The organism is Enterococcus sp. AZ163, assembly GCF_050498925.1.
Taxonomy (GTDB): domain Bacteria; phylum Bacillota; class Bacilli; order Lactobacillales; family Enterococcaceae; genus Enterococcus_A; species Enterococcus_A ferrettii.
The window spans coordinates 461,371-576,713 of the sequence record NZ_JBIPAO010000003.1; the positions used below are offsets into that span (position 1 = coordinate 461,371).

The 115,343-nt window shown below is 39.6% G+C and carries 113 protein-coding genes, 1 pseudogene and 1 other annotated feature (2 of these 115 only partly in view); of the genes and pseudogenes, 88 read left to right on the forward strand and 26 right to left on the reverse strand.

Going from position 1 to position 115,343, the window contains the following annotated elements; all coding sequences use genetic code 11:
- The 5 genes in view from IGI46_RS23810 to IGI46_RS23830 are tightly spaced (at most 19 nt apart) and all read left to right on the forward strand, a layout consistent with a single transcriptional unit that may run on beyond the window.
- On the forward strand, positions 1-230 hold the final stretch of the coding sequence (locus IGI46_RS23810) for a ribulose-phosphate 3-epimerase (protein WP_429965409.1). 478 nt of this gene lie to the left of the window's left edge; the window shows 230 of its 708 coding nt (coding positions 479-708); the start codon falls outside the window, past its left edge; the stop codon is at positions 228-230.
- Positions 220-777 (forward strand): 6-phospho-3-hexuloisomerase, encoded by a 558-nt coding sequence (gene hxlB / locus IGI46_RS23815; protein ID WP_429965408.1) that lies wholly within the window; start codon positions 220-222, stop codon positions 775-777. The genes IGI46_RS23810 and hxlB overlap by 11 nt, the downstream gene beginning before the upstream one ends.
- 9 nt (positions 778-786) lie before the next feature.
- Positions 787-1,968, forward strand: a complete 1,182-nt coding sequence (locus IGI46_RS23820; RefSeq protein ID WP_429965407.1) for a mannitol-1-phosphate 5-dehydrogenase — start codon at positions 787-789, stop codon at positions 1,966-1,968.
- Positions 1,961-2,392, forward strand: a complete 432-nt coding sequence (locus IGI46_RS23825) for a PTS sugar transporter subunit IIA (protein WP_429965406.1) — start codon at positions 1,961-1,963, stop codon at positions 2,390-2,392. The genes IGI46_RS23820 and IGI46_RS23825 overlap by 8 nt, the downstream gene beginning before the upstream one ends.
- A gap of 19 nt (positions 2,393-2,411) precedes the next feature.
- Complete coding sequence (locus IGI46_RS23830; protein WP_429965405.1) at positions 2,412-3,845, forward strand: PTS mannitol transporter subunit IICB; 1,434 nt, start codon at positions 2,412-2,414, stop codon at positions 3,843-3,845.
- A 229-nt stretch (positions 3,846-4,074) separates the two neighbouring features.
- Here IGI46_RS23830 and IGI46_RS23835 read toward each other — a convergent pair whose 3' ends face one another.
- Positions 4,075-6,096 (reverse strand): MucBP domain-containing protein, encoded by a 2,022-nt coding sequence (locus IGI46_RS23835; RefSeq protein WP_429965404.1) that lies wholly within the window; start codon positions 6,094-6,096, stop codon positions 4,075-4,077.
- A gap of 736 nt (positions 6,097-6,832) precedes the next feature.
- Here IGI46_RS23835 and IGI46_RS23840 point away from each other — a divergent pair.
- Positions 6,833-7,042: a hypothetical protein gene (locus tag IGI46_RS23840; protein ID WP_429965403.1), complete on the forward strand. Its 210-nt coding sequence runs from the start codon at positions 6,833-6,835 to the stop codon at positions 7,040-7,042.
- 152 nt (positions 7,043-7,194) lie between these two features.
- A pseudogene (locus IGI46_RS23845) lies at positions 7,195-7,386 on the forward strand (AAA family ATPase); the annotation flags it as partial.
- A 248-nt stretch (positions 7,387-7,634) separates the two neighbouring features.
- Here the strand turns inward: IGI46_RS23845 and IGI46_RS23850 are convergent.
- The 3 genes from IGI46_RS23850 to deoC form a co-directional block, all read right to left on the reverse strand.
- Positions 7,635-8,660, reverse strand: a complete 1,026-nt coding sequence (locus tag IGI46_RS23850) for a threonine aldolase family protein (RefSeq protein ID WP_429965402.1) — start codon at positions 8,658-8,660, stop codon at positions 7,635-7,637.
- On the reverse strand, positions 8,660-9,103 hold the full coding sequence (locus tag IGI46_RS23855; RefSeq protein ID WP_429965401.1) for a MarR family winged helix-turn-helix transcriptional regulator: 444 nt from the start codon (positions 9,101-9,103) through the stop codon (positions 8,660-8,662). Before IGI46_RS23855 ends, IGI46_RS23850 begins: the two co-directional genes overlap by 1 nt.
- A 298-nt stretch (positions 9,104-9,401) precedes the next feature.
- The gene (gene deoC, locus IGI46_RS23860; RefSeq protein WP_429965400.1) at positions 9,402-10,103 is read right to left on the reverse strand and encodes a deoxyribose-phosphate aldolase; all 702 of its coding nucleotides are present in this window, start codon (positions 10,101-10,103) and stop codon (positions 9,402-9,404) included.
- Positions 10,104-10,267: 164 nt separating this feature from the next.
- Here deoC and IGI46_RS23865 point away from each other — a divergent pair, with 164 nt between their 5' ends.
- The 6 genes from IGI46_RS23865 to IGI46_RS23890 all read left to right on the forward strand — a co-directional run bounded on the left by IGI46_RS23865 (position 10,268) and on the right by IGI46_RS23890 (position 14,654).
- A complete protein-coding gene (locus IGI46_RS23865; protein ID WP_429965399.1) occupies positions 10,268-10,678 on the forward strand; it encodes a PTS sugar transporter subunit IIA in 411 nt (136 codons plus the stop codon).
- Between the two features lie 93 nt (positions 10,679-10,771).
- Positions 10,772-11,269 (forward strand): PTS system mannose/fructose/N-acetylgalactosamine-transporter subunit IIB, encoded by a 498-nt coding sequence (locus tag IGI46_RS23870; RefSeq protein ID WP_429974421.1) that lies wholly within the window; start codon positions 10,772-10,774, stop codon positions 11,267-11,269.
- A gap of 24 nt (positions 11,270-11,293) precedes the next feature.
- Entirely contained in the window at positions 11,294-12,142 is an 849-nt protein-coding gene (locus IGI46_RS23875; RefSeq protein ID WP_429965397.1) for a PTS mannose/fructose/sorbose/N-acetylgalactosamine transporter subunit IIC, read from the forward strand.
- A 12-nt stretch (positions 12,143-12,154) separates the two neighbouring features.
- On the forward strand, positions 12,155-12,973 hold the full coding sequence (locus tag IGI46_RS23880; RefSeq protein ID WP_207704710.1) for a PTS system mannose/fructose/sorbose family transporter subunit IID: 819 nt from the start codon (positions 12,155-12,157) through the stop codon (positions 12,971-12,973).
- 9 nt (positions 12,974-12,982) lie between these two features.
- A complete protein-coding gene (locus IGI46_RS23885) occupies positions 12,983-13,888 on the forward strand; it encodes a class I mannose-6-phosphate isomerase (protein ID WP_429974422.1) in 906 nt (301 codons plus the stop codon).
- Between the two features lie 55 nt (positions 13,889-13,943).
- Complete coding sequence (locus tag IGI46_RS23890) at positions 13,944-14,654, forward strand: GntR family transcriptional regulator (RefSeq protein WP_429965395.1); 711 nt, start codon at positions 13,944-13,946, stop codon at positions 14,652-14,654.
- A gap of 93 nt (positions 14,655-14,747) precedes the next feature.
- On the opposite strand, the gene IGI46_RS23895 is transcribed toward IGI46_RS23890, so the two are convergent.
- Complete coding sequence (locus tag IGI46_RS23895; protein WP_429965394.1) at positions 14,748-15,383, reverse strand: GntR family transcriptional regulator; 636 nt, start codon at positions 15,381-15,383, stop codon at positions 14,748-14,750.
- A gap of 116 nt (positions 15,384-15,499) precedes the next feature.
- Between IGI46_RS23895 and IGI46_RS23900 the strand changes: the two genes are divergently transcribed.
- The 6 genes from IGI46_RS23900 to IGI46_RS23925 all read left to right on the forward strand — a co-directional run bounded on the left by IGI46_RS23900 (position 15,500) and on the right by IGI46_RS23925 (position 21,719).
- Positions 15,500-16,267: a dimethylarginine dimethylaminohydrolase family protein gene (locus tag IGI46_RS23900; protein WP_429965393.1), complete on the forward strand. Its 768-nt coding sequence runs from the start codon at positions 15,500-15,502 to the stop codon at positions 16,265-16,267.
- A gap of 97 nt (positions 16,268-16,364) precedes the next feature.
- Positions 16,365-17,780, forward strand: coding sequence for a basic amino acid/polyamine antiporter (locus IGI46_RS23905; protein ID WP_429965392.1), 1,416 nt, complete (start codon positions 16,365-16,367; stop codon positions 17,778-17,780).
- Positions 17,781-17,807: 27 nt separating this feature from the next.
- Entirely contained in the window at positions 17,808-18,800 is a 993-nt protein-coding gene (gene argF, locus IGI46_RS23910; RefSeq protein ID WP_429974423.1) for an ornithine carbamoyltransferase, read from the forward strand.
- A 14-nt stretch (positions 18,801-18,814) separates the two neighbouring features.
- Positions 18,815-19,732 carry a carbamate kinase gene (arcC, locus tag IGI46_RS23915; protein ID WP_429974424.1) on the forward strand — a complete coding sequence of 306 codons (918 nt, stop codon included), beginning with the start codon at positions 18,815-18,817 and terminating at the stop codon, positions 19,730-19,732.
- Positions 19,733-19,923: 191 nt separating this feature from the next.
- Positions 19,924-20,763, forward strand: a complete 840-nt coding sequence (locus tag IGI46_RS23920; RefSeq protein ID WP_429965389.1) for a Cof-type HAD-IIB family hydrolase — start codon at positions 19,924-19,926, stop codon at positions 20,761-20,763.
- A gap of 287 nt (positions 20,764-21,050) precedes the next feature.
- Entirely contained in the window at positions 21,051-21,719 is a 669-nt protein-coding gene (locus IGI46_RS23925; protein WP_429974425.1) for a hypothetical protein, read from the forward strand.
- 331 nt (positions 21,720-22,050) lie between these two features.
- Here the strand turns inward: IGI46_RS23925 and IGI46_RS23930 are convergent, their stop codons facing one another.
- Positions 22,051-22,944, reverse strand: a complete 894-nt coding sequence (locus tag IGI46_RS23930) for a helix-turn-helix domain-containing protein (RefSeq protein WP_429974426.1) — start codon at positions 22,942-22,944, stop codon at positions 22,051-22,053.
- Positions 22,945-23,031: 87 nt separating this feature from the next.
- On the opposite strand from IGI46_RS23930, the gene IGI46_RS23935 reads away from it, so the two are divergent.
- Positions 23,032-24,207: a M28 family metallopeptidase gene (locus tag IGI46_RS23935; protein WP_429974427.1), complete on the forward strand. Its 1,176-nt coding sequence runs from the start codon at positions 23,032-23,034 to the stop codon at positions 24,205-24,207.
- 39 nt (positions 24,208-24,246) lie between these two features.
- Here the strand turns inward: IGI46_RS23935 and IGI46_RS23940 are convergent, their stop codons facing one another.
- From IGI46_RS23940 to IGI46_RS23955, 4 genes are all read right to left on the reverse strand, one after another.
- Positions 24,247-24,894 (reverse strand): DUF3885 domain-containing protein, encoded by a 648-nt coding sequence (locus IGI46_RS23940; protein ID WP_429974428.1) that lies wholly within the window; start codon positions 24,892-24,894, stop codon positions 24,247-24,249.
- A gap of 31 nt (positions 24,895-24,925) precedes the next feature.
- The gene (locus IGI46_RS23945; protein WP_429974430.1) at positions 24,926-25,225 is read right to left on the reverse strand and encodes a hypothetical protein; all 300 of its coding nucleotides are present in this window, start codon (positions 25,223-25,225) and stop codon (positions 24,926-24,928) included.
- A complete protein-coding gene (locus IGI46_RS23950; protein WP_429974431.1) occupies positions 25,222-26,109 on the reverse strand; it encodes a carbohydrate kinase family protein in 888 nt (295 codons plus the stop codon). The genes IGI46_RS23945 and IGI46_RS23950 overlap by 4 nt, the downstream gene beginning before the upstream one ends.
- A gap of 261 nt (positions 26,110-26,370) precedes the next feature.
- On the reverse strand, positions 26,371-27,357 hold the full coding sequence (locus IGI46_RS23955) for a helix-turn-helix domain-containing protein (protein WP_429974432.1): 987 nt from the start codon (positions 27,355-27,357) through the stop codon (positions 26,371-26,373).
- Positions 27,358-27,730: 373 nt separating this feature from the next.
- On the opposite strand from IGI46_RS23955, the gene IGI46_RS23960 reads away from it, so the two are divergent.
- The 5 genes from IGI46_RS23960 to IGI46_RS23980 all read left to right on the forward strand — a co-directional run bounded on the left by IGI46_RS23960 (position 27,731) and on the right by IGI46_RS23980 (position 32,888).
- Complete coding sequence (locus IGI46_RS23960) at positions 27,731-28,567, forward strand: PRD domain-containing protein (RefSeq protein ID WP_429974433.1); 837 nt, start codon at positions 27,731-27,733, stop codon at positions 28,565-28,567.
- A 1-nt stretch (position 28,568) separates the two neighbouring features.
- A complete protein-coding gene (locus tag IGI46_RS23965) occupies positions 28,569-29,999 on the forward strand; it encodes a PTS transporter subunit EIIC (protein WP_429974434.1) in 1,431 nt (476 codons plus the stop codon).
- Positions 29,968-30,753 (forward strand): ChbG/HpnK family deacetylase, encoded by a 786-nt coding sequence (locus tag IGI46_RS23970; protein WP_429974435.1) that lies wholly within the window; start codon positions 29,968-29,970, stop codon positions 30,751-30,753. The genes IGI46_RS23965 and IGI46_RS23970 overlap by 32 nt, the downstream gene beginning before the upstream one ends.
- A gap of 120 nt (positions 30,754-30,873) precedes the next feature.
- Entirely contained in the window at positions 30,874-31,341 is a 468-nt protein-coding gene (locus tag IGI46_RS23975) for a MarR family transcriptional regulator (RefSeq protein ID WP_429965378.1), read from the forward strand.
- Between the two features lie 140 nt (positions 31,342-31,481).
- The gene (locus tag IGI46_RS23980; protein WP_429974436.1) at positions 31,482-32,888 is read left to right on the forward strand and encodes an MDR family MFS transporter; all 1,407 of its coding nucleotides are present in this window, start codon (positions 31,482-31,484) and stop codon (positions 32,886-32,888) included.
- 223 nt (positions 32,889-33,111) lie between these two features.
- On the opposite strand, the gene IGI46_RS23985 is transcribed toward IGI46_RS23980, so the two are convergent.
- Complete coding sequence (locus tag IGI46_RS23985) at positions 33,112-33,378, reverse strand: hypothetical protein (protein WP_429965376.1); 267 nt, start codon at positions 33,376-33,378, stop codon at positions 33,112-33,114.
- Positions 33,379-33,766: 388 nt separating this feature from the next.
- On the opposite strand from IGI46_RS23985, the gene IGI46_RS23990 reads away from it, so the two are divergent.
- Positions 33,767-35,275: an IMP dehydrogenase gene (locus IGI46_RS23990; protein ID WP_207703874.1), complete on the forward strand. Its 1,509-nt coding sequence runs from the start codon at positions 33,767-33,769 to the stop codon at positions 35,273-35,275.
- Between the two features lie 85 nt (positions 35,276-35,360).
- On the opposite strand, the gene IGI46_RS23995 is transcribed toward IGI46_RS23990, so the two are convergent.
- The 3 genes from IGI46_RS23995 to IGI46_RS24005 are packed head-to-tail and all read right to left on the reverse strand — an operon-like array spanning position 35,361 to position 39,420.
- Positions 35,361-37,484, reverse strand: a complete 2,124-nt coding sequence (locus IGI46_RS23995; protein WP_429974437.1) for a DUF4129 domain-containing transglutaminase family protein — start codon at positions 37,482-37,484, stop codon at positions 35,361-35,363.
- A gap of 5 nt (positions 37,485-37,489) precedes the next feature.
- A complete protein-coding gene (locus IGI46_RS24000; protein ID WP_429965374.1) occupies positions 37,490-38,491 on the reverse strand; it encodes a DUF58 domain-containing protein in 1,002 nt (333 codons plus the stop codon).
- 2 nt (positions 38,492-38,493) lie between these two features.
- Positions 38,494-39,420, reverse strand: a complete 927-nt coding sequence (locus IGI46_RS24005; protein ID WP_207703871.1) for an AAA family ATPase — start codon at positions 39,418-39,420, stop codon at positions 38,494-38,496.
- A 587-nt stretch (positions 39,421-40,007) separates the two neighbouring features.
- On the opposite strand from IGI46_RS24005, the gene IGI46_RS24010 reads away from it, so the two are divergent.
- From IGI46_RS24010 to IGI46_RS24030, 5 genes are all read left to right on the forward strand, one after another.
- A complete protein-coding gene (locus tag IGI46_RS24010; protein WP_429965373.1) occupies positions 40,008-40,901 on the forward strand; it encodes a helix-turn-helix transcriptional regulator in 894 nt (297 codons plus the stop codon).
- A gap of 62 nt (positions 40,902-40,963) precedes the next feature.
- Positions 40,964-41,587: a GyrI-like domain-containing protein gene (locus IGI46_RS24015; protein ID WP_429965372.1), complete on the forward strand. Its 624-nt coding sequence runs from the start codon at positions 40,964-40,966 to the stop codon at positions 41,585-41,587.
- Positions 41,588-41,772: 185 nt separating this feature from the next.
- Positions 41,773-43,473: a metallophosphoesterase family protein gene (locus tag IGI46_RS24020; protein WP_429965371.1), complete on the forward strand. Its 1,701-nt coding sequence runs from the start codon at positions 41,773-41,775 to the stop codon at positions 43,471-43,473.
- Positions 43,474-43,642: 169 nt separating this feature from the next.
- Positions 43,643-44,641: a LacI family DNA-binding transcriptional regulator gene (locus IGI46_RS24025; RefSeq protein WP_429965370.1), complete on the forward strand. Its 999-nt coding sequence runs from the start codon at positions 43,643-43,645 to the stop codon at positions 44,639-44,641.
- Between the two features lie 80 nt (positions 44,642-44,721).
- On the forward strand, positions 44,722-45,357 hold the full coding sequence (locus IGI46_RS24030) for a Vat family streptogramin A O-acetyltransferase (RefSeq protein WP_429965369.1): 636 nt from the start codon (positions 44,722-44,724) through the stop codon (positions 45,355-45,357).
- Between the two features lie 28 nt (positions 45,358-45,385).
- On the opposite strand, the gene IGI46_RS24035 is transcribed toward IGI46_RS24030, so the two are convergent.
- Together IGI46_RS24035 and IGI46_RS24040 are read right to left on the reverse strand one after the other, a co-directional pair.
- Complete coding sequence (locus IGI46_RS24035; RefSeq protein ID WP_010758095.1) at positions 45,386-45,592, reverse strand: helix-turn-helix domain-containing protein; 207 nt, start codon at positions 45,590-45,592, stop codon at positions 45,386-45,388.
- A 12-nt stretch (positions 45,593-45,604) separates the two neighbouring features.
- Complete coding sequence (locus IGI46_RS24040) at positions 45,605-46,132, reverse strand: hypothetical protein (RefSeq protein ID WP_429965368.1); 528 nt, start codon at positions 46,130-46,132, stop codon at positions 45,605-45,607.
- Positions 46,133-46,519: 387 nt separating this feature from the next.
- Here IGI46_RS24040 and IGI46_RS24045 point away from each other — a divergent pair, with 387 nt between their 5' ends.
- The 6 genes from IGI46_RS24045 to celB all read left to right on the forward strand — a co-directional run bounded on the left by IGI46_RS24045 (position 46,520) and on the right by celB (position 52,618).
- Positions 46,520-47,950, forward strand: a complete 1,431-nt coding sequence (locus IGI46_RS24045) for a 6-phospho-beta-glucosidase (RefSeq protein ID WP_429965367.1) — start codon at positions 46,520-46,522, stop codon at positions 47,948-47,950.
- Positions 47,951-48,012: 62 nt separating this feature from the next.
- Positions 48,013-48,327, forward strand: coding sequence for a PTS cellobiose transporter subunit IIB (locus IGI46_RS24050; RefSeq protein WP_207703863.1), 315 nt, complete (start codon positions 48,013-48,015; stop codon positions 48,325-48,327).
- 16 nt (positions 48,328-48,343) lie between these two features.
- Entirely contained in the window at positions 48,344-50,353 is a 2,010-nt protein-coding gene (locus tag IGI46_RS24055) for a BglG family transcription antiterminator (RefSeq protein WP_429965366.1), read from the forward strand.
- A 35-nt stretch (positions 50,354-50,388) separates the two neighbouring features.
- On the forward strand, positions 50,389-50,712 hold the full coding sequence (locus IGI46_RS24060; RefSeq protein ID WP_429966073.1) for a PTS cellobiose transporter subunit IIA: 324 nt from the start codon (positions 50,389-50,391) through the stop codon (positions 50,710-50,712).
- Positions 50,713-50,729: 17 nt separating this feature from the next.
- Entirely contained in the window at positions 50,730-51,233 is a 504-nt protein-coding gene (locus tag IGI46_RS24065) for a hypothetical protein (RefSeq protein ID WP_429965365.1), read from the forward strand.
- A gap of 20 nt (positions 51,234-51,253) precedes the next feature.
- A complete protein-coding gene (gene celB / locus IGI46_RS24070) occupies positions 51,254-52,618 on the forward strand; it encodes a PTS cellobiose transporter subunit IIC (protein ID WP_429965364.1) in 1,365 nt (454 codons plus the stop codon).
- 92 nt (positions 52,619-52,710) lie between these two features.
- Here celB and IGI46_RS24075 read toward each other — a convergent pair whose 3' ends face one another.
- Positions 52,711-54,126, reverse strand: coding sequence for a SulP family inorganic anion transporter (locus IGI46_RS24075; protein WP_429965363.1), 1,416 nt, complete (start codon positions 54,124-54,126; stop codon positions 52,711-52,713).
- Positions 54,127-54,308: 182 nt separating this feature from the next.
- Here IGI46_RS24075 and IGI46_RS24080 point away from each other — a divergent pair, with 182 nt between their 5' ends.
- The 3 genes from IGI46_RS24080 (at position 54,309) to IGI46_RS24090 (ending at position 58,285) form a co-directional block, all read left to right on the forward strand.
- A complete protein-coding gene (locus IGI46_RS24080; RefSeq protein WP_429965362.1) occupies positions 54,309-55,295 on the forward strand; it encodes a LacI family DNA-binding transcriptional regulator in 987 nt (328 codons plus the stop codon).
- A 107-nt stretch (positions 55,296-55,402) separates the two neighbouring features.
- Positions 55,403-56,860 (forward strand): PTS transporter subunit EIIC, encoded by a 1,458-nt coding sequence (locus IGI46_RS24085; RefSeq protein ID WP_429965361.1) that lies wholly within the window; start codon positions 55,403-55,405, stop codon positions 56,858-56,860.
- Entirely contained in the window at positions 56,861-58,285 is a 1,425-nt protein-coding gene (locus IGI46_RS24090; RefSeq protein ID WP_429965360.1) for a glycoside hydrolase family 32 protein, read from the forward strand.
- Between the two features lie 72 nt (positions 58,286-58,357).
- Here IGI46_RS24090 and IGI46_RS24095 read toward each other — a convergent pair whose 3' ends face one another.
- Positions 58,358-58,789: a hypothetical protein gene (locus IGI46_RS24095; RefSeq protein WP_429965359.1), complete on the reverse strand. Its 432-nt coding sequence runs from the start codon at positions 58,787-58,789 to the stop codon at positions 58,358-58,360.
- 358 nt (positions 58,790-59,147) lie between these two features.
- Between IGI46_RS24095 and IGI46_RS24100 the strand changes: the two genes are divergently transcribed.
- The 4 genes from IGI46_RS24100 to IGI46_RS24115 all read left to right on the forward strand — a co-directional run bounded on the left by IGI46_RS24100 (position 59,148) and on the right by IGI46_RS24115 (position 61,890).
- Positions 59,148-60,443, forward strand: coding sequence for a Y-family DNA polymerase (locus IGI46_RS24100; protein WP_429965358.1), 1,296 nt, complete (start codon positions 59,148-59,150; stop codon positions 60,441-60,443).
- Between the two features lie 163 nt (positions 60,444-60,606).
- Positions 60,607-61,026, forward strand: coding sequence for a hypothetical protein (locus tag IGI46_RS24105; protein WP_429965357.1), 420 nt, complete (start codon positions 60,607-60,609; stop codon positions 61,024-61,026).
- A complete protein-coding gene (locus tag IGI46_RS24110) occupies positions 61,019-61,285 on the forward strand; it encodes a DUF5960 family protein (RefSeq protein ID WP_429965356.1) in 267 nt (88 codons plus the stop codon). Before IGI46_RS24105 ends, IGI46_RS24110 begins: the two co-directional genes overlap by 8 nt.
- A 14-nt stretch (positions 61,286-61,299) precedes the next feature.
- The gene (locus tag IGI46_RS24115; protein WP_429965355.1) at positions 61,300-61,890 is read left to right on the forward strand and encodes a DJ-1/PfpI family protein; all 591 of its coding nucleotides are present in this window, start codon (positions 61,300-61,302) and stop codon (positions 61,888-61,890) included.
- A 94-nt stretch (positions 61,891-61,984) separates the two neighbouring features.
- On the opposite strand, the gene IGI46_RS24120 is transcribed toward IGI46_RS24115, so the two are convergent.
- A complete protein-coding gene (locus tag IGI46_RS24120) occupies positions 61,985-62,914 on the reverse strand; it encodes a sugar-binding transcriptional regulator (RefSeq protein WP_429974438.1) in 930 nt (309 codons plus the stop codon).
- Positions 62,915-63,056: 142 nt separating this feature from the next.
- Here IGI46_RS24120 and IGI46_RS24125 point away from each other — a divergent pair, with 142 nt between their 5' ends.
- Genes IGI46_RS24125 through IGI46_RS24135 form a run of 3 tightly spaced genes read left to right on the forward strand, consistent with a single transcriptional unit; the run spans position 63,057 to position 65,128 of the window.
- Positions 63,057-63,890, forward strand: a complete 834-nt coding sequence (locus tag IGI46_RS24125) for a class II fructose-bisphosphate aldolase (protein ID WP_429974439.1) — start codon at positions 63,057-63,059, stop codon at positions 63,888-63,890.
- 20 nt (positions 63,891-63,910) lie between these two features.
- Positions 63,911-64,609: a triose-phosphate isomerase gene (locus IGI46_RS24130; protein ID WP_429974440.1), complete on the forward strand. Its 699-nt coding sequence runs from the start codon at positions 63,911-63,913 to the stop codon at positions 64,607-64,609.
- Complete coding sequence (locus tag IGI46_RS24135; protein ID WP_429974441.1) at positions 64,610-65,128, forward strand: YjbQ family protein; 519 nt, start codon at positions 64,610-64,612, stop codon at positions 65,126-65,128.
- A 46-nt stretch (positions 65,129-65,174) separates the two neighbouring features.
- On the opposite strand, the gene ndk is transcribed toward IGI46_RS24135, so the two are convergent.
- Both ndk and IGI46_RS24145 read right to left on the reverse strand, forming a co-directional pair.
- Positions 65,175-65,579: a nucleoside-diphosphate kinase gene (gene ndk, locus IGI46_RS24140; RefSeq protein WP_429974442.1), complete on the reverse strand. Its 405-nt coding sequence runs from the start codon at positions 65,577-65,579 to the stop codon at positions 65,175-65,177.
- Positions 65,580-65,643: 64 nt separating this feature from the next.
- Positions 65,644-68,025: a phosphoketolase family protein gene (locus IGI46_RS24145; protein WP_429974443.1), complete on the reverse strand. Its 2,382-nt coding sequence runs from the start codon at positions 68,023-68,025 to the stop codon at positions 65,644-65,646.
- A gap of 573 nt (positions 68,026-68,598) precedes the next feature.
- Here IGI46_RS24145 and IGI46_RS24150 point away from each other — a divergent pair.
- From IGI46_RS24150 to IGI46_RS24185, 8 genes are all read left to right on the forward strand, one after another.
- Positions 68,599-69,273, forward strand: coding sequence for a hypothetical protein (locus IGI46_RS24150; protein ID WP_207703845.1), 675 nt, complete (start codon positions 68,599-68,601; stop codon positions 69,271-69,273).
- 299 nt (positions 69,274-69,572) lie between these two features.
- Entirely contained in the window at positions 69,573-70,817 is a 1,245-nt protein-coding gene (locus IGI46_RS24155; protein WP_429974444.1) for an NAD(P)H-dependent oxidoreductase, read from the forward strand.
- A 55-nt stretch (positions 70,818-70,872) separates the two neighbouring features.
- Positions 70,873-71,277, forward strand: a complete 405-nt coding sequence (locus IGI46_RS24160; RefSeq protein WP_429965348.1) for a transcriptional regulator GutM — start codon at positions 70,873-70,875, stop codon at positions 71,275-71,277.
- A gap of 2 nt (positions 71,278-71,279) precedes the next feature.
- The gene (srlA, locus tag IGI46_RS24165; RefSeq protein WP_429974445.1) at positions 71,280-71,813 is read left to right on the forward strand and encodes a PTS glucitol/sorbitol transporter subunit IIC; all 534 of its coding nucleotides are present in this window, start codon (positions 71,280-71,282) and stop codon (positions 71,811-71,813) included.
- 34 nt (positions 71,814-71,847) lie between these two features.
- Complete coding sequence (gene srlE / locus IGI46_RS24170) at positions 71,848-72,852, forward strand: PTS glucitol/sorbitol transporter subunit IIB (protein ID WP_429974446.1); 1,005 nt, start codon at positions 71,848-71,850, stop codon at positions 72,850-72,852.
- Positions 72,853-72,875: 23 nt separating this feature from the next.
- Positions 72,876-73,229 carry a PTS glucitol/sorbitol transporter subunit IIA gene (locus IGI46_RS24175; protein WP_207703840.1) on the forward strand — a complete coding sequence of 118 codons (354 nt, stop codon included), beginning with the start codon at positions 72,876-72,878 and terminating at the stop codon, positions 73,227-73,229.
- Positions 73,230-73,286: 57 nt separating this feature from the next.
- On the forward strand, positions 73,287-74,252 hold the full coding sequence (locus tag IGI46_RS24180) for a sugar-binding transcriptional regulator (protein ID WP_207703839.1): 966 nt from the start codon (positions 73,287-73,289) through the stop codon (positions 74,250-74,252).
- Positions 74,253-74,278: 26 nt separating this feature from the next.
- Positions 74,279-75,226 carry a sugar-binding transcriptional regulator gene (locus IGI46_RS24185; protein WP_429974447.1) on the forward strand — a complete coding sequence of 316 codons (948 nt, stop codon included), beginning with the start codon at positions 74,279-74,281 and terminating at the stop codon, positions 75,224-75,226.
- Positions 75,227-75,399: 173 nt separating this feature from the next.
- On the opposite strand, the gene IGI46_RS24190 is transcribed toward IGI46_RS24185, so the two are convergent.
- On the reverse strand, positions 75,400-77,064 hold the full coding sequence (locus IGI46_RS24190; RefSeq protein ID WP_429974448.1) for a MutS-related protein: 1,665 nt from the start codon (positions 77,062-77,064) through the stop codon (positions 75,400-75,402).
- A gap of 153 nt (positions 77,065-77,217) precedes the next feature.
- Between IGI46_RS24190 and IGI46_RS24195 the strand changes: the two genes are divergently transcribed.
- From IGI46_RS24195 to IGI46_RS24265, 15 genes are all read left to right on the forward strand, one after another.
- Positions 77,218-77,919 carry a gamma-glutamyl-gamma-aminobutyrate hydrolase family protein gene (locus IGI46_RS24195; RefSeq protein WP_429974449.1) on the forward strand — a complete coding sequence of 234 codons (702 nt, stop codon included), beginning with the start codon at positions 77,218-77,220 and terminating at the stop codon, positions 77,917-77,919.
- A gap of 392 nt (positions 77,920-78,311) precedes the next feature.
- The gene (locus IGI46_RS24200; protein WP_429965346.1) at positions 78,312-79,556 is read left to right on the forward strand and encodes an MFS transporter; all 1,245 of its coding nucleotides are present in this window, start codon (positions 78,312-78,314) and stop codon (positions 79,554-79,556) included.
- 260 nt (positions 79,557-79,816) lie between these two features.
- Complete coding sequence (gene licT, locus IGI46_RS24205; protein ID WP_429965345.1) at positions 79,817-80,650, forward strand: BglG family transcription antiterminator LicT; 834 nt, start codon at positions 79,817-79,819, stop codon at positions 80,648-80,650.
- Positions 80,651-80,776: 126 nt separating this feature from the next.
- Positions 80,777-82,621 (forward strand): beta-glucoside-specific PTS transporter subunit IIABC, encoded by a 1,845-nt coding sequence (locus IGI46_RS24210; RefSeq protein ID WP_429965344.1) that lies wholly within the window; start codon positions 80,777-80,779, stop codon positions 82,619-82,621.
- Positions 82,622-82,649: 28 nt separating this feature from the next.
- On the forward strand, positions 82,650-84,059 hold the full coding sequence (locus IGI46_RS24215) for a glycoside hydrolase family 1 protein (protein ID WP_429965343.1): 1,410 nt from the start codon (positions 82,650-82,652) through the stop codon (positions 84,057-84,059).
- Positions 84,060-84,180: 121 nt separating this feature from the next.
- A complete protein-coding gene (gene rbsR / locus IGI46_RS24220) occupies positions 84,181-85,182 on the forward strand; it encodes a ribose utilization transcriptional repressor RbsR (RefSeq protein WP_207703831.1) in 1,002 nt (333 codons plus the stop codon).
- Between the two features lie 109 nt (positions 85,183-85,291).
- Complete coding sequence (gene rbsK, locus IGI46_RS24225) at positions 85,292-86,197, forward strand: ribokinase (RefSeq protein ID WP_429965342.1); 906 nt, start codon at positions 85,292-85,294, stop codon at positions 86,195-86,197.
- An 18-nt stretch (positions 86,198-86,215) separates the two neighbouring features.
- On the forward strand, positions 86,216-86,611 hold the full coding sequence (rbsD, locus tag IGI46_RS24230) for a D-ribose pyranase (protein ID WP_429965341.1): 396 nt from the start codon (positions 86,216-86,218) through the stop codon (positions 86,609-86,611).
- 104 nt (positions 86,612-86,715) lie between these two features.
- On the forward strand, positions 86,716-87,603 hold the full coding sequence (gene rbsU / locus IGI46_RS24235) for a ribose/proton symporter RbsU (protein WP_207703828.1): 888 nt from the start codon (positions 86,716-86,718) through the stop codon (positions 87,601-87,603).
- Positions 87,604-87,667: 64 nt separating this feature from the next.
- Positions 87,668-88,090, forward strand: a complete 423-nt coding sequence (locus IGI46_RS24240; RefSeq protein WP_429965340.1) for a hypothetical protein — start codon at positions 87,668-87,670, stop codon at positions 88,088-88,090.
- A 96-nt stretch (positions 88,091-88,186) separates the two neighbouring features.
- Positions 88,187-88,430: a binding site (T-box leader), on the forward strand.
- 74 nt (positions 88,431-88,504) lie between these two features.
- Complete coding sequence (locus tag IGI46_RS24245) at positions 88,505-89,320, forward strand: MetQ/NlpA family ABC transporter substrate-binding protein (protein WP_207703826.1); 816 nt, start codon at positions 88,505-88,507, stop codon at positions 89,318-89,320.
- Between the two features lie 41 nt (positions 89,321-89,361).
- Positions 89,362-89,877 (forward strand): peptide-methionine (S)-S-oxide reductase MsrA, encoded by a 516-nt coding sequence (gene msrA, locus IGI46_RS24250; protein WP_207703825.1) that lies wholly within the window; start codon positions 89,362-89,364, stop codon positions 89,875-89,877.
- Positions 89,878-89,948: 71 nt separating this feature from the next.
- On the forward strand, positions 89,949-90,467 hold the full coding sequence (locus IGI46_RS24255) for a GNAT family N-acetyltransferase (protein ID WP_207703824.1): 519 nt from the start codon (positions 89,949-89,951) through the stop codon (positions 90,465-90,467).
- 15 nt (positions 90,468-90,482) lie between these two features.
- Positions 90,483-91,025 (forward strand): N-acetyltransferase family protein, encoded by a 543-nt coding sequence (locus tag IGI46_RS24260; protein ID WP_429965338.1) that lies wholly within the window; start codon positions 90,483-90,485, stop codon positions 91,023-91,025.
- 50 nt (positions 91,026-91,075) lie between these two features.
- Entirely contained in the window at positions 91,076-92,824 is a 1,749-nt protein-coding gene (locus IGI46_RS24265; RefSeq protein ID WP_429965337.1) for a hypothetical protein, read from the forward strand.
- A gap of 26 nt (positions 92,825-92,850) precedes the next feature.
- Here the strand turns inward: IGI46_RS24265 and IGI46_RS24270 are convergent, their stop codons facing one another.
- Both IGI46_RS24270 and IGI46_RS24275 read right to left on the reverse strand, forming a co-directional pair.
- The gene (locus IGI46_RS24270) at positions 92,851-93,567 is read right to left on the reverse strand and encodes a DUF1361 domain-containing protein (protein WP_429965336.1); all 717 of its coding nucleotides are present in this window, start codon (positions 93,565-93,567) and stop codon (positions 92,851-92,853) included.
- 60 nt (positions 93,568-93,627) lie between these two features.
- Positions 93,628-94,809 (reverse strand): amino acid permease, encoded by a 1,182-nt coding sequence (locus tag IGI46_RS24275; RefSeq protein ID WP_429966072.1) that lies wholly within the window; start codon positions 94,807-94,809, stop codon positions 93,628-93,630.
- A 65-nt stretch (positions 94,810-94,874) separates the two neighbouring features.
- Here IGI46_RS24275 and IGI46_RS24280 point away from each other — a divergent pair, with 65 nt between their 5' ends.
- Positions 94,875-95,000, forward strand: coding sequence for a hypothetical protein (locus IGI46_RS24280; RefSeq protein WP_429965335.1), 126 nt, complete (start codon positions 94,875-94,877; stop codon positions 94,998-95,000).
- A gap of 124 nt (positions 95,001-95,124) precedes the next feature.
- Here the strand turns inward: IGI46_RS24280 and IGI46_RS24285 are convergent, their stop codons facing one another.
- Positions 95,125-96,219 (reverse strand): iron-containing alcohol dehydrogenase family protein, encoded by a 1,095-nt coding sequence (locus tag IGI46_RS24285; RefSeq protein ID WP_429974450.1) that lies wholly within the window; start codon positions 96,217-96,219, stop codon positions 95,125-95,127.
- Positions 96,220-96,422: 203 nt separating this feature from the next.
- On the opposite strand from IGI46_RS24285, the gene IGI46_RS24290 reads away from it, so the two are divergent.
- From IGI46_RS24290 to IGI46_RS24360, 15 genes are all read left to right on the forward strand, one after another.
- Positions 96,423-97,022 carry a hypothetical protein gene (locus IGI46_RS24290; protein WP_429965333.1) on the forward strand — a complete coding sequence of 200 codons (600 nt, stop codon included), beginning with the start codon at positions 96,423-96,425 and terminating at the stop codon, positions 97,020-97,022.
- A gap of 201 nt (positions 97,023-97,223) precedes the next feature.
- Complete coding sequence (locus tag IGI46_RS24295; RefSeq protein WP_429965332.1) at positions 97,224-98,678, forward strand: ABC transporter substrate-binding protein/permease; 1,455 nt, start codon at positions 97,224-97,226, stop codon at positions 98,676-98,678.
- Positions 98,671-99,393, forward strand: coding sequence for an amino acid ABC transporter ATP-binding protein (locus tag IGI46_RS24300; RefSeq protein WP_207704945.1), 723 nt, complete (start codon positions 98,671-98,673; stop codon positions 99,391-99,393). Before IGI46_RS24295 ends, IGI46_RS24300 begins: the two co-directional genes overlap by 8 nt.
- Positions 99,394-99,410: 17 nt before the next feature.
- The gene (locus tag IGI46_RS24305; RefSeq protein ID WP_429965331.1) at positions 99,411-100,562 is read left to right on the forward strand and encodes a pyridoxal phosphate-dependent aminotransferase; all 1,152 of its coding nucleotides are present in this window, start codon (positions 99,411-99,413) and stop codon (positions 100,560-100,562) included.
- A gap of 86 nt (positions 100,563-100,648) precedes the next feature.
- Positions 100,649-101,506 (forward strand): AraC family transcriptional regulator, encoded by an 858-nt coding sequence (locus IGI46_RS24310; protein WP_429965330.1) that lies wholly within the window; start codon positions 100,649-100,651, stop codon positions 101,504-101,506.
- 254 nt (positions 101,507-101,760) lie between these two features.
- Positions 101,761-102,339, forward strand: a complete 579-nt coding sequence (locus IGI46_RS24315) for a TetR/AcrR family transcriptional regulator (RefSeq protein ID WP_207704942.1) — start codon at positions 101,761-101,763, stop codon at positions 102,337-102,339.
- Positions 102,340-102,484: 145 nt separating this feature from the next.
- Positions 102,485-103,825, forward strand: coding sequence for an aldehyde dehydrogenase family protein (locus IGI46_RS24320; protein ID WP_429974451.1), 1,341 nt, complete (start codon positions 102,485-102,487; stop codon positions 103,823-103,825).
- 10 nt (positions 103,826-103,835) lie between these two features.
- Positions 103,836-104,726, forward strand: coding sequence for a phosphate acyltransferase (locus IGI46_RS24325; protein ID WP_429965328.1), 891 nt, complete (start codon positions 103,836-103,838; stop codon positions 104,724-104,726).
- 4 nt (positions 104,727-104,730) lie between these two features.
- Positions 104,731-105,795 (forward strand): butyrate kinase, encoded by a 1,065-nt coding sequence (gene buk / locus IGI46_RS24330; protein WP_429965327.1) that lies wholly within the window; start codon positions 104,731-104,733, stop codon positions 105,793-105,795.
- An 18-nt stretch (positions 105,796-105,813) separates the two neighbouring features.
- Positions 105,814-106,932: an NAD(P)-dependent alcohol dehydrogenase gene (locus IGI46_RS24335; protein WP_429965326.1), complete on the forward strand. Its 1,119-nt coding sequence runs from the start codon at positions 105,814-105,816 to the stop codon at positions 106,930-106,932.
- A gap of 12 nt (positions 106,933-106,944) precedes the next feature.
- The gene (locus IGI46_RS24340; protein ID WP_429965325.1) at positions 106,945-107,622 is read left to right on the forward strand and encodes a hypothetical protein; all 678 of its coding nucleotides are present in this window, start codon (positions 106,945-106,947) and stop codon (positions 107,620-107,622) included.
- Positions 107,623-107,820: 198 nt separating this feature from the next.
- Entirely contained in the window at positions 107,821-109,563 is a 1,743-nt protein-coding gene (locus IGI46_RS24345; protein WP_429965324.1) for a carbon starvation CstA family protein, read from the forward strand.
- Positions 109,564-109,690: 127 nt separating this feature from the next.
- Complete coding sequence (locus tag IGI46_RS24350) at positions 109,691-110,428, forward strand: ABC transporter ATP-binding protein (protein WP_207704935.1); 738 nt, start codon at positions 109,691-109,693, stop codon at positions 110,426-110,428.
- Positions 110,425-112,020, forward strand: a complete 1,596-nt coding sequence (locus tag IGI46_RS24355) for an ABC transporter (RefSeq protein WP_429974452.1) — start codon at positions 110,425-110,427, stop codon at positions 112,018-112,020. The genes IGI46_RS24350 and IGI46_RS24355 overlap by 4 nt, the downstream gene beginning before the upstream one ends.
- Before the next feature lie 367 nt (positions 112,021-112,387).
- Positions 112,388-113,305, forward strand: coding sequence for a tyrosine-type recombinase/integrase (locus IGI46_RS24360; protein WP_429965322.1), 918 nt, complete (start codon positions 112,388-112,390; stop codon positions 113,303-113,305).
- Positions 113,306-113,463: 158 nt separating this feature from the next.
- Here IGI46_RS24360 and IGI46_RS24365 read toward each other — a convergent pair whose 3' ends face one another.
- Positions 113,464-113,679 carry a hypothetical protein gene (locus IGI46_RS24365; protein ID WP_207704932.1) on the reverse strand — a complete coding sequence of 72 codons (216 nt, stop codon included), beginning with the start codon at positions 113,677-113,679 and terminating at the stop codon, positions 113,464-113,466.
- A 180-nt stretch (positions 113,680-113,859) separates the two neighbouring features.
- Between IGI46_RS24365 and IGI46_RS24370 the strand changes: the two genes are divergently transcribed.
- Positions 113,860-114,534, forward strand: coding sequence for a response regulator transcription factor (locus IGI46_RS24370; protein WP_429965321.1), 675 nt, complete (start codon positions 113,860-113,862; stop codon positions 114,532-114,534).
- 3 nt (positions 114,535-114,537) lie between these two features.
- Positions 114,538-115,343: the 5' portion of a sensor histidine kinase gene (locus IGI46_RS24375; protein WP_207704930.1), read on the forward strand. Its footprint extends 187 nt past the window's final position; only the first 806 of its 993 coding nucleotides appear in the window; it begins with the start codon at positions 114,538-114,540; the stop codon falls past the right edge of the window.

The window sequence follows — 115,343 nt, forward strand, 5'->3', positions numbered from 1 at the left end:
AAATTCGGGATTTAAGGACAAGAATTCAAGAAGTGAACCCAGCAGTTGAGTTACAGGTGGATGGTCGGGTTTCCTTAGACAGTATTGCTCATCTCGTTGAAGCGGGAGCGGATAATTTAGTTCTAGGCAGTACCAGCTTATTTGTCAAAGGTGCGACCTTGATTGAAAACAAAGAAAAAGTTTTACAGGCAGTTGCAGAAGGGGCTAGGGTGAGAGAAAATGTCATTTAGAACATCGGAACAAAAAATTGCGGAAGAATTAACTGCTACTTTGGCAGGTATTTCAGAAGAACAAGTAGATCAGCTGATGTTGGCGATTCAACAGTCGGAAAAAGTTTTCTTCGTAGGCGTTGGCCGAGTGCTGCTTTCCCTAGAGGCTGTGGCAAAACGTTTGGCTCATATTGGAATTCAAACGGTGGTTGTCGGTCAAATTACCGAACCGGCGATTACTGCCAAAGATTTATTGATCGTAGGATCAGGCAGCGGCGAAAGTGCTTTCCCTTTAGCCATTGCAAAAAAAGCGAAGAACTTCGATGCAATGGTCGCTCATATTGGTTCGAATCCCAATAGTTCCATGAAAGAGTATGCCGATATTTTTGTTCGAATTCCAGTTCAAACCAAGCTGAATTTAGTTGGGGAAATTCCATCTATTCAACCTATGACTAGCCTTTTTGAACAGTGTCTTCTATTATTGGGCGATTCGATTGCGTTAACCTTGATTGAAGAAAAAGAGATAGACATGCATGGCCTATGGCGCTATCATGCGAATTTGGAGTAGGTGGCGAAGATGAGAGCAGTTCATTTTGGAGCCGGAAATATCGGCCGCGGCTTTATCGGACAAGTTCTTCATGACAATGGCTTTGAGCTCTGTTATGCAGATACTGCCCAGCCGTTAATTAATCAATTGAATCAAGACAGGGGCTATTTGGTAGAGTTGCTGACTGAGAAAAAAACTACTTTGTTTATCGATCAAGTATACGCCTTAAATTCAATTAAGGAGCCAGAAAAAGTTATAGCAGAAATTCAAACTGCTGATTTAATTACAACTTCGGTGGGAGCAAACAATCTCGCTAGAATTGCCCCACTTTTAGCACAAGCTCTGACAAAACGATTCAAGGAACAGCAGCAACCCATTAATATTTTAGCCAATGAAAATATTATCAATGCCAGTTCATTGTTGAAGAAGGCTGTAGAAGAGCAGCTGGATGAAAGTGGTCAGGCGCTTTTTGATCACTATGCTTTCTTCGTGGATACGGCGATAGACCGCCAGGCCCTTTCAAAAGAGGTTGATGGAAAAACAGTTGCAGTGGTTGAACCTTATTTTGAATGGGTAATTAGTCAGCAGCAGTGGAACCCAGCAACCAAATTTTCAATTAAAGGAGCCACATTTGTTACCGATATGCAGCCATTCATTGAACGAAAGTTGTATATTGTCAATGCAGCCCACGCTGCTTTTGCTTATCTGGGTGCTTTGTTTGATTATTCTACTGTCCAAGCAGCTATGAAGGATGCCGATTTGAAAAAAGTGGTTCAAGGATTTTTGGCTGAGAACAAACAATATTTTATAAAAAAATATCAAACCTCAGAGACTGAAATGGATCAGTTTATTGAAAAAACCTTAAAACGTCATGGTAACCAGCAATTATCTGATAGTGTGGATCGAGTCGGTCGTTCACCCATTCGAAAGCTGCAACCAAACGATCGTTTAGTTGCACCAGTAAAAGGTTTGGCAGAATTAAATCTCCCCTATCAAAATGGGTTAAAAATTATCGCTGCAGCTTATTTGTATCGCAATACTGATGACGAAGAAGCAGTTCGATTGAAAAGACTGATCCAGGAAAAAGGGTTCTCTTTAACTGCGACAGAAATATCGCAAATAAAAGGTCCTTTATTAGAAGAATTGGACATGGTTTATCAAGCGACCAAGCAAGACAAAAAGTATTTATTGGAAGGAGAAAGCCATGCTTAAAGAACAGCTGCAAGGGAATTGCCAGTTTCTACAACAAGCTGAAACGTGGCAACAAGCAATTGAAATTGCTGCTAGACCATTGCTGCAAAAGGGCATCATTCAGCCAAGCTACATTGAGGCAATGATTCAAAATGTAAAAGACAACGGGAACTATATTATTATTCTGCCTAAAATAGCCATGCCTCATGCCCGGCCTGAATTAGGCAGTAGCGGCATTGGGATCAGCTTTATGAAGCTGGAGCAGCCGATTATGTTTCCGAAAGAAGAACCTGTAGAGCAATTTTTCGTATTGGCTTCGAATTCGCCAGATGGACATCTGGAATTGATGGCTGATTTGGCTGGGATTTTAAGCGATACAGAACGATATGAAGCGTTGTTGGAGATACAAAATGAAGAAGAGTTGTTAGCGGTAATCGAAGAGTAAATCTCAAGGAGGAATATAGATGGAAATGTCGAATGATAAAAAGCAGGTCTCTGCCAGAGCAAGGGTGCAAGCCTTTGGTGGATTTTTAACCAATATGGTTTTACCGAATATTGGTGCTTTTATTGCTTGGGGAATTGCGACTGCGTTGTTTATCCCCACAGGTTGGTTTCCCAATGAGTTGCTGAACGAGTTAGTTGGTCCAACTGTTAGTTATTTATTGCCATTATTATTAGCTTACACGGGTGGACGTATGGTTGGCGGTCAGCGGGGAGCCGTTCTAGGAGCCCTTGGTACAATGGGTCTAATTATCGGTGCTGATATTCCGATGTTTATGGGTGCGATGGTGGTGGGGCCATTAGGCGGCTGGATTATGAAAAAGACCGATAAATTTCTAGATGGAAAAATTCCAGCTGGTTTTGAAATGGTCGTAAACAATTTCTCAATTGGGATTCTAGGTTTCCTATTAATGGTCTTGTCTTATTTGCTGATTGGTCCCACAATTCAAGCAGCCAATCAGGCAGTTACTAATGCAATTGAAGCGTTGGTCGCTACAGGATTCCTGCCACTGTTGTCAATAATTAACGAACCAGCAAAGGTTCTCTTTTTGAACAATGTAATTGACCAAGGTGTGTATTACCCATTAGGAATGCAGCAAACCTTGGATGCCGGAAAATCCATTTACTTTATGGTGGCTTCTAACCCTGGACCTGGATTGGGCTTGCTATTAGCGTATTCCTTCTTTGGTAAAAAGGCAGCCAAACGGACAGCACCTGGTGCAATCATTATCCACTTCTTCGGTGGGATACACGAATTATATTTCCCATATGTCCTAATGAAACCGATTACGATTCTTTCAATGATCGCTGGTGGTATGACAGGGATTATCACTTTCCAACTGTTTGGTGCAGGATTAGTTGCTGGACCAAGTCCAGGCTCGATTTTCTCTTATTTAGCTTTGACACCAAAAGGAAACTTTGTGGGAGTAATCGCTGGTGTAACGACAGCAACGATTGTATCGTTCTTAGTAACATCAGTTATTTTAAAAGCAGATAAAACGGCGGATGAAGATGAGGATGCTTTTGAAGCTGCTGCTGAGAAATCTAAATCCATGAAAACAGAAGGAAAAGACCTATTGGCTGGTCAAGCCGCTGTTCCAGCTAATTATACAAAAATTTCGTTTGCCTGCGATGCCGGAATGGGCAGCAGTGCGATGGGAGCAACAACCTTTAAAAACAAATTGAAAAAAGCTGGAGTTTTGGACATTGAAGTTAAAAATTATCGAATTGAAGATGTTCCTTCGGACAGTGACCTAGTTGTGGTTCATCAGGATTTAGAAGAGCGAACACGCAAATCACATCCTAATATGCGAGTAATTACCCTAAAAAATTACTTGCAAGATCCAGTGATTGATCAGCTGGTAGAAGATGTGGTACAAACGAAAAATCTGAGCTAGATGCTATGAGCACCTGCCCTACTGTGAGCACAGTAGGGCGGTTTTTATACTCAGTTAACCAATCACCTGAATCCCTTCTTGCTGATACGGTATAATCAAATTATCTGGTGCAGCCTTCTCTGTCACAATGACATCGAGGGCCTTGGCCTCATCCACAAAGTAAGTAGATGAAGAACCAATTTTATCCGCAGTAATAAGAGTAATGATATGGGAGCAAGTTTTGTTCTTCCTATTTTAATTTACTAGTATCCTTCGCTTTATTAAACCAGTAAAATAGAAAAGTGACAACAATACATAAAATACCCAAAACGCTCCAATATGTTTGATTCATTTCTCCTGTATTGGGATATTTTTTATTGGCACTAGTATCTGTAGTAAATTTACCTAAACTATTCGTTTTTGGTAGCTCTTTGTTGTTTTGCATTATAGTAGCTTTCTCACTAAGTTCAGCAAATCTATCAAAGCTATAAATATAAGTGACTATCTGTTCCTGATCAGTAAAGACACCAGTGGGGTTTCCCTTGACTTCTTTAAAGGAGTATCCATCAATATCTAACTTTTTAGTCGTATAACTCTCGCCAATGTTACCGGAAAACACTTCATTTTCATGAATGGATTTTCCATCGGTATCTTGATATTTAGCGGTGACCTCTTTACCTAAGATAGAAGGAATATCAGAATTTTTGTTATAGATATAAGTGACTATCTGTTCTTGATCAGTAAAGACACCAGTGGGGTTTCCGTTGATTTCTTTAAAGGAATATCCATCAATATCTAACTTTTTAGTCGTATAGCTCTCGCCAATGTTACCGGAAAACACTTCATTTTTATGAATGGTTTTTCCATTGGTATCTTGATATCTAGCGGTGACCTCTTTACCCAAGACAGAAGGAATATCAGAATTTTTGTTATAGATATAAGTGACTATCTGTTCTTGATCAGTAAAGACACCAGCGGGGTTTCCATTGATTTCTTTAAAGGAATATCCATCAATATCTAACTTTTTAGTCGTATAACTCTCGCCAATGTTACCGGAAAACACTTCATTTTCATGAATGGATTTTCCATCGGTATCTTGATATTTAGCGGTGACCTCTTTACCTAAGATAGAAGGGATATCAGGATTTTTGTTATAAATATAGGTGACTTCTATGGGTTCGTTATTTTCAATAGATCCAACTGCATTTTCAGGTAGTTCAGTATCTTCTAGAGTATAACCAGGAATATTAAGTTTGTACTCTGGTGTTGTTACATCATACTCTTCACTAACATTTCTGTCAGTATTTTCTACTGGTTCATGGATTTTATTTCCGTCAGTATCTTGGTAATTTACTATGATTTTGGCAGGAACAGGTTCCCATACATGTGTATCTGCCCATTCTTCTCCTACGGTGTTATTATTAACTTTTGAACTCATAAACTCAGTAGCTGTCCATCGTTTACCTGTAGGACGATGTTCTGTCCCATCCCCGACAGCTCGCCAAAAACCGGTATAAGCAGGATTGTCTTGTGGCGGATCAGTCAATAATTGCGCTGTGCTTGTTTTATAATTAGGACCTAAAACCAATTTTTTTAAGCTCCAACAAGCACCAAAGAACCCCGATTGATCTGAGTCATAATTAGTTAAATCCCATGTAGACAAATTTAATTCTTGCAGATTGAAATCACCAGAAAAAACACTATCCAATCGTCCGTAACTAGTAGAGTTATTTGAAATGTCAACATTCTCAATATTTTCTATGTGTTGCACATTGGTCCAAAACGCGAATAAATAGCTCGCAATTCCCTGAATAGTTAAAGGGCCTTCTATTATAATCTTCGTAACTTTTTCAGGGTCAAGACCTCTTTCATATAAATGGTTCACTAAACTTTGAGGTTTAACAATCGTACCTCCAGGAACGTAAAGTGTTGTTCCATCACCTGATAGCTTCAAAATTAACTCCGAATCTACAAGACCGCCCTGTTCGTCATCATAGTATTGCCATGGGAATGATTGGTCTTCATTTTCTCCAGTTGTCGTATTTATTTTTGCATTTTTGTCAATGTCTTCTTGCTGCTCGGAATTATTGACCGGTTCTGTGTAGTTAATTTCTGGTATGCTGGATATTTGCTCCGTAGAGAGTAAATATCCAGCATACACTTTTTCTGAATTATTCTCTTTCTCATTCGCCAGAACTACCCAAACATTTTGAGTCATCATGCTAAAAATACCGCATATACCTAAAAATAAAAATAATATCTTTCTTTTCACTTTATCAATAGCACCCCTTTTATCATCAATGGAAATATTTATATAAAATTATATAGGCGCCACATAGGAACGAAAATAAATGGACTTTGTAAATTAATGCAATATATCTGGCACCTAAATAACATATGGTATTCATTCTCTTTATTCTAATTCCAGCACGACACTAGGTACTTGATTGCCATAGTCCTTATCGCGGGTTAGACAGTCTAACACAATCTTCAGCGAATCCTCTTGACTGCCTCCACTTGTAAAATAATCTGGTACGGCCGCCAGTATTCATTCTCTAAGACAATTTTTATTCTTCCTCGTAGCGAGATGACCAGTGGGACTTCCATCCTTATATAAAACACATCATCTTTTGAGAGCAGACAGATCAATCTGAGTTTGCTTTGCGGTACTTGTTAGACCAATTTTGTGGTTCAATCTCAAACAATTCTCTGGACTGAGTTTCACTCTTCTCCCGTGAAAAAGTCCCTTATCTAGGATTTAATTATTTCCTTATCATAGATAGGGGAGTATATCACAATCAAAGAATCTTTTTTTATTTTTTATTAATTGATAGTAAGGATACTAAATAACTAGGGCTTTTATCACTATATGAGTATACATTAATGTTTGTTTTGTATCAATAAGTTTATTTATTTCGGATAAAAAAACAGAAACGTTAATTTCGGATAAATTTATATCTTTATTTCCATCCCTCAAAAATGAACCGTTAAATTAGGAGGAATTATCCATGTCAAAAAAGATGGGAATAGTTATAGAAGAAAAAAATGAGCATTGGAAGGAAGATATAAAAAAATGGAAATCAGCTGGGGAAATTCAGTATGGCTATGTTTGTGTCCACAGTTATGCGGAAATAAAACAACAATTGCATAGAAAGAAAGTCCATTATGGATCACTCATTGCTGAGAGTGCATCACTAATAAGAAGTTTTGCTTGTTAGGTCTGGAAAAAGATAGTTGGTTCTCAAACAGTCTACTTAAGCAACTTATCTTTATAAATCTCAATGAGTATATTTTTAGGATTGGTTTAGCTTGGATAATTTATTAAATTGAACATGAGGGAATAGAAGACGAAGGATTGGCGAGTGATGAATATGAGGGAATTGCTTTAATTATTGTAGATGAAATTGATCGGTTAAACCTTCAACACTTCAAACAGTTATGGAATATCTACGATTAAAATGATAGTACTGTGATCTTAAACAGTACACCCAGTATAGAAAAACGATTAAGCAGACTTCTTCAACTCTATTCGAGAATCCATTTTGCACACGAATTTGATAGTTATGGATGGTTTGAACCTCTTCTGTCTTATCTGTTTATTTAGTTAGTTGAAAAATGGGTTAGCATCATCGAATTTTTCGTAGAGAATTTTAAGTTAAAAATTTGTATAGCAAAAAACTGTCACATTATTCTGTTAAGAAAATTGTGACAGCTTTTGTTCGAAAATCTGTTGCAATTAGTTTTGGTAAAGGGTTCTACGATTCTCCCCGAAATAAATTCTTTATTAATTTCCAGAGGTTTCTTTATGGGTTAAATCAGTGCTAGCAGCTGCTCGACAGATTCTTTTGTGGTCGCCCACGAGGTAGCAAAACGCACGACCGTATGAGTATCATCATACTTTTCCCAAAAAGAAAAGCGAACTTGTTGCTGTAAAGCCTTCAACTTTTCGTTTTCTAGAATAATAAACTGCTGATTCGTTGGCGAATCAATTAAGGTTTGGTAACCTTTTTGCGTAAAGCCTTCCTTCAATAATTGCGCCATTTCAATCGCATGTCGACTAATATCAAAATACAAATTATCACTGAACAAGGCTAAAAATTGAATTCCCAATAAACGGCCTTTGGCTAAAAGCGCCCCGTGCTGCTTAATAATAGAAACAAAATGCTTCGGCAAATTATTCTTGGTGAAAACCAATGCTTCGCCACATAAAGCACCGACCTTAGTTCCGCCAATATAGAAGACATCACATAGACGCGCAATATCAGCCATCGTTACATCTGTTTCCTCACTCATCAATCCATAACCCAAACGAGCCCCATCCAAATAAAGTGGAATCTCAAACTCTCGACAAGCTGCTGAAAGTGATGCAAGTTCTTCCATCGAATAGAGGGTGCCATACTCAGTTGGATGAGAAATGTAAACCATTCCGGGTGCCACCATGTGTTCGTGGTTGCCATCGGCGTAAAAAGTTTCCACGTAGTCTCTGACCTGATCGGCATTAATCTTTCCTAAGTTATGGGGCAGCGTTAATACTTTATGGCCGCAAAATTCAATTGCTCCAGCTTCATGAGTGCTGATGTGTCCGGTATCGGCTGCCAAAACACCTTCATAATTTTTCAAAAGTGCAGTAATCACAATCTGATTGGTTTGCGTTCCACCGACTAAGAACTTGATCTCTGCTTCTGGACAATCTAATTGTTCTTTGATTTTCTCTTTCGCAAGTTGAGTAAAGGTATCAGTTCCGTAACCAGATTCCTGCTGCATATTGGTTTCTAGTAATAGCTTCAGCACCATTTCGTGAGCACCTTCAGAATAATCGTTTTCAAATGATAGCATTACATTTCCTCCATTTCGTTGGGAACTACTTGATTCAAAATTGTTTCAATCGTGCCCATAGCTGTTTTCAGCTGAGTAATTTCCTCGGCATCCAAGGAGTGAAGCAGCTCTAAGATCTGCTTATCCGACTGCTCTTCAATGAAACTGTTCAGAGTTTCTCCTTTATCAGTAAGAAACAGCCGAAAAATTCGTTTGTCCGCCGGATCGTTTTGTCGCGTAATATAGCCGACTTTTTCCAACTTATTGACTATGCGGCTTAAATAGCTGCGGTCCATTCGCATGAATTTTGCTAAATGATTGGCGGTAGTACCTTTGTTACGGGCAATCTCACCAAGAATCCGCATTTCAATCATGGAATAGTCCAGATTAAAGACTTTCTTGTCAAATACGCCTAGAATCCGAGTATAGTAGCGATTGAACTGCCGGATATTTTCAATAGTCACGGTTATCGCTCCTTTTGTGTTAGATCAAGCATAGAATTTTTAGTGGACTTTGTCAACTATTGTTTTTTGTTCGATCTAGAATGGATAGGTGTACAAGAAAAATAAGATCAAGTATCGCGGGAGGAAGAAGCTAGTTGGTTGCCGATTTATGGATATTAATTGTCATTTGATAGTGCAAGCGGTCACCTAATCGCTGTGATTGAAATAAAATTTAGCATTGGCGAGTCGAATAATCATTTAGACAACATACAACAAAACCCGACTGACAGAACAATAGCTTCCGTCAATCGGGTTTCTTCTATATAGTAATTTCGCCATTCACGGCTTCTTCCTTAAAGGTATCAATGATCGTAAGTCCCGAACTGGTTCCAATCCGTTCTGCACCGCAGGCCAGCATTTTTTTGAAGGTTTCGGCATCACGAATCCCACCTGCTGCTTTTACCTTCACCTTGGGACCAACCTGTTCCTTCATCAGCTTAACATCTTCAAAGGTTGCACCGCTTGGAGCAAAACCAGTCGACGTTTTAATAAAATCAGGTTCGACTTCTTTCGCAATTTTGCATAGCGCGATTTTTTCTTCATCTGACAAGTAGGCATTTTCAAAGATCACCTTTGAAACAACTTGATTTTCTCGGCAAACTGCCACGATTTGTGCCATCTCATCCTTCAAATAATCCCAATTTTTTGTCTTCACTTCTGTTAGGTTAATGACATAATCGATCTCAGTTGCCCCGAGTTCAATCGCATTTTTTGTTTCGAAAACCTTCGCAGTAATAGAAGTTTGTCCAAGTGGAAAGCTGATGGCTGCACCAATTTCAATATCACTGCCAGCTAAATAGTCACGACAAAGTGCGGATTGTACCTGATTAATTGCTACCATTTTAAAGTGGTAAGCTTTTGCTTCTTGGCAAAGGGTCTTCATATCCTCCCGGGATGCGTAAGGTTTTAAGTTGGTGTGATCAATCATTTGTGCTAATTGGTCAATTGAATAAGTTGTCATGCTTTTTCCTCCTTTATGTTATTACATAAATGATCATAAAGTAGAATTTGACAGTTGTCAAGACAAAAAATAATTACATTTAGATGTTGACATCGCTTTCTTATCAAGGTATTATTTGGATATGCTTTAAAATGTTATTACATAAAAGGAGATGAATCAGCAGAATGCACATTATGTTAGTTACACATGGTATGTTTTGTCAAGGTATATTGAACAGCTATCAAATGATAGCCGGAATCAATGAAAAGATCCAGGCTATCAGCCTAACAGATGAGGGAATAGGAACGTTTACTCAAATTTTTCAACAGAAAATGGATGAACTGTCAGAAAAAGAAGTGTTAGTTATTACTGACATAAAGGGAGGAACACCTTATAACGAAGCTCTGAATTACTATCTTAATCATCCTGAAAGAGTCCGGGTGGTGGCAGGATTAAATCTACCGATGCTGATTGAAGCTGGATTAGCGTTGGAAACCAGCACGCTAGATGTGCTGTACGAATTAGCTTTATCAACTGGAAAAGCTGGTGTTGCGGGTATTGATGCAGATGACTCAGAAGACGACATCGAGTTTTAGCTGGGGTGAACAACTTTTTCGTTATAAGTGATAGTTAAGAGGTAATAAATAAGTGAGTAAGAGAGAAAAATAAAAATTTGGAGGTAATATATCATGACAATTACATTAGCAAGAATTGATGATCGAGTAATTCACGGTCAAACGACTACTCGTTGGACCAAAGCACGTTCGGTGCAAGGTGTTTTGGTAGTTGGCGATGACATTGCACAGGATGACTTGCGTAAGCGGGTATTAAAAGCAGCAGCAGGCAATTTAAAATTAGGTGTTTACACGACAGAGCAAGCAGTTGAAAGTATTCCTAAAGGTAAAAATTCAACGAAAGATTTCTTTCTCATCAGCAACTCTCCGCAAACCTTTGCCAAATTAGTTGAGATGGGCGTAGATTTTGGCAAGAAGCTGAATGTCGGACCTATGAACACTCGTGAAGGAGCGAAGGTATTGGGACGGACGGTAGCGATTGATCAAAAGGACTATGATGCCTTTGAATACATGGATCAGCAGGGAATTGAGATTGGCTTCCAGCTGCTGCCGGATGATGAAACGAAACCTTGGAGGGTTATGAAGGAAAAATACAATTCGTTAAAGGATTAACTACAGGAATGAGGAGGAAAGAAGATGGAAGGAAGTTTGTTTTTACCAGCACTGTTAACGGGAATTTTTTGTTACTTAGGAGCGATTGAAAGTCCTTGGTTATTCGGTATGAGCGGCGGGTTTTACGTGGTTGGTCGTCCGTTAGTTGCAGGCTTGTTGACGGGAATTGCCTTTGGTGATGTGCAAGCAGGTGTCTTGTGCGGTTTAGCAGTTCAGGCAGTATTCATAGCAAACCTGTCAACTGGTGGAGCTACTAATAGTGAGATCACCTATGCGGCATACGGCGGTATCGGTTTAGCCTTGGCAACTACTAAGGATCCGGCCGTGGCAGTAACATTATCGATTTTAATTGGCCAAACCTTCGGACTTATTTTTTATAATACTCGGATGGCCTTATATTCTTTCTGGAATACGCGTGCCCAAAAAGCAGCGGAAAACATTGATGATCGCGGAATTACATTGAATCATGTAGTTTATCCTCAAATTACGACGTTCCTTTTACGAGCGGTACCAATTTTTGCGGCAATTTTCTTCGGCCGAGGCTTAGTAGACTGGCTGCTGTCAAATGTACCGCAAGTAGTTACAGATACCATCTCGGTTTTAGGTGGGGTGCTGCCGGCTTTAGGAATTGCAATGTTGATGGGGATTGTTATCAAGGATAAAATACATTTAGTCTTTTTCTTCGCAGGTTTTGTTTTAATGGCTTTTGCAAAATTAAACATGATTGCGTTAGTTTTCTTGGCAGCAATGGTTGCTTATATTGTTTATTTAAGCACCGGGAAAGGTTCAGGCAATGGTGGAAGCAATTCTGCACCAGTGGTTGATGCCGGACCAGCAGCGGATGTCGCATATGAAGACGATGACTTATTCTAGGAGGATAAAGTGATGGAAAAGGTTGAACAACGATTAAGTAAAAAAGAATTACGGCAAATTTGGAAACGCTGGGGTTTCACCCATTTATCTTCCATGAGTTATGAAAAACTGCAGGCACATGCCTGGGCATTTTCTTACTTACCTTTTGCTGAAAAGTATTATAAAAATGATCCTGATGCCAAACGAAGACTGCTGCTGCGTCATTCGATGTTCTATAATACTGAACCACAAACGGGACAATTAATTAACGGAATCGTGGCTTCATTAGAAGAGGAAATTGCGTTAGGCGGCGATGTGCCGGAAGAAATGCCGATCAATATCAAGACAACCTTGATGGGTCCCTTGGCCGGAATTGGCGATTCGATTATTCAAGGAATTATTGTTCCAATCCTATTATCAATCGGGATGGGCTTAGCAGCTGGAGGAAATGCACTTGGACCAGTATTTTACTTGGTTAGCTATGGTATTATCGGTCCATTAATTTCCTATCTGTGCTTCATGAATGGTTATCGTTTAGGCGTAAATGCCATTGATGTCATCATCGGTGAGAATGCCAAACGGATTACTGATGCCTTTAACATTTTGGGGATTATGGTAGTTGGTGGACTTGCTGCATCTAACATTGCTTTAACGACAGCAATCAAAATTCCGATGGGGGATGAAGTACAAAAACTGCAGGATGTTTTGGACGGTATTTTCCCTAGTATTTTACCGTTGGGAATGGTGTTGTTGGCTTGGTATTTATTAACCTCAAAACAATTGACAGCAACTAAAGTGATTCTTGTTCTGACTGTTATCTCAGCAGTTGGCGTCGTAATTGGTGTATTTTAGGAGGCTGTTATGTATATTTTAGAACCGATTTCTAAGGAAAGAATTTGGGGAACGCCACGGTTGCACCAGTATCAAGGGGACGAAGGAATCGCAAAAATTGGTTCTGTGTATTCTGCTAGTGGGATTACAGAAATCGACTGTTTAGTTCGCAATACAGACGCCACATTAAATAGGCTAATTCAGCAAGATCCACAAAAATTTGGTTTGCTGCCAGGAGAGGTTTATCCACTGATTATTTCTTTTACTGCTTGTGATGAAAATTTGAGTATTCAAGTCCATCCAACTGACGATTATTCGCAAAGTCATGAGGGGATGCCATATGGAAAAAGTGAAGCCTGGTATTTTATTGAGCCACCGGAAGCAGGCTGGATTTATGCTGAGCAGCTTGCATCAGATAAGCAGATGATTGCAGAAGCAGTCAAGAAAAAGAATTACAAAAAAGTTCTGAAGGAATACCCGGTAGCAGGTAATGATCTGATTTATATTCCGTCTGGTACGATTCACGCATTGACCAAGGGCTCACTGGTTTACGAAATTCAACAATCTACTGATATTACGTATCGTTTTTACGATTATGATCGAATAGACAGCAATGGCAAAGAACGTGAGCTGCATGTTGACGCAGCGCTGGAAACGTTGATTTTTGATCAGCAGGTAGAGAAGAAAACCTTTGAGCTTGATCAAACAGTCAGCCAAAGAGAATTCACCCTTCAACACTTGGAAGTCTCTGGAGAGGTGAAAAATCCGGCATCAATTGCCAGTATGCTGACCGTTCTTTCTGGTGAGTTGATTTTAGCTGAAAATGTTTGCCGAGCCGGTCAAAGTTTATTGCTGATGCCGGGAGAGGAAGCGATTTTACCTGGTAAAGCTGAATGTGTACTAGCCACCCCCAACCCTTATTGGCGTTATAGTTGATGTGGGGATTGTATGCTATAATAATAAGGATAATTTATTGAGGGGCAGATGATCAATGAGGATCCCATTACACAAAAAAATAAGTGATGATTTGTTGCAAAAAATCAAATCCGGTGTTTATCCTGAAAATGAGCTGATTCCCACTGAACATGAGCTTGTTGAGTTGTATGGAGTTAGTCGGCCGACGATTCGTCAAGCGCTTCAGTCACTGGCTAATGAAGGTTATTTAGAAAAGCGTAAAAAACGTGGTACCGTAGTAACTAAACCGAAGTTTCAACAGGAATTTACGCACGTAATCGAGAGCTTCGATTCTGAAATGAACCGCAAAGGACTGGCGCCCAAAACAAAAATTTTAAACTTTAAAGTAACGACGGCTAGTGATGAAGTGGCCGAAAATCTTCGGATAAAAAAAGGTGACCAAGTTTACAAATTGATTCGCCTGCGATATGCAGAAGATACACCAGTAGTTTTAGTTACCAGCTATGTTCCTTATCGCTTGTTTCCTAATTTTCAACAGATTGATTTCACTCAAGAAAAGCTGTATAAAGCATTGGAGGACGCAGGTTATCCAGTGATAGCGGTTTCTCGTAAATTAGAGGTTCTTAAAGCTGATGAAACTACTAGTGATTTGCTGGATGTTGAAATAGATGAACCGTTGTTTTATTTTCACACCCAAGGCTTTAGCAACGAACGACAACCCGTCGAGTATTCTATTTCAAAATACCGTGGTGATTTGAACTATTTCGTATTTGAATTATCACAATAAAAAAGAAGCTGTTCCGCTTTGTGCTGGAACCAGTCTATTAGATCAAAATTCTAACAGACAGGTTCTAACCATATGGCGGTTCAACTTCTTTTTTTACCAGATATCATATTGTGCATTTTCTAGCCGCCAATGAGTGTGCTCTAAAAAATGACGCAGCTTCTCGCCTTGCCCTTTTTTAAACATCATAAGAATTTCCTCGTGTTCCTGATTCGTAACCAGCAACAGCTCTTTGATCTGCTCTTTTTCAATCCGAGAATATGCTTTTCCAATAAACATTTTCTTTTTACTATCGATTTCTTTCCTTAGCAATCCGTTGTCACATTTCACTGTATATAATTCATGAAATTGATGCTGTAGTTCATTGTATTTTGTATACAATTCATTGTTGATTGCAGAGTACATACTGTCAATTAAGAATTTCATCAAAGCGTAATCATCTTCTGACAGCTTATCAACGGTTAATTCAGCAATTTTCCCATCTAAAACACCAATCAGCTGATAAAGATTTTCAACATCCTTTTCCGTGTAGGTTCGTATCTTAAACCCTTTACGAGGTTCTCTTTCTAAAATATCATCTGAAGCAAGCTGCAGCAGAGCCTCGCGGATCGGTGTTCTGCTGATTCCCAAGTTGTCTACAAGGTACTGTTCAGTTAACCGATCTTTTCTTTTTAGCTTTCCTAAGGTTAGCTGCTCTGATATAAATTGGTATACTTTATCCTTTGGTTCCATAATCATCCTCCCAGCTTCTATTGTACTACAAAATAATTCTTTTTGGAAAAGGCTTGCAAACAAAAAATGTATATTGTATACTCTAGCTGTAAAATAAAAAGAAAGAAGGATGGATTATGTTTAAAAATGTTATCGTTCGTGTGCCGTCTAAAACAATCTCGGAAGGATTAACAAGTGCAGATGAGGGGAAACCAATTTATAGTAAAGCTTTAATGCAGCATGAGAACTATGTAAGCGCTTTGACTAAGACTGGCGTGAATGTGACAGTTTTAGAACCGAAGGATGAATTTCCTGATGCTTGTTTTGTGGAAGATGTAGCTTTATGCACCAGTAAATGTGCGATTATTACTCGCCCAGGAGCAATGAGTCGCCGAAAAGAAGCAGCCCTGCCGGATATGCTGAAAGCCCTTGAAAATTTTTATGAGCACATTGAATATATTAAGGAGCCAGGAACAATTGAAGCTGGAGACATCATGATGGTTGGTGATCATTTTTATATTGGCTTATCTGAGCGCACTAACCAAGCGGGAGCAGATCAAATGATTCAGATTTTAGAAAGCTATGGTTTATCTGGTCAAGCGGTTGAAATGAAAGAAATGCTTCATTTGAAAACCGGATTGGCTTACCTGGAAAATAATAATTTGCTGGTAGCTGGGGAATTCAAAACCGCACCGGAATTTGAAAAATTCAATAAAATTGAGATTGATATGGATGAAGCATATGGTGCGAACTGTATTTGGATGAATGACTATGTAATTGTGCCAGAAGGTTATCCGAAGGTTCAAGAGAAGATTGAAGCGTTAGGATACAAAGTCCTAGTAGTCGATACATCTGAGTTTCGCAAAATTGATGGTGGGTTAAGTTGTTTGTCTTTACGGTTTTAAGACGACTGCAGAGTGACGTTTATCCAAGGAGGAATGCTGGAAAAGGAGAGACAATTCTTAGCATTTCTCCGTTTTTTTACTAGGAGAGGTGAAAAAATTGGAAAATTCAGAGGAAAAGATTGGTCTTTTTCCCCTAATTGGTATTATTGTCAGTGCGATCGTTGGTGCCGGTATCTTCAATTTGATGAAGGAAATGGCCAATACTGCTTCAGTGGGAGTGACAATTATCGGTTGGATTATTGCCGGAGTTGGGATGGGATCATTGGCATTTTGTATGGAGAATTTGAATAACAAACGACCGGATTTGGATTCTGGTATTTTTAGTTATGCTCAGGAAGGGTTCGGTGATTATATTGGCTTCAACTCAGTTTGGGGTTATTGGGTTTCCGTCAACATTGGAAATGTAGCTTTCGGGACATTATTATTTAGTGCACTAGGCTACTTTTTTCCAGTATTCGGGAACGGTCAAAATGTCTTTTCAATTTTAGGAGCTTCCATCGTTTTATGGATTATCCACTTTATGATTTTGAGAGGACTGGATAAAGCTACCTTGTTGAATGCAGTAGTTATGATTGCAAAAATGATTCCGATTTTAATTTTTATTGTTTGTATCTTGTTTGCTTTCAATAAAGATGTCTTTTTTGAGGACTTTTGGGGTAATTTGGCTAGCAACGGCAGCAGCTCTAGTATATTCGAACAGTTGAGGGGAACCGTCTTAGTGACTGTATGGGTTTTTATTGGGATTGAAGGTGCGGTTGTCTTTTCAAGTCGAGCTAAAAAACGTAGTGATGTTGGAAAGGCTACCTTGCTAGGTTTTGCGGCGGTTACATTGATTTATGCAACGGTCACCGTTTTCTCTTATGGCATTTTAAGTCAGCAGCAGCTTCAAGCGCTACCCAATCCAGCGATGGCTTTTGTGTTGGAACACATTATCGGACGACCAGGAGCAATTATTGTCAATTTAGGTGTGATTGTCGCAATTTTTGGGGCATGGATTGCTAACACACTTTTGGCAGAAGAGGTGGCTTATCAGGCGGGAGTTCAAGGATTGTTTCCAAAAATTTTTACTAAAGAAAATGAAAACAAAATGCCGATTAACTCAACGATTATTACTAATGTCACTATTCAAGTTATGCTGTTAAGTTTCTTGGTTACGAATGAGGCGTATTCGCTGCTTTCAAAATTGTCCTCTTCCACGATTTTGCTGCCTTATACTTGTGTCGCATTATTTCAAATGAAATTAATTTGGCAATCCAAGGAGAAATCTACAATCAAAAATATCATGGTAGGAGTAATCGCGACGGTTTACATGCTTTGGCTGATTTTAGCCTCAGGTTCAACATTTATCATCTTAACGATTTTAGCTTTGTGTCCAGGATCAATTATGTATATATACGTAAAGCGGAAAAAAGAAGAACGAGTCTTTACCAATTATGAATGGGTCTTTTTCATTATGGTACTCTTACTATCTATCTACGGATTGTCTCAATTGCCTACACTGTTAGCTGCTTAAAATAATAGAAGAAAGAGGTTGAAAGTTATGCCAGTAAATTTGCAAGGGAAGAGTTTTTTGAAGCTGTTGGATTTTAGTACAGCTGAAATTCAGTACTTTATTCGATTATCAAAACAATTTAAAAACCTGAAATTAAGCCGCACACCTCATCGTTACTTAGAAGGAAAAAATATCGTGCTTTTATTTGAAAAAACGTCCACTCGCACACGTTGCTCCTTTGAAGTAGCTGGAATGGATTTAGGGATGGGGGTCACTTATTTAGATCCTGGTTCATCTCAAATGGGAAAAAAGGAAAGCATTGAAGATACTGCTCGCGTTTTAGGACGCTTTTATGATGGCATTGAATACCGGGGATTTTCTCAAGCATTAGTTGAAGAAATGGCAGAAAAAGCAGGTGTTCCTGTTTGGAATGGATTAACGGATGCATTTCATCCGACCCAAATGATTGCGGATATGTTAACAGTTGAGGAAAACTTTGGCTATTTAAAAGGTTTAAATTTTACTTTTATGGGAGATGCCCGAAACAATGTTGCTAACTCGTTGATGGTAGTCTGTGCGAAATTAGGAATGCATTTTACCGCTTGCGGACCTAAAAAATTAATGCCTGAAGAGGATCTAATTAAAAAATGTCAAAAAATTTGTCAGGAGACCCAAGGGACCTTAAGCTTTGTGGAAGATCCAAATGAAGGTGTAAAGAATGCTCACGTAGTGTATACGGATATCTGGGTTTCGATGGGAGAACCGTCTTCAGTATGGGGAGAGCGGATTAAATTGTTGGCACCCTACCAAGTGAACAAACCTCTGATGCAGCAAGCAGCAAAAGATGCTATTTTTATGCACTGTTTACCTTCGTTTCATGACCTTGAAACCGAAGTAGGTCAACAGATCCATGAGGAATTTGGATTGACCGAAATGGAGGTTTCGGATGAAGTATTTGAATCTAGTCAATCAAAGGTTTTTGATGAAGCGGAAAATCGAATGCACACAATCAAAGCCATCATGTATGCCACTTTGAAATAATGTTGGAGGGGACTATGGAAACAGTAGTAGTAGCTTTAGGGGGAAATGCTTTAGGAAATACTCCTCAGGAACAATTAAAGTTAGTGGGAAAAACCGCTGAAATTATCTTTGCGATTGCTAAGCAGGACGTCAAAATTGCGGTTGGGCATGGAAATGGACCACAGGTGGGTATGATCAATTCAGCTTTTGAACGTGAAAAGCAAGGAACCGCTATGCCTTTTCCTGAATGTGACGCCATGAGTCAAGGATATATCGGTTATCATTTACAGCAGGCGATTAAAAATCAATTGGATGCTGAAAAGGTAAAGCGAAATTGTATGGCAATTATCACTCAAGTCGTTGTCAGTACTCATGATCCTGCGTTCCAACAACCAACGAAGCCAATCGGTGAGTTTTTAAGTAGAGAAGCGGCTGAAACGATATCCAAGGAAACCGGCTTTCGATTTGTTGAAGATTCTGGAAGAGGCTATCGTCGAGTAGTCCCGTCACCTTTACCGATTGACATAGTTGAAATCGACACGGTGAAGCAATTGGTTGATGAATCTGCAATTGTAATAACAGTCGGTGGAGGTGGAATCCCCGTCGTAAAAACAGAGAAAGGCTATCAAGGAATTGCTGCTGTGATTGACAAGGATCGCTCCTGTGCCAAGCTGGCAATAGAATTATCAGCGGAAACTCTATTGATTTTAACAGCAGTAGATCAAGTATATCTCCATTTTAATAAGCCGCACCAGGAAGCACTAGGTCAGGTATCAGTGGAGGAAGTACGTTCTTATGTAAAGGCAGGACATTTCGCAGCAGGAAGTATGCTGCCGAAAATTGAAGCTGCGATTAGCTATGTGGAAGCAACTGGAGGCAGAGCGATTATTACTTCTTTAGAAAAAGCAGAAGCTGCATTAAAGGGAGGAACAGCGACAATTATTACACCTTAGATAAAAGAGAATCAGTCAGAATACATTGACCTTTCACCAGAAAACGATTACCATAAAAGATGGATAGTGACTAGTGCGACTAGGCTAAACCTGTTAAGAGAAGGCTTTCTTTGAGGCTTATTCCTTAACGGGTTTTTTCATGAATCGGGGGATTCGCGAAGTCTTTCTAATTAAATATTCGAGGTGGAGAAATGGAAAAACTAATCTTTTTAGATGTCGATGGAACGCTGTGCAATGATGCCGGCATCATTCCAGAAAGTGCTAAAGAAGCAATTAATCAAGCAGCGTCAAAAGGTCATCAATTCTTTTTGTGTACTGGGCGTTCTAAAGCGGAAATTACGCAAGAAGCATTAGATCTGCCGTTGAGTGGGATTATCGGTGCCGGCGGTGGATATTGCGAAGTAGACGATGAAGTAATTTTGCATAAGGTTTTTGATTCGACCGAATTGCTAAAGCTGATTGATTTTTTAGAAAGCAACCAGATTGATTATTATCTAGAATCAAACAACGGCTTATTTGCCAGCGAAAATTTAAAAACGACCTTAACTAACCTGACTTTAAACGGTGTTTCGGCTGATAGTGAAGAAGGTCAGGCTCGTTTAGGAAAAATTCAATGGTTCATGGATTTATTGATTGAAGACAAAGAACAAATTGACTATGCGGATGTTAACAAGGTCTCTTTCGTGAATCATTCGATTCCCTACGAAAAAATTCATCACAAATATTATGGTGACTTCCAGATGATGCGTAGTACCGTTCCAGCCTTTGGTCCAGACAGTGGAGAAATTGGGATTAAGAATATTCACAAAAAAAGTGCGATCGAGGCAGTCTTGAAGCACTTGAATAAAGATAAGGCTGATACTTACGCTTTTGGTGATGGACATAATGATGTAGAAATGTTTGCCGCAGTTGCGACGGGGATTGCTATGGGCAATGCATGTGCTGAACTATTGGCAGTTGCTGATGAAGTGACAACCTCACCGGATGAAGACGGAATTGCCTTGGCTTTGAAAAAGCATAAGCTTTCTTAAGCTTGGTGACGATAGATGAAAATCGAGTACAAGGTACATTTTTTGTATCTGGTACTCTTTTTTTTATTCAGTTTTAAAATGGTAGATGTTATAATCATATAATGATTGTAATTTCACAAGCATAGTCCTATTCAGGATGAATAAACCGATAGGAAAAGTGGAATGCGAGTGTAATACGATAAGTAGAATAATCTAGTTTTTGATAATAATAGGGTGTTTATCAGAATGGAGTATAACCTGTTGATCTTAAGTCAATGGAGTTAAATAATAAAAAAGGGGTTTTTAGGATGGAAAAAGGCAAGATTTTATTACGTTGGGGGATTATGCTGATAGCATCATTGTTCCTATTTAGTGCATGTGGAGCTGGTGCATATGATGCTAGTGGCTATGTGAAAAGTATGTTGGATACACAAACACAAGGAAAATATGATCAGTATATTGAGCTGACAGAATCTACTAAAAAAGACGCAGAGGATCTATATAATAAGACGATTGAAGCGCAAATGGACGCGATAGATGTAGATGCGCTTTCTGATGAATTATCTGGAAAATACGAAGAACTGTTCAAAAAAATATTCAAAAAAACAAAATATACAGTTGGTGAAGCAAAAAAGGGCGATGACGATAGCTTCACTGTACCAGTAGAAATCGAAACACTTCAGTTGTTCGAAGGAGTCGAGGAGAATATGGCTGCTTTTCAGGAAGAACTGACAGCTGAATTGATGGCCCAAATGGTTGAAGATGGCACTGTTCCGGATGATCAAGAGCTTAACGAAAGAGCATTTCAGCATTTGTATGACTATTTAAATGAAAAAGTAGAAAATCCAACCTATGGTAAAAAATCAACTGTTGAGGTGAAGGTTGCGAAAAACAGCGACGGTTTTTATGAAGCCGACCAGTCAGATTTGGAAGAAATCGATAACAAATTAATTGATACGGCTGATTCTGGTATTTAATAAATTAGTAGAAACCACGAAGTCCTCAAGCTTCGTGGTTTTTGAGTACAAGATAGTATACTTTTATATTTATGATAGTGAACGGTTGGAAAAGAAAGCGAATAGAATGCAAGCAGCGAACTGCTGAGACTTTCAAATTAGCGAGTCTGTTCCATAAGAAGAGCTGGGAAAGCCCTAGTCTTTGCGTTTTGATTATTCTGGCTGTTGGTCTCGCAGGATTAATCCAACAGACCGTAGTATTAAGGCTGATATTATTTATTTCTTAGCCTAGCTCATCTATTATCAAATAAAGAAGCACTTTTCCCATTGTAATCAGCAAAGTACTTCCTTTTTAAATTATCCGAACGGGACGAGCTTCAATATAACCACGATAGCCTTGGGGCTCCAATTGAACCCGTGGGGCGGCCTCATTAGACCAAACACAATTACACTGACTAGGATCATAAGTGTCGATTTGCTGCATCAAATCCACAATTGCCGCTTCAAAATACTTTTCATCATAGGGTTCTCCTTGGAAAACTAACATGGTACAGGCAGGTAAATCAATTAAGTCGAAGCCAGCTGGAACTTCGCCCTCATAATCAGCCGGTACCTCAACTCCTTGAGCATAAAGCGAAGTTCCTTTGAGGCGAAAGGAATCCGGCAACCACATGCCCACAGGTTCATAAAGTGCTTCCTTAACACTTACTAAAATACCCCACACATCACAGCCCGTTTCTTTGGCATAATCAAGATAAGAATAGGCCTTCTTTCCTCTTAGTAAAATCATCTTCCTTGTTGGATATTCCATTAAACGAACATGTAATTTTTGTGCTATCGGCAGATTCTCATGACATATTTCTTCCATTAAATAATAGCTTTCCACCGGATAAGGATGAAACAACTGTATTGGAGGAGTCTTTTTTTGATAGGCTTTCGGAGGGATGCCAAATTGTTTTTGAAAGGCCCGAGTAAAGCCTTCATGGGAATCGAAGACAAAATCCAAGGCAACATCTACCACTTTTCGCTGTTCATCTCGCAAAACTAAAGCTGCCTGAGATAAACGCAGCTTGCGAATGTATTCAAACGGGGAACTTTGAGTGTATTCTTTAAATAATTTGGCACAATGCCAGGGAGAATACCCAGCTTGCTGAGCTAACTGATGCAAAGTAAGTTCTTCATCCAAATGCGTTTCAATATATTCCTGCATGCGAGTTACTGCAGTAGCCTGTGCTAAATTTGCCATTTTATTCCTCACTTTCACAAGGAAGGTCAAGTTTTTTTCAGGTGACCTCTTATACTTATAGTATCAAGTAAAGAGGAGCGTGACAAAATGAAATTAATTAAAAAAACAGTCGAACGTCATATGAACAAGCTTTGTGGAGAAGTTGGGGCACGTGCCACTGGATCAATCGCTAATCAGAGCGCCGTGAATTATGCAACTAAGGTATTTGAAAATTTAGGGTATGAAGTTCTTCTACAAGAGTTTGCATGTATGGATTGGCAAAATGATGGTGCTGAACTAGTGATTGACGGTCAACAAGTTGAAGTTTCTACAGCCGAATATTCACTGCCTTGTGATGTAATTGGAGAATTTGTATGTGTTGAATCACTCGATAAATTGAAATCCGCAGAGCTTGCCAATAAAATTTGTGTCTTGTACGGTGACTTATGTAAAGAAACTCTGATGCCGAAAAGTATGACGTTTTGGAATCCTGAAGAACATCAAGCGATTATTCGTGAACTGGAAGTTAAGCAGCCGCTAGCAGTAATTACTGTCAGCTTCCTGTCAGAAGTACCAGTACCAATTATTCAAGACGGGGATTTCGATATTCCTTGTGCAGCGGTTAAAGGCAATCTTTTACCAGTTTTATTAAACAGCCAGGGAGAGAATCAATTGCGCTTATGTACTGAACGACACCCAGCAGTCGCCACAAACGTAATTGCCACTAAGGGAACCGGCAAAAAGCTATCGTTTTCTGCTCATATTGATACCAAACCAACAACACCTGGTGCGCTGGATAACGGCAGCGGAGTGGCTGCTTTATTAACTCTCGCGGAACAATTGGCTTCGGTCGAAACGGATTATCAGATTGAATTGGTTTTGTTTAACGGTGAAGATTATTATTCAATGCCAGGAGAAATGACGTTTATGGCTGAATCCTTAACTGATCCGACAGCTTATCATTGTGCCTTCAATGTGGATGGTGTTGGGATGCAGGGAAGCAGTACGTCTTATTCTTTTTATGAGTTTCCAGAAGAATTGAAACAAAAAATTGAGGAAATTACAGCAGTTTCTCCACAACTGGAACCGACTGACCCGTGGCCGATGGGAGATCATATACTGTTTGCTGGAGCTGGTATCCCAGCAGTAGCTCTGACTTCCAGCAATATTTACAGCTTGATGGAGGCGGTAATGCATACTCCTAATGACAATTTATCAATCGTAGATTTTGATCGGATTGCTGAAACAGTTGTCTTTTTAAAAAAGATAGTTCAAACATGTTAAAAAACTACGAGCGTTTCTTAGAACAGGGACGCTCGTAGTTTATTTTGTAAAGCGTACACCATAAGGCGAAGTTAACACGGTATAATCTAATTGCATCATATCTCTGGTATAACTCTCGATGTATGGTTGAAACTGGTTTGTCAGTGCCAAGTAATCTCTTTCTTCCTTGCAAAAAACATCACAGCCGCGATCATCGTAAATATGCAGGATAATTTCTTTTCTCAAATTGATTAAAATTGTCGGGTTTACCAGATGAGGGTAACCTGGATTTAGGTTAGAAAAGTCTTGATAAACCAAAGAAGCACCGATTTTTTGCAAAATTAACGGACTTTCAATTGAATACTCTAGTAATCTCAAGGTCCCTTGTTCAAATAAAAGTGAGCGGAAGCGATCTAAACGAATCAGCGAAGGATCGAGTAGTTTCTTCAATTGCTTTCTTTGATAAATATATTGAGCAATTACTATGGTCTGTTCATCAGAAAAAATACTGTCAATTAATTCTCGGACTATTCCAACAGTTTTTGTCAAAGTTTTTGCGGTGATGTTTTCGTAATAATAGGATAAGTTCATCCTAAAGTGATAGCTTCGTTGCTGGTCAAAGGTCAAATAACGATCTTCAGTTGCATAATCGGAGATATAGGCAGCCTGCAGCTGATCGAACACCTGTTGATTGAAGGAGTGAGTCATCATTTGCCTACTTTCTTATTTAATTGGTCTGTTAAAACAGGGCCATTGCTGTCAAAGTCAGTAGCCCTAAATAAATCAAGAAACCGATTCTATTTCGCGGATTGGGTGTCCAGCCATAACCGATCCCTTTCGGTAAAAACAGCCTTTTTTCATCAGCTGGAACAATAATAAAGCCAAATATGATGGTAATGGCAATTAAGATAAAACTGAACAAAGCAACCATGTTTATGTTAGCTGGAATAATATGCAGCCGATTTCCTGCTAGTAATAGAAAATAGAATACAATCATCAAGCCCAGCGCCAAATGATTCAACTGTTTCGTTTTTTTCATAACAATTTTTCCACCTCTTTTAATAACGGAATAGATGTTTGACCACCAAGCTTCTCCACTGAAAGAGCCGCTGCAACGGAAGATAGCTGAATAATTTCAGTTAATGACAGCTTTTGATGAAGAGCATAGGCAAAAGCACCGTGAAAAATATCTCCAGCTCCAGTAGTATCGATTGGCTTCGTTGGAAAGGCTGGAGTATGTATAATAACGTTATTCTCTAGATAAATACTGCCATGCTCTCCCAAAGTAATTACCAGCTGATTGGAGTTTAGCTCCGCCAGCTTTTCAAAGGTTGCTTTAAGTGTCTCTTTTTCGTCTAAGTCGATGGTCACTCCCGTATATTGGAAAGCGAAATCCTGAGAACAAACGAGATAATCAACGGCTTGAAATAGCTGCCAACACTCAGGCTTATAAGTCCCAGCATCCATCATCGATATCGCTTGGGGATATTTTTGAAGCCCTGCTAAAGAAACATCCTTTTCGTGTCCATCCAGTAATAGCACTTCGGGGTCTTTTTCCGGCCAGTGGGGTTCGAAATAAGCTTCCTTTAGTGGTGCATTTAAAATGGTTCGTTTTCCGCTTTTCTTATTGACTATTATACTACTGATACTAGTTTTTTGATTCATTTCTTGACGGATTCCCGCGGTTTTAACCCCAACATGCTCTAAAGTTCGCAAAATCTCCTGACCAAATAAATCTTTTCCCACTCGGGCGATCAACGAAGTCTCCGTTCCCCATAATGCACAAAGATATGCGGCGTTGGCGGCCGGGGCTCCCATGCATTCATGGCGATCATACGTGCGATACTTTTGATTTTCTACGATAGATTCTTCTATAGGAAAAGTAATATCATAAACGGCCTGTCCAATACACAAAATACTCAAGGTAATTCCTCCTTATAGTCCGCTGCATTCAGGTTTCTATTGTTAGTACTAGTTTAGCATATTGGCAGCAGCGAAAAATGAGGTTGTGACAAAAGCGTTCAGCTCAGAGAAATAAGCCGGATAATCCGAAAATAGCTTTTCATATTTTTGTGATTATTCGGCTTATTTCCGAAAGGGCTGCTTTAGTCACACCGATTATTCGTTATAAAGAGGCTGTGCTGCTTTATGTCACTGCCTCATTTAGGCCATTGATTGAATAAATTAAGCCTCACCATATTTTTTTACTGGGCGAATATATTTCCAGTAACGCGCGGGATCATGATACATATAAATGATTCTGCCCGAAGAAGTATCATAGCTGTACCCAGTGCCGTCAAAATCAAAAGAAATCATAGCTGTTTCCATTTTTTCTTCAATACTTCGGTTTTCTTGTTCATAGTCAAATGAGCCATGTTCAAAAACTAGATATTCTGCTTCAGGAATATCTGTCAAGGTCATTTGTTCAGGTACTTCACCCGCATAATTTATCGGCAAACGCGCGCCATAACATTCAACTCGCGGAAATCCCCAGTCACAAAGTCGTCCAGCAGGATCGTTAATGTAAGCCATTAGCTGCCCGCTGCCACTGTTCGATTGGCTGCCGCCATCATCATCCAGCTTTCCCTTAATACTATCCAGCAACCCAGAAATCGTATCGCAATCCTGTCCGGGAATTTCACTTTGCTTCTTCCAAAAATCCCAATAACCGTTGCTCTCATTATTGCTAATGTGTAAAAATTTGTGTGCAGGAATCGTAACAAAATAAATCTTGAGCTCCTCTGTTGTTTTTTGCATACCTATCTCTCCTAATCCTAAAAAGTAGCGGTCAAAGGCCAGGATTTTTGTCCGAAGAATGACTGGTTGAGGATTTTTTCGGTATTCACTGGGGGCAATACCAAAAACTTTCTTAAAGGCCCGAGTAAACGCTTCGTGAGAAGAAAAGCCATACTCAAGGGCAATAGCCAGCAGGCTTTTTTCACTGTCTCTTACTTCCTTTAAAGCAAAGGCCAATTTACGCTTCCATAAATAATCCCGAAACGACACGCCGGCAATTTCCTTAAATTTTCGTGTCGTATAAAATTCTGAATACCCCAGTTTGCGAGAAAGAAAACGCAGAGTTAATGCTTCACTATAAGAATGTTCAATGCAAATATCAATCTCATCAACGATCAGCTGGATTAGCTGCTGCCATTCGTACAATTCTTCCACCTCTTTTCGACCACCCTGCTGTTACTATAAAGAAAATAGTAAGCTGCCGCTTGATTTAAGTTGTGGTTGGCAAGTTTTTTGCACAAGACTTGCTTAACAATATAGAAAAATCTTCGAAACAAGATAGCCTCTCAGGGTATTAGATTAAAAATAGGTGAATTTGAAGTAACAGAATCTATATCAGCATAAGAATCTCATCTAAGACATCTTAAAGCAAGATTGCAATTTATGGTTGACAACGCTTTCTGAATCGTATACTATTTAAGCATCAATTAAAAACAAATGGATTGTAACTCTTTGAGGCATTACCATTTCCTTTTTACCAAGGGGGTGGAGTGTGTTCTCGAAGAGTTTTTTGTGTGAGGTGAAATAGATGAAAGTAGTAAAAAAAATCAATAACAATGTAGCAGAGTGCATCGATGATAATGGCAATCATCTGATCGCGTTTGGTAGAGGGATCGGGTTTCCTAAAACCCCCTATGAGCTGAAAGATCTTAACAAGATAACGATGACGTTTTATAAATTAAGTGAACATTTTGAAGGACTGCTGACAGAACTGCCAGAAGAAATCTTAAATCTGAGTGCAGAAATTGTCAGTATGGCCCAAACGGAGTTGAATGGACAGTTAAATCCAACATTGGTATTTAGTTTAGCTGACCATATCAACTTTTCAATCCAACGTCTAACTACGTATAGGGATGTGCGAATGAATTATTCTTATGAAGTAGCACAAATGTACCCTAAGGAAACCGAGCTTGCTCAAAAAGCGATTAAGATGATTCAGCAACAAACGCATATCACTGTACCAAAGGGTGAGATTACTAGTATTACGATGCATTTTGTTAACAGTCAGTCGGAGTATAAAATTTCACAGGAAGAAGCTGTTATTGAAGAAATTATCCAACAGATCACTAGACTAATTGAACAGGAGTTAGAGATCACAGTCGATCGAAATGAATTTAATTATAACCGTTTTTATATGCACATGTTCTATTATTTGAAACGGTTACGAAGCGGAGAAGAATTGTTTGGTCAGGGCACAGAGCTTTTAGATGCTTTACAGAAGCAGCATCCTGAGATTTATTTATTGGCACAAAAGGTTAGTGAGTTGATTTATCAGTTTTATGCTATAGAACCAACCAATGACGAACTGCTTTATTTAATGATTCACATTAATCGACTTTACGAAAAAAATGTGAGGAGCATGTAAAATGAGTAAAGATTATACTGTTTTAGCGAAAGCCATTTTAAGTAATATTGGGGGAGCAGAAAATATATCCAGTGTCACCCATTGTATGACACGATTACGGTTTAATTTAAAAGATATGAGCAAACTTAATGATGAGGAAATTAAAAAAATTTCGGGTGTGATTGGTGCGGTTCAATCAGGGGGACAATATCAGATTATTATTGGACAAACAGTCGGCAAGGTGTATCAAATTTTAATTGATACGGCTGGGTTAGAGCATTTATCTTCCGCGGAAGTAGCCCCAGCCTCCAAAGAAAAAGAACCTTTCTCGTTCAAATCCCTCGGCAATAAAATTTTGGATAATCTGGCGGGGAGCTTGACGCCGTTGATTCCGATTTTGATCGCAGCTTCAATGTTTAAAATGGTGATGTCAGTGTTTGGTCCATCTATGCTGAACTGGATTCATGAGGGAACGTCGCTAGCTACGTTAATAACTTTTGTAGGAGATGCTGGTTTTTACTTTTTTCCGGTTTTTCTTGGCTATACGGCCAGTAAGAAGTTTGGTGTCACACCCGTTTTAGGAATGTTCTTGGGAGGAATAATGATCCATCCAACTTTCGTTCAGATGGCTGCTGAGGGAACCAGCTTTGATGTTTTCGGTCTGCCAGCATCACCGCAAAACTATGCCAGCACGGTGATTCCGATGATTTTGTCTGTATGGGTGATGTCCTATGTCGAACCTTTTTTCAAGAAAGTTGTACCTGCAACATTAAGCACCATTCTAGTCCCAACGTTTACAATTGTTGTAATGCTGCCGATTAGTTTGGTTGTTTTAGGTCCGATTGGTTTTGTCGCGGGTGAATATATTGGAAGCTTCTTATTGTCACTTGATTCAATTGGCGGTTTTTTAGCAGTGGCCTTAATTGCAGCATCTTGGCAATTTTTAGTTATGACGGGGATGCACTTGATTATGATTACAACCATGATTACAGTAATGGCACAAAATGGGCAGGAAGCCTTGGTTAATCCGGCAGCGATTATTTCTAGTATGTGTGTTGCGGGAATGTGTTTTGGAGCATTTTTGCGAATTCGTGATAAAGATCAAAAAGCTCTAGCGTTCAGTTATTTAGCAGCGTCATTTATAGGAGGTGTAACGGAGCCGGGTGTTTATGGGTTGGGTGTTCGTTACCGTAAACCATTTATTGGGTTGATGGCTGGCGGAGTTGTTGGTGGAATCTATGCTGGAATTACTGGTGTGACTACGTATGCCATGATTCCGGTAGCTAACTTTGCTGCTTTAGCCGCCTTCTTTGGTGGAAGCAATGCTAATACAATCAATGCTTTCGTTTCTTGCGGTTTAGGTTTTGCAGTAACAGCGGCAGTTACTTACATTCTTGGTGTGAAGGAGACAGAGACAAAAAATGAATCAATTCTTGAAAAAAGTCCTGCTTAGAGCAGATGATTTGGGTTATTCTGAAGCAGTTAATTATGGCATGGAAAAAGCCGTTAAGGAGGGTCTGATCCAGAGTGTAGGTGTGATGGTGAATATGCCAGCTACTGAACATGGAGTAAATCTTTTAAAAAATGAAGCAATTGCCTTTGGTCAGCATACGAACATTTGCGCAGGGAAACCAATAACTCCCGCACAATTGATTCCATCGTTAGTTGATGACATGGGAAATTTCAAGTCTTCGAAGGTTTATCGTAATGCTAAAACTGACTTTGTGGTATTTGATGAAGTAATGTTGGAGATTGAAGCACAATATCGTCGTTTTTTGAAACTATTCGGCAGGAAGCCGGATTATTTTGAAGGGCATGCGGTTGCCAGTGAGAACTTTTTTAAAGCCATGGAGACTTTCGCAAATAAGCAGGGGTTAAAGTATTCTGGTTTGCCTGAAGGGGAAGGCCCCAACACTTTAAGCTCTGACGCTTTTATTTGGGTGAATGGAACGAAGGTTTATTTATGGATGGAGGCAATGCAGCCAGACTATAATCCTTATCTAAGTTTAGAGAGTATGCTGGATAATCTTCATGATGATGGTGTCGATATGATGATTTTTCATCCCGGTTACTTAGATGACTATATTATTAAGCATTCTTCGTTGTTAACACCACGAACATTGGAGATTACGTTATTAACTGATCCTGCAGTTAAAGAAATGCTGGACCAGCTGCAAATTCAACAAATGAGTTACCAAGATTTGTAATATTTTTATGTAGGGCTAGACTATCTTTCACAGGAGTTTAGCCTTTTTTGTTTTGTTGAAAAGGAAACAAAATAGTTCTATACTGATTGAAACAATCAAAAGAAGCAGGAGGAAAGCATTGTGAATAAAGAAGAACAGCTGATGGTGGGTTTTCGAGAGCTTTTCAATAAAATAAATTGGTTGAATAAACCTAAAATGGAAGAAAGCTTAAAAGGTTACACTTCCTCCGAGGTACATTGTGTAGAGTTTATTGGCAACCATCCTTTGCCTAATGTCACTCAGCTGGCTGAAGGCATGTACATGACTCGCGGTGCTATCAGTAAGCTGACGAAAAAAATGGTGAAAAAAGGATTAATTGAAAGCTATCAAAAACCTGATAACAAAAAAGAAATTTATTTTGATTTAACGGAGCAGGGGAAGAGAGTTTTTCAGATACATGAGGCGCTGCACAATGAGTTTCAAAACAGGGATAAAGTTGTTTTTGATCAATTAACAGAGGAACAGTTTACTGGAATGCTGCACTTTATCGATTCTTATAATGAGCACCTAACCAAAGAAATGAATAGACAGGATACTCATTCGAAGTAATCTCACTGAAAAAGTGGGGTTATTTTTTTGAAATAATTTTGTTGACAAGGAAACAAAATAGCGGTAAAGTAGTTTTTGTTTCCAAGGAAATAATAATTCGAGAGTGGTTTAGAGCTCTTGTGTAAATAAAGGAGAATTTTATGTCACAAAATCAAAGAAATGCTTTACCAAAAGAAACATTGGCTGCTGCTTGGGCGATTGCTTTAGGAGCGATTGCACCTATGCTGGATTCAACGATGGTCAATATCGCGATCGATCAATTAACTAAGGATTTTCACACTACGTTAAGCACTGTGCAATGGAGTATTACTGGCTATGTCTTAGCTTTAGCGATAGCTGTTCCGATTTCTGGTTGGTTAATGAATCACTTTAATGGAAAGAAAGTCTTCATTTATGCTGTTTTGGCCTTTGGACTGACTTCTATATTGGCAGGTTTCAGCACAACAATTACTAGTTTCATCGTTTTCCGGCTGTTCCAAGGCTTTAGTGCAGGAATTATTACACCGCTGATGTTTACTCTGTTGATAAAAACTGCTGGACAGGAACAGGTTGGACGGGTAATGGCCATTGTCAGTACACCGATGATTTTTGGACCCATACTGGGACCAGTTATTGGTGGTTTCATCATTCAAGCTGCTTCATGGCACTGGATATTCTTTATTAATGTCTTTGTAGTGGCTTTGGCGGTGCCCTTAATGATAAAGACAATACCTAATTTTCAACCGTTTAATCGTAATAGTAAGCTGGATGTAGCAGGTATCGTTGTTCTGTCATTGTTAAGTGTGTCTTTTATTTATGGAATTAGTCAAGCGGCTGAGCATGGTTCTTTTAAGAACTTGGAGACACTCAGCTGGCTGTTAGTAGGGGCAATTTCAGGAGTAATTTACTATTTCTATAATCAGAAAAGCAAGAATCAAACGGTTCTGCCCCTCAATTTATTTTCTCATCAACGATTTTTGGCGGCTAGTATAGGACTTTTTCTGGCGAATGTAGCAATTATGGGACCGATGTTGATTTTACCTCTTTACTTCCAGAACTTTCGACACTTTACGGCGATGGAGGCAGCGTTGGCACTGATTCCGCAAGGGCTTGGTATGTTGGTAACGCGTCCGCTGATTGGCAAGATGATCGATAAGATTGGGGCAAGAGATGTGGTACTAGTTAGTTTAGTTCTTTCTTTAATTGGCTCGATTCCGCTGGTGTTCATTACAGAACATACCGGTATGGTGTGGTTATCGCTCGTTTTGTTCATTCGGGGAACAAGTGTTGGAGGCATTAATCTACCGTTAACCACCGACGCGTACATTGGTTTAGCGGATGAGCAGTTACCAGCTGCTGGGGTGGGCATCAACATTGTTGAGAATCTTGGTTCTAGTTTTGGTTCAGCGTTGATTGCCACCGTGGTTGCTTCAGTAATAAGTGGGAAAATACCGAGTACTGCGAATAGCTTGATAGGCTATCAGGGTGGCTTCCTGGTCTCAGTGATTGTTCTAGTATTGATTTTCATTCCTAGCCTATTTCTATCTAATAAAAGAAAAGCAGTTTGATCAAGTGAGACTCGCTGAATCTAAGTTAAACGAGAAAAAGTTCTATGATTATAAGATCAAGAGACAGATTCCCTTATTTTTTAGTGAAAGGAATAAACCGATTTAGATACTTGTACTGATTAAGATGGGCATGCAGTGAAGTTTGTTACAAAAATCATGGGACTCGAATAAAGAAAAGGACCCCGATCATAGTATTTAGAGTCGAGATCCAATCAAGAAAGTATTATAAAGTATGTTTTTTCAGTTTGAATGTAATTGGTATACATAAAAAGGAAGTTGCCAGCAGACTGCTGACTAAGACGGTAACAGCCAAGTTAAGGATACCCATGCGGCTGGCATTTTCGAAATTTCCTAACGTATTCACTAACACGATAGTCAAACTGATTAAACTGTTTGCTAGAATGATCTTTTTGTATGCCTCCTTTTTATAAAAGTATGCATTGATTGAATATACTGACCAAGTTAATAAGAAAAGTACGATTGTTTCCATTGTTTAAAACTCCCTTTGATTTATTTGTTGAACTAATCATAACGAATAAGGAGTAAAGAAAATACTTACAAAAGAAAACGCAAACTTACAGAGTTGAAAGATAGAAGCTTAGAAAAAATTTTATAAGGAAGCTTTCAGTCTATCTTGGAAATTATTTTTACTGATTTGGGGTAGATACGAGCATGAATGGAAGGAAAAATACGTAAGAACTTCAATCTTGAAGGCTCTGATAAGTTTATCTTTGATGCTGAAATCATTTCAAATATTTTTCTTCAAATTAAGGATTTGGTTTGACGCAATATTTTTTAGATTTATCTTTATTTATTCATAGATTTTTCTGTCAAAATGGTATAATAGCTAAAATTAGATAAAAGGAGTTAATGACAACATGGCCTATTATTACAGCACACCTTCTAGAACCTTCAGCGAGTATCTTTTAGTTCCGGGGTATTCCTCCAAAGACTGTACACCTGATAAAGTACTTCTGGAAACACCGTTAGTGAAATTCAAAAAAGGTGAGCAACCAGAGCTGACGATGAATATTCCTTTGGTAAGTGCAGTTATGCAATCTGTTTCAGGTAGTGACTTGGCAGCGGCATTGGCAAAAGAAGGCGGCGTTTCTTTCATTTACTGTTCTCAAACGATTGAAGAGCAATCAGCAATGGTACGAAAAGTGAAGCAAACAAAAGCTGGATTTGTACCGAGTGATACGAACCTTCATGCAAATGGTACATTACAAGATGTGCTGGACTTGAAAAACAGTACCGGCCACGGCACCATGGCGGTGACTGAGGATGGGACGTTGAATGGTAAAATTGTTGGTTTGGTAACTAGTCGTGACTATCGAATTTCCCGGATGTCAGTGGATACACCTATCAAGGATTTTATGACACCTTTTGATCATTTGATTTATGGGAAAGATGGGATTACGTTATCCGAGGCCAACGATCTTCTTTGGGATCACAAACTGAATGCTTTACCGATTATTGATCAGGATCAGCGTTTGAAGTATTTTGTGTTTCGTAAGGATTATGATTCTCACAAGGATAATCCGTTGGAATTACTAGATAGCAAAAAACGATACTTTGTTGGTGCTGGTATTAATACGCGGGACTATAAAGAAAGAATTCCAGCGTTAATTGAAGCTGGTGCAGATATTTTATGTATCGATTCCAGTGAGGGCTTCAGCGAATGGCAAAAAATGACGATCGAATGGGTTCGTCAAGAATACGGAGACAAGGTAAAAATTGGTGCTGGAAATGTTGTGGATCGTGAAGGTTTTCGCTTCTTAGCTGAGGCCGGCGCTGATTTTATCAAAGTCGGTATTGGCGGCGGCAGTATCTGTATCACCCGTGAGCAAAAAGGGATTGGTCGTGGACAGGCAACTTCCGTTCAAGATGTTGCGGCAGCTCGGGAAGAGTATTTTGAAGAAACAGGCATTTATGTACCGATTTGCAGTGACGGGGGAATTGTTCATGATTACCATATGACTTTGGCTTTGGCTATGGGTTCTGATTTTATTATGCTAGGCCGCTACTTCTCACGTTTCGAAGAATCACCAACTGAAAAAGTCAGCATTAACGGTTCTTACATGAAGGAATATTGGGGAGAAGGTAGTGCTCGGGCGCGCAACTGGCAACGGTATGATACTGGTGGAAAAGAAGGACTATCCTTTGTAGAGGGAGTGGACTCTTACGTACCTTATGCTGGTTCACTGAAGGATAATTTGGCTGTTTCCTTGAGTAAGGTTCGTCATACTATGTGCAACTGTGGTGCATTGTCGATACGTGAGCTGCAAAAGAATGCCAAAATCACCTTGGTTTCTTCAACAAGTATCGTTGAGGGTGGTGCCCATGATGTTATGGTGAAAGATAATAATATGAGCAGTGAAAATTAATAATGAACAGGTCCGGCTTATCTTAGCTGGGCTTGTTTTTTTCATAAAACGAGGACCTTCCCTAAAAAAGCGGAAGGTCCTTTACTTATTGCTTGAGTCGTTCAAACAAATGCATCGTTTCTTTGATTAAAATGGTATCCAATTGCTTAGCAGGCGAGTTTCCATAAATCTCTGCTTCGTATATGTTGGTTAAAGTGGTGAATTTACCATCAAATGCAGGATATTTAGCTTCGAAACGTTGAGCATAATCTGCTAAAGGTTCTGATTGCTCACGAGGCAATAGTTTTTCTGCCCGTTTCAATAAAATCGAGTAGCTTTGCAGCAAAGGACGTTTAGCTAATTTCAAAGTTAAGTAAATCTGGCTACGCAGAGAATACTTGTAGACAAAGTAGCCAATTGCTACTAATAAAATTGCTCCGACCAGCTTCAGCAGCAGCCAAATATTTTCTCGCCAATTATTGTTGGCAAAAGTGCTGATTTCTGATGTTTCCTCCGACGGGGCAGTTGCATCAGAAGAGCTGCTAGAGCTGCTACTACTACTGGTTGAAGAACTTGGTGTCGATGATTCAGGCGTTTGGCTGTCTTCGGTTGCTGGGCGATCCGGATTGCTGAAACTTGGCGTTGGTTCAAAGGGAATCCAGCCGTAGCCAGCAAAATAAACCTCTGGCCATGAATGGGCATGAGAGTTGCGAACCGTGAAAACTGTCTTGTCGCCGCTGGTTGCTCGACGATCCCCAGGTGCAAAGCCCTTGGTCCAACGCGCAGGAATACCCAGCGTTCGCAGCATAACTACCATCGAAGAAGAAAAATTATCGCAGTAGCCTACTTGAGACTCGAATAAAAATTGATCTACATAATCTTGGTTTTCTTCGGGCACCGTTGCATCCACCTTCGAGTAACGGAAGGTGCCTGAATTTTTTAAATATTCTTCAATAGCTGTCACTCTTTCCAATAAGGTCGTTTGGTTTTGCGTAACCTCATTGGACAAGTCTCGTACACGGTTTGGCAGGTTTACCGGCAGCTGCAAATAATCTGCTACAGTATCCGTAGGCTGAGCCAGCGCTACGTTTTGTAGAGCATCTTCCTGATACACAACCGGCTCCCACTGGTTGTCCACTTCCTTTTCTCCATTGTTAGAATCAATGAAGTTTATACGGCCGCTTTCGGGCATCTGGACGAAACCGCTGGAGCCCTGAGTTACCCTCAAATTACTGCGGCCATACGGCAAGGGCAGATACATTCCATGATTAAAGAAATGAACGCTGGCGTCTTCTGCTGCTTGGAGACTCTGTTGTGAAGAATTACTGTTAATTTCAATTGTACGGCGGCTCATTTGTCGCGGTTGAATGCCATCACGGATTTCCCACCCTTTGCCTGTATAGGCGTCTTTACTTTCTACCCGCCAATAGCTGCTGGTTTCTTGGGTGGCCTCAAATAAAATCGTGTTATCATCCAATAAAGGCCCGCCAAGACTTTGGTCATTCTCACTAAAGCCGGTTCGTGAGATATCTGAGGTGGTTAACTCACGAATTTTTCGATATAGGCCTTTTTGATTTAAGTAATCACGCACTGGAGCTGTCCAAACAGTTAATGAAGTGCGGGCTGAAGACTGAGGCAAAGCATAGGCAGCCCAACCAGCCAAGAGTGTTAAGCCAGTCATTAAGATGACCATTTTTTTCGGTAACTGATTTTTTGTAAACAAAACGGACAGTATTGCACAACCGAAAACCACAGCGATTTGTCCATTTAGCTGAATCGAATTGAAGATAGATAGGGTTAACAGATAGCCAATCATCAATAAATAGCTTAGCATAAAACGTTCAAACTGAATCATTAATCCAGCTAATAGAATTAACAATGCCAGAAGCAAGGGTAATGCAACAATTGCCGAAACCGCATTGGGTGAACCAATGCTAATTTGCTGAAATTGAAAAATGACTTGCTGCCAAAAGTTACTAAACCAGCTAAAAGATAGCGGCTGGTTTAACGGAACAAAATAATACATGCCTAGAAAATAAAGAAACGAGCAAAAGATGACTTTAAAGGTATTCTCTTCAAAAAAGCCGATAGTTAAGCAGACGGCACCAATAATACTGAAGGAAAGCCAAGTTATCGGCAGGTAATAGACTGTTAAGAATTGTGAAAAGACAACACTCAAGCTAATGAAAGATAACAAGGTAAAAGGTGCTTTTTTTATAATATAGTTCATAAGACTTACCCGCTGCCTTTCTTAGTGAGCCCAGGATAGTCATAAACGGCTACTTGATTGTATTTACGTAGGTGCGCTACCTGTTCCGTAGTTTGCGGCGTTTGCTTAGGTGTAAAAAAGAAAATCATTTTATCTGTTAGTTTAGGTATGACTGGTGTATCCTCCAAGGGGTGGATCTGGGCAAAGGCCAAGGCAGTCGGTTTAGCAGGATCGGTTACATGAGCCCCAAACAAATACTGTTCAACAGGTTCTTCCAACAAATCCTGTAAGGAATAATACAGACTCAACATCGCCTCAAATTCTTCCGAAGGTGCGCCCCAAAAAATCCAGACCATTTGAGCAGTTTGCTCATTTTCATGTTCCCGGTAGATTAAGGTTGTTTGCTTACTGGAGAGCTTCCAGTCAATATTTTTGGGTGCATCGCCGCTGCGATAAGGGCGATAATTTTTAATTGTAAAGGTGGGTTCGCCAAAGGTCTGATTTTGCAAAGTCTGCTGAAGCTGCAAGGTGTGAGCTAACGGCTGCTTTTGCGGCAGAACCAGGATTTTTTTCTTTAATGTAGCCTTATGTCTTTTAGTAAACAGATTGAAAAAATCACTGCTTTGGTAATACAGCTGCAGCTCTTCATACGTGCCACGTTTTTCCGGCAACCAAAGGAAAGTCAGCTGCTGGTAATGATAAAAAAGATACGTAGAAACGGATGCATCAATAGCCGGATTAATGACAGTCACAGTTAATTGAGCAATCGGTAAAATGGCTTGTTTCCGTTCTAAATCAATGGGCAATACCACTTTTTCACCAACATGAGTAATCATGGTTGCTGGCGATTGTACCATAATTCCTCTCAAAGGAACTAAAAGCTGTGCCAAGCACAGCAGAAGAATGAAAGTCATAAATAGAAACAGCGTCCAACCAATTTCATTGTTGAAAACAGCACTATAAAAAAACGCCAGCGCATACAGGATAAAAAGCAGGATAAGTTTAAGCGATTGCTTCCACACAGGCATACTCAGCTCCTTATCGGTACAGGAACTTGGTCAATTAGCTGATGCATCACTTCCTCCACCGACAGACCGCTATGGAGAATCAAGCGATGAGCAAACACAGCTGGCAGCAATTGCTGCAAATCACCTGGCGTCACGAACGTACGGTTTTCGGTTAAGGCATAGGCTTTAGCACTCTTCAAAAAGGCAATGGAGCCTCGCGGGCTAACCCCTAGTTCAATAGCGGGATGATTCCGGGAAGCTTCTACCAAAGCTAAGGCATAACGTGCCACAGAATCGTCAACAAAGACCTGGTCAACCTGCTTTTTCAATTCAGCTAATTCCTGCAAAGTAATAACTGGCTGAATGAATGCTAAAGATTGTTCTCGTTGCCCCGTCAATAAACGTAATTCGTCTTCAAAATCCGGATAGCCAATATGCAACCGGAACAAAAAGCGATCCAGCTGAGCCTCAGGTAAGGGGTAAGTTCCTGCATAACTGACTGGATTTTGTGTCGCCAAAACAAAGAAATGGGAATTCAGCGAATAGGTGTGATTATCAATGGTGACATGACCTTCTGACATGGCCTCCAACAAAGCTGCCTGGGTACGGGGCGTAGTACGGTTAATTTCGTCCGCTAATAAAATCGTCGTAAAAATCGGCCCCGGTCGAAATTCGAACTGATTGGTTTGGGAGTCAAAAATGGAAACCCCTAGAATATCACTGGGTAATAAATCGGGTGTAAATTGTACCCGGGAAAAGTCACTATGGATTGCTTTAGCTAAGGATTTTACGATCATGGTTTTCCCAACTCCGGGAATATCTTCAAACAATACATGGCCACCAGCCAGCAGAGCAGTCACAGTTAATTGAATGACCTTGCGTTTCCCTAAGACTACTTTTTCTATTTCATCAATTAAGGTTTTAATTTTGGTTAAGTTCTGATCAGGCATTCTTTCGCCTCCTTGTTGAGTTGTTTCCTATAATTGTACGCGAAAATTAGGAATTGGCAATCCATTCGCAGCTATTTTCGTCGTAACGTGAAATATTTTACAAAACAATTACAATTAAATAAGAAAATCTTTGGCTGAAAGTATAGATTAAGTTTTATGCGTGATACACGCGTAGGAATAATTTTTTGTGAAATGCAACAAGTGTTAAGAAGAACCGGAGGTAAATTAGATCATTTTTTAAACTAGCTGAATTTGGTTTTATAGATGAAAAGCGTTGTGTGTGCTGGAGGAGCGATCATTGTGGCCGTTCCACCGTTGAGGGTTCAATTTAATAAGTCGGTCAGTGATCATTAATAATCTGGCTTATTAGCAAAACACTAAATACATTAGGTGCGCTATTTAGATTGAGTGCCAGTAGGAGCTGGGTTTTAGGAGCCGTTAATGACACAAAAAATCTCTTTGAATTTGAGTAGTTTTTTAGCTGAATCAAGCAACTAAGAAAGTTTTTGCTTACTTAAAATCGCTAGCAATCTGTAATCGGCCACGTTACACTAGTTGTATGAAGAAAACATAAAAGAGGGAATTCTATGACCAGCAGCCGTTTACTGAGAATCTTGTTAATTTTATTAGAAAAAGGACGAGTCACCGCACCAGAATTGGCAGAGCAATTTGAGACGTCGGTACGCACGATTTACCGGGACATTGATGCATTAAGTGCTGCAGGGATTCCTGTTTATACCGTCCAAGGTCAAGGCGGCGGTATTTTTATTAATCAGGAGTATACATTGAATCGAGTGCTGCTTTCTAATGAGGAGCAGGAGAAAATTTTGATGGCTTTGCAGGAAGTATCAGCAGCAGAAAGGCATCAATCCGATGAGCTTTTGCTAAAATTAGGTGGATTATTTAAAACACCACCCGCGGATTGGCTGGAAATTGATTTCAGTCAATGGGGAATGGAAAGTAAGCAACTGTTTGATCCGTTAAAGCAGGCCATCCTTAATAAGCAGCTGGTTGGCTTTTTTTATGCCAACCGTAAAGGCGAACAGGAGGAGCGAATTGTCGAACCTCACAAGTTGATTTTTAAGAATAAAGATTGGTATTTGCAGGCCTTTTGCCAGCTGCGTCAGGATTTTCGTTTATTTAAACTTCTGCGGATGAAACAATTGCAACCTTTAGAGGCAACCTTTCAGAGAAAATCCGTTCCTGAGTTATTAACCGCTCAATCATCTGCGGCAGATGAGAAAATTTCCGTGAAACTGCTGTTTGATCAGGAAGCAGCTTACAAGGTATATGATCATTACGAAGAATGTATTCAACAGCAGGATGGAAGATTGCAGGTTAAGATTGATTTGCCTCATAATGATGAGCTGTATAATTTTTTACTGTCATTAGGAGATCGAGTTGAGGTAGCAGCACCGATGGAAGTACGACAAGAATTAACGAAGCGCATAAAAAAAATTCTGGATTTTTATGAAACTTGACACTGGTTGTCAGGTTTCTCCTGCTAAGATAAAGGCATCAAAGGAAGCGGGGAGATTCTATAATGAAACATGAATGGAAAAAACACGAAAAAGAGATTTACGGTGTCACGACTAAACCACAGGTAATTCGACTGTCTAAGCAAAAATTCATCACGATTACTGGTATGGGCGACCCTAATGAAGCCGCCTTTTCAGAACGAGTAGGTGTGTTGTACTCACTGGCTTTTCCCATCAAAATGGCGTTTAAGCGTTCTGTCGTGGACAACACTGAAATTAGTTATAACGATTACACCGTATATCCATTGGAAGGACAATGGACCACTACCAATCCAGATGATTTGCAAGATAAGGCCAGCTTTGAGTATATCTTGATGATTCGACAGTCGGACTATATCACAGAAGCACTATTTCAGGAAACCTTAGCCGAAGTTAAAAAGAAAAAGCCGCATGCTTTGCTAGAGCAGGTTAACTTTGAAACTCGGCAGGAGGGGCTATGTGTTCAAGCGTTGCACAAAGGTTCATTTGATGAGGAACCAGCTACTTTTACCAAGATGGAACAGTTTACTCAAGAGCAGAAACTGCAACGAAGCCATCACGAGCATAAAGAAATCTATCTAAACGATGCACGTAAAACAGCACCAGAAAAACGAAAAACGATTCTGCGTTTTCAAGTAGTAGAAAATTAATCGTGTGAAGAGGGTGAAGCAGACTTACTTTTGTAGACTGCTTCATCTTCTTTTTACCCATCTGATCATCGAAAAAAAGGTAAAACCTGATTTTTTCTTCAATTTTTTAGTAAGCATGGAGTCGCTTGTCAAAAAGCTTTATAATGCTAATAAAGCTGAAAACAGAAGTAAGAATGAGGATCGCTATGAATTCACAAAATCATCCATTATCCATAAATCAATCGTTTGCGTTATCGGTAAATGCGTTGCCGCCAGAGCTCGCTGCCCGTTTTGATCTCTATCCCGAGAATAAGCGACGTCCGATTAATAAGACCTTATTTAAAAATGACTATTTCCAACTCACCTGCAACATGAGAGATCAAACGCTAAATGTCTGCTCGCAGGGGGACATTGTTTATTCCGCAATCCCTTACGATACTGCGAGGAATTATATTCAACGAGCAGCAATTCAGTACCTGTTGCATCCTAAAGCGGTTCGGCAATACATTGAATCCCACAAAGCTACTTTAGAAAAATACTTGATGTTAAGTATCTTTCAGGTGACTGGCAAGAAGGTTGAAGAGAACTCTCCAGAAGTACGTCAAGCCCATCAAGCAATTTTTGATAATCCGCTGTTTGAAATCCAGATTTTAGGACGGTTGCTGCAGCATGATGAAACGGGTCCACTTTCAGCCAATTTGGCCGGGAAATTTTTGTTTAGTGAAAATGTCAGAACCGGAATTTCTGAGTATATTGGAGAATATCTCAACTTTGTGGTACAGCTGACACATTCTTTGCCAATTATGACCGATGGCAGAAATGCTCAGTTGCTAGATAACAGAGCGAACCAGCAGATTGATCAAAATATCCATAAGGTTTTGACTTATGAGTCGGATATTAAACCAGGGCTGGAGCTGCTTCCTCAGGAAATAAACCAAAGCATCGAAAGTGCCATTATCTTAGTAAATCAAACGATGCCAGTCCGAAGCAAACCACTGTTACGTTCAGAATTTGGCAAAGAATTAGCTGAGGTTCGGAAAAATTACGTGGCACACAGCGTGAATCCAGGTGAGTTAGAAAGTTATTTTGAAAATGTTCATTCAACGGATAATACTCATTTGATCAATGTGGTTTCTGATATGCATACCTTGGAAGGCAAGTTGCCCTTTACTAACAAAAATTTCAACATTTTGGCAGGAGATGCATCGGATTCTCAGGCTGCTGATGGAGAAATCAAAGGAATTTACGTTATTGGCAATCACGATTTAGTTGATGTGCTGCCAATAAATCGTGATTTTGAGGATCCCCAGTGGGAAAAATGGCGTCCGTTTTTACATTATGAATGGTTTGAAACACTGCTACAAAATCCAGATGATTCATGGCCTATGCTGCCGATCGGTCATCATGATTTTTATGAGATAGTAAAAGAAGAGCTGCAGCAGCGCTTTCCGCAAATGCAAGTGTTGAACAACAGCAGCTGTATTCATGAAGGAGTTCGCTATATTGGCTTGACTATTCCCGTTGCATTAGTGAAGCGTAAAAAGGAACAACAGCAATTCATACTAGCATCGCTGAAAGCTTTACTGCAGGAAGATCACGAGTTGCCAACTGTGATTGTTTCTCATGCACCGCTATTTAATGAGCTGAGTATGCTGACTCCTAAAAGTGAAGCCTATAATAAGGAGTACCATTGTTCAGAAGCTGAAATTGAACAGTTATTCGAGACATACAAGATTATCGGAGCAATTCATGGACATCACCACATTCCAGCCTCTTCTCGTCGTTACCAATTTGTAACGTTTGCTGGAAGAAAACGTTTTGTCATATGTTCAATTTACTCGAAGATTAACACAGGTCTGGAGCTAACAGATTTATTGAGTTCTAAAATTATTAATGGTGAGCAATAAAAAGTTAGATCCAATCCAACTAGAATTACTTAGTAGGATTGGATCTATTTGTATTTTTAGAGCAGATTAAACCCAGAGCGGGATTCTCTTCGTTTCTTCCAATCTATTGACAAACGAGCGAAAACCCCGTATCATTATGCTGAAATCGATACCATAGGCGGTGACTGATATGGCAACAATAAAGGATGTAGCAAAACGAGCGGGGCTTTCTGTTTCAACCGTTTCCCGCTATTTAAACAAACATCCCTATATCTCAGAAGACAAACGAAAAAGAATTCAAACAGCGATGGATGAGCTTCATTATCGACCCAGCACGGTTGCTACTCAACTGCGGTCAAAAAAGGGTAAAATGATTGGAATATTGGTCTCTCGTATTGTTAATCCTTTTTTCTCTCAACTGGTTGATGCCATTGAAAAATGTGCTAAGGCACAAGGTTATAATGTTCTGGTAATGCAAACGTACGATGATCAAAATGCCGAGATCAACATGCTAGAGATGTTGAAGCAGCATGTTATTTCAGGGTTAATCATGTGTTCTATTGAAGGTGATCCTAAAGAAATTGAAGCGTATCAAGAGTTTGGCCCGATTGTTTTATGTAATGAGGCCATTCCTGACTCGAAGCTGCCGCAGATATATACTGATCAAGCCTCTGCCAGCTTCGAAGCAGTGGATTATCTGATTCAAAAAGGCTATCAGCGGATTGCTTATTGTACTGGGGGGACATTAACAACTGGTGGGCATGGGAATTCCCGAACAGAAGGTTTCGAGAAGGCGATTAATCAGCACGGTTTGCCAATGAAAATTGATTGGATTTTTAAACAGGTTCATACGATTCAAGATGGTCAACAGGTGGCCAAAAAAATGCTGGCACTGCCGGAAGATGGTCGCCCTGATGCAGTATTTACCAGCAGTGATGAAGTAGCGATCGGTATTTTAAAAGAATACCTAGAAGCTGGAAGAAAGGTTCCAGAAGACTTGGCTATTTTAGGTTTTGATAATCAGCCATTCACAGATGTATTAGCCGTTCCCTTAACGACAATAGCTCAACCAGTGGAAGCTCTGGGCAAAGAATCGACCAACCTTATGATTGCTAAATTAGAAGAACGGTCGTATGAGGTGGATCAGTCGCAGCTACATTTGACCTTGATCAAACGCAACTCTGCTTAAAGTCATATCTAAAATTACCTCATCCGAATCACGCGGATGGGGTATTTAGCGTATAATAAAGCAAAAAGGAGGAATTTCTAATGCTATATGGACCTGACCCTAATAAGCTCTATCCCAACGAAGCAATTAAGAGTGTTTGTTTTATAAAAAATGCGATTACTCGTCCCACGATTGTTGTTGGCGAGTATACGTATTATGATGATGCAAGTGGTGCCGAAAGATTTGAAGAACGGGTGACTCACCATTATGAATTTTTAGGTGATAAATTGATTATCGGCAAATTTTGTGCCATCGCCAGCGGCATAGAATTTGTGATGAACGGTGCGAATCATCGAATGAATAGTATCACCACCTATCCCTTCAATATCATGGGACATGGTTGGGAAAAAAGTACACCAGCTAGTGAAGATCTTCCATTTAAAGGGGATACGGTCGTAGGAAATGATGTATGGATTGGGCAGAATGTAACGGTTATGCCGGGTGTGCAGATTGGCGATGGCGCAATTATTGCAGCAAATTCCGTTGTAGCTAAGGATGTTCCACCTTATCACATTGTTGGCGGCAACCCGAGCCGCATACTGAGAAAACGGTTTGATGATGAATTAATTGATTATCTTCTGGAAATAAAGTGGTGGGATTGGTCAGCGGAAAAGATTTTCCGGAACTTAGAGCAGCTGTGTAGTAGTGATTTAACTAAAATAAAAATGATTGAGTAAAAGGATTGGCAAACACGCCAATCCTTTTTTAAGGCCTTCGATATTCAAACAAATCCCCGGGTTGGCAGTCTAGTACTTCGCAGATGGCCTCTAAGGTAGAGAAACGAACGGCACTGACCTTGCCGGTTTTTAATTTCGACATATTTGCGTTGGTGATGCCGACTTCTTCAGCCAAATCCTTCAAGCTAATTTTTCGTTCGGCCATCATGCGATCTAAGTGAACAATGATCGGCATGCTGCCACCTCCTTACACTGTGTCATCAGCCAGCTCCTGCAGAGAAATTGCATAACGGAAAATGGCGCTGATGCTGTAGAGAACCAATCCCATAACTAGGGTTAAATTGAGGCTGAGTGACCAAGAGAATTTACCTGATACTAATGAAGCAAATAAGGAATAAATTTGTGGTTGTAGAAAGCCCAGCCACAAAATGGCTTTGGCAATTCGATCAATCCTTTTATACATAGTTTCGGAAAATGGGGTCAAACCTTCTGATAAATCATAGAAAATTTTGCTTCCTGACCAAAAAGCAAAGGTCCAAACTAAAAGTTGTGGCAACATGCTCAACGCATTAGTGGTCGCCTGTTGATGTGCAGTCAGGGGACCGCCAGAATAAAAAACTAAAATGACCAATTTGTCTGCACCCGAAATAATTGAATTTTTATAAACCAACAATTGCACTGCTAGATAAATCCCCATGCATAAACTTCCAATCGCTAAGAGTTTAAATATTCCATCAATTATCCAAAATGTATCACGCGATTTTTTTAAATCCATTTCCTTCGCCCCCTTACCTATAGTATAGCATATAATTATCGTTAAACAATAATTTTTTGTCATTAAACGATAATTTTATGTTGCTATCTTTAAGGTTGAACTTTCAATGAAGATGCTATTTCTTATTCCTGTATTTTTTTATTAAGCAATAAGCAGTTGGTCTACAGAAGATAAATCAACAGTTTTTATTTTTATACTAAGAAATTTCTTGTGTTTTATAACATAAGTGCTAATTAGCTGAGTTAGTTAATATGTGATTTGCAGCGATTTCGAATAGCTTTTCTAATACTAAGAACAACCTTCCGTAGTGCTAAGGAAAGAATCTGTATTCCCAAAGAAAGCGCTATCTATTATTCTTAGGACATAGAAAGAAAGGATGGTGAAGCAATGACAGGATTACCCGATAATTTTTTATGGGGCGGGGCAGTTGCCGCGCATCAGCTGGAAGGCGGCTGGCAGGAAGGTGGTAAAGGAATCAGTGTTGCCGATGTAATGACGTTAGGTGGACCAGGGGTTCCTCGTGAAATTACAGATGGTGTTGTAGCAGGGAAGAATTACCCAAATCATGAGGCGATTGATTTTTATCATCATTACAAGGAAGATATTGCTTTATTTGCTGAAATGGGCTTCAAATGTTTTCGCACTTCCATTGCCTGGACAAGGATTTTTCCTGAAGGAGATGAAGCAGAACCAAATGAAGCGGGCTTGCAGTTTTACGACGACTTGTTTGACGAATGTTTAAAGCATGGTATTGAACCGGTAGTCACTCTTTCACATTTTGAATTGCCTTTTGTTTTAGTTAAGAAATACGGGGGTTTTACCAATCGTAAATCCATCGATTTCTTTGTGAAATTTGCCGAGGTTTGCTTCAAGCGTTACAAAAATAAAGTAAACTATTGGATGACCTTCAATGAAATCAACAATCAAGCCAACTTTAATGAGGATTTTGCACCGTTTACTAATTCCGGTATCGTTTATAAGGAGGGGGATGATCGTGAACAAATCATGTATCAGGCTGCCCATTATGAATTAGTTGCTAGTGCTAAGGCTGTTCAAATTGGTAAGGCAATCAATCCGGATTTTGAAATAGGCTGTATGATTGCTATGGTGCCGATTTATCCGAAAACTTGCAAGCCAGGAGATATTCTAATGGCACAAAAAGCGATGGAAAAACGTTATTATTTCACCGATGTTCATGTTTTTGGCGAGTATCCGGGGTATATGAAGACCTATTTTAATCGTAAGGGCTTTGACTTAGATATTACGGAGGAAGATAGTGTAGAGCTGAAAAAAGGAACAGTTGATTACATTGCTTTTAGTTATTATATGTCTTTTGCAATTGAACATCAGAAAGACAATACCACCTATGATTACGATGAATCACGGGATCTTGTAAGAAATGAATTTGTTCCGGTTTCTGATTGGGGCTGGCAAATTGATCCAGAAGGTATTCGTTACTCCATGAATTGGTTTGCGGATCACTATCGTTTGCCATTATTTATTGTTGAAAATGGATTTGGTGCGATCGATGTCAAGGAAGAGGATGGAACCGTTAATGATCAATACCGAATTGACTACTTAAAAGCTCATATTGAGCAAATGATTAAGGCAGTGGAGGAGGACGGTGTAAAATTAATGGGTTACACACCATGGGGCTGTATCGATTTAGTTTCAGCCAGCACGGGAGAAATGAAGAAGCGTTATGGTTTCATTTATGTCGACAAGGATAATGAAGGCAATGGGACTTTAGCACGCAGCAAAAAATTATCCTTTGACTGGTATAAAAAGGTGATTGCCACCAATGGATCAGAACTATAAGAAGCCTATTATACGAAACGAAAGTTCAAAGAAAAAAAGAACAACTTACGGGGGGATTTAGTGTGAAAAAAGCATTGATTATCTGTGCTGGAGGCATGTCGTCTTCAGTTATAGCGAAGAAAACAACGGAATATTTAAAAGGAAAAGGAATAGAAATTGAGCTGGATGCGACTTCAGCTTCACAAGGAGCGACTACCATCGCCAAAGATGAATACGATCTTTATCTAGTAAGTCCACAAACGAAAATGTATTTTGCCAATTTAGAAAAAGCAGCGAATAAAACCAATAAACCAATTGTTAATATTCCGCCACAGGCATATGTACCGATTCCAATGGGGATTGAAAAAATGGGAAAACTTGTGGAAGAAAATATCTAAATAAAGGTTGATCAACATGTTGAGTAAGAAAGAGACACAAATTCTTAAATTGCTATACGAGAACCAGCCTGGCTATTTAACTAGTCAGGAGATGGCGGCCAATTTGGGGGTATCTGATCGCACAGCTAGGAAATACTTGCATTTGTTGGAAGACACGTTGAAGGAAAAAGCGCTTGGTACGATTGAGGCTAAACAAGGCTATGGCTATCGTTTAATAGTGGGAAATCAGGACAGCTTTCAAGTATTTTATTTACAGGAAATGAAGTCACAGAATTGTTCAAAGGATAGAGGGGCCATTCAAGAAGTACAGGACCGTCAGTATTATATTCTGAATCAATTGTTTTTTGAGCAAAAGGCTGTGTATGTCGACAACTTGGCAGAAGAATTATATGTCTCTCGCTCAACGGTCTCCAATGATTTAGTAGAGATTAAAAAATTGTTGAAGCCTTATGAGATCGAGTTAAGCAGCAAAAGCAATCGGGGGATTTTTGTCGTTGGCAACGAGAAAAATATTCGGCATTTCATTATGAATTACTTCTTTTTGCAGCGGCTGCAAGACAACATCTATACATTTTCCACTTACACCAACCTGCTGAACGGTATTAGCATCGAAGAGATTGTAATTATTGTTTTAGACGAGTGTCGGGAAGCACGCTTAAAGTTGTCTGATTTTATTATATTCAACATTGTGTTGCACATTGGATTGGCAATTAAGCGACTACAGTCCGGCTTTGAAATTGAATATACTCAAATGATTCAGCTGCCGGAGGATTCCTTGGAATACCAAACTTCTTTACGGATTGTCCAACGAATCACCGAAAGCATGTCGGTAGAATTTCCTCATGAAGAGGCGAACTATATTGCGTTGCATTTACGGAATAAAATTACGGCTAAACGGGTATTTCAAAAGACGAATTATACAGAGGCGGAGATTAAGGCACAGCTCCTAGAGGCCTTGGGAGCTTTTGATACGGAAACTGGGTATCAACTGCAGCAGGACACAATCTTGATTGATGGATTGATGATGCATTTTACACCGTTCTTATTACGGCTGCAAAACAATATGAGCATTGAGAATCCGTTGCTGGAGGAAATTCGTCAGCATTACGGCGAACTATTGGACCTGACAATCAAATATTTGTCCAAGATGCGTATTTTTCAACCATATGAAATTACTGAAAGCGAATGGGCGTATTTAACCATTCATCTAACCGCTGCGGTGGAACGGTATCACAACGATCAAAAAGCCAGGGTGTTAGTCATTTGTGCGACTGGTTTAGGTAGTTCACAGATGATTAAAAATCGTCTGGAACGGGAATTTGGTTCAAAAATTTTGATTGATAAGGTAATTAGCTATTACGAAATTGCCGATCAGGACTTGGATCAGATTGATCTAATTATTTCATCAATTAATTTGCCAAACGTGATTCATCATACGCCAATTGTCTATGTCAGTGTTTTTGTTGGTGAAGAGGACATTAAAAAGATTAACTATGAACTATCTGGATTTATGCCGGCGCATTGTACCGCTGTCATTGACAATGAAGCAGATGCTGAGAAAAAGGCCCAGCAAATTGCCTTGATTCATCAATGCTTTCGATCAGAGCTGTTTATCCAACTGGAGCATACTTCCACCAAAGAGGATATTTTGGATCAGCTGATTGATCGGCTGGAGAAAATGGAGCAAAAAGCGATTAAAGAAGCCTTTCATCAACAGCTTCGCTTACGGGAAAGCTATAGCTCTGTTGCTTTCTCGCCTTATTTGGCAGTACCACATCCGATTGAGGCTGTGACAGAAGAGGCCTATGTAGCTGTAGCAGTTGTACCAAAGGGCGTATTTTGGGAAGCGGATTATCCGGAAATTCAGCTAGTCTTCCTGATGTCACCAGATAAACTGGGACGGGTAGAATTGGAAAAGGTCAGCCAGACGTTGGTACCGATTATTGAAGATGATGAGTTTCGTAAAAAACTCGTAGCAAGCGAAGATTACAACACGTTTATTGCGAATTTGATTGAAAGCCTATAGAAATCTATAGAAGAGAAACGGCAGGAGTGAAAGAGATGGATTCAGAAAAACTACAAGAGGTTGCTTTTGAAATTATTTTGAGCAGCGGCGACGCCAGAACTTTGGTGCATGAATCGTTTCAGCATATGCGGGACGGGAAATTTGAAGCGGCACAGCAAAAATTAGAGGATGCCAATGAGTCGCTAATCAAGGCTCACCGAGCTCAAACCGGGCTGCTGCAGGAATACGCAGGCGGCGAGAAAATTGAAATGGAAATTATAATGGTGCACGCACAGGACCATTTGATGACTACAATGACATTGCAGGAAGTTGCCGCTGAAATGCTGGTTTTATACCAGCGCCAAGCAGCGAGTAATTAGGAAAGGGGCTGAAAAGCTTGAGTAAAAAAGGAACAGCTGAATTGAAAAAGGAAACAGCCATAAAAAATTTTCGCTACAATCGTTTTTTGATCCTGCGCTATTTATTAGCGGCTTTCTTCTTCAGCAATTTGTATTGGCTGCTGATGCTGTTTATGAGCCGCAGCTGGTATGGAGTGCTGCCGGTAAGTTTGTTACTTTTGACTCTTCCGGCAATCGCAGAACACGCGAAGCTTTATGGGGAGACGACTGATCAAATCCAGGGGAAATTACGCCATCATAAGTTTTATCAATCTATTCAATTAGGCATGAATCTGGTATTACTGGTCATAAGCTTTACCAGTGGAGGATTTCAACGGCTATACCCTTTTTTGACAAATTCTTCTCAAGCAAGAGCAGCCCTAGTCACTGTTTTATTAGTCGGAATCTTTATGTCGGCCTTTTGTATTCAGCGAATTCGCATGATCTATTTGCAAAAGGATAAGCATTACGGCTATATCAAAGAGTTTGCAAAAACGAATTAAGAAAGTGAGTGAATAGAAATATGGATGGATCAAACAGTAAGCTATTTACATTCTTAGAAAAAACGTTGATGGGACCTTTAGGGAAATTGGCGCAGTTTAAAATTGTGCGGGCAATTATGGGTGCTGGGATGGGAGCCATTCCATTTACTATTGTTGGTTCGATGTTCTTGGTATTTAATATTCTGCCGATGACATTTCCTTTTTTAGAAAATATATTCAATTCAACCTTCTTTAGAGTCAGTGAATTATACATGCTAGCCAATAGTACAACAATGGGAATATTGGCACTTTATTTCTGTGTTGGTTTGGGGTATGAATACACAAAAATTATCGCAGAAGAAGAAGATTTGAACATGGCGCCAATAACGGGTGCATTGCTTTCACTATTCTCGTTCTTCATGTCAATTCCACAATTGGTATTTGAAAACGGTTCAATGGTTCGTGTGAACGATGCAGAACAAGCCATCGTTAACGGCTGGGCAATTGGCGGTGACGGAGTCGCTCGTTTAGGAACTGTCGGGATCTTTACGGGAATTATTATGGCGGTGATTGCTGTACAATTGTACCGTTTATGTGTTGCAAAAAATTGGGTTATTCGCATGCCGGAACAAGTTCCAGAAGGAGTTTCCAGAGCCTTCACTGCATTGATACCTGCGTTCTTAGTGGCCTTTGTTGTATTAATTTTAGTGGGGATTTTAGTAGCCTTTAATACCGATATCTTCCAATTAGTTGCTATTCCATTTGGCTTTGTTACGGGGCTAACCAACAGCTGGCTAGGCGTTATGGTCATTTACTTCTTGGTCCACGCTTTGTGGCTGGTAGGTATCCATGGGGCCAATATCATCTTCTCACTGATTACCCCAATTACATTGGGAAATATGGCGATGAACGCAGATGGTGCGCATATTCCATTAGCTGGTGAGTTTAATAATGCCTTTGTAACTGTTGGTGGTTCAGGTGCAACGCTAGGCTTTTGTTTCTTCTTAGTTTACATGGCAAAATCAGAACAACTGAAGGTTCTAGGAAAAGCTGCATTGGTTCCAGCAATTTTTAATATCAATGAACCCTTGATCTTCGGTGTGCCGTTGATCTATAATCCATACTTGGCTTTACCGTTTTTCTTAGCCCCAATGGCTTCTGCAACGATTGCTTACTTTGCGATCCAGTTAGAAATTATTCGACCGGTAATTGCCAATATGCCTTGGCCTTCACCAGTAGGGGTGGGTGCTTTTATCAGTACAGGTGGTGACTGGAAAGCTGCCGTAGTAGCTGTCATCTGTGCGGTGGTTGCCTTTGTCATTTACTTGCCGTTTATTCGTTCGTATGACAAACGATTGGTTGCTGAAGAAATGGCAAACTTGAAAAAAGCAGAAGCAAACGCATAAAAAATACAACTAAAAAGACGTAGTGCATTGCCTATTGCAAAATTAAACTTTTGGAGGCTACATGCAAACACGTCTTTTTAGTTTTTCTTGCTTCAAGAATACAGTTTTGCGCTTTGGATCAAGTCATTACTCGGCGTATTTGGTGAAATCACCGTCACCTGTTTAGTCGAGCGCAGTTTTTCTTTGTATTTAATCATTTCTTCAGCCCCTGTGCTGTCCCAAATGCGTAGCTGTGACAGATCTAAAGTCAGCTGATCTTCCGCTAAATCCAAAGCATTCAGCTTGCTTTTCATCTTGGTAGTTGTGGCAAAAAATAATTCACCAGAAATCTGAATGGTCGAGCCTTCCTTTTCTACTTTTAGGATTGAAATGCTCCGCACGAATAGCACCGCACTAATTAACACACCCACCAAGACACCGATGGCTAAGTTTCCAGTAGCGACAATCGAAATAGTTGTAACCAAGAAAATCAGTACATCCTTTTTTGGTGCTTCCTTCACATAATTGATGCTTGACCAATCAAAGGTATTGAAAGCGACTACCGACATAATTGCAACCAAAGCCGCGATCGGAACCAGCAGCAGGAAAGGCCGTAAAGCAAAAATCAAAACCATCATAAAAACGCCAGCAACCACTGTTGACAATCGGCCGCGACCTTTGGAATCCAAATTAATAATGGTTTGTCCAATCATTGCGCAGCCAGCAACACCAGCAAATAGACCACTGAATAGATTTGCGCTGCCCTGTGCTAACAACTCCTGACGTTTAGGACTGTCGCTCTTAGTCCGTTCGTCAACAATTTCTGCTGTTAATAAACTTTCCAGCATCCCTACAAAAGCTAAAGCTAAAGAAGTTGGGAAAATAATCTTTAAGGTTTCCATCGACCAAGGAACCATCGGTAAGTGGAAAGTCGAAAAACGTGGCGTGATATCCCCTAAGTCGCCAATGGTAGAAACCGGCAGCTTGCCAACTGCCGCCACGGTCGTTAATACACCAATTACAATCAATCCAGCCGGAATGAAAGTAATAATCTTTGGTGCGAAAACCATTAGCAAAATTCCTCCAATAACTAATCCATACATAAAAATGGAGGCATGGTCAAAATGTTCAAACTGAGCGATAAAAATTAAAATGGCGAGAGCATCCACAAAGCCCAGCATAACTGGTTTAGGAATCCAGCTCATCAGCTTTTGAGCTTGACATAGTCCTAACAGAAGCTGAATCAGCCCGGTTAAAACGGTGGCTGCAAACATATACTCTAACCCATAGTTTTTGACTAAATGAACCATCACCAGCGCCATAGAGCCTGCTGCTGCAGAAACCATTCCTGGCCGTCCACCTAAAAACGATACAATAATAGCAATAAAAAAGGACGAAACCAGACCAATCATTGGATCAATACCCTCAATAATTGTAAAACCGATCACTTCAGGAATTAGTGCAAATGACACTACAAGTCCTGCCAACACTTCCCTGATGGGATTTTCCTTCCAACTCAATAAATACATATTAACCCTCATTTTCTATTTTCTTGCCTTAATTGGCACCAAGAAACAATTATAGCCGTCACTAAGGGTAGGGTCAAATGTAATTCTAATCTTTTTCTCATTCTACTAGTGAAAATTTCTCGCTCTTTGTCCAGTTAACCGAATTTTTCATGATATAATGACACCGTGTAAGGAGGTCAACTATGGCAAATATGAATGATGTGGCCAGCCTGGCCAAAGTCTCAAGAGGGACTGTCTCAAACTATATAAACGGTGTGAAAATCAAGCAAGAATTAGCGAAAAGGATTGAACAGGCTATTGAAGAGCTGGACTATGTTCCTAATCAGGCAGCTCGTTCTTTAAAAAAGCAAACCAGCGATACGATCGCCTTTATTTTACCGACTATTTGGACGCCTTTTTTTGCGGAATTAACCAATTATATTCAGTTGGAACTACAAAAAAGAAATTTAAAGATGCTGCTTTGTAATTCACAAAATAACTACAATTTAGAGTTGGACTATGTAAAAATGGCCAAGGAAGAGAAGGTGCGAGGAATTATTACCATTTCCTACAGTGATATTGATCCGTATATTACTGCGAATGTACCGATTGTTTCCATTGAACGCTATTTTAATCAGCAAGTTCCTTTTGTGACGAGTGATAATTTCCAAGGAGCCCGTTTAGCAGCGGAAGAGTTATACAAAAGAGGTGCCACCCGACTTTTGATGATTTTACGGGAGCTGCCGAATAATCTCGGAATTTACGAACGGATGAATGGGTTTATTGATTACTGCAAACATAAGAAAATCGATTATCAGGTTTACCTAGATAAGGGGAATTCCAAAAACTTCTCTCAAAGAATTGATCAATATTTGCAGGAAGTTTATCAAGAAGAATGTCGCTTTGATGGAATTTTTACTGTTACCGATCGTTATGGAGAATATGTCATGGAATCTTTTCAACGTTTGGCTTGGGATATTCCCAAGGATGTTCAGCTTATTGGTTTTGATGGTGCAAAGAGCTATCAAAATCAACCGTTAGTTATTTCTTCCATCGCTCAGGATATCAAAAAAATTGCTGAAATAAGTGTAGAAGAACTCGTGATTTACGATAAGGACAAGGATTTCCAAGCTAAGCATATCCTGCCAGTCAAATTTTTGAATTTGAAAACTACAAGAGAGTTGAAGTAATTTTTTCAACTTTTTTGTAGTTTTTTTGTGGAAACGCTTGAAATTTGGAACGTTCCAAGTATATAATGTAGAAAATGGAACGTTCCAAAAAACAAGGAGGAGATTGAATGAATTATCAAAAAGCAGTTGCTGAAATTATTGAAGCCGTAGGCGGGCAAGAAAATATTATTCATGCCACTCATTGTGTTACTCGTTTACGATTGACCTTAAAGGATACTAATTATGACCAGCAAAAACTAGAAAACATTGAAGGAGCTAAGGGTGTTTTCTTCAATAAAGGACAGCTGCAAATTGTCTTTGGCACTGGGGTAGTGGAACGTGTTTATGAGGCGTTTATCCAGCAGACTAACATAGATGATCAGTCCTTCAAATCAGCGGAAAAACCTCAAACACTTGAAACATGGAAGGATAAATTGTTTGAATTCTTTAAAGCCTTCTCCGATATTTTTGTGGCACTTATTCCAGCAATTGTTGGCTGTGCGATGCTGTTGGGGGTCCGATCACTTTTTATTACTACTGGTCTATTTGGATTAGAAGGCAGCCTAGCCGATAATTATACTTGGGCGGCAGATACTGCTAGTTTTCTAAATATTATTGCTACTGGCTTAAATTTTCTACCGGTGTTTGTGGCCTATTCGGCGACTAAGCGTTTTGGAGGAAATCCGGTCTTTGGGATTATCTTAGGACTGATTTTGGTTCATCCTGATTTAGGGAATCGCTTTGAATACATGCAGGGAACTATTGAGAATGTGTCATATTGGCATATTATTGGATTTAGTGTTCCGCAGGTAGCTTTCCAAGGAGGAATTTTCCCAGCAATTTTAAGTTCATTTTTTATGGCGAAGTTTGAAAAATTTATTACTAAATATACACCAAAAATGCTGACATTTATTGTTGTTCCTGCAGTTACTATTTTAGTATCCTCACTGGCATTATTTTTAGTTTTTGGTCCATTAGGAGATTTGGTTGCTTCGGGAATTGGTACAGCTGCGGATTTCTTATACGTGAAGGCAGGCGTTTTTGGAGCTGGAATTTTTGCGGCATTGCTGCAACCGTTAGTGATTACTGGAACCCATCATATGATTGGCTCAATTGAGGCACAGTTATTGGCTCAAACGGGCTTTAACTATATTCAACCACTATGGGCGGTTTCCATTATTGCTCAAGGTGGTGCAGCGATGGGGATGTTTTTCTTAGCGAAAAAAGGATCGAAACGTCGTGAAATAGCTTTTTCCAGCTTTATTCCTACGTTAGTTGGCGTTAGTGAACCAGCTATTTTTGCAGTAAATTTGAAGGATTCAGCGGTGCCGTTTTTGTCAGCAGTTGCTGGTGCAGGAATAGGTGGAGCTTACATGAAGATTTTTGACGTGAAGGCGCTTGGTTTTGGTTTGACAGGTATTCCAGGCGTAACAATTGTAAATCCGCCAGTAGTTATTCACTATGTCATTGGCTGTTTGTTATCCTTTGCTTTACCGATCGTTTTCTTATTTATTTACCATAAAGTAAAAGGCGTGGCAGGAGCGGAAATCGGCATACCCAATCCAGTAAAGGACGTGAAGGCCTAAATGCAAAACTTATTAGTAGATCATAAAACAAATGTTTATATAGAAGAAAAAAGAATCCTATTAGAAGAACTGGCTGCGAAAGCAGCCAGTAGTCGTTACTTGCCTAGTTATCATATTTATCCTCAATCCGGCTTAATGAATGATCCTAATGGGTTGGCTTATTTTAACGGAAAATACCAGGTGTTCTTCCAATGGTATCCGTTTGCTCCCGTGCACGGCTTGAAACATTGGGGTCATACCACTTCAGAGAATTTAGTTGACTGGTCTAAACAAGAAGTAGCCTTGTCACCTACCAAAGAATATGAAAAGAATGGCTGCTACTCTGGAAATGCTATCGAATTTCAAGGAGAACTTTACTTGTTCTATACAGCAAATTATAAAACTGGACCCGGTAAAATCCCTAAACAAGCAGTAGCTATTATGGATAAAGAAGGTCACGTTCGAAAACGCACTGAACCAGTAATTGATGGTACGCTCCCTGGATTATCTGGAGAGTTACGTGATCCTTTTGTTTTTGAAAGAGAAGGCTGCTTCTATATGCTGCTGGGGGGCAGTAAATTTGCTGACGAAGTAAGACCAGGCTTTGGTGATCAAGGCGTTTTACTATTGTATCGAAGCAATAATTTATTGAATTGGAGCTATCAAGGGCTAATCGATCTGCCTTTTCCAACTGGCTACATGCTGGAATGTCCTAGTTTAATCCAAATAGACGGGAAGGATATTCTGTTTTTGTCACCAATGGGAATAACTCCTGAACAGGAACGCTTCAACAATCGCTTTGCGTCTATTTATGCTGTGGGGGAGTTAGATATTCTCAACCGCTGCTTTCATTCTGACTATTGGGATCAGATGGATGCCGGTTTTGATTTTTATGCACCTCAAGCCTTCTTAGGAAAAAATCAGCAGCCGCTGCTTTATGGGTGGTTTGGCTGCGGTGAACCTGATTATCCAGTGCAAGATGGTTGGCAGCATGGGCTTACTTTTCCTCAACAAATGCAATTAGAGCAAGGGAAATTCAAACGCTATCCTGCTTCAGAAATCGTCGAAGTATTTTCACAGAAACAGTCAGTTGAAAGCGAAAAAATAAACACGGAAAGCCGCAACTACTGGCTGGAATTAACTAAGGGATTCAAATTTACCATAGGCTCAACCAATGATTATTGGGAATTTCAGTATGACACAGAAACTAAACTGGCAACTGTTTCTCGGGATAATTTGGATAAAAAAATTGATGTAGGCTATGGCGAAAAAAGAAGTGTACGTATTCAAAACCTACAAAAGGTCGATGTGTTTGTCGACAACTCCTTCGTTGAACTGTATTTAAACCACGGGGAGCAAGTCTTTACTTTTCGAGTATTCCAAGATGAGTGCGATACAATTGCAGCTCAGCAAGGAATCTTAGCAGGATACTTACACAAAGCATAGGAAAATCTGGGCATTTCGGGATGCCCTTTTTTCTTACTTAAAAACTTTTTCTAGTGTATAACCAAGTCTGCTTCAACTAAAAACAAGCCTTAAGTTGTCTATTTCCGTTTCTTCTTTCGCTTTTTTTCTTTTTAGGGCTGTTGAAGCTAGATTTTTTGGTTTTATCGAGTTCGGTAAAGGGATTTCGGACATACATTTTTTCTGATGATCCATTGTCTGCTTTCGGTTCTGTCTCTTTTTGTCGTTTTGAGTAGTGCTAGTGGAGGAGGCAAAAACTTTTGTTTCCTTTTCTTCATCCTTAGGTGGAGCAGCAGAACTGGCAAAATGAGTTGTTACAGTCGGTGTTTTTTCGCTAACTTCCTCTGAATCATTGGAGCTGTCTGGGCCTGAATCAGGTGCAGTCTGTTCTTTCCACACTTCTATCTTTTCTTCTTCTTTTTTACCAATGTAATCAATTTCCGTGGTAGTAAAACCGCTTTTCACCAGCTTAGCGAAGCGGCGCACGCCATATTTTTCAAAAATTGTTAAAGTACTTAAAATGGTTAATAAATCACAATTTTCCTGAGTGGAGTATTTACAATCTACATTGCTTAGGGTCCAACCATGCTTTTAACCACTTTCATCTTTACTAACAAACAAACGATTAATAACCAATTCCCATTCGTCATCAAAAAAATACGGTATAGAATTTTCTGGAACTGCTGGAAGTTTGAACCCATAAAGGGTTGAGCGGCTATAAATAATGTTAGGTATGAGACAGCAGAAAAAAATAAAAAGAGACAGAGACTATCTATTGACAATTCCCTTTCAAACATGCTTTAATTTAAGGGAACGTATGTTTGTTTGAATTGAGGGAAGAAAAATGGATCTTTATAAAGGAGAACCAGTACGTGAAGTTTTTTGTATGGATTCCAAAAGTTTTTATGCCAGTGTAGAGTGTGTAGAGCTCGGATTGAATCCGATAACCACCTTACTAGTTGTAATGAGCGGTGATCGTAACGATGCGGGTTTGATTTTGGCTGCCAGTCCGATGGCTAAAAAAATCTTGGGAATCAGTAATGTCAGTCGAGGATTCGAAGTACCGGATCATCCCGATTTGATCATCGTACCGCCAAGAATGACGCTATACATGAAGTACCACATGGAAATTCTGACTATTTTCCGTCAATATATGGCGGATGAAGACATCCACACCTATAGTATTGATGAACAATTTGGCGACTTGACCCATAGCTGGCGTTTATTTGGAGATAGCCCGGAGGAGGTTGCTAAAGCTATTCAGCAGGAGATTTTACGAAAATTGAAAATTTACACGAGTGTTGGTTTGGCGGTAAATCCCTTATTGGCTAAGGTGTCAATGGACATGGAGGCCAAAAAGAATGGCTCCTTGTTTGCTCATTGGACTTACCAGGATGTGCCAGAAAAAATTTGGCCTTTAAAGCTAAGCGATTTCTGGGGGATTGGTCATCGAATGGAAATTCGCTATAACCGTATGGGGTTGCGAACGATGGGGGATTTGGCCCATGCAAATCCGTTTAGATTAAAGAATTATTTTGGTGTGATCAGCCTCCAGCATTATATGCACGCTTGGGGGATTGATCGGTCGATTTTGTCTGAAAAGGATAATTATCCTAAGAAAGAAAAATCAATTGGAAATTCACAAATTTTACCGAAAAATTATGCTCGCAAAGAAGAGATTGAAGCTGTTCTAGCTGAAATTTGCGAACAAGTTGCGCAACGTTTGCGAAAAGCTGATGTGATGGGAGCCACGTTGCATCTAGGGATGGGTTATGCGTATAACGGTGATCAAAAGCGTGGCGGTTTTCATCATCAAACGAAAATGCCGGCAACCAACCAAGGGAAAAAACTGACGCAACAGGCGCTTCAGATGTTTGCCAAATACTGGGATCGCTCGGAGGTGCGTAAGATTACAGTAAATGTTTCTTCTCTACAGCCGGCCAGTGGTTTACAGTTGAATTTATTCGAAGAGCCGCAACAGTCTATCAAAGAAGATCAAATAGATGATATCGTTGGACAAATTCGCAGCAAATATCAATTTCGCTCGATTGTTCGGGCCCATTCATTATTAGAGGGTGCCACCGCCATTGATCGAGCGGGCTTAGTTGGCGGACATGCAGGCGGGATGGACGGAATGTAGCTGATAGATATATAGGAAAAAACACAAGAAACAGCAGTTCCCCACTGCTAAAGAATAATATTTTCTATTTTAAGCCATGAATAAAATCATTTCAGGCATGAAATTAAATGAGGCAGTTGACGCTTTCTTATCACTGCACTCGTAATGAAAAGGGGTTTTTGCTGTGTATGATGATGAAACAGCAATGGAATTATTTTTAGAAGCAAAACAAAATTATCAGGATCGGGGAATGATCAAATGGATTGGCTTTTATCTATCAGATCATACCGCTATTCTAAATAAAGATAACCAACAGCGCTACAAAGAAAATTTACAAAAGTCCCAGCAAACATTGGAAGAAATAGGTCTGTTACTACAGCAATCCTATACACAGAATAAACGGGTTGTTTTGCAGTTGGAGGCTCTGGACAGTGAACGCAAGTATTACGATGACTTGGTAGGTCGGGTAATTGGTCAAAAGGAACAGCTTATCTATCTGGCGACGGATGAGGAGGATATGATTCATCTGGAAATTGAACAAATTCGTCATGTTAGGCTATTGGGTGCCAATAAAATTTTGACCAAGGATGAGTCTGATGCTTGATACAAATGGAGCAGTTTTTGAATTTAAAAGCGAAGAAGATGACCAGTTTACTAAAGATTACCATCGACTGGTGGATTCAGCAGTGCCGCTTTTTGCGGTTAAGGAAGATCTGCTCTATTTAATGGAATCGCAAGGGATCACTTATTTTATGATGCCAGCAGTTATTACGAAGGATCGCAAAGACCATCATTTCTATTTTGAAGTAGAAACTTTTGAAACCTCACGAGTTAAAAAGTATAAATACTTGCGCTGTGATTAGAGAAGGGGACAACAATGAAGCGAGCCGTATTTTTGCTATTAGAAGAATATGCTGATTGGCAAGGTGCTTATCTCGCCAGTCAATTGAATCAACAGAAAAATTGGGAAATAAAAACAGCATCTATTGAGCAGCAGGTTACCTCCTTGGGCGGCTTTACAGTCGAAGTCGATTATTTAATCGAAAAAATACCGAAAAAAATCGATGTATTGGTATTGATTGGTAGTAATTCATGGGGATTTAAACATTCCCTGTTGAAAAAAATTATTGCCCAAGCTTTAGAGAACGGGACGCCGGTTGGAGCCATTTGCGGAGCAGTGGACTATTTAGCTCAGAATGGTTTATTGCGTACTTATTATCACACGGCCAATGACCAAAGAATAGGTCAGAATGCTGTGCAATATACGAATTCTCACCAGTTCATTCATAAACAAGTGGTTCAAGATCGTAATTTGGTTACAGCTAATGGTACGGCTGCTTTGGAATTTACTGAAGCCTTGTTGAAGGCAACGGCTTTTTCTGATGAGCAGACGATTGAGCGAACGATGGATTTGCAACGTATGGGCTATTATGCTTATTATCAAGCTTATGGCAATCCTGATGGCTAATTAAACAGGAATTATTCAGCAGGATTCATAATAAAAAATCCGAACCAGTTTTTCCTTCAATGTGAAGGAAGGGACTGATTCGGGTTTTTGATTTTTATAGTAATTGTGCAAGTTCCTCATCAACAATTAAATCGGTGATGACAGCCATATTCAGCAATGTCTGAATGCTTTTCGCTTTTTCTTTTCCAGTAGCTACAACGACTACCCGGTTAATTTTTTTGATATCGGCTAGTTTAATTCCAAGCATCCGCTGAGCAATTCCTTTTTCCAGCACTGCCCCATTTGCCTTAAAAAAGGTACCTCCAATATCACCAATGATTCCTTCATTTATCAGCAAGGCAGTGTCTTCATCAGAAATATAGTCCAGTTTTTCGTAAGTAGAAGAATGAACGGGATCTCCGACACCTAAGACGGCCATATCCACTTGACGACCTTCCTCCATGACCTCTCTAATCAGATTTGTTTCCACCAACGTATCCCTCACTGCTTGTGTGTCAGCAATGGCTGGGGCATAAAAATAAGAAACCTCGCAATGATACTTCTGTGATAAAACAAAAGCCAAATGATTAGAATGAAAGCGGACAGTGGACAGACCATTACCACCAATCAAGGGAATTATTTTTAACGGCTCCAGGTGGAGATAGTTGGCTTGTTGGACGTATTCAAAAAGTGTGGTTCCCCAGCCAATTCCCAGTCTTTGGATGGACGGCAATAACGGTTCAATCAGCTCCATACATAATTTTCCTGCGGCCGCTTTCAGATTGCTTTCTGTCTCTTTAGTGGCTGAAGCAATTTTTACATTTGCCAGTTGATATTTTTTTACTAGCTTTTCCTGCAGCTTTAAGGAGCGTAAATGACTGTGTTGAATGGTAATTTTCACGATGCCCTTGTCTTTGGCCTCTTGCAGCAGCGCTGCAACGGTTGGTCGGGAGACTTTTAGTAACTTAGCGATCTCGCTCTGGGTAATCTCTTCTTCATAATAATATAAAGCTGCTTTTAGCATCATTTCTTCGCGTTCAATCATACATGTCCTCCTCGACAAATGTTACGTAGTTCGCTGATATATACCAAATGATAACGCTGGATTCAATTGACATTCTTCTATTATCATACTACAATTTTTACAAAAGTAAACGTTAATTTACAAATGTAAAGGATGCGATCATGTGTTAGTAAACTCAAAAGCAATGCTTAACAAAGCAAAGAAGGAAAATTATGCCATACCAGCAACTAATTTTATCGATTTAGATTCGGCCCGAACCTTTGTGACCGTAGCTGAAAAGCTTAACAAACCGCTAATCTTACCCTTTGCGCAAGCTCACAAAGACTTAATTTCTTTAGAAGAAGCGGCCTTAATCGGCAAATACTTAGCTGACAAAGTGTCTGTTCCAGTTGCTTTGCATTTAGATCATGGAGAGGATTTCGCTTTTATCAAGCAAGCAATTGATTTGGGTTTTACTTCAGTTATGATTGATGCGTCAAAAGAAAGCCTGGGAAACAATATCAAATTGACAAAGGAAGTTGTGGCTTATGCTCACCAAAAAGAGGTATCAGTAGAAGCTGAGCTGGGACATGTGGGTGCCGGAACGAATTACGAGAATCACGAAACCACTGATTCTATCTATACCGAAGTAAAAGATGTGAAAACCTTTCTTAAGGAAACCCTAGTCGATTCACTGGCAGTTTCAATTGGAACGGCTCATGGTGCTTATAAAGGAACCCCCGTCTTGAACTTTGAACGACTACAAGAAATCAGTAAAATTTGTGAGGTTCCTTTAGTCTTGCATGGAGGCTCTTCCTCGGGAACTGACAATTTGAATCGCTGTGCTACTAATGGCATTTCCAAGATTAATATTTTTACTGACTTTTTACAGGCAGCGTATCGCAAAAACAAGGATGGCAAGCCTAAGGATTATTTAGAAATGAAACAATTGGCAAATCAAGCAATGGCTGAGGTATTAGAAAGCTGCTACAAAGTATTTGCTACAAAAGACGTGTAAAAAGAGAGGAACCTTTCAAAATGACAGTAGAAATTAAGCAACCATTTTTTGTCTTTAATCCCAAATCTTATCTTTATGGTGAAGAGCTGTTAAAACTGGCGCAGCGAGCAGATGAATTAGCCGCAAAATATCCGGAGTGCACCGTGTTAGTAACCGTGCCTTTTGCGGACATTAGTGCAGTAAAGCAAGCAACCGAAAAAATCGTGGTCACAGCTCAACATATGGACGGTATCACACCTGGTCGAGGGATCGGTCATGTGTTGCCAGAGTCGGTTTATTATGCTGGGGCAAGAGCGGTTTTCTTGAACCATGCTGAACGACCTTTGACTTTAGCAGGACTGACCCAAGCGATGAAGCGAGCTAAGGAATTAGGAATGAAAACAATTGTTTGTGCTGATTCTATTGATGAGGCAAGAGCAGTGGCAATTTTAGGAGCGGATATTATTTTGTGCGAACCGACTGAACTAATCGGTACCGGTCAAACTAGCGGAAGCGACTATATTGAACAAACCAATCAAACCATTAAAGAAATTAATCCGAATATCTTAGTTATGCAGGCAGCTGGTATCAGCAGTGGGGAAGACGTGTATCGCACCATTAAGCTGGGAGCAGATGGAACAGGCTGCACTAGTGGCATTACTAATGCAGCTTCACCAGCAGATATGTTAACCCAGATGGTTGAAGCAGTGGTGCAAGCATACAAAGAAAGAGGTAAATAAATGAAGGTCATCCAAAAACAATTATCCATTAAAACACAAGCTGGTAAAGTCAGCTATATTGATATTACTGCTGATTTACGCAAACTAATTGAAGCAGCTGAAATAAAGGATGGCTTTTGTGCCATTACTACTCCACATACAACTTGTTCAGTCATTTTTGAAGAATATGTCCATGACAAAGACTGGAAGGGAGATGAATATCTGCAGGTAGATCAAAATCGGATTTTGGATAAATTAATTCCCCGTCAATTTACTGAATCAGATTATTTGTATCCTGGACCAGAGCATGTGGCATTTTTAAAAGAGTTAGCAGCCGCTGATCCGAATTATTTACCGGATCCAGTATCCATTTTAAATGCAGATGCTCATATTAAAGGTTCTCTCTTTGGAGCAAGTGAAACAGTCATCATTAAAGACGAACAGCCCTTAATTGGTTCCGTGGGTTATCTATACTTTGTCGATTGGGATCAAAATCGCGAACGGACAAGAACCTGCAACCTAATGCTGATGGGAGAATAAAAAGACCAATCATTGCTTTTTCACAAGCGGTGATTGATCTTTTATGTTACAAATGGCTGAAGAACCGCCGGATTTCAATTGCGGCATTTTCTGGTGAATCAGAAGCGTGAACAATATTTTCCGTAGTACTGCAGGCGAAATCGCCACGGATAGTTCCAGGTACCGCTTTCAATATATTGGTTGCTCCAAGCATCTGACGCACCAATGCAATGACATCATTTCCTTCTAATAGTAAACATACGACTGGGCCTGAAGTCATGTAAGCAATCAGTTCAGGGAAAAAGGACTTGTCCTTTAAATGAGCATAGTGACTTTCTGCAACGGCTTTAGAAATTACACCTTGATACATTTCCTTAATGGTTAAATTTTTGTCCTCAAAGCGTTGGATAATGCGACCAATCAGCTTGCGCTCTACTCCATCCGGTTTAATAATGACCAATGTTTGTTCCATATCTGTTCATCTCCTTTTTTTAATTAATAAAGGAGGTTTAGTCGAAACTAAACCTCCTGAGAACCTAACGTTTGGCAACTGCTACTTTCAGTGTTTCCCATTTCCAACTGGCAACTTCTGGAATATCCGTTCCTTCTGTGCGAATGTAGTCATGGTGAAATTGGAGTGTTTCATCCATTTTAGCAGAAAATTCGGCCGCTTGGGAACCATAAACTGCATTTGCTGCATCTTGTGCTAAGTGGAAGCGATCCATTTCACTAAAGACCCGCATATCAAATGGGGTAGTGATGTCCCCATTTTCTCGGTAACCATGAATATGAAGGTTGTGGTTGTTGCGATCAAAGAAAATATCTCTAACTATGCCCTCATAACCATGGAATGCAAAGACGATCGGTTTGTCCGCTGTAAATAGCATATCAAACTCTTCGTTTCTTAAGCCGCGAGGATCTACATCAGGGTGACGTAATTTCAAAATGTCTACCACGTTGATAAAGCGAATTTTTAATTCTGGGAACTGCTTGTTTAAAATTGAAACTGCCGCTAATGCTTCTAAGTTTGGTTCCGTTCCGGCTGCTGCAATCACTAAGTCAGGTTCTTCATCATTTGCTGTACTTGCCCAGTCGATAATTTTCAAGCCATTTTCAACTAGTTCTTCGGCCTCAGCTGCTGAATAGAACTGTGGACGTGGGTGTTTGCTGGAAACGATCAAGTTAATCACTTGTTTGTCTTGCATTGCTTTGTCCATTACAGCCATTAAGCTATTGGCATCTGCTGGTAAATATTCTCGAATAAATTCCGGTTTCTTTTCCGCTAAATGAGTCAACACCCCTGGATCTTGATGAGTGTAGCCATTATGATCTTGCTGGAATACAGTGGAAGTTGCAATTACATTCAAGGCCGGGTACTGTTTCCGCCATGTATGAGCACTGGCTTTGCGCATCCACTTGAAGTGCTGAGTCAACATTGAGTCCACTACTCTTAAGAAAGATTCATAGCTGGCAAAGAAGCCATGACGACCGGTTAAAACATAGCCTTCTAAGAAACCTTCTGCTTGATGCTCTGATAACTGACCATCGATTACGCGGCCAGCTGAAGACTGCCATTCATCCGTACTGTCTTTTGGTTCCAACCATTGACGGTCAGTTACTTCGAAGACTTTGTTCAGGCGATTCGATTTTGTTTCATCTGGTCCAAAGATACGGAAATTGGTAGGATTTTCTGTAATCATGTCTCGAGCCTGTTGACCAAAAATGATCATGTCTTGGGCCATTACCGCACCTGGTCTAGTTGTATCGATGGCATACTGTTTCCAATCGGGCATTTTCATTGGTTTCGGATCGATACCGCCGTTAGTGATTGGGTTAGTGGACATACGGCTATCGCCTTTAGGTGAAATTGCCTTCAGTTCTTCAACAATTTTGCCATTTTCATCAAATAATTCTTCTGGACGATAAGACTTCAACCAGTCCACTAATTTATCAATATGGTCCATATGTTCAGAGTCCACTGGAATCGGCACTTGGTGAGCTCGGAAAGTGCCGGCAATTTGTTCACCATCCCAAGTTTCTGGTCCAGTCCAGCCTTTAGGTGTACGGAAAACAATTACTGGCCATTGCGGCATTTCAGCAGCTTTAGCCTTGCCTTTGCGGGCTTTAGTTTGAATTGCCTTTATTTCTTCTACAACTGCATCTAAAGTTTCAGCCATTAATGGATGAACTTGCTTTGGATCAGTTCCCTCAACGAAGTAAGGCTTCCAGCCCATGCCTTCAAAATACTTAGCTAAATCGGCATTACTCTTGCGAGAAAGAATAGTCGGGTTAGAAATTTTACCACCGTTTAAGTAAAGAATCGGTAAAACGGCTCCATCGTTAACAGGATTAATGAAGACGTTAGAGAACCAGCCGCTGGCTAATGGACCAGTTTCAGCTTCACCGTCGCCAACTACAGTGGCTGCAATGACTTCAGGATTATCCAAAATGGCTCCCGTAGCGTGAGATAAAGCATAACCTAACTCGCCGCCTTCATGAATGGAGCCAGGTGTTTCTGGTGCGGCATGAGAGGCGATACCACCAGGGAAAGAAAAGACTTTGCACAGATGCTTTAATCCAGCTTCATCTTCGGTAATCTCAGGGTAAATTTCGCTATAGCTGCCGTCGATATAAGAGTTTGACACCATAACCTGACCACCGTGACCAGGACCTTCAACGTAAAACATATTCAGGTCATACTTGTTAATCGCTCGATTTAAGTGAGCATATAAAAAGTTCTGGCCAGAAATGGTACCCCAATGACCAATTGGATGAGTCTTAACATCTTCTTTTTGGATTGGACGTCGCAACAGGGGATTGTCCTTCAGATACATTTGTGCTACAGAAATATAGTTTGCTGCCCGCCACCAGGCATCAACCTTTCCTAAATATTCTTGAGAATCAAAATTGACTGTCATGATAAAACTCCTTTGTAGTAAAATTTACTTTTATTATTTGAGTACAATATACCTTTAACTTGTGAATAAGTAAACTACTTTTTTATAAAAGAACAAATTAAGTAGTTTCAGATCAATGAGAAGACCTTAAAACTATCTGCAGCTGGAATAAATTTTTATCGCAGGGAAAGTATTTCTTGATAGAGAGAAAAGTTTAGAAAATTTAAATAAAATAACAAAGGAAATTTTCAATGATGTTCGCATAACCAGACAATAGGCACTTGTTCTACAAAAAACATAATCCGGAAATAGTAAGAAAGTTATCGTGGATTTTCATACAAAGACAAGGAGGTTCGAAAAAAATTGAGTACGTAATTTTCTAAATCAATTTATAGTAGATATAAAATTAACAGTAAAATATTGATCAATTATTCACAAATAAACAGTTGACCAGCCATTTTTCTTGTGCAATAATACAGAACTATCAGTAGGATACCTAAGGAAATCGTAGTTTGCCATTGAAAAGCACATTAATTTTTTATCACTATTTGTGATTTAATTCACTAATAGAGAAGTCAGAAAGGAAGATAATCGATGCAGAAAAAACATTTAACGCTCCCATTTTATTGTGTTAACTCTCAAGTACTTTGGAAAGGAGAGGCAGCTGTTGAAAATGCTGTTCAAATGGATCAAAAGAGCATTGAATTAGGGTTAGATACCATTTTTACTGCAAGTGTTGATGACGTTGCTCAACTTAATGCAGCGACAAAGCGTCTCTGGATAGGAATCGTGTTTGAAGGTCAATCGTCTGAGAAACTTGAAGAGCTTCGAGAAGCAGGCGCTGCTGTTTTAATTTTTGATGAGATGAAACAGCTAGACCAAGCAATCGCCATTTTGCAGGCGGCGAAAAAGATCGGCTATTTAATTCTGGTTCGTACGGAGGCTCCGTTTGAATTACCAGAGGAGGTACTAGCTTATTTGGATATTCTAAAATGGAAGTTTGACAGCAAACAGTCAGCTGATGCAGTCTTTAAAGAACAATGCAATGAGCAAAAGAGGTTAGTGGCTCGGCTAAAAAAAGAGTATCCACAGTTGGCGATTATTTACGGTGCGAATACAATTTCATCAAATAGGGTATTAAATAGTTTAATGATGGGGCTGGACGGAGTAGGCGAAGTTAGCTGTAACGAGAGCACTCAACAAAAGAGACAGGAAATGTTAAATGTCGTCAACGATTACAAAAAAGTTCAAACCTTTTTAAACGCATAAAAATAAATAAACTACGCAGTCTGTTGCTGGTGAATCTTTCGCTAGCGGCAGATTTTTTTGTCTTTTTTTCAGGCTTAAACTAAATATGAAAGTAAAATCATATGGATAACCGTTATTTTATATTCAATAAAATTCGTTTTCTTACATTAACAAATGTTCAATCGAACGTGACATAATTTACGTATTTTGAGAAAAAGTTGACAGAAAGCGTTGACAAACTAACTTTAGATGCTATACTAATCCTTGTAAGACATATGCCAATAACATTAGCATATGACAAAAAGTTTGGAGGGTTTCAAATGACGTTATATGGAAAATTATTAGAACGGGAAAAAAATGGTGCTCCAATCAAGGTTGGGGTAATCGGTGCTGGTCAAATGGGCTTTGGAATGATCTCTCAGATTTCGACAATTCCTGGGATGATCGTAGCCGGAATCAGTGATATCAACTTAGATGCAGCAAATCGTGCAGCGGAGGCATACAATGCTAGCGCGGATAAGAAAGTGGATATTTTAATTAGCCAAAACTTTAAAGATATTATTCATTCAGACAAGGTGGAAATTATTGTAGATGCAACGGGTGTTCCAGAAGCAGGGGCTCAAATTTCTTTAGAATCCTTGATGGCTAAGAAACATTTAGTTTTACTAAATGTTGAAATTGATATTACGATTGGGCCATTAATGAAAAAATTATATGACTCAACAGATTTAATTTACACTGGTTCAGATGGTGATGAGCCAGCTGCAACGATGCAAATGTATGAATTTGCGAAAAGCATGGGAATGGAAGTGCTAGTTGCTGGTAAAGGAAAGAATAACAAATTAATGGTTCATGCCAATCCTGATACAGCTGCTGAAAAGGCGAAAGCACAAGTAATGAGTCCTAAGATTCTGGCTTCTTTCCAAGATGGAACCAAAACGATGGGTGAAATGAATCTATTGTCTAATGCGATGGGCTTTGTTCCTGACGTAGTGGGGATGCATGGGATTTCAGCTGATTTAGATGGTACTGTGAAGAACTTAGATTTGAAGGAAAATGGTGGTGTACTAAGTAAATTCGGCGTTGTAGAATATGTTGACGGTATCGCGCCAGGGATTTTCTGTATTGTTAAAGGTCAAAATGAAGGCGTAGCGCATGAGATGAACTACTTAATGAAGAAAGGGGATCGAGATCACCACATCTTATATCGTCCATTCCATTTATGTTCATTAGAAACACCAATTACCATTGCTCGTGCGGTGTTAGAGCAAGATACAGCGATTGTTCCAATGGGGGCACCAGTATCTGAAACGGTTTGTGTCGCTAAAAAGGATATTAAGGCTGGTGAGAAGATTGACGGAATCGGCGGCTTCTGTGTCCGTGGTGTGCTGGAAACGCATGAAGACATGAAGAATAATGCCAATATTCCAATTGGTTTAATTGCCGGAGCAGTCGCTAAAAAGGATATTGAAGACGGAGCATTCTTAACGATGGATGATGTTGAATTAGATGAATCAACCACTGTTTATAAACTACGTAAATTGCAAGACGAAACATTTGCTTAAGCAAAAATCCGCTGCAGGCAGAAAATACTGCCTGCAGTAGAAAAGAGGAAATTTAATGCATCAATTGCTGATTGTTCTGTTCGTTTTGATGATGATCCAAAGCTTAGGCAGCATTTTTCAAGTGAAGTATTATCAAGGTTTTATTAAGAAGATCACGGTTGCTTATCAGAATCATGCTTCTCATGAGCTGTATACCGATGTCTCAAAGGGTTCATTGTTTAAGACAATTGTTGCAGTAGTTGCAGATCAAAATAACGAAATTATCAGCTGTTATGTCTGTAAAGGCTTTACTATCTTTGCTCGCTTTAAACAGGAACCGTCTTACCAAGGAATCAATTTAGCAGAAATACACGACAAAAAAATGAAGCAGACACGCTTATCTCAAGTAGAGAGTGTACTTGAGAAGATTTACTTACGGAAGTTGGAAGCGGTTGCTCATATAATAGAAGGAGTTAATTAACTATGGAATATATTGAATGGTTTGGTAAAAACTTTATTGGCTTATTTGAAGCTGGCGGCGAACAGTTCATGGGATTTATGACCGGAATTATACCTTTGCTGATTGTCCTTTTGACTTTCACTTACTCAGTTATTGCATTTATTGGAGAAGAACGTGTTGACAGAGCTATCCGCTATTGTTCAAAATATATGATTTTACGCTATTCTATCATGCCAATGCTGTCAGTTATGATGTTGACTAACCCGATGGCTTATACTTTTGGGAAGTTTGTTAAGGAAGATGAAAAACCTGCATTTTATGATTCAGTGGTTTCTTTCCTGCATCCTGTAACTGGATTATTCCCATATGCGAATGCAGGTGAATTGTTTGTTTACTTAGGAATTGCCAATGGGGTAATGGAAGCTGGTTATAATCAGTCCAGTTTAGCTGTGCGCTATTTTCTAGTAGGGATTGTGGTTATCTTAATGCGGGGAATTGTCACTGAACGTTTAACTAAGTTTTTGATAGCCAAAGAAGCGAAGAAAGTAAACGTGTAAAAGTAAATTTCTTATTATAGGGGGCAAATAAATTATGTACAAATCAGTTTTTGTATCACCTGGAAACGGTGGTTGGGGTGTTGGTTTAACGTTAACGCCAACAGCGACAAAAAATAAAGTTGTATCAGTAACTGGCGGCGGGATTCATCCAGTAGCTCAGCAAATTGCAGATCTAACGGGAGCAGAGGCTTGGGATGGCTTTAAAAATCAAGTGCCCGAGGAAGAAACACTGTGTGCGGTCATTGATTGTGGCGGAACCGCACGTATTGGGGTCTACCCCATGAAACGGATTTCAACAGTGGATGTTTTACCGTCTTCACCATCTGGACCTTTAGCAAAGCATATCACAGAAGATATCTTTGTCTCAGGTGTCAAACCAGAAAATGTGAAGATAACTGATGCTCAGGGAGCAGCACCAGCTGCAACAGAAACAGCGGTACCGCAGCAAGAAGAAAAGTTTGAGGAAAAATACGCAAAAGCCAAAGAAGATCACGCAAAAGAAAATGCTAAAAAAGATGGTTTCTTAGTTCGTTTCTCTCGCGGAATTGGCGGCGTAATGGGTGTATTCTATCAATCGGGTCGCGATGCAGTAGATATGCTGTTGAAAAATATCATTCCTTTTATGGCTTTTATTAGTATGATGATTGGTATTATCAATTACACTGGGATTGGCGATTTAATTGCGGAGGTATTGTCGCCCCTTGCTGGTTCACTTCCTGGCATGATTGTGTTAGCATTGATCTGTAGTATTCCTATCTTATCTCCAATTCTAGGACCGGGTGCAGTAATTTCGCAGGTAATTGGTGTGTTAATTGGGACCCAAATCGCTAATGGATCCATTCCGGTTCAATACGCACTGCCTGCTTTATTTGCTATCAATGCCCACGTAGGGTGTGACTTTATCCCGGTTGGGTTATCATTAGGAGAAGCCAAACCTGAAACAGTTCAGGTTGGAGTGCCAGCTTTGCTTTACAGTCGAATGCTGACAGGTTTTACCGCAGTTATCTTGGCTTACGTTGCCAGCTTTGGCATGTATTAAACGATAGATTAGGAGAATAAATGATGGTAAATACAAAAATTGTTGAAGTCGGATCAATGGTCCCCGCTTTTGAAGAAGAACAGTTAGTCATTTTATTTGGCCCCAGTGCTACCACAGAATTACGAGATATTAGTGTTATTCATGAGGTGCAGGAACAGCCGGTCAATTCAATTCAAGTAGGGGGTCAATTAAAAATTGGCGAAAAGGTTTATAAGATAGAAGCCGTTGGTTCACAAGCAAACCCGAACTTTGATGAATTGGGGCATGTTTCGATTTACTTTAGAAATGAAATCGGTGAAATTTTGCCAGGAGCGATTATTGTCAGCCCGGGAGAATTTCCAACTTTTGAAGTTGGCGATAATATAGAATTTAGTTAGCGAAAAAACCTCCCTTATTTTCAGGGGGGATTTTTCGGTTTAGCAGGAGGGGTATCAATGGTTATTCAGGATGATCGGGATTTAGTTAGAGTTGCCACCATGTATTACAAAGAAGAAATGAAGCAATCGGATATTGCTCAACAGTTAGGTATTTCAAGACAGTTAGTGTCTAAGTATTTGAACGATGCCAAAAATAATGGCATCGTGGATATTTACATTAACAGTCAAAGTGCATATTCGGTGGAGTTGGAGTTAAGGCTGCAGAAGGCTTTTGGTATCAAGCGAGCGGCAGTTCTTGACACCAGTCATCTGCAACCGCAAGAAATTGAGAAGCTGATCATTCAGACGGCTATCTCGACTTTTCGTAAAGATATTGCCAAGGCGAAAAAAATTGGTGTATCATGGGGACGGGTTTTGCGGCGCCTAGTCGATGAATATCCTTATGTGAATCAGTCAGATGCGACGATTATTCCGTTGATTGGCGGGATGGGCTCTGGTCAGGTGGAGGTCCATTCCAATCAGATTGCCCACGATCTGTCTCGCAAGCTGCGAGCGGACTGTAAGTATTTGTACGTGCCAGCTTTAGTGGATAGTCCTGTTATTAAGCAAAATTTGGTTGAAAATGTAACAGTGAAAGATGTGCTGGAGGATGGAAAAAAAGTCGATTTTGCTTTAGTTGGATTGGCAACACCTTTTTCTAAACGCAATACTATGACTGAAATCGGTTATATTGATCAGCAAGATATTGAAGATTTAGCACAAGCGCAGGTTATCGGGGATGTGAATTCACGTTTTTTTGACGAAAATGGAGAAGAAGTATCCTGCCGCATTAATGAAAATGTCATCGGAATCAACCTGACGGATATCCGTAACATCGATAAGGTTTGTGCGATCTGTTATGAAGAAGACAAAAAAGAAGCCCTATATACCGCTATTGATACGAAAATTATCAATTGTTTAGCAGTTACTGATGAACTAGCCGAATATTTACTTGCTAGAAAAGAAACGAAAAGTGCTACATAATAAGCGGCAACGTTGGAGGAATGAAGATGAGCTTAGCAGATGACAAGCGATTGCTGGTGGAAATCGCGTCGTTGTATTATGAACAAGGCTTGAAGCAAGAAGAAATTGCGAAACGGGTAAAGATCAGCCGGTCACTGGTTTCAAAATATTTGGTTCGTACCCGAGAAGAGGGCATCGTCGAAATCATTATTCATGATGATCTTGCCAGTCCTTTTCATGCTTTGGAGGAGAAATTGGCGGGTATCTATAATTTGGAGGAAGTTATTTGTATCGAATCAGCTGGTCGAGGACTGCAAAATAAATTATTAGGTATTGCTGCAGCAAAATATCTGTCTCGTGTCATTAAACCATGGGATACCATTAGTGTTTCAGCCGGAACAACTGTTCATGAAGCAGCTGCTAACTTCCCCAAACAAAGTCAAATGACAAATGTCCGTTTTGTTCCTCTAGTAGGGGGCATGGGTATGGAGCATATTACTATTCAGTCTAACAAAGTATGCGAATTATTTGCTTCCCGCTGTGGCGGACATGCGGTAGAATTACATGCACCGATTACTGTGGATAATCCAGAAGCAAAAAAAGTTTTTATGCAGCAGTCTTTTATTAAAAATGTTTTTGATGAAGGGGAAGCAGCAACGATGGCATTGGTGGGTATCGGTGGTATTCCAATCTATTCTACATTGACAGATGCCTACTTGTCTGATCAGGTAAATATCAATTCGGAATATTCTCAGGAGCGAATGGCTGGTGATATTTGCTACAATTTTATCGACCATTCTGGACAACTGGCAGACTGCTCTTGGAACAAAAGAGTGCTGGCAATTGATCTGGAGCGCTTGAAAAAAATTCCTCGACGAATTGCAGTCTCTGGTGGCAAAGAAAAAGTTGATGGAATCCGGGCAGCTCTCAAAGGCAACCTAGTAAATGTACTGATTACTGATGAAAAAACAGCACGGCAATTAGTAGATAAATAACAAGTATGGGAAAAAATGAACATAAAAGGGAAGATTACAAACTTCTCTTTTAGTTCATCTTTTTTGTTTTGGATGACGTGTTGGCAAGTGCTAATTTCAACTCTTGATGAAAAAGTTTTTTAGAAAACTCTAAAAAGGGTCTGTATTTTCGTGTAGTTTTTTAAAAGACTTTATCATTGGTCGTTTGGCATCACGAATACATTCCAACTTCGATTCTTTTCAAAAGCAGCTAGTTCTTTTCGTGCTTGGATAGTAATGGAAGAAGGATAATCCATGATTTCTAATAAACGCAAAGCGTTTCTAGTTGTAGTCGGCCCTTCTTTAACTAAATAATCAAAGGCAATTCCTTCTTCTGAAGTAATCCTTTCTGAGAAGTGCAAGTTGCGGCATTCATTTTTCAACATCTCTGTTAGTTCGATATCATGGGTAGCAATAAAGGCCAAACTATTGTACTCCTGCAACCAATGGACAATACTGGCTGAAGCAGCGATTCGTTCCACTGTGTTGGTTCCTCGCAAAATTTCATCAATAAAACAATAGCAGCGCTCTTGGCTTGCAACTTTGTTTAACAGGCGCTTGATTGATTTTATCTCGGCAATAAAATAACTGTCACCTTCAATCACATTGTCCTCAACAGCCATGGAAGTCAGGACATGACCTGGTTCCATAATGAAACTCTCGGCCAAGGCGGTGTGAATCGTTTGAGCCAAAATACAATTGATCGCAATGCTTTTAACATAGGTTGATTTTCCAGAAGCATTTGAACCAGATATCAAGGTATTTTTTTGCCAAGTCACTGGATTTGGAACAGGATCGCCAACTAAAGGATGATAGCACTCTTCGGCGGTGAGACCGCCAGCTTTAAATTTCGGTAAACAGGTAGGACCAATTGCCATACGAAAATTCAACACTGCTAAGGCAGACTCCAAATCCCCCATCGCTTCCCATAAATGAAGTGCCTCTTTCTTATGATTCCTTAATTTGCGCTGAACAAAATGGTAAGAAATGAAGGGAATCATGAAGCACATCATTAGACTTTCCACAATCACATCTGCTTCATTAACTCCCTGCCCTTTAAAGGCGAAACCAACTCGGGTAATACTTTTTAAAGCAGTCAACGGTGCCACCAGCTGGGATTGATTGGGCAGCGGGAATTTTTGCAGCTTCTTGGCTGTATAAACAGAATTAACTAAATAGCGCATACTGGTCAGTTCACGTTCCAAGCTGTTCTTTTTAATCATCGAAAGAATAGTATTGAAACAAAGGGAACCGACTAAAAGTAACAGACCAATTGAAGGCGCTATGGCTGTCCAAAGAAGTCCTAACAACGGCAGCAGTCCAATCACTAAATAAAACCAAAAGCTGGCATTTGAGCTGTAAGTCTGCTCCTTTAGCAAATAATTTTTGATCAAATTATTGTCCAGTTTACCTAAACGGGCAAATTGATACTGGATTTTTTCTCGCAGCTCCGGTTGTTTCTCAAAAAAAGCGATCAATTCCTCTAACTCATCTTGAGCAAATTGAAAACTACGCAGCCGCTGATACAAGCTTTCTGAGCCAATGCTGGAATAAGTTAGATTAATTTGCTGAAAAATTTCCTGCATATCCAAGTCATGCCAGGTAGCATCATCAATTTCGCTGTCCCAATCCTGCAGCTGCTTGGTAATTTCCCAGGCAGTAATCAAACTTTCTTCACGATCGTTGCGGGCAAACTCGGGTATTTTTCCCCAGGCATAATGAATACGTTGTTTCAATTTGTGTTTCGACCAGAGATCGATGCAGAATAAAGCAAAAAATATAAGCAGAGCAAAACCAATAATAATTGTGATTTCCTTCATTGGGTAAGACTCCCATCTTTTATTGTTCTTTTAATAATAGAGCAACTTATCTCAATTGAAAAGTGCTGACACGGGAAACTGAAGGAAGGTTCTATACAAACTTTGGGGGATGAATTACAATGGGAGCTAGAGAAAAAAAGCTGGAGGTGCACTATGAAACCTGTTATTGGAATTATGCCATTGTATGATCGACAAAAAGAGAGTCTTTGGATGCTGCCGGGATATGTGGAATTAATTGAGGAGAATGGCGGAATTCCAGTCATTTTACCTCTGACTGATAATTTTGAAACCTTGGATTATTTTTTAGAAACTTGTCAAGGCTTCCTATTCACTGGAGGGCAAGATGTTTCTCCTGAATTATACGATGCAGAAAAATTAGTCGTTTGCGGTGAGACGCATCAAGTTCGTGACACGATGGAAATTTATTGTATGGAAAAAGCGCTAGAAGAAGACATTCCTGTATTTGGTATTTGCCGCGGAGCGCAATTGCTGAATGTAGTTGCTGGCGGAACCCTGTACCAGGATCTGCCGACGGAATATTCGTCAGAAATAGCGCATCAGATGAAGCTGCCTTATAATCGCGGCCAACACAAGGTTCAACTGCCAAAGGGAACTATGCTGGCTGATATTCTTGAGCGGGACAGCTTAATGGTCAATAGCTACCACCATCAAGGAATTAAGGATGTAGGAGAAAAGCTGACAATTACGGCAATTGCTGAGGATGGCTTAGTAGAAGGAATCTATTTGGATGAAAATCAATTTGCACTAGGTGTTCAATGGCACCCTGAATTTTTTGCAGCAGGTACTCAAGAAAATCAGCGGATGATCCAAATGTTTTTGGCGCACTGTTTTTAAACAAATGAAACGATCGGCCCAGATGTTTGGGTTTGGTCGTTTTTTTCTTTGCATCAAAAAATACGCACCGTTTTTCTGTTATAACGAGAATTATAGTATTCGACTCCATAAACCAGCTTTGTCACAAATGAGCGGAAATTTCTAGAAACATGGAAAGCACTGAATCAGTACCAATTAGCGTCGGCTCTTACTGACATTGTGATTCTTGGTAACTTATCAAAAAAAAGTCTGATTGCTCTGTGAGCATCGAATCTTGTATAAGGCACGCCCTAACCGATAGCACAAAACGGAGTTCTCCACCAAAAGTTGGAAAAAGAATGCGACCTGAGGCGGATGGAGCTGTAGGGGTTATCCTTTACACTTGGGATAGAAAAGAAAAGGTGGGAGAAATTGTGAAGGGTAATCGAAAGAACATTGTGTACTTAATGTTGGGACAAATCATTTCTGTTTTTGGAGGAGCAATTCTGCGTTTTGCTTTGTCACTATTTGTATTGGATGCAACCGGCAGGGCGGATATTTTTGCAACGATGCTGGCAGTATCCAGCATCCCGGTGCTGTTTGCACCAATCGGAGGAGCAATCGCTGACCGGTTTGACCGAAAAATGTTAATGGTATTAATGGATATTTCCAATGCTGTTTTGGCCTTATTCTTGTTCTTGGTTATCGGCATGACAGAATCTGTCTTTGCAATCGGGCTATTATTATTTATTTTATCGATTGTCGGTAGCTTTGATACACCAGTAGTGGGAGCAAGTATTCCTTTAATGGTAGAGGAGAATGAATTAGAAAAAATTAATGGCCTATCTAATGGCATCTTACAACTATCTAATGTTGTAGCACCGATTATTGGTGGTGTATTATACGGATTGGTAGGTGCACAAGTACTTGTTGGCAGCAGTATTGTCTTCTTCATAATTGCAGCCATCATTGAAAGCTTCTTGAAGATCCCTTTCCAAAAACGCGAGCAGAATGGGACACTCTTAGAAATTTTGACTGGAGATTTGAAGGCGGGATTTAAAGAAGTAAAAAATAATCCAGTGATTTCCAAGGCGATTGTGATTGCAGCCTTGATCAATTTTGGTTTAACGTCATTCTTTATTGTCGGTCTGCCAATCGTTTTACGAATGGTCTTGCAGGTAAATGAGATCATGTATGGCGTAGGGATGTCGATGTTCAGCTTAGCTAATATTATTGGCGCAGTTTTTGCAGCGGTTTTAACGAAAAATCTGCGCTTTAATAATTTCTATCTGACCTTTGCTTTTTCCGGTATTTTATTGCTGGTGATGAATGTACTGCTTAGCTTTACCGGTGCGGGCGTCGGTTTTATCGCAGTGATGGTCGTTGGTGTAGTCATTGGAATTATGATGAGTGCCATTTCGATCTACTTAATTTCTTTGGTTCAGAGAATTACGCCGAAAGAAAACCTAGGAAAAGTGATGGCGACAATTATTGCTGTTGCTCAATGTGCAGTTCCTTTAGGTCAATTGGTGATGGGCATTCTATTTAAAGGAACGACTTCATCTGTTTTCTTCCCAATTTTAATCGTGGGCAGCTTTATTCTGCTGATTTCCTTTTTATGCTTTACTTGGTTCAAGGAAACAAAAGAAAGCGACATTTATGTAGTGAAAGAAAATTAGGCTTAAAAGCATACTGGTGATTTCATCAGTATGCTTTTTATGTAGGTGGAAGACCTTTCTTGAAAAACTTTGTTGACAATTCAGTTTTGGCGTGATAACCTTTTCATTAAGTTGTTGGTGTTATTACTTCGGGTAAGCAGGCAGCAGCTAAAAATGAAAACTGAAAATGTTGGATGTTATCACAATGTGAGCAGGACCTATTTACCACACAAGTGTAGTGTATGTAAATGGGCTTTTTTTGTGGCTAGCGAGGGAATTTTATGATCATAAAACGGGTTTTAAACAACAACACGGTAATTTCTGCCAACAGCAAAGGCATTGATGTTTTGCTGATGGGGAAGGGAATTGCCTTTGGTAAGAAAAAGGGCAATGCAGTTGATATTGAGCAGGTAGAAAAAAGTTTTCTGCTGCGGGATAAGGATACGCAAAACAAGTTCACTGAGCTGTTAATCAATGTGCCGATGGAACATATTATGGTTTCGGAGAAAATTATTAATTTTGGCAAGATTAAGCTTGGCAAAAATTTGAATGAAATTATTTATGTCAATTTGACCGACCATATTCATTCAGCAATTGAGCGTTATCAAGAAGGAATTATTTTAAAAAATCCGTTGCGCTGGGATATTGCCCGTTTTTACGCCGATGAATATGCGGTGGGGGAAAAAGCACTGGAAATAATTCGCAAAGATTTGGGTGTCACCTTTGAAATTGACGAGGCAGCCTTCATTGCCACTCATTTCGTGAATGCGGAATTGGATCGCAAAGATGATGTTGCATATGAAATTGCTGAAATTACGAAAGCCATTGAGGAAATTATCAAGAATCATTACCATACTGAATTTGATGAAGATTCTTTGGATTACTATCGCTTTATCACTCATGTGAAGTTTTTTGCCCAACGTTTGTTGACGGGAGAGCACTATGATGATGAAGATGCGGAGCTTTTGGAAACGTTAAAGCGAAAATATGTGACAGAATATGATTGTGCCTTAAAAATTCGCGATTACGTTCTGCGGCAATTTGAATATGAACTAAGCTCGACTGAATTACTTTATCTGACGGCACATATTCGTCGGATTACAAAAAACTTATAAACAAATAGGATTGTTATCCAACTCTGGAGCATGACCTAAAGCTGAACGTTTATGACGGCAGCTTTGGGTCATTTTTACTTTCGGCTATTGGAAAAAGCTTCCTACACTAAAAAAGGAGTGACAAAAATGGATTATAAAACGACGGCAAAACAAATTTTTGAACAGGTAGGTGGACAGGATAATATCCGTTCGGCCACACACTGTATGACACGGTTGCGTTTGATTTTAAAAGATGAGGGCCGTGTAAACGACGAGCAGGTTAAAAAAATTCCTGGCGTAATGGGAGTAATGAAAAAGGGTGGACAGTACCAAATCATCATGGGAAATGATGTAGCTAATTATTACCGGGAGTTGAGTAAATTAGGGAATTTCTCCTCAGCATCTGAAGAGAGTTCTGAAGAGAAAGGCAATTTGTTTGAACGTTTCGTTGATGTCATTTCCAGCTGTATGTCACCGTTGATTCCAGCTATGCTAGGCGGCGGAATGATCAAGGTTTTACTTATTGTTTTACCCTTAATCAGCGTTTTGAGTGCTGATTCACAAACATTTGCAGTTTTGTCATTTTTTGGGGATGCTCCGTTTTACTTTATGCCAATCATGTTAGCTTATACAGCGGCTCAGAAGTTTAAAGTTACTCCTATGCTTGCTGTTACGATTGCCGGCATCATGCTGCATCCGAACTTTACAGCGTTAGTTGCAGAAGGAAGTCCGTTAAGTGTGTTCGGTTTACCAATTACTTTAGCCTCTTACGGTTCGTCGGTTATTCCGATTTTGATTATGGTTTGGTTGATGAAATACATTGAAGGTGCCTTCAACAAGGTCATTCCGGCAGTGATGAAGAGCTTTACTCAGCCTTTATTGGTAATTTTGGTTTCAGGCGTGATCGCTTTAGTAGTGGTTGGTCCATTAGGAACCTTCGCTGGACAAGGCTTGTCAGCAGCAATTGTTTGGGTTCAAGGAAAAGCTGGTTGGTTGGCTCTAGGCTTAATGGCTGCCTTCATGCCATTGATTGTTATGACAGGAATGCACTGGGCCTTTGCACCGATTTTCTTAATTGCTTCACCAGCAACACCAGATATTTTAATTTTACCTGCAATGTTGGCGGCAAACTTAGCTCAAGGTGCGGCTGCTTTAGCTGTTTCAGTGAAAGCCAAAGACAAAAACTTAAAGCAAGTCGCTTTAGCATCAGGAATTTCCGCTTTGTTGGCAGGAGTTACTGAGCCAGCCTTGTATGGTGTGACGCTGAAATACAAACGGCCTTTATATGCAGCGATGATTTCTGGTGCAATCTGTGGCGTATACATGGGCTTTACGGGGCTGGAATCTTATGCCTTTGCAGTTCCATCATTGGTGGCTTTACCACAATTCATTGGCGAAAATTCTGGCAACATTATCAATGCCTGTATTGTTGCTGCAGCTTCAATTATTCTAACGTTTGTACTAACCTGGATTTTTGGTATCGAAGAAGAAGTGCCAGCTGACGAAGCAATTTTAGAAGTACCAACTGGCAGCAGCGATCCCAAAAAAGTATTTGCACCAGTTAAAGGGGAAGTGATTCCTTTAGAGCAAGTGAATGATTCGGCGTTCTCGAAAAAAATGATGGGTGAAGGCATTGCAATTATTCCTTCAGATGATACGATTCGTGCTCCTTTTGATGGTACTGTCACAGCAATCTTCCCGACAAAACATGCGATTGGCTTAACCAGTGATGCGGGCTTAGAGCTATTGATCCATGTAGGGATTGATACCGTTGAATTAGCAGGCCAATATTTTGAAGCATTAGTCTCAGTCGATGATCGAATCACAGTAGGTCAGCCGTTGTTGAAAGTGGATTTTGCAGCAATAAAAAAAGCTGGCTATGATACAGTCACACCAATTGTTGTAACTAACTCCGACCATTTTATTGATGTGGTAGCCAAAGATGAAATGAAGACAGCTAATTACGACGAGGCAGTCTTGTACGTTGTGTAAAATTTGAATGAAAATAAAGGAGTAGAACATGAGTAAATTTCCTAAAGATTTTTTATGGGGCGGCGCAACAGCTGCCAATCAATGTGAAGGTGGCTACAATGAGGATGGCAAAGGCTTAACAGGGCAAGATTTAACCCGCAAAGGCTGGCGGGAGGCTCCTACAGCCGAACCGACTGAGGACAATTTGAAATTAGTAGGAATCGATTTTTATCATCGCTACAAAGAAGATATCCGTTTGTTTGCTGAAATGGGCTTCAAAGTTTTCCGGTTGTCAATTGCGTGGGCTCGCATCTTTCCTAATGGTGATGACCAGGAGCCTAATGAAGCTGGCTTGGCTTTTTATGATGAGGTATTTGATGAATGCTTAAAATATGGGATTGAACCTTTAGTTACCTTATCGCATTATGAAATGCCTTTGCACTTAACGCGAACCTATGATGGTTGGCGCAGCCGCAAGGTCATTGACTTCTTTGAACGCTATGTGCAAACAGTTTTCAAACGCTACAAAGGAAAAGTCAAATACTGGCTTACTTTCAACGAAATCAATTCAATTAGTCATGTGCCATTCTTAAGTGGTGGAATCAATACACCTAAGGAACAACTGACAAAGCAGGATATCTATCAGGCGATTCATCATGAACTGGTTGCTAGTGCTCGAGCAGTTAACGCTTGCCATACGATTGATCCAGAAGCAAAAATCGGCTGTATGATTTTGGGGGTACCTGTCTATCCATTGACTCCTGAGCCTAAGGATGTGTTAAAGTCTTTAGCAACTGAGCGGGAAAACTTTTTCTTCTCTGATGTGCAGGTTCGCGGCTATTATCCTAGCTACAGCAAACGATTATTCAAGGAAAACAATATCGAGCTGGATATTACGCAGCAGGACTTAGCAGACTTGAAGCATACGGTCGATTTTATTTCTTTTAGTTACTATATGAGTGTGTGCGAATCGGCTGATCCAACTAAAAAAGCGGGCGAAGGCAATATTATTGGCGGTATTCCCAATCCGTATTTGAAAGCCAGTGACTGGGGCTGGCAAATCGATCCAGAAGGCCTACGCTATTACTTAAATTGCTTGTATGATCGTTATCAAAAACCTGTGTTTATTGTAGAAAATGGTTTAGGTGCTGTGGACGAGTTGATTACTCTACCTGATGGCACGAGAACGGTTAACGACGATTACCGAATTAATTACATGAACGACCACTTGGTTCAAGTAGAGGAAGCCTTAGAAGACGGAGTGGAAATCATGGGATACACCTCCTGGGGGTGTATTGATCTGATTAGTTTTACAACTGCCGAAATCAAAAAACGCTATGGTATGATCTATGTTGACCGTAATCAGGATGGATCAGGGTCGTTGGAACGCTATAAGAAAAAAAGCTTTCACTGGTACAAAGAAGTCATTGAATCAAATGGCGCAAGTTTAGTGCGCTAAAGCTGAAATCTGCTGTTTTCTTCGGAGAATAGCAGATTTTTAATTTAAAAGGCTTTGCATTTGGCTAAGATACATGTACACTTTGAGTGAATAATCTATGACAGATAGCGAGGACTTAATAATGGTAAATAAAAAGATCACCATCAAAGATGTAGCAAGGCAAGCAGGGGTTTCGATTGCCACCGTTTCACAAATTTTAAATGGCAACGCTGAGAAGTTCACCAGAAAAACGGTGGACAAAGTAATTGAAGCAAAAACTGCCCTCAACTATGAACCTGATTATTTTGCCCGGCGGATGATTGTGAAAAAAAGCAAGACCATCGGAGTGCTCGTACCAGATATTACCAATCCCTTTTTCGGTCAGTTGCTGCGTGGGGTGGAGAAGGTACTGTATCGGGAAAATTTTATCGCAATGTTTTGTAACGCTGATTTGGATGAAGACAAGGAAAGCGATTATTTGGAAGAGTTAAGTCGGCGAGGAGTAGATGGGTTTATTATCGCAAGTTCCGCTATTTCCAATCAAGTGATCATGGAAACTTTACGCAAAAAAGATTTACCTTTTATTGTATTGGATCAGAAAAAGGCTGACGGTTTTAGTGATGCGGTATTAACGGATGATTTTCAAGGTGGTAAGCTGGCTGCCCAGCATTTAGCTGAGTTAGGCCATCAAGAGGTAGCAGTAGTAATGCCGAAAGAAGCTCCTGACAATATTCAGAAACGTTTAGCTGGTTTTCGTGAAGTTTTTCCCGCTGCTAAAGTGATCAACAGTGTGCTTTCTAAAATTGGCGGTCGAGCTGCTGCAGCACAGATTCTTGTGGAAGATGTTACCGGTATTTTTGCGATAAATGATGAGATTGCCTTTGGCCTGTATTTAGGTTTAGATGAGGCAGGTAAGCACATTCCTGATGATTACAGCATTGTGGGGTATGATAATATCGACATGTGTGAATATGTAACTCCTCAGCTGACTACGGTTGCCCAACCAGTTTTTGAGTTGGGGCAAACAACAGCAGAGCTTTTACTAGAACGAATTAAACAACCAGAAAAAGAATGGGAAGAAAAAATGTTGACGGTCCATTTAGTCGAAAGACAATCCACCAAAGATGTAAAACAGCACACTTGAAATTGCTTTCAAGATGTGCTATATTTTTGCCATAGATATTTAAAACGTTTTAGTAAAACGTTTTTAAAAAGATGAAACGTACCTGTAAAAAAGGAATGGAGTGAATGAAATGAATACGATTACAATTATTGGCAGTATTAACTTGGACCGAACGATTCGTGTAAAGAAAATGCCGAAACCAGGGGAAACAATGCACACTAAAGAAATTTTTTCAGCCGGTGGCGGGAAAGGTGCCAATCAGGCGGTAGCAGCCAGACGTTCCGAAGCAAAAACCAACTTTATTGGTGCTGTCGGGAATGATGAAGCTGGTCAAATGATGACGGATCTTTTAAGCCAAGAAGAAATTGATTTGACTGCAGTAGCAACTCTGGACAACCAAGCAACTGGTCAAGCATACATTATCGTTGATGATCAAGGGGAGAACAGTATTATGATTCATGCTGGTGCTAATAATGTTTTTACCCCAGACCATGTAAAGAAACATATGGAAATTATTCAAAAAAGTGATTTTCTAATTACTCAGTTTGAAAGTGCTATGGACAGTACGATTACTGCCTTTACTATTGCTCGCGAGGCTGGGGTAAAAACGATTTTGAATCCGGCACCAGCTTTGGAGGAAGTTCCCAAAGAATTACTAGAAGTTACCGATATGATTATTCCAAATGAAACAGAAACCGAGATTTTGACTGGAATTGCCATTACAGATGAAGCCAGCATGAAGCAAGCTGCTGAGCATTTACATCAGTTAGGAATTGAGGCAGTAATTATTACTATTGGCAGCAAAGGAGCCTTCTATGATGTTGATGGGCGCAGCGGGATTGTGCCAGCCTTCAAAGTTAAGGCAGTTGATACAACTGCTGCCGGTGATACGTTCATTGGTGCAATGAGCAGTATTTTAACTAAAAATTTCAGTAATTTAGAAGAAGCAATCAAGTATGGAAACAAGGCATCATCTTTAACTGTGCAGCGCTTTGGCGCTCAACCATCAATACCATACAAGAACGAATTGAATTAATGAAAGGAAGTTTTATTGATGAAAAAAACTAAAGTTATCAACTCCGATATTTCGCGAGTAATCGCTCAAATGGGCCACTTTGATAAATTAAGCATAGGAGATGCTGGCATGCCAGTTCCTCCTATGACTGAAAAAATTGATTTGTCCATCGACAATGGTATCCCCAGCTTTATGCAAGTATTGAACAATGTGCTGGAAGAATTAGAAGTGCAACGGATCTATTTAGCCGAAGAAATTAAAACAGAAAATCCAGCCATGCTGGAGGCGATTCAAAAGCGTTTACCGGATATACCAGTAACTTTCATTCCTCATACCGAAATGAAGCAGGAATTAAACAATGTTCATGCGTTTATACGTACGGGTGAAATGACTCCCTATGCCAATATCTTACTGGAAAGCGGCGTTGTTTTTTAGAGAAGAATCTTATGAAAATGAGACGATTGTTCGGCTTCGCAAATAGTGTTGATAATCAGCAGGTAAGGTTTGCGAAGCTTTATTATTTTTAAGGAGGAATTATTATGAATGCTACGGCATTATTAATCGGCCTAGGGCCATTGCTTGGTTGGGGGCTTTATCCCACTATTGCATCTAAAATCGGGGGACGTCCCGTTAATCAAATATTAGGCTCTACCATTGGTACGCTAATTTTCGCTTTTGTTTTTGCACTCGTTAACGGCTTGAGTTTTCCAACAGGTATGGATTTAGTCTTTTCTATTTTATCTGGTGTTGGCTGGGCGATCGCCCAAATTATCACCTTTAAATCCTTTACTCTAATCGGTTCCTCAAGGGCAATGCCGATCACAACAGCCTTTCAGCTGTTAGGTGCATCACTTTGGGGTGTGTTGGCACTGGGCAATTGGCCGGGAACAACCGCTAAGTTATTAGGTGGATTGGCGTTGATCCTAATCATTATTGGTGCTTGGATGACGGTATGGACGGAAGAAAAAACCAAAGAAAACAGTAGTCTCTTGAAGTCAGCAGTTATCTTGTTGGCGGTCGGTGAAATTGGTTATTGGGCTTATTCCGCTGCACCACAAGCAACTAGTATAGACGGCATGCACGCTTTCTTACCACAAGCAATTGGGATGGTGATCGTAGCGGTGGTTTACTCAGCAATTCTGACATCGAAGGATTCTGAGCCTTCTGCTTTTAAAGAAGCTGTTTCTTATAAACATATTTTCTCAGGCTTCTTCTTTGCTTTTGCTGCGTTGACGTATTTGATTTCTGCCCAACCAAATATGAATGGGTTAGCAACCGGCTTTATTTTGTCACAGACTTCAGTAGTTTTGGCAACCTTAACTGGCATCTGGTTCTTAGGACAAAAGAAAACAAAAAAAGAAATGACTGTTACTATTATCGGCTTGATTCTTATCTTGGCCGCGGCTGCCATGACTGTAATGCTTTAGACTAAAAAAAGTCGCTCTTGGCGGCTTTTTTTGGTACCCTTAGAAAAAAAGGGAGGTGCTGTTTTTGCCGCAAAAAAAAATAAGCTTTCTAGTTATTGTTTTAGGAATCGTATGTATGTTTGCTATTTGGACAATATCTGATCGCTCCAAATCGAACGAAAATGAACGTTTTCTGTCGTACTTTGCTGGTCGGTGGGAAACAGAAGATCAGCAGATGAGCTTAATATTTCAAGAAAATGCGGGAGAGATTCAGCTTATTTCTCAGAACATAGACGAGCAAGAACCGGCGAATCCACAGATAATGGTAGTGGATGAGTATGAAGCGAGCCGTGAACGCTGGATCCTTCGTCTCAAGGAGGATAAAACTTTTTGCTATAGCATTATACAAACTGACGAGAAAGAGATAACTGCTCAATCTTTTATCAACAAACCTGGTGTGGAAGGAACTGCTAAGCCCTTTAATTACAGATGGACTTCAACTGAGTAAGCATTTGATTTATCTTCGAGAAACAAAAAAATTGAAAAAAACAACAAGTTTTATTTGTATTTTACTCCATTTTATATTATCATCAATCCAACATCATATTTCGTGTAGAAGAGAAGAGTAATCGTAACGTGAACATTGGCAGAGACTCCGGTTGGTGAAAAAGGAGAATGGGAAGTTAAGGTGAAGATGAACTCGGAGCATTTAAGCTGTTCACGCAGTTTAAACGGTCGCAACCGTTATTTTGCCGCGTATCTATTTAGTCAAGGCTAAGTATGTACGGGTGAGGTATTAGAGAACTAATACGAATAAGGGTGGTACCGCGAAAGCATTCGTCCCTTGGGCTGTTAAGCATTTAACAGGTCAAGGGATGAATGCTTTTTTTGCATTTCATTGATAAAAAGGAGGAAAATAAGAATGAAAAAAATAGTCGGATTTTTAGCTTTAACGGGACTTTTATTATTAGCTGGTTGCAGTAACAAAGCGACGGGCAGTGATACAGATACATTAAAGGTCGGAGCTTCTCCAACACCTCATGCTGAAATTTTAGAGCATATCAAGCCGCTGCTGAAAAAAGAAGGGGTTAATTTGGAGATTGTGAAGTTTGATGATTACATTCTACCTAACAAATCATTGGCGGAAGGAGAAATTGATGCCAACTACTTCTCGACAGTTCCCTACTTCAATTTACAGAAAGCCGAAAATAATTACGATTTTGCTAATGTGGCCGGTATTCATTTAGAACCGATGGGCATTTATTCCCACGATATAAAAAATGTAGCCGATATTCCAGAAGGTGCGACAGTGATTGTGTCCAATGTAGCCTCAGAATGGGGAAGAGTACTACGAATTTTTGAAGAGAATGGTTTGATTAAGGTTAAGGAAGGTGTTGCAATTGATAAGGCAACCTTTGATGATATTACCGATAATCCAAAAAAATTAGTCTTTAAGCATGATGTAGAGCCTACCCTATTGGCGACAGCTTATGAAAACAAAGAGGGCGATTTAGTTGCAATCAATTCTAACTTTGCTTATGAAAAAGGGTTGAATCCGGTGAAGGACTCCTTAATGTTAGAAGACCAAGACTCACCCTATGTAAATATTATTGCTACTAGAACCGAAGACAAAGACGATCCCCGAGTGAAAAAGCTGGTGGCAGCTTTGCAAGACAAAGAAGTACAAGCTTGGATCGAAGAAAAGTGGGGCGGCTCGGTAATTCCGGTTAGCAAATAAATGATACACAAATTGAAAAAAACGAAGTGGAGGAATGAATAATGGAACGTGCGATTTTTGCTGGAGGGTGTTTTTGGTGCATGATTAAACCTTTTGATGCTTTGCCAGGCATTCATTCAGTATTTTCTGGCTATACAGGAGGACATTTAGAAAACCCTACTTATCAACAAGTAAAAAGTCATCAAACCGGACATACCGAGGCAGTAGAGATTATTTTTGATCCTGAACAAATCTCGTATGAAGAGTTAGTCGAGCTTTATTGGCAGCAAACCGATCCCACAGATGCTTTTGGTCAATTCGAAGATCGCGGCGACAACTATCGTCCTGTGATTTTCTACTTTAATGAAGAACAAAAACAGATTGCTGAAAAAAGTAAGCAAGCTTTATCTGATAGCGGTAAATTTAGAGAACCAATTGTTACTAGTATCGAACCAGCAGCTGCTTTTTACTTAGCAGAAGAAGAACATCAGGAGTATTACAAGAAGCATCCCGAAAATTATGCACGCAATGCGCAACGTAGAAAAACGTTCATTGAAAATGTTTGGGTGGAAAGATAGAAATTTGCTCACAGCTCTTGAATCCCTCGACTTGTTTCGGTAAGATTAGCAGAAAAAAGGGGGAATCGGGTGTGGCAATACAAATAAAAGTAATCAACGATTTAGAAGTAAAAAAATTACAGAAACTGAGTCTTCAAACGTTTAATGATACTTTCAGTGCACAAAATACACCAGAGAATATGGAAGCTTACGTCTCTGAGGCTTTTCAATTAACGAAATTAGCAGCAGAGCTGCAACGACCAGATTCCACTTTCTTTTTCATTTACACAGAGGATCAGCTGGCGGGCTACTTAAAAGTAAATATCGATCAAGCTCAAACAGAAGACATTGCCGAGAATGCCTTAGAGATTGAACGAATCTATGTTGATAAAGCCTTTAAAGGTCAAGGATTAGGAAAAAGACTCATCGCAAAAGCTATCACCATTGCACAAGAAAAGAACAAGTCATCTGTTTGGTTAGGGGTTTGGGAGAAAAATGAACCAGCTCTAGGCTTTTATAAAAAGTTGGGCTTTCAACAAGTAACCTCACATTCCTTTTGGATGGGTGATGACGAACAAACGGATCTAATCATGGTAAAAACTCTGAAATAGAGAAAGGAAGAGAAAATGGACATTCGCTTAGCAAATCCAGCTGATGCGCCAGCTTTGTTGGCTATTTATGCGCCTTATGTAACGGATACAGCGATAACTTTTGAATATGAGGTTCCCAGTGTGAAGGAGTTTACTCAACGTATCACCTCTACCTTAAAAGATTACCCTTATCTAGTGGCTGAAAACGATCAAGGTGAAATCCTAGGTTATGCGTATGCTCATGCATATAAAGAACGGGATGCTTACAATTGGAGTGTGGAAGTGACTGTTTATTTGTCAGAGAAGGCCAAAGGACAAGGAATTGGCAAACAATTGTATCAAGCGTTAGAAACAGAACTGAGCAAGCAAAATATCTTGATACTGACTGCTTGCATTACTGGCGGCAATACCCACAGCATTCAATTTCATGAAAAATTAGGCTATCAGCAAGTAGGTGTGTTTAAAAAAATTGGTTACAAGTTTGAGCGCTGGCATGACGTCTACTGGCTGCAAAAAACGATTGGTCAGCCAGCAATTCCTATGAAAAAAATGATTCCTTATCGAAAAACTAACATTTAGTTTGTTTTTTGTTGTATACTAAATGGATTGTAACAATCTCGGAGGAATTTATGAAAAATAACAAAGTGAGACTTTTTTTTCTTGTACTCATTGCCGCCACTCTCTTTAGAATTATCTTAGCGTACCTCATTCCTGTAAAGGTATATATGCAAGCAGAATATGACGACGCATTATCAATTAATCAGGCGCTGTTCATTTTAGACGGTAAATGGTTAGGGCCTTATGACATCGAAACCTTGTCAAAAGGCTTTTCCTATACCTTCTTTTTGTTGGTCAATCATTTTAGCCGAATTCCGTATCCAATTTTTCTAGTGTTGTTTAATATTTTAGCGAGTGCCGGAATAATTATAGCGCTTAAGCCCCTTATCAAGAAGAAAACTATTCTGGGTATCAGTTATTTATTTTTGATCTATTCACCGATTACCTTGTCTTCGGATTTTTCTTTGCGAATTTATCGCAATAGTTTAGTTTTCGGAACGGTTTTGCTATTATTGGCGGGAATTATCGGTATGTATCTAAGAAGAAGGGCTCCAATGAAAAATCAACTGCCGTGGCTGCTGCTGCAAGTCATGGTTCTGCCTTTTTTCTGGTATTTGCGTGAAGATTCAATTTGGATTGTTCCGCTTTATGCAACGGTTATCCTTATGCTGCTTTTCGATCGACTGCATTATTTAAGAAAAGCAAACAAACCTATGATTGTCGGTTTATTAACGCGAACATTATTATTGGCAATGCCGCTGTTTTCTTTGCTGCTGGTTACTCTAGGAATTTCACAGATAAATTTTAAGCATTATCAAATTTTTACTGTGAATGATCGAACCAAAACTTCTTTTGCTGAGATAACCAAGTATTTGATTCAAATTGATAACAGCAAATGGGACAGTCCTGAAATTGTGAACAATGAGGCTGTTTGGGTATCCAAAAATACGTTTGAGAAGGCCATGGAAGCTTCTCCAACCTTAGCCGAATATCATGATGAGATTCACTGGATGCAGGAAGAATCTTTTTGGCCGGATACTTGGCCGTTGGAAATTGACGAAGTTCCCGGCGATATGACTATTTGGGGACTGAGAGATGCATTTAAGCGAGGCGGCTTGTACAAATCAGGTGCCGAAAATGAACGGGTCTTTAAAAAAATTTCCCAAGAATTACGGACTGCTTTTGATGAAGGAAAGTTCGAAAAAAAGAAAACCATCTTTATTTCGAAACAAAGCAATGGGAAACGTGCAGCAGATATTCCTAAGGTGTTGACCTACGCAGTAGCTGGAATCCGTGAAACTGCTATTTATACAAGTTATAACACTAGCTATGGAGGATCCATTTTCATCCCTGGCTCACCAGCTATTGATATTCTGGACCTGCTAAATGTTCAGCCGTTAGCAATGGCTTCTGTGCAAACCAGCTTTGAATACGAAAGAACCAAATCCTATGTTTTAGTTGGCAATGCTATTATCAAAGTCTACAAAATACTATCACTATTTTTAGTAGTAGTATCACTGATCATCTATCTATTTTCAATCAAGTCATTTATCAAAACAACTAATAAAGGTGAACGGAGTCGGTTGTTTCCATTTTTACTTATCATTACTGGTTTAGGCCTAACTTATTTGTTGTATCTTTTCGGAGTATCCTGGTTTGCAACCTGGGCACCTGGCGGAAAAGGAATTTTTATGTCTTTTTATACTGGTGCAGGTGTTCCTTTAATGCAGCTGATCGAAATATTGTGTATAACTCTATTGATCCAAAACTGGCAAGAGGGTAAAAACAAGCAATTAAATAAGAAAAACGTCAATCAATAGCCATCAGGCAAATGATTGACGTTTTTTTAGCGCAGCATCTGCCACAAAGGATTTAAGAAAGTTACAGCATAAAACAGAGCAAAGAATAATCCGTACAACAGGGTGAACAAAAAGGCATCCCGGCGATGCTCTTTCTCACGAAAGTGTTTCAACAACTTTTGAAGAAACTGGATTGGATGAAACAAATCCCAAGTATAAAAGCGAATATAACGACCTAAATAAATGCCAAAGCTTAGTACAGGGAAAACCAGCCAGGTCAATAACCAGAATAGAGGAGTATTAATACTGGTAATGTTAACAGGATCGAGATAAATAATAAAAGTGAATTGCAGCAAAACAATATTTAAAGCCGTATTCAATACACCAGAAATAGCCAAGCTCAGCACAGCAATAATGTCGTACCAAATCGGCACCTCGATTTTATCCATTTCACGATGGGTTAGGTTTAATTCTGTGACTAAATATCCAGCATTAGGCAGGAAAATCAACCAAATAATTAAGCCAATAATTAAGATGAAGCTACTAATTATTCCTAGCAATTCAAACGAAGTCACAGCTGATAACCAGCCAAAAAATAATTGCAGTGCTAAAGTTCCCAGTAAAATGAACAAAGGAATCACAGATAGCTTAAAATTGTAAATCATTGGTTTGAACAGTTTTGTTTGGAAAATTTTCGGCCGAATGACAATCAGCAGTAAAGCAAATAAGTTAAAGATAATGGTGATAAAGAGCATAAGCGTCATAAAGATCATCCTCCTATTGTCAGAATAACTTAGAAAGACGAGCTGGGGCAAGTTCAATGCTTAAGCATTGAGTTGTATCAGCAGCACAATTAGGCTCAGAATACCCAATGCTGTAATAGCAGCAAATAAATATTTTTCTTTGTTCTTCTGAAATAAAGGCCGTTGATAAGTATGGCTGTTCCACAACCAAAAGCTGAAGCCCAAAGCATAAATCCCGACACAATAGAGCAAGTTCATGAAGCCGGATGAGTAAAGCATGTAGACTCCGTAAAGTATAGCACCAAGAGCCAGAAGTCGATGATTATGAACTTTTTTGTTGTTAGAAAGTCGCCATAAAAAGCCTGCCGATAAAACATAAGGAATTAAAACCATCGTAGTGGCTGTATCAGTGACCGCCTGGAAGGCATCCAGGGCTAGACGCGAGAAAATGAAGACAACCTGCATAATCAAGCCGTTTAGGATCAGAGCATTGACGGGTGCCTGGTGTCGATTCTCCTTACCTAAAAAGGCTGGAAACATCTGGTCGTTAGCGGCATCATAAGAAATTTCAGCCGCTAGGATGGTCCAGGAAATCCAAGCACCTAGTACAGAGATAATCACGCCGACATCGATCATGCGAGCTCCCCAAGGTCCAACAGCAGCATTTAGCACACCGCTTAGAGAAGGATTAGGAAGCTGCATTAATGTTTCCTGAGATAAAATGCCAAAGCTCAGCATTACAATTAACACATAAATGGCCAAGGTGGTTCCGTACCCAATCAAAGTAGCTCTACCTACATCTTTTGCTCGTTTAGCTCGACCAGAAAGGACAACAGCCCCTTCAATTCCCACGAAAACCCACATAGTTTGCAGCATAGCATGTTTTACTTGAGTAGAAAGACTACCCAAACCACCACTGTTCGTTTGAATATTTTTAGCAAACAAATCCACCGAAAAGGTTGAATAGCGGAAATGAGCGATCAAAATAAAAATTCCGATAAAAATCGGCACCACTTTTGCAAAGGTCGCTAGGACATTTAAGACATTAGCAGCTCGAATCCCGCGAGAGACCAGAAGGACAACTAGCCAAATCATCAAACTCCCCAAATAGAATCCCATGGTTCCTTTAGCTCCACCGATCTGTGGGAAAAATTTGCTTAAGGCATCCAAAAAAAGAATGACAAAGGAAACATTTCCAATAATATTGCTCAGCCAGTATCCCCAGGCTGAATTAAAGCCGACATATGATCCAAACCCATCTATTCTTTACCTAGACCAATCGAAAATGTTAAGGTGTGAGGGAGAGAAATGAGGAGGCAAAATAGTGTATGAAGAGAGAAAAGAATGGTCCTAGGAACCAGGTGAAATCAAGTGATGTTTTACTGGAAATGCTAGCGTTATTCATTCTGATTTCGTTAACGATTTATGCCGTAAAAACTGGAAAGTTATTTTGAAGGAGGCATCTGAAAAGGTGCGTTCTTCTTTTTTTATTAATAGACCAATTCAAATAACCACTATAGCGTGCTGAAGTATATAACGATGGGGTCTAATTAACTTTTCATAACAAAAACGCATGGATTAAGACCATGCGTCAGTTGTTAAAGTTTCCAAATCTCTCATAGCTTGAATGATTACTTCCGGTGTAATGGTTTCTTTCATAAAATGGATCATTTCATCCGGAGCAGCAGCCCGCTCAGCCACTTGTTGGTAATCTTTCTCAGTCAACGCAAGTGACATGTCTTGTAAATTAGTCGGCAGTCCTAATTGATGATAGAAGGGCAGCAGCTGTCGAATTTCTGAAACCTTCTGTTCAATCATCAATTGAACTAAGATACCATAAGCTACTTTATTTCCATGAAGCTGCTTATGAGAATCAGGTAAAACCGTTAAAGCGTCGTGGATAGAATGAGCACCAGAGGTTCGACCATATTCATCACCAAAACCGCCTACCATACCGGCTAATAAAATATTCGTTTCGATAATGTCGATAAACGCTTGATTCAATTGCTTTTCTTTCATAGCCTGCAATGCAGCACTGCTTTCAGCAAGCAGTATATCCCGACTTTTTTTGGCAGCAAATTCCGCTACTTGAATTTCAATCGGCTTAACTGCTAATTGTGAGATGATAGCATCAGATTCATACCATTTTGCTAAGGTATCACCAATCCCAGCCACCATCAGTTCATAGGGCGATTCCAATAAAACCTGTGGGTCAATCAAAACTAAATCCGTTGCCTTAGGGAAAATATCATACCGCAACATCACCCCTTCATGATTATAAACAACACTTAAGGGAGTGTAGGCAGCGCAGGTAGCAGCTAAAGTTGGTAAAATAACGACAGGTAAATTCAAACGATAAGCTGTAAGCTTGGTCAGATCAGCGACTTTTCCGCCACCAACTGCAATTAGTGCCTCAGCCTGATCCTCTTTCGCAAGTTTTGCAAAATGGTCAGCGGCTTCATCAGTGCAGTCCTTTCCATAATAATAGAAGGAAGTTTCGTAAGCTGACAAGTCCGGGAAATAGCCCTTTACTGCCTGCCAGGAAGTCTCTCCATGAATAATCATAACTTTTCTTAAATTTCTTCGTTCTAAATGTTTGGGCAAATCCTGCCAAGCTGCTGTTTTCAATTCATATTCTTGTGGGGCTCCACGTACAATCAAGTTTGTTGCCATAATATCCGCTTCTTTCGTCAAATTTTCATCTTTTTAGTATAAGCCTTTGTTCGTTTGAAGTCTATACTGCAATAATTCTAAGGTGCCGGTCAATTTTTATACATAATGAATATAAAAAAGGCTAAAAATATTAAAATATAGTTAAATATTCCTAGCTTTTTTCACTTCGTGGTATAATAATTTGTAGAAAAGGAGGCGTCAAAATGAAAAAAATGGTATTAAGCTTTTTGATGGTTGCTGGTTTTACTGTTTGTGTTGCTGGGTCTGTGCAAGCGGAAGAGATGCAATCACCTGCAGGTCCAGTTCCTATTGAAGAACCCTTTGTTGAACCAACTGAGGAACCCAGCGAAACTCCGGGGGAAGATCCAACTACTCCAGTAGAGGTTCCAGCTGGTAATCCTGTCTACAGAATGTACAATCCTAACTCTGGAGAACACCTTTACACTCCAAGCATGTTTGAATCAAGAACGTTATTTACTTTAGGCTGGCAAGACGAAGGAACGGCTTGGGTTTCACCTAATGAGTATGAAGATTTTTCAATTTACCGTGTATATAATCCTAATGCAGGAGATCACCACTATACAGTAGATGTAAACGAAAAAAATCATCTGATAAAAGCTGGCTGGCAAGATGATATGTTGTCATTCCCATCCGCAAATGATGATGGAATTCCAATTTATCGGTTGTATAATCCAAATGCAAAAGCCGGCGCCCACCATTTTACAGTAAATGGTGCCGAAAGAGATATGCTGGTAAGTGTTGGCTGGAAATATGAAGGAATCGGTTTCTATGCTCTACGCTGAATCGATTAAGTAAAAATTGATAGTTCACAATGAGAGCCTTATTGTATAAAAAGGCTCTCATTTTTTTATGCGTAGAAGTAAAAAAGAAACCCATTGTCTTACTCTCTAACTTGTGGTAGGATAAATCCATTAAAGGATGCATATTTATTCTTAAATCATAGCATATCATTATTATTATTCATTAATTAGGGAGCGGATAGAATGAAACAAAAAGCAACAGCCTTCTTAGCGATACTTATGTTACTGGCAAGTATTTTTCCATTTGTATCAGCACAAGCAGAAGAAACAGATCCGATTTATGAACGGATTCAACAAAGCGGGGAGCTAGTCGTTGGGTTGTCAGCAGACTACGGTCCTTATGAATTTCATGCAGAGGTTGACGGCAAGGATAAAATTGTCGGTTTTGATATCTCGATTGCAGAAAAAATCGCCAAGGACATGGGTGTAAAATTAAAAGTTGAAGAATTAGGTTTTGATGCTCTTTTAGGAGCCTTGAAAACTGGTAAAATCGATATGGTTATTTCAGGGATGTCGATTACGGAAGAACGTCTGAAGGAAGTAGATTTTTCTGACCCGTATTACATCGTAAAACAAAAGGTTTTAGTACGAAAAGATGATGCCAATAAGTTCAAATCAACAGCTGATTTTAATGGTGTACCTGTCGGTGCTCAAAAGCAAACAACACAAGAAGATCTGGCTAAGAATGAAATGACTGGATCAGAGGTTACTTCTTTACAAAAAGTACCCGATTTGATTAACAACCTGATTAACCAGAAAATTGATGCAGTAGTTTTAGAAGAACCGATTGCAGAGGCCTATGTGCAGCAAAGTGATAATGTAGCTATTGCTCCAGTTGAGTTTGAGCAAGGAGAAAAGGTTACGGCCATTGCGCTTTCGAAGAATACTCCTGTGTTGAAGCAGCACGTCAATGAATCTATTGCTGAGATTAATGACCAAAATTTGCTTGATGGCTATTTAAAAGACGCCAATAAATTAATGTTCCAGGAGGACCAAACCTTTTTCCAGAAGTACTTACCTTACTATCTAACGGGTGCTAAATACACTATTTTATTAGCTTTCGTGGGAGTATTATTTGGGATGATTGTCGGCAGCTTGTTGGCATTGATGAAATTAAGTAAAAACAAGATTCTACGCTTTTTAGCCATTGCCTATATTGAATATGTTCGTGGCACGCCACTGTTAGTTCAAATTTTTATTGTGTACTTTGGAACTGGCGTATTAGGCTTAGATTTATCCAAACTAGTTGCAGGTTGTATCGCTGTTTCATTAAATAGTGGAGCTTATGTTGCAGAAATTGTTCGGGCCGGAATTAATGCAGTGAATAAGGGGCAAACCGAAGCAGCACGCTCATTGGGAATGAATCAAAAAGAAGCAATGCGCTATATCGTCTTCCCTCAAGCGATTAAAAATATTTTACCAGCTTTAGGAAATGAATTTGTGACTATCATTAAGGAATCCTCGGTAGTATCTGTGATTGGGGTATCGGAATTGATTTTCCAAACTGGTGTGGTTCAAGGTGCCAGCTTTAAGCCATTCTTGCCTTATGTGATCGTCTCACTGATTTACTTTGTGATGACCTTCTGTATTTCACGTCTATTAGGACTGGCAGAAAGGAGACTAGGGGTTAATGATTAATGTAAAGAACTTAACTAAAACTTTTGGTGAGAATGAAGTATTGAAATCAATTAATTTAACTGTCAATACGGGAGAAGTAGTCGTAATTATCGGTCCTTCCGGCAGTGGGAAAAGCACTATTTTACGTTGTTTAAATTTATTAGAAACACCGACCTCTGGTGAAATTACGTTTGAAGGACAAAATATTACATCAGCGGATGTAAACATTGATCAATTACGACAGAAAATGGGGATGGTTTTCCAAAACTTCAACCTTTTTCCACATATGAGTGTTTTGGATAATTTAACAATCACACCGATTAAAGTTAAAAAGGAAGACCCGGAGCAGGCTAAGCAAAAAGCTCTATCACTGTTGGAGCAAGTTGGATTAAACGACAAAGCGAAGGCATACCCTTCTAGTTTATCCGGGGGACAGCAGCAGCGAGTGGCAATCGCTAGAGCGTTAGCCATGAATCCAGATGTCATGCTGTTTGACGAACCAACCTCAGCTCTTGACCCGGAGATGGTTGGAGAAGTGCTGAGTGTCATGCAGGATTTAGCTGAAAAAGGGATGACCATGGTAGTAGTGACCCACGAAATGGGTTTTGCGAAAGAGGTAGCTGATCGAGTAATTTTTATGGCGGATGGTGTGATCCAGGAAGAAGGTACACCAGAAGAAATTTTTGACCACCCGCAAAATATACGGACACAGGATTTCCTGAATAAAGTTTTATAGAAATAGGGGGAAGTAGGATGGATCAAACAAAATTAGCGCAACGTTTTCAACAACCGGCCGAAAATTTGTTGATGCAAATTGCTGTATTAGCTAAAGAAACAGAAGATATTATTGATTTATCAATTGGTGATCCGGATATCATTACCCATCAAACGATTATTGATGCAGCGTATCAGGATTTAAAGAATGGTGCGACTAAATATACTTCACCAGCTGGGAAAAAAGAATTTTTAGAAGCAATTGCTTCCTATTATAAGAAGAAATACGATCTATCATTTGAGACAAGTCAAATACGAGCAACAGTCGGGGCATTGCATGCCATGTACTTAGTGATGCAAGCCATTTTAGATCCAGGAGATGAAGTGGTTATTCATGAGCCTTTCTTCTCTCCTTATAAAGAGCAAGTGCTTTTAGCTGGAGGAACCCCAGTTTTAGTCCCTACCTATGAAGAAAATCAGTTTCAATTAGATGTGACGGATTTAAAAAAGGCAATTACAGAAAAAACTAAGGCGATCGTTATCAACTCTCCCAACAATCCAACGGGTGCCGTCTTCTCACCGGAAACTTTAAAAGAAATTGCAGAAGTGGCAATCACAAATGATTTATTCATTATCTCTGATGAAATTTATGAAGATTTCGCTTACAAAGAAATTTTTGTTCCTATGGCAAAGTTTGCACCAGACAATACTATTACTATTAGCGGATTGTCTAAAGGCTTTGCTATGACTGGTTGGCGGATTGGGTACATGATTGCTCCAGGTTTTGTTAACGACATTGCTGGATTAATTAATGAAAGTGTCACTTATTCGGCACCAACGGTTTCTCAACACGCAGGGATGTATGCTTTGGAGCATTATCAAGAAATTGTACCAGAAAATGTCGCTATTTTCCGTGAACGTTTAGAATACATTGAAAAACGTGTGACTCAAATTCCTTACTTGTCCTTATCACCAGTTGCGGGCAGTATGTATGCCTTCATTAATATCAGTCATAGTGGCTTGGGATCTGTGGAATTTGTAGAAACCGTGTTGGAAAAAAGTGGTGTACTATTTGTACCCGGAAAAGCCTTTGGGGAAACTGTGGGAGACCAATATATTCGTTTAGCTGCAACTCAACCAAAAGAATTATTGAAAGAAGCCTTTGACCGATTAGAAAAACTGACTTTTTGATGCAATCCTCGTAAAAGTGTGCAAGAATAAAGAGGAAGCACTTGGATATTCCCTTTAAACTAAAAGTGTCGGAGGAAACTATAAAAATGGAATGGTTAGATTGGTTTAACGACAGCATTGGTTATGTGGAGGAACAGTTAACCGAAACGATTGACTTAGACGAAGCAGCCCGCCTGGCAAAGTGCTCTACCTATCATTATCAGCGGATGTTTTCATACATCGCTGGTGTGACTTTAGGAGAATACATTCGTCGCAGAAAAATGAGCTTAGCTGGTGTGGATTTGCAGCAGGGGAAAAAGGTGATCGATGTAGCCATTAAATACGGCTATGAATCACCTACTTCATTTAATCGTGTTTTTAAGACTGTGCATGGAATTACTCCACAAGAAGCTAAGAAAGATGGGGCTAAGCTGACCAGTTATCCCATGTTGACCTTCGCAATTACAGTAAAAGGGGTGCACGCAGTGGAATATCAATTGGTTGAAAAAGAAGCGTTTTATGTTACTGGGGTAGGGCTGGAGCTTGGAAAAAGTATGGAAGAGAATCAACAAAAAATTCCAGCATTTTGGAATAAATTCTCGGCTTCAGGCAAGCTAGAGGAATTATTTCCAATAATGGATCCTACCAGTCCTGGAATATTGGGGATTAGTATGATGACTGATGCAGTGCAAGAGAAGTGGGAATATGTGATTGCTGTTGCTTCAAATGCGGTGCCGTCGGGGTTTAAGCAATATCAAGTTCCCGCAGCAAAATGGGCAATTTTCTCAGGAAGAGGTGCGATGCCGCATGCTATTCAAGAATTGGGCAAGCAGGTGTTCACCGAATGGTTGCCAACTTCAGGCTTTGAATACGCGGAACTACCAGATATGGAAGTCTATCTGGACAATAATCCGGCCGATGCCGAGTTTCAAATTTGGTTACCAGTAAGACTGAAAAGAAGTTAATGCAGAATCCAATGGCTGAATAAAGCTATTGGATTTTTCTCTTTTCTTAAAGCGTTTTCTCTTTCGCTTTGTCCCATGGTATAATAAAATGAATAAATAGCTGGTTTTTCATGAAATACGAAGTACTTTTATTAACAGCAAAAGAGATGTATTTCACAAACTTTTGGAAATTCGATTTTTTAAACATTTTTTTTGAAAAATGTAAAACAAATTGAATTATATCTCTTTTGTTATTTTTAATGAGGAGGACAGGCATGGCACGAAAGAAAGACAGTCAGATTACCAAGCAAGATCTTATGGATGCCGCATTCAAGAACTTTTATGAGGTAGGCTTCGAAAATACATCACTGGAAAAGATCTCAAGGGACGCTCATGTAAGCCGTGGCGCAGCCTACTGGCACTTCGCCAATAAGACAGAGCTTTTTTATCAGCTGGTTTTAGAAATTTTAAATGAAGTTCAGGCTGAAAAACAACTAATTATGGAAGATGAAGAATTAACCTTTAGAGAAAAGGTCGTTGAGGTGATTTTTGTTCCTTACAATAACAGTATGAACTTTAAATTTCTACAGCAGTCGCTAAAAACAATCGAACTTCATTCGGAATTTGAAGAGCTGCTGCAGGAAATTCGTGAATCCAAACATCGTTTATATCAATTTTTCTTAGAAGGATTAACTGAGGAGGGACTAAATCAAGCTGATTCTCAAGCGCTGGCTAGTCTATTTTATAACTACTTCGAAGGTATGTATGGTTCAGCTACTCCACAGGAAGTTAAAGATAATTACACTCTTTCAACCATCAGCCAAAATATTTCATTTATATTTAAAATGATTTAACTGCTAAAGTAACTTGTCCATCGTTAAATAATGGACAAGTTACTTTTTTCACGATGTTGACAGCGCTTCCAAACCTGAATATGATGAGGTTGTAAGAAACATACAACGATGTATGTTTAAATGAAAGAAGGGAGTTTTAAGGGCTATGACAATTGAAGAAATGGTAAAAAATGCACGTGCGGCAATGGAGGAAATCAGCGATTACGATCAAGCTCAAACAGACAAAATGCTTTCGGCAATCTCTAAGGCAGTTTTCGATCAAGCAGAACCTTTAGCAAAGTTGGCCATCGAAGAAACCCGTCTCGGACGTTTGGATCACAAAATCGGTAAAAACCAAGGCATGGCGACGAACATTTTTGGAGCTTTGAAGAATAAACCATCCGTCGGTGTTTTACGTGAAATCCCAGAAGAAGGATTAATTGAGGTTGGCCACCCAGTTGGGGTAATTGGGTCAGTGACACCAACGACTAATCCTACCATCACACCATTAGGAAACGGATTGATGGCACTTAAAGGGAAAAATGCCATGATTGTCTCACCACACCCTCGCTCGAAGAAAACCACTAAAGAAACGATCGAATTAATGCGTGAAGCTTTAGTTAGTGTTGGGGCTCCAAGAGACTTGCTGCAAGTAATTGAAGAACCTAGCATTGAAAAATCTCAGGAGTTAATGAAGTCCGTTGATTTAATTGTTGCGACTGGAGGCCCAGGCTTGGTTAAATCAGCTTATTCAAGCGGCAAACCAGCTTACGGTGTTGGTCCTGGTAACGTACAAGCTATTCTGGATCGAGATTTTGATGTGGATGCAGCAGCGGAATTAACAGTGATTGGGCGTTCCTTTGATAATGGAATTGTATGTGCTTGTCAGCAGAGCTTAATTTATCCAATGGAAAAAGAAGCAGAAGTTTTCAAAGCATTAGAGAGCAAACAAGCAGCGGTTATTACCGATGAGGGTGACTTGGCTAAATTGAGAGAAACAATCTTCCCAGAAGGCCGCGCAAACCCAGATATGATTGGTCAAGACCCAGACGTAATCGCAAAAGCAGCTGGTATTTCCATTCCAGATGGTTCGCAAATTATTGCTGTTCGAGTAGATAAAGTTGGTGAAGCAGAACTCTTCTGTAAAGAAAAAATGTTGCCCGTTTTAGCATTGAAAGGCTACGACACATTTGAAGAAGCAGTGGCTTATGCTAAAGAAAACCTTCTATTAGAAGGAGCTGGTCACTCAGCAGGAGTATTCACTCATACAAAAGAGCATATGGTTTATGCAGGTGAAAAGTTACCAGTCAGCAGGGTTGTAATTAATCAGCCAACTATTGACGCGGGTGGTTCACCAGCCAATGGCTTAAACCCAACAGTTTCCTTAGGCTGCGGTTCTTGGGGCAACAATATTATTTCCGAAAATTTAAATTATAAGCACTTGATTAATGTTTCTCGCGTTGCCATGCCTGTTGAACCGACAGATACCGGTTCCCCATGGGATTAAGGTGAGTTAAATGAAGAAATTTGATGAATTGTTAGCCAATTTCTCTAGTGATCAAAAGATTCGCATTGGTGTTGTAAATGCTAGTGATGAAGTAACCATTCAATCGGTCTTCAATCCAAAGGTTCAGAAATATCTTGATCCTGTTTTAATCGGGCCCAAAGCTACGATTGCAGATATCCTAGAAAAACTAGGATATTCTGCTACAGTTATCGATGCTGACGGAGAAGATGCCTGTGCCGAAAAAGGCGTTGAGCTTGTTAAAGAAGGGAAAATCGACTTTCTAATGAAGGGGCACATTCAAACACGTCCATTCTTAAAAGCGATTGTGAATAAGGAAAAAGGGATTGCCAAAAGTGGGTTATTAAGTCACATTGCTTTAAATGAAATTCCTGCTTACCATAAGCTGCTTCTTACAACTGATGGTGGTATGGTATTGGCACCGAGCAAAGAAGAAAAAAAGGTACTGATTAGGCATGGAATTGAAGTCATGAATAAAATCGGAGTTGAAAAACCAAAAGTTGGTTTGTTGGCAGCAGCAGAAGTTGTCAATCCAAAAGTGCCAGCCACGATTGAAGCACAAGAGATCATGGAAGAGTTTCAAAAAGAGGAACCAGATTCCTGCTTTATTGATGGACCCATTTCTTTAGACCTTTCGTTAAGCAAAGAAGTTGCTGAAATTAAGCACTATGACAGTCCAGTTGCTGGAGATGCCGATATTGTTGTAGGTCCAGACATTACCACAATGAATGTATTAGGGAAAAGCTTGACGATTTTAGCAGGTGCCAAAATGGCAGGAATTATTATGGGAGCTCAAGTTCCTATCGTGATGACTTCCCGCGGCTCCACTGAAGAAGAAAAAGCGTATTCCATATTAGTTGCAATGTATTGCAGTAAAGGGTGAGTAGATGAAAATCTTAGCAATTAATCCGGGTTCAACCTCCACCAAAGTTTCTTACTATGTAGATGGAGAAATCATTGAAGAACAAAGTATTTCTCATACTACCGAGGAACTCCAGCATTTCCAGCGGCCAATTGATCAAATTGATTTTCGCCGGGACATTCTTTTAAGCTTCATGGAAGAGAGAAAGATTGATCCGAAAGAACTGGATGCCGTGGTGGGACGAGGGGGTATTTTACCGCCTGTGTCAGCTGGAGCCTTTGAAGTAAATGAAGATATGATGCATTACTTGAAACACGTAACGACTGTAGAACATCCATCCAATTTAGGTGCCATTTTAGCGAACGAAATCAAGCTGAAGGGCAATGAGAAAACGATTGCATTGATTTATGATCCAGTTTCTGTCGACCAATTCGAGGATATTGCCAGAATTTCTGGACTAGAAGGAATTGAACGCAAAAGTATTGGCCATGCATTGAATATGCGTGCGGTTGCCATGAAGGTTGCACGGGAAGAGGGATTAGATTATAACGAAGCCACCCTGATTGTTGCCCATTTAGGTGGAGGTAATTCCATCAGTATTCATCATAAGGGACGCATGATTGACTCTATTTCTGATGATGAAGGGCCCTTCTCAACTGAACGGACCGGCGGCGTACCATTGAAGCATATCATTTCCTTATGCTATGAGAAAACCGAAAAAGAAATGATGCGGTTGTACAAGCGCGAGGGTGGACTAAAGTCTTATGCTGGAACAAGTGATGCTAGGGAGATTGAAGCACGAATAGCTGATGGGGACGAGGCACTAAAGGTTGTGTATGATGCTTTCATTTATCAGATAGCTAAAGGCATTGGCGGATTAGCGACAGTGACTAATGGCCAAGTGGATCGGATTATACTAACTGGCGGAGTTGCACATTCCAAGCTGGTAGTTAGTGAAGTAGAAAAAAGGGTAGGTTTTATTGCACCACTGGTGGAAGTTGCCGGTGAACATGAAATGATTGCCTTATCTAAAGGCGCAGAACGGGTCGCATTAGGTCAAGAAACAGCGCAACAATTCCGATATAATTAATGAGAGGAGCTCAACTCAATGAAAATCAAAGCAGCGTTAGTAAAAGAAAAAGGTGCACCATATGAAATTACTGAGGTGGAATTAGCCGATGTGGGTGCCAAAGATGTTTTAGTCAAAATAGTCGCTTCTGGGTTATGTCGCTCAGATTATGGTGAAAGAAATGGCAATAGTTTGGAATTTCCTAATATTTTAGGACACGAAGGCTCAGGAATTGTAGAACAAGTAGGTGACGCAGTGACTTCAGTTGAGGTTGGCGACCACGTTATTTTATCCTACGCTTATTGTGGAGAATGTAAACATTGTGCAGAAGGTCACCCATCTTCTTGTGATCGCTGGTTTGCAGTGAATAATATTGGTAAAAATCCACGAGGAGAATATGTGCTTCATACAGAAGACGGTCAGGAAGTGAATAACTTCTTTAACCAATCCTCATTTTCTACCTACAGTTTAACGGATGAATCAAATATCGTAAAAGTGTCGAAAGACGTTGACCTGCGTTTAGTGGGACCATTAGGTTGCGGATTAGGAACGGGAAGTGGTGCGATTCTTAGTGTTTTAAAACCAAAAGTAGGTGAAAGTGTAGCAATTTTCGGAACTGGTGCAGTAGGGTTTGCGGCAGTTATGGCGGCAAAAATTGCAGGTTGCTACCCAATTATTGCGATGGACATTAATGATGCTCGTTTGGATAAAGCGAAAGAATTAGGGGCTAGTCATACGTTCAACAGTAAGGACTCCAGTGCTCAAGATTACATTATGGAAGTAACTGGTGGATCCGGAGTGGACTATTCGATTGACACAACCGGTGTACCTCCAATTATGACGCAAGCGATGCATTCATTAACGAATTCAGGGACCTTTGTTCCGTTAGCTGTAACCAAAAATAATTTTGAAGTGAATACTTTCTTTGATTTAGTTTTTGGTAATAAAAAAATACGTGGTGTCCTAATTGGTGATACGATTGCTAAATTCCACTTGCCAAACTTGATTGAATTCTATAAACGTGGTGAGTTTCCATTTGATCAGTTTGTAAAATACTATGATTTTGAGGACATTAACCAAGCAGAAGCTGACTCATTAGGCGGAGATGTTATTAAAGCAGTTGTGGTGATGGATAAATCATATCAACCGCCAAGCTAGGAGGGTATTACATTGAAAAAGGGAGATATTATTTGGGCCCTGCTGTTTTTAATTGCACTGACATTGTTCCTTGTACCAAGTACGCGGGAAATGATTTTGAGTGCGAGTAATGCTCACCATTACATTAGCGGGTTTATCAAATTTGCGATCTTGGCTACGATGGGCGATGTTTTAGGAAAGCGAATTGTTTCAGGGGAGTATTTACTATCTTCAAAAACTGCATGGAGTGCATTGGTTTGGGGAATCATTGGCTGTATGGTTACTCTAGTGTTTCCTGTTTTTATGGGTGGTGCGGGTCAAGCCCAAGCAGGACATCTATTACCATTCTTTGAGGTACCTGTTGCACAGGCCATTTTTGGAAGTAGTATTATGAATTTGACGTTTGCTCCAGCAATGAATACATTTCATCGATTGGCGGATTTATGGATTGAGAGCAAGTATAATCGTGAAAATGTAACGTTCAAAGGGTTAATCAATAGGATTGATTGGGGAACCTTTGTCACCTTTAACTGGTTGAAAGTTGGTATTTTCTTTTGGATTCCAGTTCATTCGATTGTGTTCTTGTTGCCGGAAGATATTCGTGTAGCAGTGGCGGCATTTAGCTCCATCGCTTTAGGAATAATCTTGTCATTTGCCGCGAAAAAAGGCAGTGAGCCAGCAAAAATTACAGAAGAAGAAGAGCTTGCGTAAATAAAATACTCTCTGGGGAGAGAAAGGATAGACGGATCGTTAACAGCGAGCCGCCTATTTTTTTGTGAATTCAATTGACTGGTTGTTTTATGAAAAACAGACAGAGTTATCAGAAAATTTCAGCAATTCTCTTTACATTCTAATTTAAATGTGGGAACATATGGCATAAATTAAAATAAAATTAGAGTGGGTGAGCGAATGAGCGGTGTCATGATTTTGTTAGTTGCAATTATTTGTTTTATCGTCGCATATGTCGGCTATTCCAAATGGCTTGAGAAAAAATGGGGTATTGACCCTAAAGCAGTTACTCCAGCAATCAGATTGGAAGATGGTGAGGACTATGTTCCAGAACCGGCGTTTGTTGTATTCAGTCATCAATTTTCCTCGATTACTGGAGCAGGACCGGTTACTGGACCGATTATCGCCGCGATGTTTGGCTGGGTGCCAGCCTTCTTGTGGATTTTGTTTGGCGGTATTTTCTTTGGAGCTGTCCATGATTTTGGTGCGTTGTACGCTTCAGTAAAAAATGATGGCAAGTCAATTGGACTGATCATTGAAAAATACATTGGTAAGGTCGGAAAGAAACTATTCTTGTTGTTTTGCTGGCTGTTTGCTTTATTAGTCATTGCAGCCTTTGGTGATATTGTGGCGACTACTTTTAATGGCTTTACCCCTGAAGTTGCCGAAAGTGTAAACACTGCGAATGCTTCAGCAGCATCAATTTCTATGTTGTTTATTATCGCTGCGATTTTAGTGGGCTTTGTAATGAAGAAGGTTCACATGAAGGGTGCAGTGATGCATATATTCGGAATCGTTGTATTGTTAGGCACCTTAGCCTTAGGAATTGCTTTTCCAATTTTTGCGAGTAAGCAAACATGGTTGTTAATTGTATTTGCTTATTTATTCTTGGCGTCGGTTATGCCTATGTGGCTGTTGATGGCACCACGAGATTTTTTGAGTACCTATATGCTGTTAGGTATGATTATAGCGGCAGTATTGGGCTTGCTGGTAGAACATCCAGCGATGGATTTGAATGCTTTTAATGGTTTTGCGGTTGTAGATGCAACTGGTAATGTGAAATATTTGTTTCCAATGTTGTTTATTACTGTAGCCTGCGGAGCGGTTTCTGGGTTCCATAGTCTGGTTTCTTCAGGGACTTCTTCTAAGCAAGTTCGCAATGAAAAAGACATGCGTCCTATTAGTTTTGGGGCGATGATGTGTGAGTGTGTGTTAGCAGTTGTTGCTCTAGTTGTAGCAGGAGCAGTGGCACAGAATGGGCAATTACCACAAGGAACACCATTTCAAATTTTTTCTAGCTCAGTAGCGGGCTTTTTAACTAGGTTTGGTTTACCTGTTCAGGTCGCTCAGTGCTTTATGACTATGTGTGTTTCTGCCTTAGCTTTGACTTCATTAGACTCAGTGGCTCGAATTGGCCGCATGTCTTTACAGGAATTTTTCTCTGAAGAGGGCAAAGAAAAAGGACTTGCTAAGCTATTGACTAATAAATATATGGCAACAGTTGTAACTTTAGCTGCTGGATTTGTTTTAGCTTTAGGAGGATACAACAGTGTTTGGCCACTATTTGGCTCAGCCAATCAGTTATTGGCCGCAATGGTAATGATTGCAGTAGCTGTTTACATGAAAACCTCGAAAAAATCGGGTGTCATGTTCTATATTCCGATGGGGATTATGTTGGCTGTTACCTTCACGGCTTTAGGCATGTCGATTTATGGACTAGTAACTAAACTGGTAAATGCTACTCACTTCTTAGTTACTATTCCAGCAACCCCTGCGGCAGGTCAGTTTGTTTTCTTGTCAGATGGTTTGCAGCTGATTTTTGCTTTCTTATTGCTTGGATTAGGAATTATGGTGGCAACTAAATGTTTGCAGGCACTTTTCCAAACAGGTGAAAAGACGAAGAAAAAAGTCGTTACCGAATAAAAATGAAAGATCGTCTTAAAAGCCTGGCAACCAAGCAGGGAATTAAGACGATTTTTCTATTGTAAATCAGAAGAGACATTGTCAGACAAATGGTTTTCACGTATAGTAGAAAAAAAGGAGTGACAGGATGATTGAATTAATCGATGTAACCAAAATGTATGGAAAAAAAGCAGCTTTAAATAATTTGACGTTGTCAATTAAAAATGGTGAAATTTTTGGCTTTTTAGGCCACAATGGTGCTGGAAAATCTACGACTATTAAAAGTTTAGTTAGTATCATCGAACCCACTACTGGAACGATTCGTTTTGACGGTATGGATTTAAAAGAAAACCGGTTAGATATCAAGAAAAAAATTGCTTATGTTCCAGATACTCCGGATTTGTTTTTGCAGCTAACCGCTAACGAATACTGGGATTTGATTCGGGCAGCTTACGAATTGAGTGGTGAAGAAGCACGTTTACAAGAATTAATTGGACTGTTTGATATGCAAAGTCATGTGGATGAGACGTTAGAAAGCTTTTCCCATGGAATGCGGCAAAAAGCGATTATTATTGGTGCATTGCTACCAGATCCAGACATTTGGATCTTGGATGAACCATTGCAAGGATTGGATCCTCAGGCTGCATTTGATTTGAAGGAAATGATGAAACAGCATGCAGCTAAAGGGAAAACGGTCATTTTTTCTACTCATGTTTTAGATACTGCGCAGCAGCTTTGTGACGAATTAGCAATTCTTAAGAAAGGTGAATTGATCTATAATGGCTCGGTTGATGCGTTATTACAGGATTATCCAAATGAATCTTTAGAAAGTGTTTACTTGAAAATGGCCGGACGACAAGCCCAAGAGCAGGAGGCAGAGGTATGAAGCTTCAGCAATTAAAAGCGTTGATGCGAACGAATATCTTATATGTGAATCCTTCAGCAACCAATCAATCACGTAAAAAAGGGAAGACTGGGAAAAAACTGATTCGTGGAGTCTTAAGTTCTTATATTTTTTCAGGAATCATTTTTCTCGTTGTTTACGTAGGCATTATGTTCATGATTGATTTTTCTAAGTTTCCAGGTTATTTCACTTATTACATGGCACTATTCGGTTTGATTGGTTTTTCTCAAGCAATGTCAGCAATTTTCAATGTTTTTTTTGAGAGTCGTGATTTAGAAAATTATCTCTCGATGCCTTTTCGACAGGGAGAGGTTTTCTTATCGAAATTTTTAGTGGTGGGATTAACCATCGTACCTTTCTTGCTTCCTTTAGCGGTAGTGTTCTTTCTAGCTGCTTGGCGCAGTGGACAAATGATTCTAGTGGCAATTCTTTCCAGCTTGCTATTGTTTGTGGCGTTTGTCTTATTGCTGTTTGGCTTATGTAGCTTGTTTATTTTCGGCTTAACTCAAACGAAACTGTTCGCACGTCACAAAAAGACCTTTACCACTGGAATGCTGGTGCTGTCAATGGTCGTATCAATTGGTGGGATTTTACTAATTAATTTTTCTCAAACCAACACGAGCTACAGTGGCGAATTTGTTGATAAAACAGCCCTAGCACCTTTTATGCCGTTCTTTTATGCGGTTACTGCACCATTTTCAGCTGCAGGTTTGTTAAGTGTGCTGGGTCTCGTTGTTTGTTTAGTGATCATTTTCTTCATTTTAAGAAAATCTATTGTACCAAAATTGTATCAATCGGTTAATGATACCCCACAAGAGGGTAGAAATAAAAAACGGAAACGTAAAGAGAATCAGAATCTAGTTCAATTGATGCGAGGCTACAACATCCAGTTGATCAAAAACCCAAACTTAGTGATGCAGATGCTTTCATCTTCGTTAATCATGCCCATCGTGTTTTTTATCACGTTTATGACGACTGGCGATTTTTCTTTTAAAGGTCTGTCTTTACAATTTTTTGGTGTATTTTTTGTAGTCGGAATTTTTGTAGCAGGCATGACAATCAACCAGACCTCTTTTGTTAGCTCGATTATTTCTTTAGATCGGGAAAACTTTTTGTTTATCCGTTCATTGCCGTTATCTTTTAAAAGCTATATGCGGATTAAATTTTGGTTTGCCTGTACAGTACAAATCATCATCACAGGAGTAGTTGGATTATTGGCAGGACTGGTTTTTCGTTTGCCGTTTTTACTATTGTTATCCATGATGGCAGGGGTCATTCTAGGTACGATTTTAATTTCGCTGCATTTCTTTATTCGTGATTATCAGTTGTTGAATTTAACTTGGAACAATATCAGCGAGCTGTTCACTCGCGGAAGTGGAAATTTTGCCTTAGTTTTTTGGATTTTTGGTGTGATGATCTTGGGTGGTATTGTTATTGCTGCTTACGTGGCGGCAGTGATGTTCCAAATCAATCCATGGCTGTTAAACGGGGGCGTTTTCTTACTGATAGCAGTGATTAGCAGTTTGTATTTGAAAAATAAACAGACTTATTTTTGGAATAAGCTGTCAGATTAAGAAAAGGTGTAAGATAGCGGATAGTCTGTAGAGATATCTGCTATCTTTTTTATTGAGTTGAAGAATATTCTTGAAAAATATAGCTAGCTTTCTATTGAATTACCTTATTCGGTGGACCGCTTAAAAAGGGAAAACTGGATCAATTGGCAGAAGGCATCAGATTATAAAAAAAATTTAATGATAGTCATTACTCATTTGTGTAAACCTAATTTTTATTTTACATCTCCCTATGATATCAATATTTTGGTCACAATCAATTCTTCAAAGATTATTTATCTAAACATTTTAGGTGAAATATAGTAAAATAAGCAAATCAAGATGTTTTTAGTTATCTGAACGAATTTATTGATATGGAGGAGAAGAAAAAATGCCACGTGTAGGAGATAATATCTACTTAAGAAAGGATGGTCGTTGGGAAGCTCGTTTTGCGATTGCCAAAGACATAAACGGCGAAAAGAAATATCGCTCTGTTTATGGTGAGACAAGGGAGGAGGCGCTTGAGAATCGTTTAGTATCTATGTTGAAGCTTGAAGAAGATTTTAAACGAACCCATCGCTTTGTGGGAGACTTACCCAATCAGCCGTCACCATTAACGAAGGTTTATAGTTGTGAGAAATGGTTTATTCTTTTCCTAGTTGCTGAACGTCAAACGAAGAGTGAACGTACACTTGAAAAATATAGAATGCTTTTGGCCAGCTTTATTCTTCCTGCCTTTGGTGAAATGCCTATTAGTATGATTACACATGAGACAATCAAAGAAATGACTGAAGATATGTTTGCTGACAATCGAGGAAAGAAGCTTGCCCACGAGGCAGCCTGGTTAGTAAACAGAGGAATGGCGAAAGCAGTTCGAGAAGGGTTGCTACGGTATAACCCTTACACTTACATTGCTCGGCCGAACCAAAAGGAATTTTTTACTTATTTCTTAAAAGAGGGTGTGCTGACAGGGGTGCCAGAAAGCGATAGCTATCAACTAAAGGCTGCTTTATGCCTCATGCAGGAAACTAGACTCCAGTTAAGTAAAATTTTGTCTCTGCAGTGGAAAGACATAGATTTTGACCAGCGACTGATTTTGCTAAATAAAAATACATATCAAGATGTCGCTATTGAACCGGTAACGAAGCCTGATCTTAGTGAGCTTCCTTTAACGGAGTTCACTTATCAAATACTGAAGGAACTGAAGACAGCAGCAACTGGCAAGTTTGTTTTTAAAAAGGACAATAATCTGTGGACGGAGAGAAACATTAGTCATACTTACTTTGAAATGGACAGCCGGAATAGATAACTAGTACAGTTAAGCATGGTTGTAGAGATATTTTTTATAAGTCAGCAAAAATCCTCCGAATTGCTTTGGTAAATTTATCAGAAATACGTTTGAAACAATACTCCAAAAAAAGTGCCTAAAGCCTGTTAAGTCGACAAGCTTTAGGTACTTTCTTCTGTTTATCCTTCAGGATGTTCAAAATATTTGATTGCGTGCTTGAATACACTGATTACTCGTTTGTCGGACAATTCAACATCCATTCGTTTAGGATGAACAGCAATCAAAGTTCCTTCAATGACTTCACCATCTAATAAAGTAACGATGACGGGTTTTGGTAGACCTAGTTTCTTTGGATCGTGTGCATTTTCCATGTTTCCAATTGGTTGTTCTGACATAATTGAATCATTCCTTCCGAATTTACTTACCTCTATATACAGTAATAATACGAAAGAGAAAAAGTTACAAGAAATCTGCTTATTCAAAAAAATAGTTTCGTGAAAAATGGCTTCATTTTACGAAAAAACTCCTAACCACTCAGCTATTTTAGTATAATAGTAAAAATAAGGAGTGAGTGAATGACGAAACTATTTTTAGTAGAAGATGATCCTACGATCGTGAAGGTTGTACAGGAGCATTTACAGCAATGGGGTTACGAATGTAAAGCTCCTGAGAATTTTCAACAGGTAAGTCAGGAAGTGAAGCAGGCTAAACCGGATTTAATCGTTATGGATATTTCGTTGCCGTATTTTAACGGCTTTCACTGGTGTCAGGAAATTCGTAAGTTTTCCGAAGTTCCAATCATTTTCTTGTCTTCAGCGGAGGAAAAAATGAATCAGATTATGGCAATGTCAATGGGTGCTGATGATTTCATAGCGAAACCTTTTGATCTATCCTTGCTTGTAGCAAAAATTCAAGCGCTTTTAAGGCGAAGCTATGAGTACGGACATCAAGAAACAATTTATCAGCTGCAAGGTTTTCAATTTCATCCTACTGAAAATTTATTGAAAAATGAATTAACCACAGTTCCGGTTTCTCCAAATGAATCGCGAATTTTGCAACTATTGTGTCAGCATCGCGGACAAATCGTGCCCAGGGAGCAAATTATTGAGCTGTTGTGGCAAAATGATGAATTTATTGATAATAATACATTAGCGGTGAATATTACGCGTCTACGCAAAAAACTTGCAGCAGCTGGGTTAACTGATGTGATCCAAACAGTCAAAAATAAAGGCTATCTAATTGAGGAATAATGAATGAAAAAATTAATCGTTCCTTTCTTTTATGAAAGGCGGGTATTGTACTTACTTTATTTGTTAATTATTGGCTTGGCAGTATTTACCTTCTATCTATATAGTTTGCCTTTGCAAGCCTTTTGGGATAGCTTTCTGTTTACCGTCTTTCTGTTAGGCGTGTATAGTCTAGTATCCTTTTATCGATATGCGCGAAGACAAGCCCAATTAAAAATTCTAACCGAAAATCTAGTGCAATCAGAGGCAAAGGCACTTTTTCCGCGAGCAGATACTCAAGCTGAAGTGTACTATCAAGAAATCATTCGTCAGCTTTTGGCAGAAACCAATATAGAAAGATCAAAAGGTCAAAAAGCCAAGCAGGAAATATTCGATGACTTCGGTCTGTGGATGCATCAGATAAAGACACCGGTTGCTGCTTTAGACTTATTAATACAATCAGGTAACAGCAATCCTCAGCAAATGAAGGCGGAATTGTTCAAAGTAAACGAATATCTGCAGATGATGTTAAATTATTTGCGACAAAACCTGGATAATCAGGATTTGATGATTGAAGAATTGTCGATTGATACAGTCGTTAAGGAGGTTTTGCGGAAGTATGCCTTTTTCTTCTCCCAGAAAAATCTTCAGTTGGAATTGAAACAACTGGAAGGTGGAACCGTGCTATCCGACAAGAAGTGGTTGATTTTTATTTTGGAACAGCTTTTGTTTAATGCTATCAAATATACCATCGATGGAAAAATTACAATCAGTTTTATCGACAATCAGTTAATTATTCAGGATACTGGCATAGGGATTCGCTCAGAAGATCT

Bases quoted from the DNA above. Each gene is read 5' to 3' on its own strand.
- IGI46_RS23820 (WP_429965407.1), top strand. From the start codon at position 787: ATGAGAGCAGTTCATTTTGGAGCCGGAAATATCGGCCGCGGCTTTATC.
- IGI46_RS24080 (WP_429965362.1), top strand. From the start codon at position 54,309: ATGGCAAATATGAATGATGTGGCCAGCCTGGCCAAAGTCTCAAGAGGG.
- IGI46_RS24005 (WP_207703871.1), bottom strand. From the start codon at position 39,420: ATGCCTGATCAGAACTTAACCAAAATTAAAACCTTAATTGATGAAATA.
- celB (WP_429965364.1), top strand. From the start codon at position 51,254: ATGGATGGATCAAACAGTAAGCTATTTACATTCTTAGAAAAAACGTTG.
- IGI46_RS24085 (WP_429965361.1), top strand. From the start codon at position 55,403: ATGAATTATCAAAAAGCAGTTGCTGAAATTATTGAAGCCGTAGGCGGG.
- ndk (WP_429974442.1), bottom strand. From the start codon at position 65,579: ATGGAACAAACATTGGTCATTATTAAACCGGATGGAGTAGAGCGCAAG.
- IGI46_RS24000 (WP_429965374.1), bottom strand. From the start codon at position 38,491: ATGCCTGTGTGGAAGCAATCGCTTAAACTTATCCTGCTTTTTATCCTG.
- IGI46_RS23980 (WP_429974436.1), top strand. From the start codon at position 31,482: ATGTCACAAAATCAAAGAAATGCTTTACCAAAAGAAACATTGGCTGCT.
- rbsD (WP_429965341.1), top strand. From the start codon at position 86,216: ATGAAAAAAACTAAAGTTATCAACTCCGATATTTCGCGAGTAATCGCT.
- licT (WP_429965345.1), top strand. From the start codon at position 79,817: ATGATCATAAAACGGGTTTTAAACAACAACACGGTAATTTCTGCCAAC.
- IGI46_RS23830 (WP_429965405.1), top strand. From the start codon at position 2,412: ATGGAAATGTCGAATGATAAAAAGCAGGTCTCTGCCAGAGCAAGGGTG.
- IGI46_RS24120 (WP_429974438.1), bottom strand. From the start codon at position 62,914: ATGATTGAACGCGAAGAAATGATGCTAAAAGCAGCTTTATATTATTAT.
- IGI46_RS23850 (WP_429965402.1), bottom strand. From the start codon at position 8,660: ATGCTATCATTTGAAAACGATTATTCTGAAGGTGCTCACGAAATGGTG.
- IGI46_RS23995 (WP_429974437.1), bottom strand. From the start codon at position 37,484: ATGAACTATATTATAAAAAAAGCACCTTTTACCTTGTTATCTTTCATT.
- IGI46_RS23880 (WP_207704710.1), top strand. From the start codon at position 12,155: ATGGAAAAGGTTGAACAACGATTAAGTAAAAAAGAATTACGGCAAATT.
- IGI46_RS24025 (WP_429965370.1), top strand. From the start codon at position 43,643: ATGGCAACAATAAAGGATGTAGCAAAACGAGCGGGGCTTTCTGTTTCA.
- IGI46_RS23865 (WP_429965399.1), top strand. From the start codon at position 10,268: ATGCACATTATGTTAGTTACACATGGTATGTTTTGTCAAGGTATATTG.
- IGI46_RS23935 (WP_429974427.1), top strand. From the start codon at position 23,032: ATGAAATTAATTAAAAAAACAGTCGAACGTCATATGAACAAGCTTTGT.
- IGI46_RS23895 (WP_429965394.1), bottom strand. From the start codon at position 15,383: ATGGAACCAAAGGATAAAGTATACCAATTTATATCAGAGCAGCTAACC.
- IGI46_RS24185 (WP_429974447.1), top strand. From the start codon at position 74,279: ATGAGCTTAGCAGATGACAAGCGATTGCTGGTGGAAATCGCGTCGTTG.
- IGI46_RS23870 (WP_429974421.1), top strand. From the start codon at position 10,772: ATGACAATTACATTAGCAAGAATTGATGATCGAGTAATTCACGGTCAA.
- IGI46_RS24265 (WP_429965337.1), top strand. From the start codon at position 91,076: ATGAAAAATAACAAAGTGAGACTTTTTTTTCTTGTACTCATTGCCGCC.
- IGI46_RS23940 (WP_429974428.1), bottom strand. From the start codon at position 24,894: ATGACTCACTCCTTCAATCAACAGGTGTTCGATCAGCTGCAGGCTGCC.
- IGI46_RS24010 (WP_429965373.1), top strand. From the start codon at position 40,008: ATGACCAGCAGCCGTTTACTGAGAATCTTGTTAATTTTATTAGAAAAA.
- IGI46_RS24350 (WP_207704935.1), top strand. From the start codon at position 109,691: ATGATTGAATTAATCGATGTAACCAAAATGTATGGAAAAAAAGCAGCT.
- buk (WP_429965327.1), top strand. From the start codon at position 104,731: ATGAAAATCTTAGCAATTAATCCGGGTTCAACCTCCACCAAAGTTTCT.
- IGI46_RS24260 (WP_429965338.1), top strand. From the start codon at position 90,483: ATGGACATTCGCTTAGCAAATCCAGCTGATGCGCCAGCTTTGTTGGCT.
- argF (WP_429974423.1), top strand. From the start codon at position 17,808: ATGCCAGTAAATTTGCAAGGGAAGAGTTTTTTGAAGCTGTTGGATTTT.
- IGI46_RS24355 (WP_429974452.1), top strand. From the start codon at position 110,425: ATGAAGCTTCAGCAATTAAAAGCGTTGATGCGAACGAATATCTTATAT.
- IGI46_RS24145 (WP_429974443.1), bottom strand. From the start codon at position 68,025: ATGACAGTCAATTTTGATTCTCAAGAATATTTAGGAAAGGTTGATGCC.
- IGI46_RS24020 (WP_429965371.1), top strand. From the start codon at position 41,773: ATGAATTCACAAAATCATCCATTATCCATAAATCAATCGTTTGCGTTA.
- arcC (WP_429974424.1), top strand. From the start codon at position 18,815: ATGGAAACAGTAGTAGTAGCTTTAGGGGGAAATGCTTTAGGAAATACT.
- IGI46_RS24335 (WP_429965326.1), top strand. From the start codon at position 105,814: ATGAAAATCAAAGCAGCGTTAGTAAAAGAAAAAGGTGCACCATATGAA.
- IGI46_RS24160 (WP_429965348.1), top strand. From the start codon at position 70,873: ATGCATCAATTGCTGATTGTTCTGTTCGTTTTGATGATGATCCAAAGC.
- IGI46_RS23920 (WP_429965389.1), top strand. From the start codon at position 19,924: ATGGAAAAACTAATCTTTTTAGATGTCGATGGAACGCTGTGCAATGAT.
- IGI46_RS23925 (WP_429974425.1), top strand. From the start codon at position 21,051: ATGGAAAAAGGCAAGATTTTATTACGTTGGGGGATTATGCTGATAGCA.
- IGI46_RS23960 (WP_429974433.1), top strand. From the start codon at position 27,731: ATGAAAGTAGTAAAAAAAATCAATAACAATGTAGCAGAGTGCATCGAT.
- IGI46_RS24100 (WP_429965358.1), top strand. From the start codon at position 59,148: ATGGATCTTTATAAAGGAGAACCAGTACGTGAAGTTTTTTGTATGGAT.
- IGI46_RS24270 (WP_429965336.1), bottom strand. From the start codon at position 93,567: ATGACGCTTATGCTCTTTATCACCATTATCTTTAACTTATTTGCTTTA.
- IGI46_RS24175 (WP_207703840.1), top strand. From the start codon at position 72,876: ATGGTAAATACAAAAATTGTTGAAGTCGGATCAATGGTCCCCGCTTTT.
- IGI46_RS23990 (WP_207703874.1), top strand. From the start codon at position 33,767: ATGGCCTATTATTACAGCACACCTTCTAGAACCTTCAGCGAGTATCTT.
- IGI46_RS24035 (WP_010758095.1), bottom strand. From the start codon at position 45,592: ATGCCGATCATTGTTCACTTAGATCGCATGATGGCCGAACGAAAAATT.
- IGI46_RS24300 (WP_207704945.1), top strand. From the start codon at position 98,671: ATGATTAATGTAAAGAACTTAACTAAAACTTTTGGTGAGAATGAAGTA.
- IGI46_RS24210 (WP_429965344.1), top strand. From the start codon at position 80,777: ATGGATTATAAAACGACGGCAAAACAAATTTTTGAACAGGTAGGTGGA.
- IGI46_RS23875 (WP_429965397.1), top strand. From the start codon at position 11,294: ATGGAAGGAAGTTTGTTTTTACCAGCACTGTTAACGGGAATTTTTTGT.
- IGI46_RS23885 (WP_429974422.1), top strand. From the start codon at position 12,983: ATGTATATTTTAGAACCGATTTCTAAGGAAAGAATTTGGGGAACGCCA.
- IGI46_RS24155 (WP_429974444.1), top strand. From the start codon at position 69,573: ATGACGTTATATGGAAAATTATTAGAACGGGAAAAAAATGGTGCTCCA.
- IGI46_RS24215 (WP_429965343.1), top strand. From the start codon at position 82,650: ATGAGTAAATTTCCTAAAGATTTTTTATGGGGCGGCGCAACAGCTGCC.
- IGI46_RS24190 (WP_429974448.1), bottom strand. From the start codon at position 77,064: ATGAAGGAAATCACAATTATTATTGGTTTTGCTCTGCTTATATTTTTT.
- srlE (WP_429974446.1), top strand. From the start codon at position 71,848: ATGTACAAATCAGTTTTTGTATCACCTGGAAACGGTGGTTGGGGTGTT.
- IGI46_RS24180 (WP_207703839.1), top strand. From the start codon at position 73,287: ATGGTTATTCAGGATGATCGGGATTTAGTTAGAGTTGCCACCATGTAT.
- rbsU (WP_207703828.1), top strand. From the start codon at position 86,716: ATGAATGCTACGGCATTATTAATCGGCCTAGGGCCATTGCTTGGTTGG.
- rbsR (WP_207703831.1), top strand. From the start codon at position 84,181: ATGGTAAATAAAAAGATCACCATCAAAGATGTAGCAAGGCAAGCAGGG.
- IGI46_RS24135 (WP_429974441.1), top strand. From the start codon at position 64,610: ATGAAGGTCATCCAAAAACAATTATCCATTAAAACACAAGCTGGTAAA.
- IGI46_RS24090 (WP_429965360.1), top strand. From the start codon at position 56,861: ATGCAAAACTTATTAGTAGATCATAAAACAAATGTTTATATAGAAGAA.
- IGI46_RS23965 (WP_429974434.1), top strand. From the start codon at position 28,569: ATGAGTAAAGATTATACTGTTTTAGCGAAAGCCATTTTAAGTAATATT.
- IGI46_RS24115 (WP_429965355.1), top strand. From the start codon at position 61,300: ATGAAGCGAGCCGTATTTTTGCTATTAGAAGAATATGCTGATTGGCAA.
- IGI46_RS24110 (WP_429965356.1), top strand. From the start codon at position 61,019: ATGCTTGATACAAATGGAGCAGTTTTTGAATTTAAAAGCGAAGAAGAT.
- IGI46_RS24345 (WP_429965324.1), top strand. From the start codon at position 107,821: ATGAGCGGTGTCATGATTTTGTTAGTTGCAATTATTTGTTTTATCGTC.
- IGI46_RS23900 (WP_429965393.1), top strand. From the start codon at position 15,500: ATGTTTAAAAATGTTATCGTTCGTGTGCCGTCTAAAACAATCTCGGAA.
- IGI46_RS24360 (WP_429965322.1), top strand. From the start codon at position 112,388: ATGCCACGTGTAGGAGATAATATCTACTTAAGAAAGGATGGTCGTTGG.
- IGI46_RS24060 (WP_429966073.1), top strand. From the start codon at position 50,389: ATGGATTCAGAAAAACTACAAGAGGTTGCTTTTGAAATTATTTTGAGC.
- srlA (WP_429974445.1), top strand. From the start codon at position 71,280: ATGGAATATATTGAATGGTTTGGTAAAAACTTTATTGGCTTATTTGAA.
- IGI46_RS24325 (WP_429965328.1), top strand. From the start codon at position 103,836: ATGAAGAAATTTGATGAATTGTTAGCCAATTTCTCTAGTGATCAAAAG.
- IGI46_RS24015 (WP_429965372.1), top strand. From the start codon at position 40,964: ATGAAACATGAATGGAAAAAACACGAAAAAGAGATTTACGGTGTCACG.
- IGI46_RS24305 (WP_429965331.1), top strand. From the start codon at position 99,411: ATGGATCAAACAAAATTAGCGCAACGTTTTCAACAACCGGCCGAAAAT.
- IGI46_RS24150 (WP_207703845.1), top strand. From the start codon at position 68,599: ATGCAGAAAAAACATTTAACGCTCCCATTTTATTGTGTTAACTCTCAA.
- IGI46_RS24365 (WP_207704932.1), bottom strand. From the start codon at position 113,679: ATGTCAGAACAACCAATTGGAAACATGGAAAATGCACACGATCCAAAG.
- IGI46_RS24195 (WP_429974449.1), top strand. From the start codon at position 77,218: ATGAAACCTGTTATTGGAATTATGCCATTGTATGATCGACAAAAAGAG.
- rbsK (WP_429965342.1), top strand. From the start codon at position 85,292: ATGAATACGATTACAATTATTGGCAGTATTAACTTGGACCGAACGATT.
- IGI46_RS23985 (WP_429965376.1), bottom strand. From the start codon at position 33,378: ATGGAAACAATCGTACTTTTCTTATTAACTTGGTCAGTATATTCAATC.
- IGI46_RS24290 (WP_429965333.1), top strand. From the start codon at position 96,423: ATGAAAAAAATGGTATTAAGCTTTTTGATGGTTGCTGGTTTTACTGTT.
- IGI46_RS24030 (WP_429965369.1), top strand. From the start codon at position 44,722: ATGCTATATGGACCTGACCCTAATAAGCTCTATCCCAACGAAGCAATT.
- IGI46_RS24320 (WP_429974451.1), top strand. From the start codon at position 102,485: ATGACAATTGAAGAAATGGTAAAAAATGCACGTGCGGCAATGGAGGAA.
- IGI46_RS23890 (WP_429965395.1), top strand. From the start codon at position 13,944: ATGAGGATCCCATTACACAAAAAAATAAGTGATGATTTGTTGCAAAAA.
- IGI46_RS24315 (WP_207704942.1), top strand. From the start codon at position 101,761: ATGGCACGAAAGAAAGACAGTCAGATTACCAAGCAAGATCTTATGGAT.
- IGI46_RS23840 (WP_429965403.1), top strand. From the start codon at position 6,833: ATGTCAAAAAAGATGGGAATAGTTATAGAAGAAAAAAATGAGCATTGG.
- IGI46_RS24370 (WP_429965321.1), top strand. From the start codon at position 113,860: ATGACGAAACTATTTTTAGTAGAAGATGATCCTACGATCGTGAAGGTT.
- IGI46_RS24055 (WP_429965366.1), top strand. From the start codon at position 48,344: ATGTTGAGTAAGAAAGAGACACAAATTCTTAAATTGCTATACGAGAAC.
- IGI46_RS24285 (WP_429974450.1), bottom strand. From the start codon at position 96,219: ATGGCAACAAACTTGATTGTACGTGGAGCCCCACAAGAATATGAATTG.
- IGI46_RS24295 (WP_429965332.1), top strand. From the start codon at position 97,224: ATGAAACAAAAAGCAACAGCCTTCTTAGCGATACTTATGTTACTGGCA.
- IGI46_RS24280 (WP_429965335.1), top strand. From the start codon at position 94,875: ATGAAGAGAGAAAAGAATGGTCCTAGGAACCAGGTGAAATCAAGTGAT.
- IGI46_RS24130 (WP_429974440.1), top strand. From the start codon at position 63,911: ATGACAGTAGAAATTAAGCAACCATTTTTTGTCTTTAATCCCAAATCT.
- IGI46_RS24075 (WP_429965363.1), bottom strand. From the start codon at position 54,126: ATGTATTTATTGAGTTGGAAGGAAAATCCCATCAGGGAAGTGTTGGCA.
- IGI46_RS23825 (WP_429965406.1), top strand. From the start codon at position 1,961: ATGCTTAAAGAACAGCTGCAAGGGAATTGCCAGTTTCTACAACAAGCT.
- IGI46_RS23930 (WP_429974426.1), bottom strand. From the start codon at position 22,944: ATGGCAAATTTAGCACAGGCTACTGCAGTAACTCGCATGCAGGAATAT.
- deoC (WP_429965400.1), bottom strand. From the start codon at position 10,103: ATGACAACTTATTCAATTGACCAATTAGCACAAATGATTGATCACACC.
- IGI46_RS23970 (WP_429974435.1), top strand. From the start codon at position 29,968: ATGAATCAATTCTTGAAAAAAGTCCTGCTTAGAGCAGATGATTTGGGT.
- IGI46_RS24040 (WP_429965368.1), bottom strand. From the start codon at position 46,132: ATGGATTTAAAAAAATCGCGTGATACATTTTGGATAATTGATGGAATA.
- IGI46_RS24045 (WP_429965367.1), top strand. From the start codon at position 46,520: ATGACAGGATTACCCGATAATTTTTTATGGGGCGGGGCAGTTGCCGCG.
- IGI46_RS24245 (WP_207703826.1), top strand. From the start codon at position 88,505: ATGAAAAAAATAGTCGGATTTTTAGCTTTAACGGGACTTTTATTATTA.
- IGI46_RS23945 (WP_429974430.1), bottom strand. From the start codon at position 25,225: ATGAAAAAAACGAAACAGTTGAATCATTTGGCGCTGGGCTTGATGATT.
- hxlB (WP_429965408.1), top strand. From the start codon at position 220: ATGTCATTTAGAACATCGGAACAAAAAATTGCGGAAGAATTAACTGCT.
- msrA (WP_207703825.1), top strand. From the start codon at position 89,362: ATGGAACGTGCGATTTTTGCTGGAGGGTGTTTTTGGTGCATGATTAAA.
- IGI46_RS24310 (WP_429965330.1), top strand. From the start codon at position 100,649: ATGGAATGGTTAGATTGGTTTAACGACAGCATTGGTTATGTGGAGGAA.